Here is a 112,352-nt window from a genome sequence, read left to right as displayed (position 1 = left end):
GAGGCGCACAAGCCGGAGCGGGTACGCGAACTGGCCTGGTGGACGGAGACGTTGAACAACGCACGGCCCCTGCTCGACCGTGCCTTCGACGCCGACGCGACCGTGCGGGAGCACAAGCTGGTGCTCCCGACCGAGGTCACCGGCCCCCTCCTGACCGACGTACCCGCCGCCTATCACGCCGCCGTCCCCGACGTCCTGCTCACCGCCCTCGCGCTCGCCGCCGCGGCCTGGCGGGAGGGGCGGGGCGACCTGGCCGGGCGTTCGCTGCTGGTCGGCCTGGAGGGGCACGGACGCGAGGAGCACATCGCCGAAGGCGTCGACCTTTCGGTAACGGTCGGCTGGTTCACCACCTTCCACCCGGTCACCGTCGACCCCGGCCCGCTGGACGTGGACGAGGCGCTGTCCGGCGGGCCCGCCGCGGGCACGGCACTCAAGCGGATCAAGGAGCAGGTGCGCGCCGTACCGGACCACGGACTCGGATACGGCCTCCTGCGCCACCTCAACCCCGACACCGCGCCCGCTCTGGAGAAACTCCCGCCGCCGCAGATCCTCTTCAACTACCTGGGCCGCTTCACCGCGTCCGGCTCCGGCGACCAACCCTGGGAGCTGGCCCCCGAAGCGCCCATGCTGAGCGTGCCGCCGCCGGACGGCGCACGCCCCGCCGCCGTCGGCCTGGAGATCAACGCCGTCGCCGTCGAGGAGACGGGCGGCGCACGGCTGCACGTCTCCGCCTCCTGGCCGGACACGTTCCTGACCGAGTCCGAGGCGCGAGAGCTGCTCGGCCTGTGGGAGCGCGCCCTGCACGCCCTCGCCCTGCACGCGGCCGGCTCCCCGGCCGGCGGCCTCACCCCGGCGGACCTCCCCCTGGTCGAACTCACCCAGGAGGACATCGACGACTTCGAGGACGACCTCTGAGCCCACGGACCGACCACTGAGCCACCACGGACGACTTCGGAGGAACCGGTGACGCAGCACCACCCGACCGCGGACGAGCTGCTCCGTTCGGTCACCGACACACTCGGCCCTCAGGCACCGCCGAGCGAGGACGACAGCCTGATCGCCTGGGGTCTGGACTCCATCACCCTGATGAGGATCGCGGGTGGCTGGCGCAAGCGGGGCATCCGGATCAGCTTCGCCGAGCTCGCCAAGGAACCCACCCTGCGTGCCTGGCGGACCCTGCTGGAAGCCCACGCCCCGGCGGCCCGGCCCACGAGCGACACCCCGGGCCCGCCACCCGCCCGGCCCGAACCCCGCGAACCCTTCCCGCTGGCCGTGATGCAGCACGCGTACTGGATCGGCCGCGGCGACGAGACCACGCTCGGCTCCGTCGCCGCCCACCTCTACGTCGAGTTCGACGGCACCGGCGTCGACCCCGACCGGCTCGATCAGGCCGTACGCGCCCTCGCGGCCCGCCACGGCATGCTGCGTGCCCGCTTCACCGACGACGGCCGCCAGCAGATCCTGCCCGACCTCACCGGACCCGCGACGACCGTCCACGACCTGCGGGCACGGGACGCCCGGACGGTGGCGGCCCGACTGGAGGAGGTCCGGCACGCCTCCTCGCACGCGCGCCTGGACATCGCCGCCGGTCAGGTCTTCTCCGTGCAGCTCTCCCTGCTGCCGGACGGCGCCGGCCGGTTGCACGTCGACGTCGACATGCTCGCCGCCGATGCCCTCAGCTACCGGGTGCTCCTGTCCGACCTCGCCAAGCTCTACCAGGACCCCGCCACCGCCCTCCCCCCGATCCGCACCAGCTACCCCGAGTACCTCGCGGAACGCGCCGACGTACGGCGGCTGAGCCGGGAGCAGGCACGCGAGTGGTGGCAGCGGCGCGTCCCCGGACTGCCCAGCGCCCCCGAACTCCCGCTCGTGCCGGAGGCGGAGCGCACGGATCCGACCCGGGTGACGCGTCGGCACCACTGGCTGCCGCCGGAGGAGAAGCGGCGTCTGACCGCCCGCGCCCACCGGCACGGGCTGACCCCGGCGATGGCGGTGGCGACCGCCTTCTCGGAGGTGCTGGCCGCCTGGAGCGGACAGCCGCGGTTCCTGCTCAACGTGCCGATGTTCGACCGCAGGGGCTCCCACCCCGATGTCGACCTGCTCGTCGGCGACTTCACCAGTTCGGTGCTGCTCGACGTCGACCTGGCCGCATCGGGCTCGTTCACCGAGCACGCGCGGCGCCTTCAGGACCGGATGCACACCGACGCCGCGCACTGCGACTACTCCGGTGTGGAGGTGCTGCGCGACCTGTCCCGGCAGCGCGGCGAACAGGTCCTGGCGCCCGTGGTGTTCACCAGCGCCCTCAACCTCGGGGAGCTCTTCGACGCGGGCGTGCGGCAGTCCTTCGGCAAGCCCGTGTGGATCGTCTCCCAGGGGCCGCAGGTGCTGCTCGACGCGCAGGTCACCGAGGTCGACGGCGGTCTGCTGGTCAACTGGGACGTACGGGAGGACGCCTTCCCGGCCGGTCTGGTCGACGCGATGTTCGCCGCCTTCCACGGCCTGGTCACCCGGCTCGGCACCGACCGCACCGTCTGGGAGCAGCCGGTGCCCGCCCTGCTGCCGCCCGAGCAGACGGCACTGCGGGCCAAGGTCAACGCCACCGAGGGCCCGCGCAGCCATCGGCTGCTCCATCAGGGCTTCTTCGAGCGCGCCGCGGCGACGCCGGACGCCCCGGCCCTGCTGTGGGGCACCGAAGGCACCCTGTCCTACGGCGAGTTGGCGGACCGTGCGCTGCGGACGGCTGCGGCGCTGGTGGCTCGGGGCGTGTGCCCTGGCGACACGGTCGCGGTCAGCCTGCCCAAGGGCACCGACCAGATCACCGCCGTCCTGGGCGTGCTGGCCGCGGGCGCCGCCTACGTACCGATCGGCGTCGAGCAGCCGGCCGCCCGCCGCGACCGGATCCGCGCCACCGCGGGATTCCGCGTCGCGCTGACCGACGGACGCCCGGTCGAGGGCCTCGACGCGCTGCCGGTCGCCGAAGCGGTGCTCACCGCCCCGCTCCCGGAGCCGGTCGCGGTGGACGAGGAGCAGCCCGCCTATGTGCTGTTCACCTCGGGATCCACCGGTGAGCCCAAGGGCGTCGAAGTGCCGCACCGGGCGGCCATGAACACCATCGACGACCTCAACGACCGCTTCGGCGTGGGCCCTTCGGACCGCTGCCTCGCCCTGTCCGCCCTCGACTTCGACCTGTCCGTCTACGACGTCTTCGCACTGCTGGGCGCGGGCGGCGCGGTCGTGCTCGTGGACGACGGCGACCGGCGCGAGGCGAGCGAGTGGGCCCACCTCGTGCGCACCCACCGCGTGACGGTCCTCAACTGCGTCCCGCCGCTCCTGGACATGCTGCTGCTCGCCACCGAATCCGGCGAACTCGCCGGAATGCGGGCCGTGTTGCTCGGCGGCGACTGGGTGGGCACCGACCTGCCGGGGCGGCTCGCCGAGCGGGCGCCCGGCTGCCGGTTCGCCGGTCTGGGCGGGACGACCGAGACCGCCATCCACTCCACCGTCCGTGAGGTGACGGAGCCTGAAGTCCCGGCGCACTGGCGGTCGGTGCCGTACGGCACCCCGCTGCGCAACGTCCGCTGCCGGGTCGTCGACGCCCATGGACGGGACTGTCCGGACTGGGTGCCGGGCGAACTGTGGATCGGCGGGGACGGGGTGGCGCTCGGCTACCGCGCCGATCCCTCCCGTACGGCCGAGAAGTTCACCGAGGCGGACGGGCTGCGCTGGTACCGCACCGGTGACCTGGCACGGTACTGGCCCGACGGCACCCTGGAGTTCCTCGGGCGCCGGGACCACCAGGTCAAGGTGCGCGGCTTCCGGATCGAGCTGGGCGAGGTGGAGGCGGCGCTCGCCGGACACCCCGCCGTACGGCGTGCCGTGGCCGGGCTGACCCGGGGACAGGGCGTCCAGCTCGCGGCCGCGGTGGCCGCCGACGCCGGGACGAGCGAGGACGACCTGCGGGAGTGGGCGCGCTGTGTGCTGCCGCCGCACATGGTCCCGGCCCGGATCGCCGTGGCCGCGGAACTGCCGCTCACCTCGAACGGAAAGCTGGACCGGCGCGCCGTACAGGAGCTGTGGCGGGCGGAGGAGGTGCAGCGGCACCGGGCGCCCGGCACCGCCCTGGAAACGGTCGTGGCCCGCGTCTGGCAGGACGTCCTGGGCGTCGAACGCGTCGGTCTCGACGACGGCTTCTTCGCCCTCGGCGGCGACTCGGTCCTCGCCACGGTCATCGTCGGCCGGCTGCGCGAGACGCTGGACACCTCGGAAGTGACCGTACGCTCCCTCTTCGCCACCCTCACGGCCGGCGGAATGGCCAAGCGGCTCGTGGCGGAGGAGCGGACGCCCGGCCGGCTCGACCGGGTCGCCGCGATCCATCTGGAGATCGAGGGCATGTCGGCGGACGAGGTCGAGTCCGCACTGCGCGACTCATGACAGAGGAAGGGGGAGGCGCCTGACGGGCGCCTCCCCCTCCTCCGATTCCCCCTCGGGCCGGTCAGTCGAGCTTCTCGAAGCCGGGCTCCAGGTTGTTCAGCGCCCACGGGATGCCCAGCGCGGACGGGCTGCGGAGCTGGCTGATGGTCGCGACGTCCGTCACGACGTAACGGCCGTCCTTCACCGCGGACATGTTCTTCACCAGGTCACTGGACTCGAAGGCCTTCTTCAGGTCCGGCGTGGTGAACGCGATGATCGCGAGATCGGCGTCGAGCTTGTCGAGCTGCTCGAAGGACAGCTCACCGGTCGGGCTGCCGTTGACCGTCTTGATGTTCTTCACCGACGGCGTCAGGCTCATCCCGACCTGGCTCATCAGCTTGGCGGCGAAGTCCTCCTCGGAGGCGATGGTGAAGATCTTCGCCGGGGTGTTGCCGATGGACAGGCTGTACGTCCTGCCGTCGAGCTTGGGGTGCTTCGCCTTCACCGCGGCGATGCCGTCCTCCGTCTCCTTGACGACCTTCTCGCCCTGGTCCTCCTTGCCGACGGCCTGCGCGACCACCTGCACGTGCTCCTGCCAGGTCTGCTGCCCCCACGCCGTCTCATAGCCGATGGTCGGCGCCACCGCGGCGAGCTTCTTGTAGTCCTTGTCGAGGGTGAAGTCGGAGGTGGCGAGGATCAGATCGGGCTGGAGGGAGGCGACCCTCTCGTAGTCGACGGCCGTCAGCGTGTCGAGGAGTTCCGTCTTCTTGGTGTCGATCTTGTCCTTCAGCCACGGGTAGACGCCGTCGGAGCTGAGGGAGTCCTTCGAGATGGCGACCGGGGTGACGCCGAGCGCGTAGAGCGCGTCGATGTCGTCCGTGCCGCCGTTGCCGATCACCACGATCCGTTCCGGCGCCTTGGTGATCTTCGTGGTGCCGAACTTGTGCTTGATCGACACCGGGAAGGCGGACGAGGCGCCCGCCTTCGCGTCGCCGGAGGCGTCGGAGGAGGAGTTGGAGTCGTCCTCGACGGAGCCGCAGGCCGCCAGGGCGGCCGCGAGGGTGACGGTGAGAAGGGTGCTGAGAAGCTTTCTCGACATGCGCGTCAGTAAAGCAAGGTTAGCCTTGCCTTAGCAACGCGTTTCGGACAACTTCTTTGTTTTTGGCGGTAGTTGGCGTTGCCCGATCACGGGTGAGCGTTGAGATAGCCCCCCATGGTGCGGAAGTAGTCGGTGGCGGCGTACTCCGTGCCGTCGTCGGTGCGCAGTCGCCGGATGACCAGCCCCGGGTGCCGGCCGGTGTGGGCGTCCGCGCCCGCCACGATGACGATGCCGTCGCCCTCGCGGATGAAGATGCGGCCCGGAGTGCCGCCGTAGCGGCCCTCGGAGACACCTGCCGAGAGGATCCGGATCCGCTGTCCGCAATGGAACGTATACGCGTTCGGGTACGGGTCCGACTGCGCCCGTACGAGCCGCTCCAGACGCTCCGCCGGCCAGCTCCAGTCGATGCGGCTGTCCTCGAGGGAGCGCTTGTGGAAGAAGCTCGCGCGGCCGCGGTCCTGCGGCTGCCAGTGGGTGGCGTCCTTGCCGGACGCGATGAGGTCGAGGGACTCGCGCACGATGGGCGCGATGAGGTCGACGGTGCGGTGGAACAGGTCCGTCGCGGTGTCGGCCGGTCCGACCGCCACCGAGCGCTGCACCAGGATGTCCCCGGCGTCCAGCTCGGCGTTCATGCGGTGCGCGGTGACCCCGACGCGCTCCTCGCCGTTGATGAGCGCCCAGATGATGGGGGAGAAGCCGGCGTAGGACGGCAGCAGTGAGTCGTGCACGTTGAGCGTGCCGTGCGGCGGCAGGTCGAAGATCTCCGGCGGCAGCCAGGTGCGCCAGTTGTTGGCGACCAGGATGTCGGGCCGGGCATTCCGTACGGCGGCGAGGAGTTCGGGGTCGTCGGGGCGGTTGCGCAGGAGGACGGGGACGTCGTTCTTCTCGGCCAGTTCGGCGACGGAGTCGTCCCAGATCTTCTCGTAGGCGTGGTCGCTCTTGGGGTGGGTGACCACGAGGGTGACCTTGTGATCGCAGTCCAGGAGGGCTTGCAGTGTGCGGTGACCCCAGGTCTGGTAGCCGAACATGGCGACGCGCATGCGGTTCTCCCCTTCGGCGGGCTCCATTGCAAGGTAAGGCTAACCTTATCTAACATGTGGCTGCCTGAGGGAGGCGATGCCACGGTGAAGTCACCGCTCACGGGATCGGACACCACCCACGACGTCCTCGGAATCGGTTTCGGGCCGTCAAATCTCGCACTGGCCATAGCGATTGACGAACACAACGCAGGCGTTCCGGCCGACCGCCGGATCAACGCCCTCTTCCTGGAACGCCAGCCCGGTTTCGGCTGGCATCGGGGCATGCTCATCGACGACGCCACGATGCAGGTGTCGTTCCTCAAGGACCTTGTCACGCTGCGCGATCCGGCCAGCGACTTCAGCTTCCTGTGCTTCCTGCGCGAGCGCGGCCGGCTGATCGACTTCCTGAACCAGAAGACCCTCTTCCCGCTCCGCGTCGAGTTCCACGAGTACTTCGAGTGGGCGGCCGAGCGGGTACGCCACCTCGTGGCGTACGGCCATGTGGTGACCGCCATCGACCCCGTGCGCGACGACACGGGCACGGTGACGCACTTCGATGTCGTCTGCCGTGACCCCGAACGCCCCGGCAGGACCGTCACCCGCCGGGCGCGCGACATCAGCGTGGCCGTCGGCCTGGAACCCCATGTGCCGCCCGGCGTCGAACTCTCCGAACGCGTCTGGCACAACAGCCAGTTACTGCCCCGCGTCACCGAACTCGCCGCGAGCGGCCGGCCGGTGCGCCGCGCGGTGGTTCTGGGCGCCGGACAGAGCGCCGCCGAGACCGTCGACTATCTGCACCGCTCCTTCCCCGAGGCCGAGGTCTGCGCGGTGTTCGCCAAGTACGGCTACACGCCCGCCGACGACAGCCCGTTCGCCAACCGCATCTTCGACCCGGAGGCGGTGGACGTGTACTTCGGCGCGCCCTCCGAGGTGAAACAGTCCCTCTTCGACTACCACCGCTCCACCAACTACTCCGTCGTCGACATGGAGTTGATCGAGTCCCTGTACGCCACCGCGTACCAGGAGAAGGTCGCAGGACGGGAGCGGCTGCGGTTCCTCAACGTCTCCCGCATCCGCGACGTGCGCCGCCGCGGCGACGGTGCGCTGGACGTCTCCGTGGAGTTCCTGCCGACCGGGGAGGAGCAGACCCTGCGGGCCGATGTTCTGGTGCACGCCACCGGCTACCGGCCCCGCGACCTCACCGCCCTGCTCGGCGAGGCGGCGAAGGTCTGTCTGCGCGACGACGGCGACGCCATCCGTGTCTCGCGCGATCACCGTGTGGAGACGGCCGCGGACGTCACCGCGGGGATCTATCTCCAGGGTGGAACCGAGCACACCCACGGGCTCACCTCGACCCTGCTGTCGACCACCGCGATCCGCGCGGGGGAGATCCACCGCTCCCTGCTGGGCCGCCGCACGGCATCCGTCTGAGCCGGTCAGACCGCTTCCGCCGCGGGCACGGCGGGGCCGAAGACCGCCACCACCCGGTCCGTGGACGTCACCGCCCCGCACGTGTCCGCCACCCATTCCAGCGCGAACCCATGGCTCCCGGCCGAGGCGTCGGCGATGGCGTCCGCGACGACGAACGGCTCCAGGTCCTGCACCCAGGCGTCGGCCGCGGTCATCAGGATTCCGACCCGGGCGAACAGCCCCGCGATCACGATCTGGTCCCGCCGCAGATCGCGCAACCGGCCCTCCAGCCGCGTCCGGGCGAACGCACTGTGCTTGCGCGCGGTCAGCACCGCGTCCCCGGTGCGCGGTTCGACCTGCTCGGCGAACGCCTCGCCGTCCCGGTCGGCCGGTGCGCCGGGCCGCCGTACGTACGTGGCGGGGCCGCGCTCCCCGGCCGGCACCGAGTGGATGACGGGCACGCCCGCTGCATGGGCCGCGTCCACCAACCGGGCGGTGTTGGCGAGGAGTTCGGGGACCGGGGCGCCCTCCTCCGCCAGGACGCGCACGAAGCGCCTTTGTAAGTTCAGGACCACGAGCGCCGCGCGGCCCGGATCGAGGATCCACCCCGTGGTGTCGTCGGGCAGCATCGCGGCGGTCGGCATGACGTACGGGAAGATCGAGCCAGGCGTCATCTCGGGTTGCCCTCCGGGCGAGTTGGGGAACCCTATTTAGGTTAGCCTCGCCTAAGTTCGATGTCTTGTCGATGACCGGCGCGAACCGGCCTCATCCGAGCGCGCGGTCCAGGTTGAACGCGGCGCTGATCAGGGACAGATGCGTGAACGCCTGCGGGAAGTTGCCCTGCTGCTCGCCGGTGTGGCTGATCTCCTCGGCGTACAGACCCAGATGGTTGGCGTACGTCAGCATCTTCTCGAAGGCGAGGCGCGCCTCGTCGACCCGGCCGGCCCGGACCATGGCCTCGACGTACCAGAACGAGCAGATGGAGAACGTACCCTCGTCGCCGCGCAGTCCGTCGGGGCTCGCCTCCGGGTCGTAGCGGTAGACAAGCGAGTCGGACACCAGGTCCTCGGTGAGGGCGTCGAGGGTGGACAGCCACTTCGGGTCGGTCGGCGCGATGAACTTCGCCATCGGCATCATCAGCACGGCCGCGTCCAGTACGTCGCTGTCCTCGCACTGGACGAAGGCCTTGCGGGTCTCGGACCAGCCCCGGCTCATGATCCGCCGGTAGATCCTGTCCCGGCACTCCTGCCAGCGCGGCAGCTCGGCGGGCAGCCCGCGGCGGTTGGCCATGCGGATGCCCCGCTCGATCGCCACCCAGCACATCAGCCGCGAGTACAGGAAGTTCTTGCGGCCGCCGCGGGTCTCCCAGATGCCCTCGTCGGGCTGGTCCCAGTTCTCGCAGACCCAGTCCACCAGCGCGCACACGTTGTCCCACTGGTCGCTGGAGATGGGCTGCGCCCACTTGTCGTAGAGGTAGATCGAGTCGATCAACGCGCCGTAGATGTCGAGCTGGAGCTGGTCGGAGGCGGCGTTGCCGACACGCACCGGAGCCGAGCCGAGATAGCCCTCCAGGTGGTCGAGTTCACGCTCGGACAGATCGGTGCGGCCGTCGATGCCGTACATGATCTGCAAGGGACCCGTGGGCGAGCCGTCGCCCCGGCTGACGTGCTCGGTCAGGAACTTCATGAACGCCTCGGCCTCGGTCGTGAACCCCAGCCGCAGCATCGCGTACACGCAGAACGCGGCGTCGCGCACCCACATGTACCGGTAGTCCCAGTTGCGTTCGCCACCGACCTGCTCGGGCAGGCTCGTCGTCGGCGCCGCCACGATGGCGCCGGTGGGCGCGTAGGTGAGCAGCTTCAGCGTCAGTGCGGAGCGGTGCACCATCTCCCGCCAGCGGCCCCGGTACTTGGAGGCGGACAGCCAGTTCCGCCAGTACGCCACCGTGCTGTTGAACTGCTCCTCGGCCTCGGTCCGCGCGCACCGCTTCAGCGCGAGCGCCCCGCCGATCTGGTCCAGCGCGAGCACCGCCGACTCGCCCTGGGAGAGCTTGAAGTCGGCGTGCACATCCGGCCCGTCGATCTCCAACGGCACGGTGGAGGTCAGCCCGATCGACAGCTCCTGCGACTCGAAGACCGCCACCTCACCCTCCATGCGGACGGTGTGCGACCGGGTGCCGTAGTCGAAGCGGGGCGCGACGCGCGTATGGAACGGGATCGAGCCGCGCACGCACACCACACGCCGGATCAGCCGGTGCCGCTCGACCTCGGCCGCATTGCCGTCGACCGGCATGAAGTCCTGCACCTCGCCGACGCCGTCCTCGGTGAAGAACCTGGTGATCAGGACGTTCGTGTCGGGGAAGTAGAACTGCTTGGTCCGGGCCGGCACGGAGGCCGCCAGCTCGAAGCAGCCGCCCCGCTCGGCGTCCAGGATCGCCGCGAAGACGCTGGGCGCGTCGAAGGACGGGCAGCAGTACCAGTCGATCGTGCCGTCCATGCCCACGAGGGCCACGCTGCGCAGGTCGCCGATCAGGCCGTGATCGGCGATCGGCACGTACCGCGACGCCCCCGGTGTGCCCGTCTCGATCGGAGTAGTGCTCATCGCAGCCTCCCTGGCCCGCCAAGCGCTCGCTCCCAGCGTAGGTGTAATCGGCCAGGGGAGGGCCGGGGCGGCGGGATCCCGGGGCCCGCGGGCTCAGACCGCGATGACCCGCAGGCCCGCCTCCTCGAAGCGGCGCAGGGTCTCCGGGTCGGCCGCGGTGTCCGTGACCAGCGTGTCCACCGCGTCGGTCGCGCAGATCCGGGCGAAGGCGCGCCGGCCCAGCTTGCTGGAGTCCGCCGCCACGATCACCCGTTCGGCGCGCTCGCACAGCAGCCGGTTGATCGCGGCCTCCGCCTCGTCGTGGGCGGCGGCGCCGTGCGCGCTGTCGAAGGCGACGACACCGAGCACCGCCACGTCGATCGTGATCTGGCCCAGCACTCCGTCCGCGAGCGGCCCGATGAGCTCGTACGACTGGGGGCGCGCGACCCCGCCGGTGACCACGATCTTGAACTGAGGGCGCACGGCCAGCTCATTGGCGATGTTGAGCGCGTTCGTGACGACGGTCAGTGCGGGCGAGCCCGACGTGAGGTCGCTGCGCACGGCCAGGGCGCGGGCCACCTCGGTGGTCGTCGTGCCGCCGGTCAGCCCGACGGCCTCGCCGGGGGCGATGAGGTCGGCCACCGCCTTGGCGACGCGCTGCTTCTCGGATGCGTGCCGGGCGGTCTTGTAGCGCAGCGGCAGCTCGTACGACACTCCGTGCACGACCGCGCCGCCCCGTGTGCGCACGAGCATCTGCTGTTCGGCGAGCTGGTCGAAGTCACGGCGGATCGTGGCGGAGGACACCTCCAGCTCGGCGGCCGCCTCCTCGACGTCCAGCCGGCCCCGCTCGACAAGCAGCTCCAGCAGCGCCTTCCAGCGGGCGTCGCGCGACATCGAGCCTCCATTTCTCGGCATTCCTCGGCCTGGCGGCGACCTTATCCCACCCCCGAAACGGCCGAATGCTTGATTCTGCTCGAAAGCTCGCTATATCTTGCAAGAAAAAGCATGAAGGCTCATGGAAGCCAGTTCGTGGAAGTCAGTTCAGGGAAGCCAGTTCGGGTCAGCCAGGAGGACGGCGGCATGACGCATGTCGAGGACGAGCTCAACAGCCAGCCGGAGTGCTGGGAACGCGCCGCGAGCGAGGCGGCCGGCCTCGGCGGGGCGCTGCCGGTGCCGGGAGAGCGGGTCGCGGTCGTCGGCTGCGGGACGTCGTACTTCATGGCGCAGGCGTTCGCGGGCCTGCGTGAGGGCTCGGGCCAGGGGGAGACCGACGCCTTCGCCGCGTCGGAGTTCCCGGCCGGGCGGACATACGACCGCGTCCTCGCCCTGACCCGGTCCGGCACCACCACCGAAGTCCTCGACCTGCTGGGGCGATTGAAGGGGCGCACGCCCACCACGGCGATCACCGCCGACCCGGACACCCCGGTGATGGCGGCCGTCGACGAGGTCGTCGTCCTCGACTACGCGGACGAACGGTCCGTCGTGCAGACCCGCTTCGCGACCACCGCCCTCACCCTCCTGCGCGCCCACCTCGGCCTGCACTCGGACACCGTCGTGGCCGACGCGCGGGCCGCGCTCGCCACCGATCTGCCCGAAGGGCTCGTGGAGTGCGGGCAGTTCACCTTCCTCGGCCGTGGCTGGACCGTCGGGCTGGCGAACGAGGCCGGGCTGAAGATGCGCGAGGCGTCGCTGTCCTGGACCGAGGCCTACCCGGCCATGGAGTACCGGCACGGCCCGATCAGCATCACCACCACCTCCACCGCCACCTGGATGTTCGGCGAGGCGCCCGAGGGGCTCGCGGAACAGGTGCGCGCGACCGGCGGACTGTGGATCGAGGGCCGCCTCGACCCCCTCGCCGAATTGGTCCGCGCCCAGCGGCTCGCGGTCGCCGTCGCCGCGGCCCGCGGCCTCGACCCGGACCGGCCGCGCCATCTCACCAGGTCGGTGATCCTCACCCCCTGACGCGGCAGCCGAGAAAGAACGCGTCCTCACGCCGAGAAGGAACAGGAGAAAGGACCGGCCGTGCCCCTCGTGACCACCGGCGAGCTCATCACCCGCGCCGCCGCAGCCCGTTCAGCCGTCGCCGCGTTCAACGTCATCACCCTGGAGCATGTCGAGGCCGTCATCGCGGGTGCGGAGTCGGCGAGTTCACCCGTCGTCCTCCAGGTCAGCGAGAACGCCGTCAAGTTCCGCTACGGACGGCTGCTGCCGCTCGCCCGCGCGGCCGTCGCCGCCGCCGAACGCGCCGCCGTCCCCGTCGCGCTGCACCTCGACCACGTCCAGAGCGACGACCTGCTGCGCCAGGCCCCGGACGCCGGGTTCAGCTCGGTGATGTACGACGCGGCCCGCCTGCCGTACCTGGACAACCTCGCCGCGACGAAGGCGGCCACCGACTGGGCGCACGCCCAAGGGCTGTGGATCGAGGCCGAGTTGGGCCGCGTGGGCGGCAAGAACGGCGAATCGCCCCTGGACGCCCACGCCCCGGGCGCGCGCACCGACCCCGCCGAGGCGCACGCCTTCGTCGCCGACTCGGGTGTCGACGCCCTGGCCGTCGCCATCGGCAGCTCGCACGCCATGACCACCCGCACCGCCACGCTCGACCACGACCTCCTCAAGCGCCTCGCCGCCGCCCTGGACGTCCCCCTCGTCCTGCACGGCTCCTCCGGCGTCCCCGACGACGAGCTGACCGCGGCCGTCGCGGGCGGCATCGCCAAGGTCAACGTCGGCACGGCCCTCAACATCGCCATGACGACCGCGATCCGCGACTTCCTCGCCGCGCACCCCGAGGCGGTCGACTCGCGCAAGTACCTGAGCGTGGGCCGCGAGGCGATGGTGCGGGCGGTGGCCGGCATCATCGGGGTGCTGGGGGCGCGCTGACCCGGCCGCCGACGCGGGCCCTGACGGCTAGCGCTTGACGGCGCGCAGCACCACGAACTTCGGGTCCCCGGCGACCAGTTCACTGTTCCCGAACAGCCGCCGCAGCTTCACGTGGTACCCGAGATGCCGGTTGCCGATCACCCACAGCTCGCCGCCCGGCCGCAGCGCGCGCTTGGCGCCCGTGAACATCCGCCACGCCGTCGCGTCGGTCGTCGCCTGGTGCGAATGGAACGGCGGGTTGTTCAGGACGAGGTCGACGCTCCCGGCCGGGACGCCCGCCATGCCGTCCCCGACCCGGAACTCTGCCTGCCCCGGCGCCCCGTTGGCCCGGTACGTCGCCTCCGCCGAGGCCACGGCCTGGAACGACTCGTCCACGAACAGCACCTCGGCCTCGGGGTTCGCCAGCGCGAGGGCCGTACCGACGATCCCGTTGCCGCACCCGAGGTCCACCACCCGCTGGGCGCCCTTGCCGTCCGGCAGATGCCCCAGGAAGAACCGCGTCCCGATGTCGAGCCGGTCGGCGCAGAAGACGCCCGCGTGATTGACGACCCTGCCCTGCGAGACGGCGCCGATGCCGTCGGGGAGCGTGTAGGCGTACGGCCAAGGGTTCGCCGGCCGCTCGGGCGCCGACCCGGACGTGCAGAAGATCAGCCGGGCCTTCTTCTCGGCGAGTGAGGTGCGGGTCGGGCCGAGGATCCGCTCGAACAGGTCGAGCGTCGAGGTGTGGATCTCCTTCACCATGCCCGTGCCGACCACCACCGTGCCCTCGTGCACCGCGGGCGCCAGCCTGAGCAACTGGTCCTCCAGCAGCGCCAGGCTCTTCGGCACCCGCACCAGCAGGACATCGATGCGGTCCGGCGGCGCGTCCTGCGTGGTGAGCAGCCGGACCGCGCCGGGCTCGACGCCGTGGCGGGCGAGGTTGGCGCGGGTGGCCTCCTGCGTCAGGTACGAGTCCGTGATCTGCGTCGGCCGGTGCGCGGCGAGCGCCGTGACCAGGGCGCCCCAGCGGTCACCGACGACCACGACCGTGCCGGACAGCGGGATCGCCTGCTCCGCCAGGTGCCTGAGGAGGTACTCGTCGGAGGCGTCCCAGGCACGCAGCCGTTCACGCGGGTCCTCGGGGAATCGGGTCAGCGCCAGGTCGCCCCACGGCGTCGTCATACGGTCGTTCATCGTGTGTCCAGGCTAGCCGAGCCGCAGCTCACGGCCGGTGGGCAGGAGGGGCCGGTGGGGGAGGATGGGAGGCATGGACGCCGAGCTGTTCCCCCGGGAGCGTACGGAGGTCACGCCGGGCGCGGTGCATCTGCCGGACTGGCTGGACGTGCGGGCCCAGCGCGAGCTGCTGGAGGCCTGCCGCGACTGGGCACGCCCGCCGGCCGGCTTGCGCACGGTCCGCACCCCCGGCGGCGGCACCATGACCGCCCGGCAGGTCTGCCTGGGCTGGCACTGGTATCCGTACGCCTACGCCCGCACGATCGTCGACGGCGACGGCAGCCCGGTGAAACCGTTCCCCGCGTGGCTCGGCGAGCTGGGCCGTCGCGCGGTGCGGGACACGCTGGGCGAGCCGCACGCGGCGTACGCGGCGGCGCCCTACGACATCGCACTGATCAACTTCTACGACGCAGACGCCCGCATGGGCATGCACCGCGACAGCGACGAGAAGTCGCGTGCGCCGGTCGTGTCCCTGAGTCTCGGCGACACCTGCGTCTTCCGCTTCGGCAACACCGAGACCCGGACCCGGCCCTACACGGACGTCGAGCTGCGCAGCGGCGACCTGTTCGTGTTCGGCGGCCCCTCGCGGCTCGCCCATCACGGTGTACCCAAGGTGTACCCGGGCACCGCACCGCCGGAGTTGGGGCTGGCCGGGCGGCTGAACATCACGCTCAGGGTGAGCGGGCTGTAGGCCGCCACATTCGCGGATCATGGGAGACTCGCCCTCATGAGCGGCAAGGCGGACCCCCGGCCGGCGGGGGAAGGGACCACCTCCAGGACGCGGTTGGACCGGGGGCGTGGTGCGCTCGGGCCCGCGTTGGAGCTCGTGCACACCGGGCGCGCGCCCACGCGTGCCGTCCTCACCGCCGAACTCGGGGTGACCCGGGCCACGGCCGGTGCGGTCGCCGCCGAGCTGGAGGCGCTCGGGCTGATCCGGGTCGACGCCCGGCCGGGTGCCGCGGCCGGTTCGCAGGGGCGGCCCTCGCACCGGCTGTCGGTCGCCGAGGACGGGCCCGTCGTCCTCGCCGCACAGGTCCACGCCGACGGGTTCCGGGCGGCGCTGGTCGGTCTCGGCGGCCGTATCGTCGCCACCGCGCCCGGCTGCGAGACCGTGGACGCAGATCCGGCCAAAGTGCTCGGCTCGGTCGTCGAGGCGGGCGCCGACCTGCTGCGCACGACCGGGCGGCGCTGCGTCGGCGCCGGACTCGCCGTACCGTCCGCCGTCGCCGAACCCGACGGCCTCGCCCTCAACCCGCTGCACCTGGCCTGGCCCGTGGGCGCGCCGGTGCGCCGCATCTTCGCGGAGTGCGTGCGCGCGGCCGGGATCACCGGTCCGGCGTTCACCGGCAACGACGTCAACCTCGCCGCCCTCGCCGAGCACCGGCACGGCGCGGGGCGCGGCGCACGCGATCTGCTGTGCGTGGCCACCGGGCACCGGGGCGTCGGCGGGGCGCTCGTGCTGGACGGCCGTCTGCACACCGGCAGTTCGGGCCTGGCCCTGGAGGTCGGGCACCTCACCGTGAACCCCGAGGGCAGACCCTGCCACTGCGGCAGCCGCGGCTGCCTGGACGTCGAGGCGGACCCGCTGGCCTTCCTCACCGCGGCGGGCCGGGAGCCGGGTCCCGAGGTCTCGCTGCTCCAGCAGTCCAAGGACCTGATCGGCAACCACTACGACGACCCCACGATCCGTACGGCCACCGAGGCCCTCATCGACCGCCTGGGCCTGGGCCTGGCCGGTCTGGTGAACATCCTCAACCCGGACCGCATCATCCTCGGCGGCCTGCACCGCACCCTCCTCGACGCCGACCCCGAACGCCTGCGTGCCGTCGTCGCCGACCGCAGCCTGTGGGGCCAGAGCGGCAGCGTCCCGATCCTCGCGTGCACCCTCGACCACAACAGCCTGGTCGGCGCGGCCGAGTTGGCGTGGCAGCCGGTGCTGGACGACCCTCTGGGGGCGCTGGCCTGACCGGCCGGCGGCGGACCGGGCTCGCGGCGGGCGGGTCCGCCCTCACCGGCGCCACAGGCGACCGCCCCGCACGTGTGCGGTGTGCCTCGCCGAGTACGCTCGTGACATGCGGATCTCCGTTTCCTCGGACATGGACGAACCGGTGGCGCGCTCGCTCGTCACCGAGCTGCGCGAGCGCGGCCACGAAGTGGTGACGTACGGCGCACTCAGCCCCGGTGCCGATCCGCAGTGGGCCGCCTGCTCCGAGGCGGCCGCCCGCGAGGTCGCCGCCGGCACCGCCGACCAGGCGGTCGTGTGCTGCTGGACCGGCACGGGCGCCTCGATCGCCGCGAACAAGGTGCCGGGCGTACGGGCCGCCCTGTGCACGGACGCCTACACGGCGGACGGCGCGCGCCGCTGGAACGACGCCAACGTGCTGGCCCTCGGCCTGCGGCTGACATCCGAGCCGCTGCTCAAGGAGATCCTGGACGCCTGGTTCGCCGCCGAGGCCAGCGCGGACGCCGATGACCGCGCGAACGTGGCACGCGTCGACCGGCTGGACCTCGACCGGGCCTGATGGCCGTGCCCTGGGCCATCAGACCGACCGCGCCTCGGACACTCCGTGGTCTTGGTACAGCCGCTGACGCTGGTCGGGGCTGAGAGTGCTGGACACCGCGGCGAGCGTGCGGTCCGCCTGGCCGGGTACGGCGTGCTTCTCGGTACCGGCGTACTGCCACAGCGCGGGCATCGCGACCGTCTCCTCCGCGCGCAGGTGTGCGAGATAGGCGCTGATCACTTCGTTCAGTGCCAGGTACAGCGCGTGCTGAGCCTCCGGCAGGTCCTCGGCCGGGGCGCTGGGCAGGGTGCGCCCGCTCGTCCAGTGTGACGAAGTCCGCGTCGAGGCGCACATGCTCGGCTTCCAACGCGTCCGCCGCCTCCGGGGCCCGCTCCCGCAGGAGCCGGTGGATGAAGGTGTCTTCGTGGTCGGCGTGTTCGCGGAGTTCTGGAAACCGCCGGTGCGCAGGGGCTCACCCAAGGCTCAGGGGTAGAGGCCGGCCCGGAAGGCGAACGAGACGAGTTGCGCGCGATCACGCGCGCCGACCTTCGTCATGGCCCGCACCGCATGCGTCTTCACGGTGAACGGCGACACGGACATCTGGGCCGCGATCTCGTCGTTGCCCAGACCGCTCGCGACGAGAACGACCACGTCCCGCTCCCTGGGCGTCAGGGCGTCGAAGCGGCGCAGCAGTTCCCGGTCGATCACCGGGGGCGGACTGTCGGTCATATGGCCGATGAGCGCGGCCGTCGCGGCGGCCGACAGCGCACCGCCCCCGCCGACGACCTCGGTGATTCCTGCGACGAGTTCAGCGGGGCTCACGGTCTTGCTCAGGAAACCGTTGGCGCCCGCGCGAAGGGCGGCGAGAACGATGTCGTCCTGGTCGAAAGTGGTCAGCACGATCACCCGGATCTCTTCGGGTGGGTGCTCTTTGCGGATCCGGCGGGTGGCTTCGACACCGTCGATGCCGGGCATCCGGATATCCATCAGGACCAGGTCGACGGGGTTGTCCCGGAGGAAGGGGAGGACCTGGAGTCCATCGGAGAGATCACCCGCGACAACGAGACCTGGGTCGAGCCGGAGCATCGCTTTGATGCCGGCCCTGATCTCTTCCTGGTCGTCGACGATCAGAATCCGAGTCATCGGACGACCACTCCCAGGGGGCTGAACTCCGCATGGACCCGGAATCGCCCGTCGTCACTGTCGATCGTCAGCCGCCCGCTGGAGGACTCGACGCGTTCGCGCATCCCCACGAGTCCCAGTCCGCTGCCCGAGCCGGAGCCGCGCGGTGAGTGACCGACGCGGTTCTCCACGGTGACGCAGATCCTGCCGTCGTGCTCGCGCACATCCACCGTCGCCGCCCCCTCTCCGTGCCGGTAGGCATTCGTGAGTGCTTCCTGAACGACCCGGTAGACCGTCACGCCGACGCTCGGCTCCACGAAACCGGCGGGCATGTCGATGGAGGGACGGACGTCGAGGCCGATGCTCTCGAAGGAGGCGACAAGGCCCTCCAGGCCGCTGAGCGACGGGGTCGGCCGGAGGGCCTCGTCGTCGGAGATGTCGTCTGCGAGGCGGAGGAGCGCGAGGATCCGCTGCGTTTCGACGACGACGGTGCGGGCGCTGGACCTGGCTGAGACGAGGGCCTGCCGGGAGGAATCGGCGTCTTCGGGCAGCCCGATCTCCGCGGCGCCGAGATGCATGCTCAGCATCGCGACCTGGTGGCCGATGACGTCGTGGAGGTCCCGGGCGATGCGCAGTCGTTCCTCGGTCACCCGTCTGGTGGCTTCGATCTCGCGGGTGGCGATGGCGCTCTCGGCCCGTTCCTCCAGGGTGCGCCAGTGCTCTCGATGGATGCGCAGCGCGGCCCCTGTCGCACCTCCTGCGACGGCTGAGAAGAGCGCGGCGGCTCCCACGATCGCGCCGCCACGGAATCCTCCCAGCGTCATGAACGCGCCCAGGAAGAACGCCGCCACGATGCCGGTTCCGACCAGCGGCTGCTTCCCCCGGAGGGTGACCGAGAACAGCACGAGCACGGCCATCATCCACACCGACAGGGGGTCGTCGCCCACCGCTGTGACGGCGAAGGACGCCGCGCTCGTCACGACCAGCCCTGCCCATGGCCTCCACCACGAGAGGGCGACACCGCCACCGGCGAGGAGCACGGAGAGGGCCGTCGGCCAATCCGACCCTCGCAGGATCACTGCCGTGATCTGGCCGGTGAACACCAGCGCGGCCACCGAGTAGGCGACGAGGTGCAGCGCCTCGGGGCGGCGGACCCACAGGGGTGCCACGGGCCCGTCCTGACTGTTCTGCGCCTTGACCATGCCCTGATTCTCGTCCACGGGCGCTGCGGCCGTGTACTTCGAATGATGTAGACGGCGGGCCCGGTCCGGACGGTGGGGACGGTCGAACCCATTCGATTCGAAGTGGATGGCAGAACTACTTCGTTCGAAGTACACGGCCCCTCCCGAGGCCGCTGAGACTCCTCATCGAGGCGACCGTCTCACACCATCACGATCACGAACGGGACACCCGATGACCCAGACCACCGTGACTTCGAGCACGACGACGACCACGACGACGACCTCCGGGCTCCGATCGCTCTACCTGATCCGAGTCGCCTTCTCCCTGATCTGGGTGGCACTTCTCGGCACGACCTCCGCCTCGCTCGTGTCGACGGACAAGCCCACAGTGATCGCAGCAGTGCTGCTCGTCATCTACCCCCTGTGGGACGCCATCGCCACACTCCTGGAGCGTCGCATGGCCGGCACCGGCTCCGCCGACCGCGTCGGTTCCACCAACGTGGCCCTCGGCCTCGCCACCACCGCGGGGATGATCATCGCCGTCTTCTCCACCATCGGGACGGTCCTGCTCGTGTTCGGCATCTGGGCCCTCCTTTCCGGAGCGATCCAGCTCGTCGTGGCGATCCGGCGCCGTCGCACCGTCGGCGCCCAGTGGCCCATGGTCATCAGCGGCGGACTGTCCGTCCTCGCCGGTGCCTCCTTCGCTGCCATGTCCACTTCGCCGACGAGCAGCCTCTCCACCCTCGCCGGATACTCGGCCTTCGGCGCCTTTTGGTTCCTTGTCTCCGTCATCGCCCTGAGCATCCGCAGCCGACGCGAAAAGCGCTGACCGCCGCCGCCGGAGCTGACCGCCTCTCCCGCAGATGGTCGCCGTAGGGCAGCGCGCCGTCGTGGCCGACCGGCACCCGGAAGTGATCGTCGGGCGGGATGCCGATCGTCGCCGTGAGGGTCTCGTCTCTCAGGAGCGGCGCGGCCTCGGCACGAGTTCGCCGCCGCAGTTGGGGCAGTTGCCCTGCATCGCCTCGGTGCACGGGACACAGAACGTGCACTCGTAGGAGCAGATGCGGGCGGGGGCGTCGGGCGGCAGGGTCGCGGTCTCGCAACGTTCGCACCGGTCGCGCATCTCCAGCGCCATGTCCTCACCCTTCGTCGTTCGGCACGGCGCGGCACGCGGCCACGACCGTCACCTCCCATCCGCGGCACGGGGCCGCGATCGTCATCTCCCATCCTCCGTGTGCCAGGCGGGGCCGAAAGGGTGCGGAGAGCCAAAGATCAACACGATCGGGCCAGGGGGCCGGCCGGACGTCAGCGCCACTCGGCGGCGAAGGCCCGGCCGGGGTTGTCGGTGAGGACGTGCCGCACCAACTCCTCGCCCAGCGCGAGCGCGAGCCGTGGCCGCACCCGGCGCAGCAGATACGGCATTCCAGGACCGCCGTCCACCGACCGAGCCCCGGCGACGACGGTGTCCCCACCCAGCAGCAGCCGGTGTCCGAACCCGGCCTCGGCCAGCGCCCGGACCGCGTCCGGCATACGCCAGTCAGTGGCGTGATGGGCGCGCGAGGGCCCGTCGAAGGCGAGCCAGCAGCCCGACTCGGCCACCTGGCGGTGAATCGCGAGGTCGGGGGAGCGGTTGAGGTGGCCGAGGATCACCCGGTGCGGCGGGACACCCAACTCGCCGCACAGCAGGTCCAGTACGTCGAGCGCGCCCGTCCCCGCCTCCAGGTGCACGGCGACGGGCGCGTCCGTCGCGTGGTGGGCCTCGGCCGCGGCGGTCATCGTCCAGCGGGCGTGCGCATCGAGCGCGTGGAAGCCGCCGGCGACCTTGACGACGCCGGCGCGGACTCCCGAAGTGCCGATGCCCTCGGTGAGTTCGCGGACGAAGACGTCGGCGAGCTTCCCGCGCAGTTCGTCGAGCAACTCCGGGGCGTAGTGCGCCGCTTGGTGCAGTCCCGTCGCGCAGACCAGGTGCACCCCGGCGGCCCGGGACAGCGGCGGCAGGTCGGCGGCCCGGCGCCCCATGGCGTACGGCGTCCACTGCACCACCGCCGAACCGCCGGCGGCGCGGAAGGCGTCCAGCTCGGCCCGTGCGGCGGAGGCGTCGTTGAGCTCCTGGCCGGGCAGTTGCGGGCTGCTCAGGAAGAGGTGGTCGTGCGCGTCGCACACGCCGAGGTCCTCGGACCGCACGTCGCCGAGGACCGTACGGACCGCCCTCACCACTGCCGCCCCCGCGGCAGCGCGCCACGTCCGGGCGCCGACAGGTGCAGCACCTGATACAACTCGCCCTCCGCCTTGGGCGTGTCGTGCTCCCAGAGCGAGAAGTGGACCACCTCCCACGCGTGCGTGTCGACGACGGCAGCCGCCAGCACGGCGCCTTCCCGCTCCGCCAGCCGCGCGGTCTCGCCCACCGCCTCGGCCATGAACTCGGCCAACTCACAACCCTCCGGCACCGGTTGACGCCGACGCACGGCGAACGCGGCGGGGGAGCCGGCCGCGCCGCCCTCCTCGTACGCGAGCCCCGTCCACTGCCGCACCGCCGGCCGCCCGAAGTCGTTCACGGGCCCCTGGAACGCGCCGCCCCACAGGAACGCGTTCATCCCCTCCACGGTGTTCCAGAGGTAGAAGGGCCCGTACTGGTTCACCGCCGACCCGCGCACCCCGCGCTCACGCAGCAGATACGCCTTGACGCCGAGGCCGTCCCAGTCGTCGAGCAGATGCCCGACGCGGGCGACACGGGAGCGGATGACGTCCATGTCGTAGTTCGCGGGCAGGGTGAACTCGTACTGCATGGCGTGCATGGAAAGTCCCTTCTCGGGCCGGGTGGCCGATCACGTGCGCGTGCCCGAACTCCCTCACGAACCACGGGTGTTCTCGCGCGGGGCGAGCAGCGACAGCAGTCCCTCGACGCCCGCGTCGAAAGCGGCGGGTGAACCGGACGCGCGGGCCAGGACATAGCCGCCCTGAACGGTCGCGACGATGGTCGCCGCGATCGACTCGCCGTCGAGTGCGGCCGCGAACTGGCCCTGCTCCTTGCCCTCCTCGACGATCCCGGCGAGCCGCTCCCGCAGCCAGTCCAGCGTCTCGTCGACGGGCGCCCGCAGTTCGTCGCTGGCGATCACGTCCGGATCCATCGTCAGCCGCCCGACCGGACAGCCGCGCAGCACATCGCGCTCGCGCCGCAGATAAGCCGCGACGCGCTCGTACGGTGTGCCCGGCCCGTCGAGTACTCCCGCGGCGGTAGCCCGCATCTCCTCGGCGGTCCGCCGGATCGCGGCCAGCGCGAGATCGGGCTTGCCCTTGAAGTGGTGGTACATGCTGCCCTGCCCGGCGCCCGCGCGCTCCAGGATGGCCTTGGGACTGGTGCCCACATAGCCGCGCTCCCACAACAGCTCGCGGGTGGACTCGATCAGTCGGTCCGAGGTGCTCATGACGTCACTGTACATACTAGTAGTTACAGAAGTCGAGCCCGCCCGGAGCAGCGGGGCCGGTCCCGTGTACTCCCCGTGAGGTACACGCACTGCCGCTGGCCGTACGACGACCCGGACCCCCTCCCGGCGCGAGTCTCGAGACATCACCGAACGATCCGACCGAACCGACTCGGGAGATGACTCGAGATGCAGACCCTGGCTCACTTCGCGGACGGCGGCCCCGGGCCGTGGATCCTGTTCTTCCCGCTGATCTGGGCGGCCGTCGTGGTCGGCGGCATCACGCTGCTGCGCCGCACGGTGTGGCGCGGACGCCGCGGCCCCTGGCGGGACCCGGCCGCCGACGACAACTCGCCCATCACCGTGCTCGGCCACCGCTTCGCCTCCGGCGAGATCGACGAGGACGAGTACTGGCGCCGGCTGTCCGTCCTGGACGAGCAGTTCGGCCGCAAGGGCAAGGGCGGTGCGGCATGACGGCCACGACCGCCACCACGATCACACCGACGGCCGCCCGCGTGGTCGACGCCGTGAAGGTGTACGGCAGCGGCGACACCAGCGTGCGGGCCCTGGACGGGGTGAGTGTCGACTTCCCGGTCGGCCGCTTCACCGCGATCATGGGGCCCTCGGGCTCCGGCAAGTCCACGCTGATGCACTGCGCGGCCGGCCTCGACACGCTGACCTCGGGCACCGCTCACATCGGCGACACCGAGCTGAGCAGCCTCGACGACCGCCGCCTCACCCTCCTTCGCCGGGACCGCGTCGGCTTCGTCTTCCAGTCCTTCAACCTGGTGCCGACGCTGACCGTCGCGGAGAACATCACCCTGCCGCTCGACCTCGCGGGCGGCGACGGCGACCCGGAGTGGATCAGCGCCCTGATCGACGTCGTCGGCCTGCGCGACCGGCTCCACCACCGCCCCTCCGAACTCTCCGGCGGCCAGCAGCAACGAGTCGCCGTCGCCCGCGCCTTCGCCGGCCGGCCGGACGTCGTCTTCGCCGACGAACCCACCGGCAACCTCGACTCCCGCTCCGGCGGCGAGGTCCTCGGCCTGCTCGGCCGCGCGGTGCGCCAGACCGCCCGCACGGTCGTCATGGTCACCCACGACCCGGTGGCCGCCGCCCACGCCGACGAGGTCGTCTTCCTCGCCGACGGCCGCCTGGTCGACCGTATGGAAGCCCCGACCGCCGACAAGGTCCTGGACCGCATGAAAGCCTTCGAGGTGCCGTCATGAACGCGTCCGTCCGCCTCAGCGCGTCCTCCCTGCGCGCCCACAAGCGGCGTTTCGCCGGGACGTTCCTCGCGGTGTTCCTAGGCGTGGCGTTCCTCGCCGGGACCCTCGTCATGGGCGACACCCTGCGCGCCAGCTTCGACACCATGTTCGGCAACGCGACCAGCGGCACCGACGCCGTCGTCCGCAGCGCCGACGCCATCACCACGCCCGGCGAGAGCGAGGGCGTACGCGAACCGGTCGCCACCGACCTGGTGAGCACGATCGAGAAGGTCCCCGGCGTCGCGGCCGCCGCGCCCGGCATCCAGGGCGCCGGCCAGCTCGTCGGCAAGAACGGCGACCCCATCGGTGGCCAGGGCCCGCCCACGCTCGCCGGCAACTGGATCGCCGACCCGGAGCTCAACGCCTATCAGCTCGCCGAGGGCCACGCCCCGCGCAGGTCCGGCGAGGTCGTCATCGACCGCGGCACCGCCGAGCGCGGCGACCTGAGGATCGGCGACACCACGACCCTGCGCACACCCGACCCGGTCAAGGTGACCGTCGTCGGCCTAGCGACCTTCGGCGGCGAGGACGGCATGGCCCAGGTGACCTTCACCGGCATGACCCGGGCCGACGCGGAGAAGTACCTCACCGCAAGGCCCGGCGAGGCGGCGACCATCCAGGTGCGGGCCGGACCCGGCGTCAGCCAGCAGGAACTGGTCGACGCGCTCACTCCCGTGCTCCCCAAGGGAGTCGAGGCCATCACCGGCCAGGAGTCGGCCGAGGAGAACACCGACATGATCTCCAGCCAGTTCCTGTCCGTCTTCACCACCTTGCTGCTGGTGTTCTCCGGCATCGCCCTGCTCGTCGCGACCTTCTCCATCCACAACACCTTCGCGATCGTCGTCGCCCAGCGCACCCGCGAGAACGCCCTGTTGCGGGCCCTTGGCGCCTCACGGCGCCAGGTCACCGTCTCCACCCTCGTCGAGGCGAGTGCCGTGGCCGTCGCCGCGTCGGCGGCCGGCCTCGCGGGCGGCATCGGCATCGCGGCCGGGCTCCAGGCGCTGTTCCCGGCGATCGGATTCCCGTTCCCCGAGGGCGACTTGGTCGTCAGCGCTCTGTCCATGGCCCTGCCGCTCGCCGTCGGCATCGTGGTCTGCCTCGGCTCCGCCCTGCTGCCCGCGGTGCGCGCCGGCCGTACCGCGCCGCTGGCCGCCCTGCGCGAGACGGCGGTCGACACCTCCGGCGCCTCCCGCACCCGTGCCGTCACGGGCATGGCGCTCATCGCCCTCGCACTCGGCGTGACGCTCACCGGCGTCCTGGCGTCCGGGTCCATCTGGCTCGCGGCCACCGGCGCGGTCCTTGCCCTGATCGCCTTCGTGGTCCTCGGCCCGGTCGCCTCCACGACGGCCGTACGCGTCCTCGGCGGCCCCCTGGACCGACTGCGCGGCGTCACGGGCGGCCTCGCCCGGCGCAACGCCCTGCGCAGCCCGAAGCGCACCGCCGCCACCGCCAGTGCCCTGATGATCGGCGTGGCCGTGGTGTCGCTGTTCACCGTGTTCGGCGCCTCGCTGAAGGCGACCATGGATCAGACCGTGTCCCGTTCCTTCGCGGGTGACGTGGCCGTGAGCACCCCGTCGTTCGGCGCAGGCGGCAGCGGCCTGAGCCCGCGCCTCGCCGACGCGGTACAGCGGCTGCCCGAGGTGGACACCGCCGTCGGACTCGGCCGCGGTGTCGCCGAAGTCGACGGCGAGGGACGAGCGCTGACGGTCACCGACCCGGTCGCACTGGAGCGCACTTTCGACCTCGGTGAGATCCGGGGCTCCATGGACCGCCTCGGCACCGACGGCATCGCCATCACCGAGAACGAGGCCGACAAGCAGCACCTGGCGACCGGCGACACGGCCCGGCTCACCTTCACCGACGGCCGTACGCAGACCTTCACGGTCCGCGCGGTCTACGGTCAGTCCGAACTCGCCGGCGACTACGTCATCACCCGCGACGCCTGGGCCCCGCACCGCACCCAGGACGCCGACACCCTGGTCGCCGTCTCCTTCAAGGACGGCGTGGGCACGGACGACGGCAAGGCGGCGGTCGAGAAGGTCGCGGCCCAGTACGGCAACCCCGAGGTGCAGACCCGTGACGAGTACGCGCAGTCCGCGGCCGGCGGCATCGACATGATGCTCACCCTCGTCTACGCGCTGCTCGCCCTCGCGGTGCTCATCGCACTCCTCGGCATCGCCAACACCCTGACCCTGGCGATCCACGAGCGCACCCGCGAACTGGGCCTGCTGCGGGCCGTGGGCCAGACCCGCTCCCAATTGCGCGCCATGGTCCGCTGGGAGTCGGTCCTGGTCGCGGCCTTCGGAACGGTCGGCGGCCTCGCCCTCGGCGCCTTCCTCGGCTGGGTCCTGGTCGAGGCGTCCGACGGCGCGAGCGACAGTGCCTTCGCCTTCGCGATGCCGCCCGTGCAACTGACGGTGGTGGCCCTGGTCGGCCTCACCGCGGGAGCCCTCGCGGGCCTGCGCCCGGCGCGCCGCGCGGCACGGCTGGACGTACTGCGGGCCATCGCAACGGAGTGACACAGCGTGCCGCGCCGGCAGGGCGCGGCAGAGCCCTCAGGGCCGACGGCCTGTCCACGGCCGTCGGCCCTGAGGGCCCACCCGTCGATGCCCCCTCACCGCCCGGTCAGCCGACAACGGCCGACCGGGCGGGAGCGTGTTCGGGCCTGCGCAGGTCGACGCGCTGTGCGACCTCGGCGAACCGCCGCGAGGGCGTCTCCACGGCCACGGTCGTCGTCCGCTTCGGCGGCCGCGCGGACGCCGCCCGTGCCGCCGCCAGCGAGAACCACACGACCTTGCCCGACTCACCGTCCGGCCGCACACCCCAGCTCTCGCTGACCGCGGCCACCATCGCCAGCCCGCGCCCGCAGGTGGCGAGCGCGTCGGTGCCCGCGGAGTCCGCCACGACCGGCATGCGGGGGTCGGAGTCGCGCACCGAGACCGTGAGCCGGTCGAGCAGCAGCTCGATCTCCACGGTGCACGTCTTGTCCGGCTGGGCGTGCTGGTGGACGTTGGTCAACAGCTCGGTCACACCGAGCGCGGCGCGGTCTATCAACGGGTCCAGATGCCAGTAGCGCAACTGCGCAGAGACGATTCTGCGGACCTGGCCGATCCGCGACGGCAGGGCTTGGAGCTCCACCGTGCAGTGCCTGCTTGGGTAACTGATCACGGCTGCGACTCCCCGACTGAAGAGGTCCGGAAGAACACGGAGTACGGATCCAGCAGGGTGCTTGAAGAAAACGGCCGCCTGCTGACGTGGCCGGCGGGCTGGTTCGCAGCGTTGTCGCCGGTAAACCCAGAGTGACGTGAGACCAGCGTGACGCAGGGGGTGCGGTACCGCAACTCGCGGTGACTCAGCCCTTACGCCCCGCGGCCTTCCGTACGGCCTCGATGAACCGGCGCGCCGCGGGCGGACCTGGTTCCCCCGGAGCGGGGTCGTGATCGCCCAACGTCAGTGAGTAGCGGTTGCCGTTGAGGTCCGCGTGCGCCCGGCCGTCCGGGGCGAACCAGGGCTTGGACGCCCGTACCGCCTGCACCGGCGCGCTGTCGATCTCGCTGCCGTAGCTGGTGAGCAGTTGCAGCCTGCCGTCGCTTATCCGCACCTGTCCGGCCCGGGTCAGGGAGCGCAGCCGCTTCCCGATCCGCACGCCCGTGGCCCTGAACTCCGGCTCAGCCATGCCCCGCCCCTTAGCGCGTGTCCGTGTGCCGGTCCGTCCCGCGTGGGCCGTGGCCGGCTCTGGTCGTGATCCAGTGTGCCCCCCGTCCGGGATCGCTGTCCCGTCCGTGCAGTCTGCCCGCGTACCGCGCCGAGCACCAGTACACATGTCCTGCCTGGACGGGGGCGCTCGGAGCACTCGCGCGAATGCGCCCCCGAAGGCCCGGTGAAGCACCGGCCCAGGGATGCCTTTGAGGCTCTCAAAGGTGTGTTTATGCAGGTGAGAAGCGTGCGGAAGATGTTTATGCTCGAAGCGACGGCGGCGCGAGCCGGCGCTGCCGCACAGCTTGAGGAGTACCGCCGTGAGCACCATCCAGCAGACCCCGTCCGGCGTGACCCTCGACGTCGACCACAGCGACGCCGGCTACCGCGTCTGGCTGAAAGAAGCCGTGCGCAAGGTCCAGGCCGACGCCAACCGATCGGCCGACACGCATCTGTTGCGCTTCCCGCTGCCGGAGCAGTGGGGAATCGACCTGTACCTCAAGGACGAGTCGACGCACCCGACCGGAAGTCTCAAGCACCGGCTCGCCCGTTCGCTGTTCCTCTACGGCCTGTGCAATGGCTGGATCCGGCCGGGCCGCCCGGTGATCGAGGCGTCCAGCGGCTCGACGGCCGTCTCCGAGGCGTACTTCGCGAAGCTGATCGGCGTGCCCTTCATCGCGGTCATGCCCCGCACGACCAGCGCCGAGAAGTGCCGTCTCATCGAGTTCCACGGCGGACAGTGCCACTTCGTGGACGACTCACGGAAGATGTACGAGGAGTCCGCCCGCCTGGCGGTGGAGACCGGCGGCCACTACATGGACCAGTTCACCTACGCCGAACGGGCCACGGACTGGCGCGGCAACAACAACATCGCCGAGTCCATCTTCCGCCAGCTCAAGCTGGAACGGTTCCCGGAGCCCGCGTGGATCGTCGCCACCGCCGGCACCGGCGGCACCTCCGCGACGCTCGCCCGGTACGTCCACTACATGCAGCACGACACCCGCATCTGCGTCGCCGATCCGGAGAACTCCTGTTTCTTCGAGGGCTGGACCACCGGCGATCCGGACGTCACCTGTGACTGCGGCTCCCGCATCGAGGGCATCGGCCGCCCGCGCATGGAGCCCAGCTTCGTGCCCGGCGCCATCGACCGGATGATGAAGGTGCCGGACGCGGCGAGCGTGGCCGCCGTGCGTGCGCTGGAGCGGGCCATCGGCCGCAAGGCGGGCGGCTCCACCGGCACCGGGCTGTGGAGCGCGCTGAAGATCGTCGCCGAGATGGTCGCCGAGGGACGGCGGGGAAGCGTGGTGACGCTGCTGTGCGACCCGGGGGACCGCTACCTCGACAAGTACTACTCCGACGCCTGGCTGACCGAGCAGGGCCTGGACATCGCGCCGTACTCGACGGCCATCGAACAGCTACTGCAGACGGGCGTCTGGCCCGAGTGACAGAAGTTCGGGCGGCCTGATGCAACTGCCTTCGGCAACGCCCTGAGCGGCCTCGGCGCAACTGCCCACGGTCGGGCAACGCCATTGGGGGCGCGGGGCTGTATCGACTTGCGGCTCCGCCGCGCGGGCGCGACCGGCAGACGCTGACCCGCAGACGGCCGACGGCCCATCGCGGCCCCCTAGCGGAGCGTCACGTCAGGCGCCGGTCCAGCGCGCCGACCGCGCCCCGGAACGTCCGCCCGAGACCGGCCTTCGCGAGACCGAACGCGAACCGGAAGGGCGCGGTGCCGTCCACGGCGAACGTCCACTGCACGCGCGTGCCCGTCCCCGCCGGGGCGAGCCGCCACTCCTCGACCATGGCCCGCGCGCCCGGCGCGTTGGTCAGGTCGACGCGATAGGCGTACACCTCGGGGCTCTTCGCCGCGAGTATCGTCTCCTCGAAGCGGGTGCCGCCCTTGAGCCGGACCTCGCGCCGGGCTCCGTCGTCGAGCGGGCGCGCCAGCGTCACCGCCGCGAACCACTCCGCCCAGCCCGGCACATCCTCGGCGAGCGCGCGGAACACCGTCTCGGGGGGAGCGGATATCTCCCGTGCGAAGACGTGCCGTACGGGCGCGGTCCCGACGAAGTCGAGCCCCACCTCACGCAGCAGATGAGCCATGGACGAGAACCCCCTGTGGGCGACGCTGCACCGGGCAGCGTCACCCTAGCTGGCACCTCGTCAGATGTCTGCACCCTCATCGGGCTCGCCGGCCACCACCAGCCGCCGCAGGTGCTCCGAGATCTCCGAGCGCGCCTCGGCCTCCAGCCCGGCGTCCGTCACCAGCGTGTCGATCTGCTCCAGCGCCGCGAACGAACTCAGGCCCACCACACCCCACTTGGTGTGGTCGGCGACCACGACGACCCGCCGCGCCGACTGCACCAGCCGCCGGTTGGTCTCGGCCTCCGCGAGGTTCGGCGTGGACAGGCCGGCCTCGACCGATATCCCGTGCACACCGAGGAACAGCACGTCGAAGTGGAGCGCCGCGATCGCCTGGTCGGCCACCGGGCCCACGAGTGAGTCGGACGGGGTGCGCACCCCGCCGGTCAGCACGACCGTGGCCGCGCCCTGCCGGGGGCCCGTCGTGCGCTGCGCGGCGTGGAATACGTCGGCCACCCGAACCGAGTTGGTGACCACGGTGAGGTCGGGAACGTCGACGAGCTGATGGGCCAGCGCGAACGTCGTCGTACCGCCCGACAGAGCGATCGCGCTGCCCGGCGCTACCAACTCGGCCGCCGCCCGCGCGATGTCCTCCTTGGCCGTCAGCTCCAGGCCCGACTTGGCCTCGAAGCCCGGCTCGTGCGTGCTGGCCTCGACCACCGGAACGGCGCCGCCGTGCACCTTCTCCAGCACACCCTGCCGGGCGAGCGCGTCGAGATCCCGGCGCACCGTCATGTCCGACACGCCGAGCTTGCGGGTCAGCTCGTTGACGCGCACCCCGCCTCGGCGCCGTACCTCGTCCAGGATCAGGGCGCGTCGCTGCTCCGCGAGGAGGTTCTGATTCTCGCTCACGTACGCTCCGGTCCTTTCGCCGCTGCCGTCCGACATCCCTGCGCACCGCCTCCGACAAGGACATTCTCGCCCCTTCCGGGGCGCGGGACGACCCATCCTCGCATGGGTGGGCACGGGTCGCGCCACCGGCCGTCCCGACGCGCGCATGCCACTTCGGCATCTGCTGTTCCCCTGTCCTTCACACGGAACGGGGAGATTCCGTGACGAGAGGTGTGCGGGACCGCTCCGGTGGAGATCCTTGTGCCCGCACGTACAGAAGCCGACGGCTCGTCACGGGGGAAGTGCGAACAGTGGAACGTGCGCCGGAACGCGCCGCCATGACCAGGGCAAACGCGACGACGAAGGGGCCCGCCGACCAGGGCGCGAGCGCCGACAGCGGCGGAGCCGCTCTGGAACTCCTGGTCCACGGGGTCGGCGGCACCACGCCGCAGGAGATGCTCGACGATCCGCGAACCGTGCGGATCACCGGCGACGACACGGCCGCCGTCTTCCGACGGGCCGACGACGTCGACGCCGAGGACCGGCCGGACGACCGTGGGGGACAACCGGTCCCCGAGGCCTACGTCTGGTGCAACCTCACCTCCGGCAACAGCGCACGCGCCCTGTGGCTGTTGCTGCTGCCCTTCATGGTGGTCAACCTCGCCCACTGGATGCGCCCCACCACCCGTGACCGCGCGCGGACGGTGCGACTGTACGGCCTGCTCGTACGCCTCGCGGGCCTGACACTGACCGTGCTGCTCGTCGCGGCCGCGTGCGAGGTCGCCCTCGACCTCGCGGCCTGGCAGTGCGCCGGCACACGCGCGTGCGCCCAGCGGCACAGTTGGCTGGGCTTCCTGTCGCCCACGGTCTCGGACGGCGGCTGGTGGAGCGACCCCGGCCGCAGGCTCGCCCTCGCGGCGGTGGTCCCCGCCGGGCTGACCGGCCTGCTGTGGTACCTCTCCCGCCGCACCTGGACCGCCTACGAGTCCCAGCAGCCGATGACCCGCGAGGCCGAGCCCGACGAGGAGTCCGGCGGCACGTCCTTGGGCCGCCCCGGCTTCTGGTACGGCCGTCGCCTGGTCGCCCGGCTGCGCGCCGCGCACACCGCCGCAGGACTGCTCACCGTCGCCGCGGCGGTCGCCTCCGCGGCGGCCCGCTTCGACCGCCGGCCGGGCGGTCCCGCGCTCCTCGACTTTCTGGGCTGGGCGATGGACGCGGCGATCGTGGCCTGCGCGGCCGCCGTGGTCTGGGTGGTCTGCCGCCGGGGCCGCAGCGAGAACCGCCTCGACCAGGAACTCGACGAACACCTCGTACGACGGCTGCCACTGGCCGCCCTCGTCCTGCTGGCGCTCGCCCTGGTGTACGCCGGATGGGACCGGCCTGGCTGGACGTCGGCAGGCCGCCTCCCGGGCGACCCCACCTTCGGCGCCATCGCCTTCTTCCAGGGCCTGCTCGTCATCGTCCTCGCCGTCGTCGCCCACCTCCTGTACCGCACACGGCCCGACGCGCGCGCCGCGATGCGCGGTCTCGGCGGACCGGCCGTGGTGATGCTGGCCTGCGCCCTCGGCGGCGTGATGTCCGGCGGGGTCGCCCAGCGGGTCGCCGACTGGCTGGACGGCACCGGCGCGTCCATCGTCGGCCCGCCGGTCCTGCTGACCTGGCAGGCGTCCGTCATCCCGCCGCTGCTCGTCCTCCTGCTGCTCCTGTGCGGCTGGCTCGCATGGCGGGCCTGGCGGCTGCGCCGCACCGAGCTGGGCAAGGTGGAGGTCGACTACGTCTCAGAGCCCCGGGACACGGCGCGCACCCGCCGCATCGCGACCACGCGCGCGATGGCGACGCTCACCGACCGTGCCCCCCTCGTCGTCGCCGTCACCTCCACGGCGACCCTGCTCCTCGGCGCCGGGGCCCTGATCGGCGCCCTGACCACGGACAAGACACCGAGCGAGGCCGCGAGCGGGACGTACGCCTTCGTGCACGGCGCCGCCCAGACCGCGCAGGCGCTCGGCTCCTGGATGATCGGCGTCGGCTTCATACTGTTCGTCACCTGGGGCCGGCGCGCCTACAAGGACGCCTCGGCGCGGCGCACCATCGGCATCCTCTGGGACGTCGGCACCTTCTGGCCGCGCGCCGCGCACCCCTTCGCGCCGCCCTGCTACGCCGAGCGGGCGGTGCCCGACCTGACATGGCGGATGGTGACCTGGACCCGTGCCGAGGAAGGCCGGCGCCTCGTCATCTCCGGGCACTCCCAGGGCAGCGTGCTTGCGGCCGCCGCGGCCTGGCAGCTCACACCGGCCGACCGCAAGCGGGTCGCGCTTTTGACCTACGGCTCCCCGCTGGAGCGCCTGTACGGCCGCTGGTTCCCGGCCCACTTCGGCCAGGCGGCGCTCACCCGGCTCCACGACGAGGTCGACTGCTGGCGCAACCTGTACCGGCTCACCGACCCCATCGGCGGCCCGGTGCGGCTGCCCGGGGACTGCGGCCCCGCAGTGGACCGTGAGGCCCTCAAGGACCCGCTGGCGTACGGCCGTACCCCCGAACACCCGCTGCCCGCCCCCATCCTCGGCCACGGCGAGTACCAGGCGGACCCGGCGTTCGCGCAGGAACGGGAGCGGCTGCTGGCCCGGCTCGGCACGGAGCTGCCGGCGCAACGGCCCACCTCCGAGAGCTGATCCCGTTCACCTTGCGGCCGACGGCGTCGCAGAGCGACGTCAGGGCAGCTCCGGCAGGTCCTCCGTGTACAGCAGCGTCAGGTCGTCCGTGCTGGGTTCCGGTAGCTGGGCGACCCGGCTCGCGTGCCGTTCCACCATCGCCTCGAAGGTCTGGCGTGCCGTGCGGCCGTTGCCGAACGCGGGGCCCTTGGGGATCGCCGTGAAGTACTTCAGCAGGGCCTCGGAGAGACCCTGGCCGAGCCGGTACTCGTGCTCCTCGGCCTGCTGCTCCACGATCCGCAGCAGTTCCTCGGGGCCGTAGTCGCTGAAGGTGATGGTCCGTGAGAAACGGGACGCCACACCGGGGTTGACCGACAGGAAGCGCTCCATCTCGGCGGTGTATCCCGCCACGATCACCACGACCGCGTCCCGGTGGTCCTCCATCAGCTTCACCAGCGTGTCGATGGCCTCCTTGCCGAAGTCCCGGCCCGAGTCCTCCGGCGACAGCGCGTACGCCTCGTCGATGAACAGCACCCCGCCGCGCGCCTTGTCGAAGGCCTCCTGGGTACGGATCGCGGTGGAGCCGATGTGCTCGCCGACCAGATCGACGCGGGACACCTCGACCAGGTGCCCCTTGTCCAGGACGCCGAGCGAGGCGAGGATCTCGCCGTAGAGACGGGCGACCGTCGTCTTGCCGGTGCCGGGGGAGCCGGTGAAGACCAGATGGCGCTTGACGGACGCCGCCTTGAGACCGGCCTGCTGACGGCGCCGGCCCACCTCGATCATGTCGGTGAGCGCGCGCACCTCGCGCTTGACGCTGTCCAGGCCCACCAGGGCGTCCAGTTCACCGAGGACGGCCTTGGAGGTCCGCGCCGGGTTCTCCGCCTCGGCAGCGGCGATCAGCGGCTCCTGCTCGGTGGTGCGCTGGCCGGGGATGGCGCCGAGGAGGCCGGGGGACTGGTGCGCCGTCTGCACGGCGGGCTCCGGCGTCGCAGAGGGCTGCCTGAGGCCGGCGCTCTCGTCGCTGGTGCAGTCCTCCACGTCGGGGCCCACCCCGGAGGCCGAGTCCGGGCCGCCGTCCGCGAACTCGTAACCGCCGCGCGCACACCGCTCCGTACGGCACTTGCGCAACGTCGTACGGCAGCCGTCGATCACATGGAAGCCGTAGCCGGCGCTGCCCCTGACCCGGCAGTTCAGGAACGTGCCGCGACCGCCCGCCGACACGTAGAACCCGGCCTCCGCGGGGGAGTCGACCGTGCAGCGCTCGATGGTGGGGTCGGCGCCCTTGGTGACGATCACGCCGGTCTGCGTGCCGTCCACGGTGCAGTTGTTGAGGGTGCCGCCGCTGCCGTGGTCCCGGAACCAGGCGCCCGTCGCCGCGTCCCGGATCCGGCAGTCGTCGAGCTGAGCGGTCGCGCCGTCGCTCACCGACACGGCCGTGTTGCGCACCTGTGAGAGGTCACTGTCGACGACGTCGGCGCGGGAGCCGCGGTCGAGGACGAACAGCGCGTCCGGCACGTCGTGCACCCGGCACGAGTCCAGTACGGCCGTCGCGCCGTCGCTGACCCACACCGCCGGGTAGTCGCCCGTACTGTCGAAGATCTCGCACTGGTTGGCGTCCACGCGCGTGCCCGGATCCCACACCGACAGGCCGTTGCGCCCGAACTGACGCACCGTCGTGCGGGTCAGGGTGAGGACCGAGCGGGAGCGCAGGTCGACCGCGTTCTCCGGGATGTCGTGGATACGGCAGTCCGCCAGCGTCAGCACCGCGTCCGTGTCGAGGGTGACACCGTCGGCCGTCGTGCGGTGCACATCGCAGTCGGTGAGGTGGGCGGTGGCCCGGCCGGTGACCTGGACACCCGAGCCCCGGACCTCGTAGACCTCGCAACCGACGGCTTCCAGAGCGGAGTTCTCACCGGTCGCCGTCAGGCCGGAACCGGAGGCGTGGTGCACCCGGCAGCGCTCCAGGCGGGGGTGGCCGCCGCCGCGCACGGCGATGCCCGCCTGGCCCGCCGCGACGACCTCGCACTCCTCGAACACGCCGCCCCCGCCGTCGAGTACGGCGATGCCGATGCCCGCGGGATTGTCGACGGTGCAGCGCCGCACGGTCGGCCGTGCACCGCCGCGCACCTCGATGCCGGCCGCGGACCGCGTGACGATCCGGACGTCCGCCAGCTCCGGCGCGCCCTCCTCGACGAGCAGCGCCGGCGCCGCCGCGTCCTGGCCCTCCACATGCAGGTCCTGGACCACCGCCGAGGCACGCACCGTCAGCGGCACACCGTCCACGGGCGCGATGCGCACCGAGCCGGGGGAACCCTCGGGGCCACGCAGGGTCACCGCCCGCTGGACGACGAGGTTCTCCCGGTAGGTGCCCGGCGCGACGGTGAGGACGTCACCGTCGGCCGCGGCCTCCAGGGCGGCGGCGAGCGATGCGTACTCACCCGTGCGGCGCCGCCACCGCGACGTGCCGGTGTGCGTCACCTGGACGGTGCCCTGTGCCATGGCGTTGACGTGCCCCCACCTCGTAGTACGCGGGTTTTGCTGCCGAAGAGTTCGGCCGGACCACCGTAGCGTGCGCGCGGGCGGTGGGTTGACCAGAGCCGGAAGGCCGTCAACTGCCGGCGCCGGTCCGGCCCCAGTCCGGACCCGCTCTGTCCCAGGCCTGGTCCCAACGGGCGTACCGGCGACGGACCATGCGCCAAAGGACCAGCCGTCTGCCGCCCTCGACGAGGCAGGCCGCCAGCAGGGCCGCGCCGAACCCGGCGAGCACGGCGTGCGTCGCCGCCGTGGCGGAGTCCAGCGGGCGGGCCACCGTACGGCCCTGCTGGTCCGTCCACATCCGGAAGCGGTCGCCCGGCCGCGGGCTGTCGAGGCTCGCCATGACTCGGCCCTGGCGCACGGTGCCGTCCGGTGCGGGCCAGTCGGCCAGCACCCGGGTGCGCACGTTCCGCCCGGTGGCGGCTTCGGGGTCCACGTCCAGCGACGAGCCGTTCAGTTTGCGTACCACCGTCGCCGTCACCAGGTGCCGGGACGCGCGCTGTTCACGCACGGACGCCTGCAAGGCGCCCTGGGCCAGGCCCCCGACGAGGGAGCCCACCAAAGGCGTCACGACCAGGATCAGCAGCAGGGCCCCGAGAGCGACCCAGGCCTCGGCCAGATCGGTGGCACGACGCAGCGGATTGTGCCGCCAACGCCAGAGCCCGCTGATCGCCCGCATCGCCCGCCACCCCCTTCCCGCCTCCGTGATAACCCCTGGCGGAGCCGTTCACCCGCGGGCCCCGCCGAAGAGAGAGCGAAATCACCTGCGTTCGCGGCCTCTCACGAACTTCTCACGAAAGGCCCAACGCTCGGACCCCGGGCCCGGGTTCCCGGTCGCCCGACGCCGCACGGATCCGCCGCGGCGGAGAATCAGCCGAGGATCGTGACCGGATCGCCGACCCGGATCGTGCCCCGGGTCAGCGGCACCAGGTTCTGGCCGAACACCAGCTTGCCGTCCAGGCGGCGGTGTCGGGCCAGCGTGAGCAGGGGCTCCCTGCCGCGCTCGGCGGTGGTCTGGTCGGTCGTCGTCACGACGCAGCGCCCGCACTTCTTCGGCACCCGGAAGGTCACCTCGCCGATGGCGATGCGAGACCAGTCGTCCTCGGCCCAGGCAGCGGTGCCCGACACGACGACGTTCGGCCGGAAGCGGTTCATGGGCAGCGGGCCCTCGTGCGCGTGATCACCCTGTGCGATCAGGGAATTGAGGGCGTCGAGGGAGGCCGTCGTGGTGAGCAGCAGGGGATAGCCGTCGGCGAAGCTGACCGTCTCGCCCGGCAGGGCGTACTCCGGGTCGACGGGCCGGCAGGTACCGGGTTCGGGCATGTGGACCAGGCGCACATCGGCGCCGAGATAGGTGCTGCACCAGGCATGCGCTATGTCGTCCTCGGCGAGGACCGCCTCGACCTTGTCGCGGAAGATCTCCACCGGAACGGTGCCGACCGCGCTCGGCACGGGTACGTTCAGCGGCTCCATGCCGGGTGCGGTCAGCCGGACGCCGCCGCCGGGCAGTAGTTCGGCGGCGGCGAGCGCCAGACGCGGTTGCTGGCGCTGCGTAACGACCTTTCCCCCGTCGTCGATCAGCATCCAGCGTCGATCGCCGGCCGGCCCCCAGGGCTCCACGACGGCTTCCCGGAGTGCTGTGCCCCGGAACGCCTTGACCGGATGAACGTGAACCGACTGCAACTGTGCGTGCCCCATGGAGCCATCGTGCCAGGTGGCGCTGACAGCTCGGCGGGGAACGGATCAGTAGCCGCGGTACTGCTGGTTGTTGTACGGGTCCTGGTAGGGAGCCGCGGCGGGACGGGGAGCCGCGGGGCGCATCGCCTCGTAGCCCATGCCGCCGGGGGCGACCGGCCGAGGCTGCTGCGCCTGCGGACCCGGGTAGCCGCGCGGGGCCGCCTGCTGCGGGATGTAGGCCGCGGGCGCCTGCTGGAGCGGAGCCGGCTGTTGCGCCTGCGGATAACCGTAGGAGGGCTGGGACGGGGCCGCCGGGAGGGCGGGCAGTGCCGAGGGCAGCGCGGGCAGGTTGCTGCCCGGCATGTCGTACGCGGCCGGGACCCGGATCGGGGCGATCTGCGGGGTGCCCCGCTCGGCGACGAGCCTGTCGTAGATCGGGGTGTCCGGGAAGGAGGCGGAGTAGTAGCCGCCGCCATAGGTGGAGCGGGGGGAGGTCATGGCACATAAGGTAAGCCCACGATGTGCTGGTTGGGGAGACCGATAAGAGGGTTGTTTTATGTGTCCGCAGTGACGCTCGATCCCCAATGCGAGCGAACTTGTCAAAAAGGGACGCCAATCAGCGCTCGGATCGTGTAAATGCCGAGTTCCGGACGGGTTACCGGGGGTTGACCACGAGTGTTTCCACGCCCCTCGTGGGAGTGAGATCTCGCGGGGAATAGGTTGACCCTGTACAAGAACCCAATGAGCTGCCGGGGGATGCCTGGCGCCGTGAGCCGGTGATGGGGGCGGACATGTCAATGCCGAAGGGATCGAATGTTCCGGTGCCGACGACGGCACTGCGGGTCGAATTGGGCTGGCGCTCCGGGCCGGGCGTACCCGACGCGGACGCCTCGGCGTTGTTGCTCGTCGGCGGAAAGGTCCGCTCCGACGCCGACTTCGTCTTCTACAACCAGCCCGCGCACTCCTCCGGCGCCGTCCGGCACGAGGGTAAGAAGGACGCCGGCGGGCAGGTGACCGACAGCCTGCTCCTCGACCTCGCGCGCGTGGAGCCGGCCATCGAGACCGTCATCCTCGCCGCTTCCGCTGACGGTGGATCCTTCGGCCAGGTGCCCGGCCTCTACATCGAGGTCAAGGACGCGGCCCAGGGGACCGTCGTCGCCCGCTTCGACAGTACGGGCGCCGACGTCGAAACCGCTTTCGTGCTCGGTGAGTTCTACCGCCGCCAGGGCGCCTGGAAGTTCCGTGCCGTCGGCCAGGGCTACGGCAGCGGCCTGGAGGGCCTGGCCACCGACTACGGCATCACGGTCGACGAACCCCAGCAGACGGCACCCACGGCGGCCCCGGCCGCCCCACCGGTCGCCCCCTCGATGACCCCGCCCCCGCCCGCGGCCCCTCCGGTGACCATGCCGCCGCCCGCCATGCCGCCGGTACCCCCGGCCGCGCCCCAGGCGGCGCCGGTCAGCCTGAGCAAGGTGACGCTCACCAAGGCGGCCCCCTCGGTCTCGCTGACCAAGCAGGGCGGCACCTCGGGCGCCATGCGCGTGAACCTCAACTGGCAGGTGCGCAAGCAGTTCTCGGGCTGGGCGAGCAAGCTGGGCCGCCCGGTGGCCATGCACAACGACCTCGACCTCGACCTGTGTGCCCTGTACGAGCTGACCGACGGCAGGAAGGGCGTGATCCAGGCACTGGGCAACGCCTACGGTGCCCTGCACCAGCCGCCGTACATCCACCTCGACGGCGACGACCGCACCGGTGCCGTGGCCAGCGGCGAGAACCTCACCGTCAACCTCGACCACCAGCGGTCCTTCCGGCGCATCCTGGTCTTCGTGACCATCTATGAGGGCGCGCGTTCCTTCGCCGACCTGCACGCCACGGTCACCCTCACACCGCAGCACGGCGCCCCGATCGACTTCTCGCTCGACGAGTGCACGGTCCCCTCCACCGTGTGCGCGCTCGCCCTGATCACCAACACCGGCAACGACCTGATCGTCCAGCGCGAGGCCCGCTATCTGGTCCCCGAACGCGGCGTCAGCCCGCAGCGCACGGTCGACTACGCCTACGGCTGGGGCATGAACTGGACGCCCGGCCGCAAGTAGTCAGCCCTCGTCCGGCAGCGCGTCAGGACGCGTGTAGGTGCGGCCCTTCCAGGCCGCACCGCGCCCCCTGTAGTGCTGCACCGCGGAATCGACCGTCATCAGGAGATAGAGGAACGCGGTGAACGGCAGCAGCGGAGCAAGCCACAGCGGCTGCCCGTAGTAGCGGAGCATCGGGACGTACGTCCCCGTCATCACCAGCCACGCGAGACCGCCGCCGACCGCCGTCGCCGTGTCCCCGCCCGCCAGGCCCGCGACGAGGGCCGCGGGCGGCACCAGATACACCAGCGCGAGCCCGGCGACCGTCCCAGCCAGTACCGGCGGGCTGTGCCTGAGCTGCGCGTACGCGCTGCGCGACACCATCCGCCACAGGTCGCGCAGCCTCGGGTACGGCCGCACGCTGTCCACCCGCTCGGCCAGCCCCAGCCAGATGTGCCCACCATCGCGCTTGACGGCCCGCGCGAGCGCCACGTCGTCGATGACGGCGTGCCGGATGGCGTCCGGGATCCGCGCCCGCTGCGCTGCCTCGGCCCGCAGCAGGACACAGCCACCCGCGGCAGCCGCCGTCCGCGACCCCTTCCTGCCGATCCGGCGGAACGGATAGAGCTGCGCGAAGAAGTACACGAAGGCCGGCACGACCAGTCGCTCCCACAGGCTCTCCACCCGCAGCCGCGCCATCTGCGAGACCACGTCGAAGCCGCCGGCGCGCGCGGCCGCGACCAGCTCGCGCACGCTGTCGGGCGCGTGCGCGATGTCGGCGTCCGTCAGCAGGAGGTACTCGGGGTCACGCGCGCGCGCCAGACCGATGCCGTGCCGTACCGCCCACAGCTTGCCCGTCCAGCCCGCGGGCGGCTCGCCGGGGGAGTCCACCGTCAGGGGCAGCCCGCCGTGGCGCCGCGCGAGCCCACGCGCCAGCTCCCCGGTGCCGTCCGAACTGCCGTCGTCGATCAGGAAGATCTCCGCACGCCCCGGGTAGTCCTGGGCGAGGAGCGACGGCAGGCTCAGCGCGAGCACCGCGGCCTCGTCGCGCGCCGGTACGACGACGCAGACCGACGGCCACTCGTCTGGCCGCGTCCGCTGCGGAAGCCTGACATCCGTACGCCAGAAGAAGCCCTGGCACAGCAGCAGCCACAGCCAGGCGGCGAGTGATCCGGCGGCGGTCCATGCGAAGGCGCTCACCCGCGCAGTCTGCCCCACGGGAGCGGCCGTCAAGGGCCCATCGTCTATCGTGGCCGCGTGAAGATCGCGCTGATGGACTCAGGAATCGGTTTGCTGGCGGCCACCGCCGCGGTACGGCGGCTGCGACCCGACGCGGATCTCGTGCTCTCGCTCGACCCCGACGGCATGCCATGGGGTCCCAGGACTCCCGAAGACCTCACCCGGCGCGCCGTGGCCGTCGCCGACGCCGCAGCTTCGCACCGGCCCGACGCCCTGATCATCGGCTGCAACACCGCGACCGTGCACGCGCTGCCCACCCTGCGCGCCCGCCTCGAACCCGGCATACCGGTCATCGGTACGGTCCCGGCGATCAAGCCCGCCGCGGCCGGGGGCGGTCCCGTCGCGATCTGGGCCACCCCTGCCACCACCGGCAGCCCCTACCAACGCGGCCTGATCGACGACTTCGCCGACGGCGTGACCGTCACCGAAGTGCCATGCTTCGGGCTCGCCGAGGCGGTAGAGCACGCGGACGAGTCGGCGATCGACGCCGCCGTCACCGCGGCCGCCGCCCTGACCCCCCTGGACGTGACGACCGTCGTCCTGGGCTGTACGCACTACGAACTCGTCGCTGAGCGCATCCGCGCAGCCGTCCAGCGCCCCGACTTCCCGCCGCTCGTCCTGCTTGGCTCCGCGGAAGCGGTCGCCGCGCAGGCGCTGCGCCGGCTCGGCGAGCAGCCGGCCCCCGAAGCGGCGGCGAAAGGCACCCTGACCGTGCTGCTGAGCGGCCGCGAGGGCAAGCTCCCCGAGCCCGCTATGGCCTACGCGGAAGGCCGTCTCCTCCAGGCGGTCAGCCCCGCGCAGTGACCGGCGATCACCACCGGCGGTCATGAGCCGGCGGACGTGAACGGACGCCTTCGGTCCGCTGTGGCCCGGTCGGCGCAGTCACCCTGCGCTACGAGGTACCAGCGCAGCGAATCCTGAGTAACCTCATAGCCATGAGGGACCACCCCCACGGCAGGAAGCCGCATCCTGATGTGTGGACCGGGAGGGCGACCAACCGGGTCCAGTGGTTGCTGGCGCTCGTCGGCGCCGCCTGCATGGCACTGGGAATCGAGCTGGCCGTCGACTCACCGTGGACCGATGGCGTCGCGGCTCTCGTCATGGCCGTCGTGGGCTGCATCGCGGCCGGACTGCTGGTTCTCTTCGGCACGCTGGCGTTCGTGCACGTCGCTCTGAAGGTCGACCAGGAGTGCCTCGAGGTGCGCTGCGGCCACATCGGTGTGCCGCGCCGTCGTATCCCCTTGTCCGAGGTCGTCGGTGCCGAGTTCGTTCCACTGGTGACTCCGCGCCACTGGGGCGGCTGGGGCTACAGGTGGCGGCCCGAAAAGGGCACCGCCGTCGTCGTAAGGCGTGGCGAGGGCCTGATGCTGCGGATGGGGGACGGTCACACGTTCACCATCACCGTGGACGACGCGGAGGCGGCCGTCGGGGTCATCGAGGAGCGCCTGCGGACTCGGACGGCCGACACGGCCCTATGAGCCGAGCCCGGCTGCCGAAAGGGGCCGGCGTTTCGATGGGCGGGTCGCCGCTGAGGGTGGCTGCCGGACCCATGTGTGCGGATAACACTGCTGTCGGCAAGGGGTGTGGGCCACAGCGCTGTACGTCAGGTCATGGAGCCAGCCGGTCGCCACGCGTGCGTACGTCGTTCTCGCGCTGCGTCGACTCAACGGCGATCGGACGTGCCGTCGCCAGCCCCGCCAGCAGGCCCGCTCCCACGGACACCGTGGTGAAGCTGAGCGCATTGCCGACCGCGGCGATGGCCGCCAGCGCCGTGAGGGCCGCGCCCGCGGTGAGGGCGACAGGAGTGGGCCGAGCGGTGCGCCACAGAGCGAACAGCATCCAGCAGAATGCCGCCGCCAGCAGCAGTACGCCGACGACTCCCTGTTCCGCGGCCTGCTGCAGGGGCGCCGAATGCGGCTTGCCGTCGGACAGCAGCGTCCCGGTCGCCGTCGTACTGAGCTCCCCGAAGCGCCCAGGCCCCACACCCAGGGCAAGGTCCTCGCGCGCCAGGTGCAGCGCGTCGCGCCAGAGCTGGATCCGGTGCCCGGTCAACTGACCATCCAGCCAGGCCAGCAGCCCACCGGGCACCACGTTCCCGGCGACCGCCCAGATCAGGCCGGTGACCGAGGCCGCGGCCAGGGCCAGTCCGGCGATGCCCACGCCACGGTGGCGGAGGTGGCCGGCCGCGAGTGAGCACAGCAGGACGGCGGAACAGGTGACGAAGCCGCTGGTCGAGCCCAGGACTGCCGCGGTCACCGCGATTGCGGCGCCGAGCACGCGCAGGCCCAGGCGCACAAGTGGTGCCGAGGCGGACCAGGCGGCACAGCACGCGGCACCGGTGGCGAGGGTGAGCACGGCGGCGGTGGCCCCGGCATGGCCCAGCGGGGTGACGAGCTGAGGGCCGGGGGAGAGATGGGGAACGCTCAGCGTGAGGCCGACACCGGCCAGGGCCCCGGCGCAGGGTACGGCGACCGGCAGCAGCGCCCCGCCGATCCGCCCCGCGGCATAGCCGGCGGCCACGGCGAGGATCGCGAGCAGCACACCCTCGGGGCGGCCGTCGTGTACCGCGGCAGAGATCAGCGACCAGGCGGCGCAGGCTCCGAGCACCACGACGCCCGCCGCGTCAGAAACGTTTCGTCTGTCGCTGTCCTCTTCCGGACCTGCCGAGGACGTCATTCTTGCGACACCCACCCAGCCCCCCGAACCCGGTCCCCCGACCTGTGACGGACCCTCGGCCGTCCGGACCTGACCGGCCGGTACGACTGAGGCTCCGGCATACCGTAACGGCTTATGGCCGGAATGTGGACGTGTCGTGCAGGAACGATGCGTCACACGGTGCCGGGAGCCGGGAGCCGGGAGTCGGGTGCCGGGGATCCGCCGCCTCGGAGGCAGGGGAAGACGGGGCCGGCGTTCGGGATCCGGGCCGAGCGCTTTTCGGGATCCGGGCCGAGCGCTGAGGACCCTGCCGCCGACGGACCGCGCTGTCCCCGCCAAGGTCAACCGCCGTACACTCCCCGAGTGACCGTCACCGCAACCTCCGTGGACGAGTCGGACCAGCTCGACCCGCAGATCGCGCCCGCCTCGCGCGCGGCACGGCTCGTGCGCCTGGTTCCGGCCCTCGCCGCGGCGCTCTCCGGAGTGCTGCTCTACGTCAGCTTCCCGCCGCGCACCCTGTGGTGGCTGGCCCTGCCGGCCTTCGCCGTCTTCGGCTGGGTACTGCGTGGGCGTAGCTGGAAGGCGGGCCTCGGCCTCGGCTATCTCTTCGGGCTCGGCTTCCTGTTGCCGCTACTGGTGTGGACCGGTGTGGAGGTCGGCCCGGGCCCCTGGCTCGCGCTCGTCGCGATCGAGGCGGTCTTCGCCGCGCTGGTGGGCGCGGGGGTCGCGGTCGTATCGAAGCTGCCGGGCTGGCCGGTGTGGGCGGCGGCGCTGTGGATCGCGGGAGAAGCGGCACGCGCGCGTGCGCCGTTCAACGGCTTCCCCTGGGGCAAGATCGCTTTCGGCCAGGCCGACGGTGTCTTTCTCCCGCTCGCCGCGGTCGGCGGCACACCCGTGCTGGGCTTCGCGGTCGTCCTGTGCGGCTTCGGTCTGTGCGAGGTCGTACGCCTGGCCGTGGAGCGCAGGCGCACCCGGGCCGTGCAGCGGTCCGCCGCGGCCGTGGCCCTGCTGAGCGTGGCCGTGCCCGTGGTGGGTGCCGTGGCCGCGAGGCCGCTGGTCAGCGACAAGGCCGAGGACGGCACCGCGACCGTCGCGGTCATCCAGGGCAACGTGCCGCGCGCGGGACTGGACTTCAACTCCCAGCGACGCGCCGTACTGGACTACCACGCGCGGGAGACCGAGCGCCTGGCCGCCGAGGTCAAGGCGGGCAAGGCCGAGCAGCCCGACTTCGTGCTGTGGCCCGAGAACTCCTCCGACATCGACCCCTTCGCCAACGCCGACGCCCGCGCCGTCATCGACACGGCCGCCAAGGCGATCGGTGCGCCGATCTCGGTGGGCGGCGTCGTCGAGCGGGACGGCAAGCTGCTCAATGAGCAGATCCTGTGGGACCCGCAGAAGGGCCCCGTCGACACCTACGACAAGCGGCAGATCCAGCCGTTCGGCGAGTACCTGCCCCTGCGCTCGCTCGTCGGGGCGATCAACGAGAACTGGACCTCGATGGTCCGCCAGGACTTCAGCCGCGGCAGCGAACCGGGCGTGTTCACTATGGACGGCGCCAAGGTCGGTCTCGTCACCTGCTACGAGGCGGCCTTCGACTGGGCTGTCCGCTCCGAGGTCACCGACGGTGCGCAGATGATCTCCGTGCCGAGCAACAACGCCACGTTCGACCGCAGCGAGATGACCTACCAGCAGCTCGCCATGTCCCGCGTCCGCGCCGTCGAGCACAGCCGGACCGTCACCGTCCCGGTGACCAGCGGCGTCAGCGCGATCATCATGCCGGACGGCGAGATCACGCAGCGCACCGGCATGTTCGTGGCCGACTCGCTCGTCCAGAAGGTCCCGCTGCGCTCCACCGAGACGCCCGCCACGCGGTTCGGCATCCTGCCGGAGATCGCCCTGGTGCTCGTCGCCGCGGGTGGCCTCGGCTGGGCGATCGGCGCGGGGATGCGCACGAGGCGCGCCGGGGGCGTGTAGCGGTACGGCGGTTGTGGCGGGCCGGTCCTGCTGGTCGCACGCCCCCGGAACCTTCCGGGGGCGCCCCCACCGGCCCGTTAGGGTCAGGGACATGGCTACTCCTGACTTCATTCGTACGATCCGTGCCGCCGCCGGTCACCAACTGCTGTGGCTTCCCGGGATCAGCGCCGTCGTGTTCGACGACGAGGGACGGGTCCTGCTGGGGAAGCGCGCGGACAACCACAAGTGGACGGTGATCAACGGCATTCCCGACCCCGGCGAGCAGCCCGCGGCTTGCGCCGTGCGGGAGGTGTACGAGGAGACAGGCGTCCGGTGCGTCGCCGAGCGGGTCGTGCTCGTCAGGTCCAGCGGTGAGGTCACCTATCCCAACGGCGACATGTGCCAGTTCATGGACATAACCTTCCGCTGCCGTGCCGTCGGCGGGGAGGCACGGGTGAACGACGACGAGTCGGTCGAGGTGGGTTGGTACGAGGTGGACGCGCTGCCTGCGATGGAAGAGCGTCAGCTATTTCGGATCAAGCAGGCACTGACCGATGAACCCACGTGGTTCGAGCCTATGAGTGCGGACTGAAGTATGGGTTGCGACCATATGTGGCCTGGCAGGGGCGCTGCCTAGGGTCGAGCCATGACCCCGCCCAGCATCCTCCCGGCGCAAGGCTCGTCCTTGCCGTCCCCGCTCGACCTCGGCGGCCGCACAGCCCTCGTGACCGGAGCCGCCGGTGGCATCGGACGCGCGTGTGCGCTTCGGCTCGCGGCGGCGGGGGCCAAGGTAAGAGCGGTCGACCGGGATGCAGCCGGCCTGGAGGAGCTCGCCGAGCGGGCCCGCGGGCTCGCGGGAGCCGTCGAGCCGCACGCCCTCGACCTCACCGATCTGGACGCGGCGGAACTCGCCGCCGCCGGCACCGACGTCCTCGTGAACAACGCCGGGCTGCAACTGGTGCGCCCCATCGAGGAGTACCCGCCCGACGTCTTCCACACGGTGCTCACCGTGATGCTGGAGGCGCCGTTCCGGCTCATTCGTGGTGCCTTGCCACATATGTACGGGCAGGGCTGGGGCCGCATCGTCAATGTGTCCTCCGTACATGGGCTGCGCGCATCGGCCTTCAAGTCGGCCTATGTGGCCGCCAAACACGGCCTGGAGGGACTCTCCAAGACCGCTGCCTTGGAAGGCGCACCACATGGCGTCACCTCTAACTGTGTGAACCCCGCCTATGTGCGCACCCCACTGGTCGAGAAACAGCTCGCCGACCAGGCCAGGGCGCACGGAATCCCCGAGGAGCGGGTGCTGTCCGAAGTGATGTTGCAGGACAGCGCCGTCAAGCGGCTCATCGAACCGGAGGAGGTCGCCGAGGCCGTGGCGTACCTGTGCAGCCCGCGCGCGTCCTTCGTGTCCGGTACCTCGCTCGTGCTCGACGGTGGCTGGACCGCGCACTGACCGGCCGGGGCCGGCCGGATTCCGAGTTATCCACAGGGCTGACGGGGTGGCGGTGTGATGAGCAATCCTGTCGGCATGCCCCGCGATCACATGCACCCCGCCCAGCGCTCGCCATCCGATGCCGGAGCGCCCCTGAGCAGCGCCGAGGCACCGTTCCTCGAGCTGCTGGCCAGGGGCGCGTCCGCCGACGCCTATGAGCAGCCCGTGCTGCTCGCCCGTGCCGAGGGCAGATCCACCGAATGGATCGTCGCCCTCGAACAGGCCAAGCTGCTCGCGCTGCGTGTCCGCTCCGAGCTGGAGGGGCGGCGCAGACGCGAGGCCGAGCTGTCGGCCCTGTTCGAGACGGCCCACGACCTGGCCGGCCTGCGGGACCTGGACGCCGTCCTCCAGGCGATCGTGCAGCGCGCCCGGTCCCTGCTCGGCACGGACGTGGCCTATCTCAGCCTGAACGACCCGGCCCGGGGCGACACCTATATGCGGGTGACGGAGGGCTCGGTCGCCGCCCGCTTCCAGCAGTTGCGGCTCGGCATGGGCGAGGGTCTGGGCGGACTCGTCGCGCAGACGGCCCGCCCCTACGTCACCGACGACTACTTCAAGGACGACCGGTTCCAGCACACCCTCTCCATCGACGCCGGTGTGCGGGACGAGGGGCTGGTCGCCATCCTCGGAGTGCCGTTGACGCTCGGGCACCATGTCATCGGGGTCCTCTTCGCGGCGGACCGGCGGGCCCGGGTGTTCGAGCGGGAGCAGATCGCGCTGCTCGGCTCCTTCGCCGCCCTCGCCGCGGCCGCCATCGACACCGCGAACCTGCTCACCGAGACCCGCTCGGCCCTCGCCGACCTGGAGCGGGCCAACGAGATCATCCGGGACCGCAGCGGGGTCATCGAACGGGCCTCGGCCGTGCACGACCGGCTCGCCCAACTCGTGCTGCACGGCGGCGGGGTGCACGACGTGGCCGCCGCCGTCTCGCAAGTCCTCGATGGCACGGTCGAGTTCACCCAGGCGGCCGCCACACCGGCCAAGGCCCTGGAGGCATCCCGCGCAGAGGGCCACGCGGTGCGGCACGGCGACGACTGGATCGCCGCCGTGGTCGCAGGCGGTGAACTCCTCGGCGCACTGGTGCTGCGCGGCCACCCAGGCCTCGACCCCGTCGACCAGAGCACACTGGAGCGGGCCGCGACGGTCACCTCCCTTCTCCTGCTCGCCCGCCGCTCGGCGGCCGAGGCCGAACAGCGCGTACGGGGCGAGCTGCTGGACGATCTGCTCGACGCCCGCGACCGCGACCCACGGCTGCTGCGCGAGCGCGCCGCGCGGCTGTACGCCGACCTCGACGCCACGCACGTCGTCCTCGCCGCCCGCCTCGACGTAGCGACGGTCGACGCCGACCAGGAGGCGGCCGCCCGCAGACGCCTGTGGTCCGCCGCGTCCCACCTCGCCGCGACCCGGCACGGCCTGGCCGCCGCCCGTGACGGCGGCACGGTACTGGTCCTGCCCCTCGAAGCAGGGGAGAGCGCCACCGCAGTGGCCCGCCGGACCGCCCGGCACCTCGGGACGGCCGTCCAGGAGTCGGTCACCGTCGGAGCCTCCGCTCCGGTGGAGCAGCCGGCGGCCCACCCGGACGCCGTGGCCGCCGCCTACGAGGAGAGCCGGCGCTGCCTCGACGCGCTGCGGCTGCTGGGCCGCTCAGGGGACGGTGCCGCAGCCGAGGACTTCGGGTTCCTCGGGCTGCTGCTGGCCGGAGACCGGGACATCGCGGGCTTCGTCGACCGTACGATCGGCCACGTCGTCGCCTACGACGAACGGCGCGGCACCGATCTGCTGCAAACCCTCGACGCATACTTCGCCTGCGGCATGAGCCCGGCCCGCACGAAGGACGAACTGCACGTCCACGTGAACACGGTCGCGCAGCGCCTGGAGCGTGTCGGCCGCCTCCTCGGCGCCGACTGGCAGAGCCCCGCGCGGGTCCTCGAGATCCAACTGGCCCTGCGTCTGCACCGGTTGTCGGCACCGGCACAGCGCTGACCCCCGCACGCACGGGGCGTACGGGAGCCGATTCCCAGGGCCTTACGGGCGGACCGTCAGACGGTGTGCGCGTCCGCAGGCCGGGCCTCAGCAGGCTCCGCACCCGCCGGGCGCTCGACGTCGGCCAGGTCCCGGTGGCGGGTCTCCTTGGCGACACCGACCGCGACCAGCGTCAGGACGGCCGCGGAGATGACGTAGAGGGCGATCGGGGTGGAACTGCCATAGGCGTCCAGCAACGCGGTGGCGATCAGCGGGGCCGGCGCGCCCGCCGCGACGGAGGCGAACTGGGCGCCGATCGAGGCTCCGGAGTAGCGCATCCGGGTCGCGAACATCTCGGAGAAGAAGGCGGCCTGGGGTGCGTACATGGCGCCGTGGAACACCAGTCCCACGGTCACGGCGAGGAGCAGGTTGCCGAAGCTGCCCGTGTCGATGAGTGAGAAGAACGGGAACATCCACAGTCCGATCCCGGCCGCGCCCAGCAGATAGACGGGACGGCGCCCGATCCGGTCCGACAGTGCGCCCCAGCCCGGGATGACCGCGAAGTGGACGGCCGAGGCGATGAGGACCGCGTTGAGCGCCGTCTGCTTGGAGACGCCGGCCGACGTGGTGGCGTAGACGAGGATGAACGCCGTGATGACGTAGTAGCTGATGTTCTCCGCCATGCGCGCACCCATCGCCACCAGCACGTCTCGCCAGTGGTGCCGCAGCACGGAGACCAGCGGCAGCTTCTCGGCGTCGGCCTTTGCCGCATGCGTGGTCTTGCGCGCCTCCGCCTGCGCCAACGCCTCCTTGAACACAGGCGATTCATCGACAGACAGACGAATCCACAGACCGACGATCACCAGCACACCGGAGAGCAGGAACGGGATCCGCCAGCCCCAACTGCCGAAGGCGCTGTCCGACAGCACGGCGGTCAACAGCGACAGCACGCCGGTCGCGAGCAACTGGCCGGCGGGTGCACCTGTCTGAGGCCACGAGGCCCAGAACCCGCGTCGTCGCGCGTCCCCGTGCTCCGACACCAGCAACACGGCGCCGCCCCACTCACCACCGAGAGCGAAGCCCTGCACCAGCCGCAGCACGGTCAGCAGTACGGGCGCCGCGGATCCGATGGTCGCGTGCGTCGGCAAAAGCCCGATCGCGAAGGTCGCCCCACCCATCAGCAACAGGCTCAACACCAACAGCTTCTTCCGCCCGAGCCGGTCTCCGTAGTGCCCGAAGACAAGCGCCCCCAGCGGCCGTGCGGCGAACCCGACGGCGTAGGTCAGGAACGACAGCAGGGTGCCGACGAGCGGGTCGGAGTCCGGGAAGAACAGCTTGTTGAAGACGAGGGCGGCGGCCGATCCGTAGAGGAAGAAGTCGTACCACTCGATGGTGGTGCCGATGAGGCTGGCGGCGACGATGCGCTTGAGACTGGCGGGGGTGCCGGGCGTCGGTGGAGCGGATGCTGCGGAGGCCATGTGCGCCACTTCCTCGTGTGCGATGGGGACGGGTACGTGTCGGCACACCGTAGGAAGAGGCAGGTCAGGCGGACATGTGGTGGGACTACATAGTTCGGGGGTGGAGTATGCGTGCACCCCCTATGCCTTCACTTCGAAGTCCGAGTGAGGAGTTTTGTACCCATCACGTAGCGTCGCGACGGTACTGGGCAGGCTCGGGCTTTGTGGGCGGCCGGCCTTTGTTCAGGCGTCGTACGCGTAGAAGCCGCGGCCGCTCTTACGGCCGAGGTGGCCTGCGGCGACCATGCGGCGCAGTAGTGCCGGCGGGGCGTACAGCGGTTCCTTGAACTCCTCGTACATCGACTCGGCGACGGCTTGGGCGGTGTCCAGGCCGATCAGGTCGAGCAGGCGGAGCGGGCCCATGGGGTGGGCGCAGCCGAGTTCCATGCCCTGGTCGATGTCCTGGGGCCGGGCGCCGCCGGACTCCACCATCCGGACCGCGCTGAGCAGGTAGGGCACGAGGAGGGCGTTGACGACGAAGCCGGAGCGGTCGGGTGCCTGGATGGGCTGCTTGCCGAGTTGCGTGGCCAGGTCGCGGGTGCGCTGCACGGTGTCCGGGCTGGTGGTGAGGGCGGGAACGAGCTCGACCAACCTCTGTACCGGAACGGGGTTGAAGAAGTGCATGCCGATGACCTGGCCGGGCCGCTCGGTGGCGACGGCGAGATCGACGACGGGGATGGAGGAGGTGTTGGTGGCCAGGACCGCCGCGGGGTCTTCGACCGCCTTGTCCAGGGAGCGCAGGACGTCGGTCTTGATCTCGCGGTTCTCGGCGACGGCCTCGACGACGAATTGACGGTCGGACAGGTCACCGAGGTCGTGGGTGAACGAGAGCCGGGCGCGCGCCTGGTCGCGCTGTTCCTCGGTGATCTTGCCGCGCTGCACGCCTCGGTCGAGGGAGGCGGTGACTCGACGGCGGCCTGCCTCGACGGCGTCGGGGGTGGCTTCGGCGACACGGACGTCGAGGCCGCCCAGGGCGGCGACTTCGGCGATGCCGGAGCCCATGAGGCCGCAGCCGACGACGCCGAGACGGGTGACGGAGTCCATGTGATGTCCTATCCGGTCAGTGGTGGTCAGACGTTGCGGCGGTATTGGCCGCCGACCTCGAAGAAGGCGTCGGTGATCTGCTGCAGCGAGCAGACGCGGGCGGCGTCCATGAGGACGGCGAAGACGTTGTCGCCGCCCACCGCCGCGTCCTTGAGGGCAGCCAGGGCGGCGTGGGCCGGCTCCTGGTGTCGGGCCTGGAAGTCCTGTACGCGCGCCAGTTGGGAGTGCTTCTCCTCCTCGGTGGCGCGGGCGAGTTCGATGACGCCGGGCTCGGCGATGTCGGCGTGGGGGTTGCGGAAGGTGTTGACGCCGATGAGGGGCAGGGTGCCATCGTGCTTGCGCTGTTCGTAGAGCATCGACTCGTCCTGGATACGGCCGCGCTGGTAGCCGGTCTCCATCGCGCCGAGCACGCCGCCGCGCTCGCTGATCCGCTCGAACTCCTCCAGGACGGCCTCCTCGACCAGGTCGGTGAGTTCATCGATGACGAACGACCCCTGCAGAGGGTTCTCGTTCATCGCCAGGCCCCACTCCCGGTTGATGATCAACTGGATGGCCAGGGCGCGGCGGACCGACTCCTCGGTGGGGGTGGTGACGGCCTCGTCGTAGGCGTTGGTGTGCAGGCTGTTGCAGTTGTCGTAGATCGCGATGAGGGCCTGCAAGGTGGTGCGGATGTCGTTGAAGTCCATCTCCTGGGCGTGCAGCGAGCGGCCCGAGGTCTGGACGTGGTACTTCAGCTTCTGGCTGCGCTCGCCCGCGCCGTACTTCTCCTTCATCGCGACCGCCCAGATACGGCGGGCCACGCGGCCGAGGACGGAGTACTCGGGGTCCATGCCGTTGGAGAAGAAGAACGACAGGTTCGGGGCGAAGTCGTCGATGTGCATGCCCCGGGCGAGGTAGGCCTCGACGTAGGTGAAGCCGTTGGCCAGGGTGAAGGCGAGCTGGCTGATGGGGTTCGCGCCGGCTTCGGCGATGTGGTAGCCGGAGATGGACACCGAGTAGAAGTTGCGGACCTTCTGTTCGATGAACCACTCCTGGATGTCGGCCATCATCCGCAAGGAGAACTCGGTCGAGAACAGGCAGGTGTTCTGGCCCTGATCCTCCTTGAGGATGTCGGCCTGGACTGTGCCTCGCACGTTCGCCAGCGCGTGCGCCCGCAGCTCGGCCGCCTCCTCGGGCGACGGTTCGCGGCCCTCGGTGGCCCGGAAGCGGTCGAGTCGCTGGTCGACGGCGGTGTTGAGGAAGAAGGCCAGGATGGTCGGCGCGGGCCCGTTGATCGTCATCGACACCGACGTCGTCGGCGCGACCAGGTCGAAGCCGTCGTAGAGCGCCTTCATGTCCTCCAGCGTGGCCACCGAGACTCCGGAGGTGCCGACCTTGCCGTAGATGTCGGGGCGTTCGTCGGGGTCGCGGCCGTAGAGGGTGACGGAGTCGAAGGCGGTGGACAGGCGGGTGGCGGGCTGGCCCTCGGAGAGCAGCTTGAAGCGGCGGTTGGTGCGGAACGGGTCGCCCTCGCCGGCGAACATCCGCGCCGGGTCCTCACCGTCACGCTTGAAGGGGAACACCCCGGCGGTGAAGGGGAAGTGGCCGGGCAGGTTCTCCCCGCGCCAGAACCGCACCAGCTCCCCGTGGTCGGTGAAGCGGGGCAGGGCGACTCGGGGGATCTTGTTGCCGGAGAGCGACTCGCGGGTCAGCTTGGTGCGGATCTCCTTGTCACGGACCTTCACGACCTGCTCGTCGCCGGAGTAGGCGGCGATGACGGCGGGCCAGTTCTCGATCTGCTCGCTGATGTCGTGCGGGAGCCGCCTGCGGGCCTCGTCGAGCAGTGACTGCACGTTCTCGGCGTCGGAGCCGGCCTCGACGAGCTCGCCCCGGACCGCGTCCAGGCGCTGCACCCGCCGTGCCGCCTCGGCCAGTTGGGCGGTCTCGCCGTGGTAGGCGCGGACGGTGTCGGTGATCTCGGCGAGGTAGCGCACCCGGTCCGCGGGAACCACCTGCCGGATGCCGGAGGAGTGGCGAATGTCGACCGGCGCCAACGCGCCCTCCGACAGCGGCAGTCCCTTCTCGGCCAGGGCGGCCTTCAGGTGCTGGTGCAGCGCGGTGACGCCGTCGTCGTTGAACGTGGCCGCCGAGGTGCCGTACACCGGCATGTCCTTGGGCCGCATCCCGAACGCCTCGCGGTTGCGGACGAGTTGGCGGCCCACGTCGCGCAGCGCGTCCTTGGCGCCGCGCCGCTCGAACTTGTTGATCGCCACCACGTCGGCGAAGTCGAGCATGTCGATCTTCTCGAGCTGCGAGGCGGCACCGAACTCCGGCGTCATCACGTACAGCGAGGTGTCGACGAACGGCACGATCGCCGCGTCGCCCTGGCCGATGCCCGGCGTCTCCACGATCACCAGATCGAACCCGGCGGCCTTCACGACGTCGATCACGTCCGCGAGGTGCTCGGGCAGCTCGCGGCTGCCGCGGGTGGCCAGGCTGCGGAAGAAGACCCGGCTGCCGTCCAGGGAGTTCATCCGGATCCGGTCACCGAGCAGGGCGCCACCGCCGCGGCGCCGGGTCGGGTCGACCGCGATCACCGCGATCCGCAGCTTGTCCTGCTGGTCGACACGGAACCGGCGCACCAACTCGTCGGTCAGCGACGACTTCCCCGAACCACCGGTGCCGGTGATGCCGAGCACCGGAACCGACCCGGCGGCAGCCGTGGCACGCAGTTGTGCGAGGAACTCCGGGGGCAGTTTGCCGAGTTCCGCACCGGTGATGGCGCGGGCGATCGCGAACCGGTCACCGGCCAGTACTGCGGCAGCGTCGGCCGGCTTGCCGTCCCAGAGGTCGAAGTCGCAGTCCCGCACCACCGAGTTGACCATCCCGGCCAGCCCCATCCGCTGGCCGTCCTCCGGGGAGAAGATGGTCACCCCGCCGTTACGCAGCCGGGCTATCTCGTCGGGCACGATGACGCCCCCTCCGCCGCCCACCACGCGGATGTGGCCGGCGCCCTGCGCGCGCAGCGACTCGACCAGGTACTCGAAGTACTCGACGTGCCCGCCCTGGTAGGACGAGACGGCCACGCCGTGTGCGTCCTCCTCCAGCGCCGCGTCCACGACCTCCCGTACCGACCGGTTGTGGCCCAGGTGGATCACCTCGGCACCCTGGGACTGGAAGATCCGCCGCATGATGTTGATCGACGCGTCGTGCCCGTCGAACAGAGCTGAAGCGGTGACCAGGCGAACAGGGTGCACGGGACGGTGCAGATCGCTCATGAGGGCCTTCCCGGACGGAGCGGGGGTATTACTGACGCCAGAGATACTAGGACGTCCTAGTAAATTGCTGGAGGTGATCGCCGTCACAGGTCGAGGACCAGGCGAGGCCCGCACGAGCGGGAGACACAGATGAGCATGGTGTCGCCGGCGGCCCGCTCGTCCTCGCTCAGCAGCGAGTCGCGATGGTCGGGTTTGCCGTCCAGTACGTCCGTCTCACAGGTGCCGCACGTGCCTTCCCGGCACGAGAAGTCGACCGCGACGCCTGCCTCCTCGACGGTTTCGAGTACCGAGCGGTCCGACGGCACGGTGAGGGTGAGCCCGGAACGAGCGAGCTCCAGCTCGAAGGCCCCGGCCGGGCCGGACCCGTTCGGCTGCGTCGGGGCGAACCGCTCGACGCCCAGCGTGCCGGGGGGCCAGCCCGCGCACTGCTCCTGCACCGCCAGCAGCAGGGGTTCGGGACCGCAGGCGTGCACCAGGGTGCCCTCCTCGGGTGCGCCGAGGTGGGCGGCGAGGTCCAGCAGGCCGTACTCGTCCTGCGGACGGATGAGCACGCGGTCCCCGTGCGGGGCGAGGCGGTCGAGGAACGCCATGGAGGTGCGGGTGCGGCCGCCGTACAGCAGAAGCCAGTCGTCTCCCGCGGCCTCGGCGGCCTCCACCATGGGAAGGATGGGCGTGATGCCGACGCCGCCGGCGATGAACAGATGGCGTGCGGCGGGCCGCAACGGGAAGTTGTTCCGCGGTCCGCGGACCCGCACGGTGGTGCCTTCGCGCAGATGGTCGTGGACGTACGCGGAACCGCCCCGGCCCCGCGGCTCGTGCAGCACGGCGATCTGCCAGGCCGCATGCTCGGCCGGGTGGCCGCACAGGGAGTACTGGCGGATCAGGCCGCCCTCTTCACCGTCGTCGCCGTCCAGGAGTACGTCGATGTGGGCGCCCGGAGCCCAGGCGGGAAGGACACCGCCGTCGGGGCGGCGCAGGGTGAGGGAGACGACGCCGTCGGCGGCGGGGGTGCGGGTCGCCACGGTGAGGGTCGTCCAGGCGGGCAGTCGGTCGTTCATGGTGAGTCAGCTCCGGGGGTCAGGCCTGCGTCGGCACATGAAGCAGCAGCGCGTCGCCCTGGCCGCCGCCCCCGCACAGGGCCGCTGCTCCGCTGCCGCCTCCGCGCCGTCGCAGTTCGGTCGCGAGGGTCAGCACCAGCCGGGCTCCGGTCATGCCGACCGGGTGCCCGAGCGCGATCGCGCCGCCGTTGACGTTCACCTTGTCCAGGGGGATGTCCAGCTCCCGTACGGAATCCAGGGCCACCGAGGCGAACGCCTCGTTGATCTCGAACAGGTCCAGATCGGCGCACTTCAGCCGGCCGTCCCGGGACAGGGCGTCGTGGACCGCCCCGGCCGGCTGGACGAGCAGTGAGGGGTCGGGGCCCGCGACCGTGCCGTAGGCGCCGATCTCGGCGAGCGGGGTCAGGCCCTCCCGGCGGGCGCGCTCCGCGCTCATCACGACGACGGCTGCGGCGCCGTCGGAAAGCTGTGACGAGTTGCCCGCGGTGATCGTGCCTGCCCCCGAGAAGGCCGGCTTGAGCCGCCCCAGGCCCTCTGCGGTGCTCCCCGGCCGTACGCCTTCGTCGGTGTCGACCACCGTCTCGCCCCGGCGCCCGCCCACGGTGACCGGGACGATCTCCTCGGACAGCGCACCCGACTCCTGCGCCTGGGCGGCCCGTTGATGGGACAGCGCGCTGTACGCGTCCTGCTCCTCGCGCGTCATGGCGTACGGCTGCTGGTACCGCTCGGTGGCCGCTCCCATGGACACGCCGTCGAAGGCGCAGACGAGGGCGTCGCGGTCGAGGGCGTCCTCGACGGCGGTGGCACCGTACTTCCATCCGGTGCGTGATCCGCGCAGCAGGTGCGGGGCGCCCGACATGGATTCCATGCCGCCGGCGACGACCACCTCGTGACGGCCGGAGGCGATCACGAGGTCGGCCAGGGCGATGGCGTGCAGACCGGACAGACAGAGCTTGTTGACGGTGCTCGCGGGGACGGAGAACGGAATGCCGGCGCGGATCGCGGCCTGCCGTGCCGGGTTGGGGCCGGCCCCGGCCTGCACGACATGGCCCATGACGACGGCTTCCACGGCTGCCGGGTCCAGGTGCACGGCGGCCAGCGTCGCGCCGATCGCGTGGGCGCCGAGGTCGACGGCGGACACCGTGCTCAGGGCGCCCATGAGTCTGCCGATGGGCGTCCTTGCTCCGGCGACGATGACGGATCCGGGCATGGCCGGGACCTCCTGGGGAGTGGGACGGGGTCAGGCGGCCGCGTCGACGGCACGTCGGGCGATCATGTGGGCCGTTTCGTTCACCGAGTGCAGAACGATCCGGCCGCCGGGCATGCGCCGCACCCGGCTGACGGACGTGTAGCCGGGATGGAACCAGAACATCGTCGGCAGACCGAGCACCGTCGCCAGGTAGGTGTTGGTGATGCCGCCGTGACAGACGGCTGCGACCCGTCTGCCGGGATGGGCGTCGAGGATGGTGTCCATGGCCCGTACGGCACGCGCGCGGAAGGCGTCCCAGTCCAGATCGGGCACGAAGTCCTCGTAGCGTCCCTCGGCGAGCGCCGCCGCGCGGGGATCCTCCGGGCCGATCTGCTCCGGTGGCGTGTAGGGGTGGGAGACGTCGGTGTCCCACTCGCGCAGGTCGTCGAGGACGGTGGCGGTCATGCCGGTGAGGCGTTCCAGGGGAGCCACCGTCTCGCGGGCACGCTGGAACGGGCTGGTGTACAGGGCGTCGACGTCCTCGTGCACGAGCCAGGCGGCGAGACGTTCCGCCTGGGCGCTGCCCTCCTGCGACAGCCCCGGGTCGAACACGCCCGCCAGGGGGAGACCGTGCCGGACGAGGAGGAGTTCGGTCATGGGTGATCCTTCGTACGCGTGAGGGGCGGGCGGGTCGGCTCAGCCGGCGATGGTCCGTTCCGAGCGCCAATAGGGGCGGCGCATCGCACGCTTGTCGAGCTTGCCCATCGCGTTGCGCAGCAGCTCGGGGACGAACTCGTACGACTTCGGGCACTTGTAGGCGGCGAGGCGGTCGTGGCAGAACCGGTCCAGCTCTTCGGCCGGCGGCGCGTCCGCCGCGGCCACGACAAGCGCCCGCAGCGACTCGCCGAAGTCCGGGTCGGGCACGCCGATGACCGCGATCTCGGCGACCGCCGGATGCTGCCGCAGGACCGCCTCGCTCTCGGCCGGGTACAGGTTCACGCCGCCGGAGACCACGACGTCAGCGGCCCGGTCGGTGATGAAGATGTAGCCGTTCGCGTCGACGTAGCCGATGTCGCCGAGCGTGAAGACGCCGGGGGAGAGATAAGCGGACCTGGTCTTGTCCGGGTCCGCGTGGTAGCGGACGCCCTGGTCCTCCGGAGCCCGGAAGGCCAGCAGTCCGCGTTCGCCGGGCGGCAGTTGCCGCCCGTCGTCGTCGGTGACCAGGACCTCGAACGGGGGCCGGACCCGCCCGACCGAGCCCGGGTGCGCCAGCCACTCGGCGCTGCTGATGCGGGCGACGGTTCCCGCTTCGCTGGCGCCGTACGACTCGGTCAGCACCGGGCCGAACCACTCGATCATGGCTCGCTTCACGTCCGGCGGGCACGCGGAGCCGGTGTGCGAGACCTGCCGCAGGCTGGAGACGTCGTAGCGGGCGCGGACCTCTTCCGGGAGGGCGAGGAGCCGTTGGAAGTGGGTGGGCACCATCACCGTCGAGGAGACCCGCCACCTCTGCACCCGGCTGAGGAACGTCTCCGCGTCGTATCTGTCGAGGACGATGACCGGCTGACCGGCCGCCAGGTGACGCAGTGAGGTCAGCGGCGCGTTGTGCTGCAGCGGGCCGCACACCAGGTGCGGTCCCGGCGGGAATCCCGGCCGGGAGGCCATCGCGGCGAGGTAGGCGGAGCTGTCGGCGACCGGGCCGCTCACCCAGCGCACCTCGGTGCCGCGCGCCCGTCCGGTGGTTCCCGAGGTGTAGACGAGCGGAGGCCGGGCGGGCCGGTCCGTCGGGGCCGTGCGCCCGGCGGGCGCGGCCGCGAGCCATGCGTCCCAGGCGAAGGCGTGCCCCACTGCCGGGGTTCCGTGCATCACGACCGGAAGGCCCAGTTCCCGGGCCGCGTCGAGGGCGGCACCCGCGCCGACCGGTCCGGCGATGATTCCGGTCACGCCCGCGTCGATGATCTGGTCGACGAGTTCGCCCGACGTGAGATTCCGGGAGGTGGCCACGGTCCCCACTCCGGCACGCAGGCCCGCCAGATGGGCCACGAGCGTCGGGATCGCGTTGTCGCCGAGGACGGCGACCCGGTCGTCGGGGCCGGGCGCGAGCTCCAGCAGCCGTGCCGTCGCCCGCGCCACCTGGTCGGCGAGGCCCGACCAGGACAGCACGCCCAGGTCGTCCGCCAGGGCGGGCTCGTCGGGTGTCTCCTGGGCGCGACGGTCGAATGGCAGCAGCGACATGGCTCCTCCGGCGGCTCCTGGGCCTCTCCCGATTCGAAGGGAGAGGAGATGCGGAGACTGTAGCGTTTATCAAGAAAGTGCGGAACACTCTGGTTCCAGGCGGAGTCATTTTCCCAAGTTCCAGAGGTGGGGGCGGTGTACTCCCGATCACCGTTACTCAAACTGCCGTCTGGTAAGTATTCGAGGAGGAGCCATGTCCCAGCCCGATCCGGACGCATGGCGCACACAGGTCCGGCAGTGGCTGGCCGGCGTGCTCGAACCGGCGCGGGCGCCGCAGTCCGCCACAGGGGCGGCCGACCTCGCCGTGTTCCACAACCTCCCGGAGGACAAGGAACGCCTGCTCCTGGGGCGCTGCCGCGTCTACCAGCGCGCCCGCTTCGACGCCGGCTACCAGGCACTGACCCTCCCCGAGGACAAGGGCGGCGCGGGCCTGACCGCCGCCCACGTGGCGGCCTTCGCCGAGGAGGAGTCCGCCTTCGAGGTGCCGCCGTCCACCGAGCTGATCAGCGTCACGGTGCGCCTTGTCGGCATGGCGGTCTCCCTGTTCGGGACGGCCGAGCAGCGTGACACGTACGCGCGCGCGTTCCTGCGCACCGACCTGCTGGCCTGTCAGCTCTTCAGCGAACCCGGTGCCGGATCCGACCTCGCGGCCCTGCGCACCCGTGCCCGCCGAGAAGGCGACGAGTGGGTGATCGACGGTCAGAAGGTGTGGACCTCGGGCGCCCAGTTCGCCGACTACGGTCTGCTGCTCGCCCGCACTGACCCGGACGTGGTCAAACAGGCCGGCATCACCGCCTTCCTGGTCCCGATGGACGCCACCGGCGTGGAGGTGCGCCCCATCCGTCAGATGAGCGGCGGCGCCTCCTTCAACGAGGTCTTCCTCAGCGGCGTCCGTGTTCCGGACCGGCTGAGGATCGGGCGACCGGGCCAGGGCTGGGAGGTCGCCACCACCACGCTCGCCTTCGAGCGGACCGCCTCCGGCGGCGGCAACCGTCGCAAGGGCGGCACGTTCGCGGACGTCCTCGCACTCGCTCGCTCCCTCGGCCGCACCGAGGACCCGCTGGTCCGCCAGCGCCTCGCCGACCTGTACGTACGCGCCGCCCTGCGCGCGGCCACCGTGGACCGCGTCGCCAGGACGAGCGCCGCCGGCGGTCGGCCGGGACCGGAGGCGTCGCTGACCAAACTCATGGCCTCCGACCTGCTCACCCGCACAGGACAGGTCGCGGTCGAGCTGATGGGCGCGCGGATCAGCGCCGACACCGGGGAGGCGGGCACCTTCGCCTGGGCGCAGCACCTGCTCGGCGCCCCCGGCTACCGGCTGGCCGGAGGCACCGACCAGATCCAGCGCAACCTGATCGGCGAACGGGTGCTGAAGCTGCCGCCGGAGCCGCGGGTGGACCGCATGCCGTTCTCGCAGCTTCCCGGCAACTGAGGCGCAGGGTCCTCTTCAACAGCAGCATTCGGCAGTCACATTCGGCAATCGCATTCGGCAGTCGCGTTCGCCAATCACAAAGGAGTGACATCGATGGATCTGGGACTGACAGGCGCGAAGGCGCTGGTGACCGGCGCGAGCCGGGGCATCGGCCGGGCGATCGCCACCACCCTGGCGGCCGAGGGCTGTGCCCTGGCGCTGTGCGCCCGGGGCGAAGAAGGACTGGCCAAGACCGCCGCCGAACTGCGCGGCGAGGGGGCCACGGTGTTCGCGGAACCGGTCGACGTCACCGACCCGGCCGCGCTCGTGGGCTTCGTGCAGCGCGCGGCCGGTGAACTCGGCGGCCTGGACCTGCTGGTGTCCAACGTGTCGGCGGGCAACGTGAAGGGCCCCGAGTCCTGGGAGGCCAGCCTGCGCGGCGACCTGATCCCGTTCGCGGGACTCGTCGAGGCGGCCCTGCCTCACCTGGAGGCCTCCGACCGGGCCGCCGTCGTCGCCATCGGCACCACCAACGCCTCCGACACCGCGCGCCCGGCCGGAGCGAACTCGTACTCCGCGCTCAAGGCAGCCGTGGTCCAGCACGCCTCGGCCCTCGCGCACGCCCTCGCGCCGAAGGGCATCCGCGTCAACACCGTCTCGCCCGGCCCGATCGACTTCCCCGGCGGCGCCTGGGAGACCATCCGCACCAGCCGCCCGGAGGTGTACGAGGAGGTGCTCGCCAAGCTCCCGATCGGCCGTTACGGCACCGCGCAGGACGTAGCAGCGGCGGTGGCGTTCCTGCTCGGGCGGACCGGCTCCTTCTGCGTCGGGGTCAACCTCGTGGTGGACGGCGGGCTGCTCACCCGCGTCCAGTACTGAGCCGTGGCGGGCCCGGCCGGCCGCCTGGACGCCGTGTTGGTCTGCGGCGGCCGCTGGCACGACTTCGACTACGCGCGGCTTCGGCTGCTGGAGCTGCTCGGTGAGCATCCACGGGTGCGCACCACCGTGTATCAGGACTACGACTGCGTGGCCGCGCTCGACAAGGCCGACCTGCTGGTCACCTACACCTGTGACGTCCGGCCCCGCCCGGCACAGCGGGCCGCGCTGGCCCGGTTCGTCGAGCGGGGCGGGCGCTGGCTCGCCCTGCACGGCACCAACTCGGTGATCGAGCCGTCGGCGGGTGACGGACCGCGGGTGTTCACGACCCCGCGGCTCCTGGGGGAACTGGCGCCGGTGCTCGGCAGCCAGTTCCTGGCCCATCCGCCGATCGAGCCGTACGAGGTGCGGGTGACCCGGCCCGAGCATCCGCTGGTCGCCGGGGTCGGCCCGTTCACGGTCACCGACGAGCTGTACGTGTGCGAGCTGCACGGGGAGTTGGAGGTGCTGCTGCATGCCGAGTACACGGGGCCCTGCCGCGGTTTCGCCGAGGGTGACACGGCGGCCCTCGACGCCGCGCCCCGACCGGTGCTGTATCTCAAGCGGCACGGTCTCGGCGAGGTCTGCTACTTCACCCTCGGGCACTGCAGGGGCCGTTACGACGTACAGGACCTGGGCGTGGACGACACCGGCCGGGTGGATCGCGGGCCGTGGGAAGCGCCGGAGTTCATGACGGTGCTGCGGCGGTGTGTGGGGCGGACGGTGAGTGGGCGAAACCCGGCAGAGGAGCGGGCCGGCACTTGAGCGGGGCTCGGGCGCCGGCCCTGCACGGGTCGCGGCTCAACCGTGCGGCAGTACCACCGCGCGGCCGTTGATGTCGCCGGCGTGCAGACGCTCGTAGGCCGTCGGCGCCTCGTCGAGTGTGAAGGTCTCGACGTGGGAGGAGACCAGCCCCTGTCGCGCCAGCTCGACGACCTCCATGAGTTCCGGGCGGCTGCCCCAGTAGGGGAACGAGGCGGAGACCTCGAACGGCAGCCCGCCGCCGAAGCCGACCGCCAGGGTGCCGCCGCCGATGCCGACGATCGTCACGTCGCCCGCCATCGCCACCGACGCCGCGGCCACCGCGAGCGTCGCCTCGGCTCCCACGAAGTCCAGCACCACTTCCGCTCCCGTCCCGCCGGTGAGTTCCCGCACCCGTGGGGCCGCCGCGCCGTCGGAGAGGAGCGTCTCGTGGGCGCCGACGGTGCGTGCCAGCTCGAGTTTCTCCTCGCTCACGTCCAGGGCGACCACCCTGGCCGGTGTCAGGGCGCGGAGCAGCTGTACGGCGAGGTGACCCAGGCCGCCGACCCCGATCACCACCGCCGTGCTGCCCGGGACCAGCTTGGGCAGTGACTTCCTGATCGCGTGATAGGGCGTCAGCCCCGCGTCGGTGAGCGGGGCGGCCTGCACCGGGTCCAGTCCGTTCAGCGGCATCAGGTGGCGGGGCGAGTCCACCAGCATGTACTCGGCGAGCGCACCGGGGGAGCCGAGTCCCGGCGGCAGGATGCCGAGCCCGGCGGCGCGCGGGCAGCAGTTCTCCTTGCCCTGGGCGCAGTTGTGGCAGTGCCCGCAGCCCCACGGGCCGTACACCGCCACGTCGTCGCCCTCCGCCACTGCCGTGACACCGCTGCCCAGGGCCGCGACCGTGCCGACACCCTCGTGGCCGAGCGTCATCGGCAGCGGGTAGGGGAACTGCTCCTCGGGCCAGCCCATGACCGCCAGGTCGGAGTGGCACAGCCCCGCCGCCGTCACCTTCAACAGCACCTGGCCCGGGCCCGGTTCGGGCACGGGAACCTCGACGACCTCGGGGGCGTGTCCCACCCTCCGGTACTGCACAGCCTTCATGGTCGGATCTCCTTGCTGGTGGCAGGCGGGGTGCCGCTCTCCGTGGGAGTCCCGGCGCCGGCATTCGAGGGGATTCCCTTCCTACGGCGCAGCACGGCAGGCAGGGCGATGCGGCCACCCGTGAGGACCAGCGCCACGATGAGGACCGAGCCGGTGAACAGGCTTGCGGCCCACTGCGCGCTGGTGGCGAGCCCGAGTCCGGTGATGCCCGTGCCGAGCAGGAGGACCGCGAGCACCGTGCCCCAGGCGTTGAAGCGGCCCGCGCGCAACTGGGTCGCCCCGACGAAGGCGGCGGCGTACGCCGACAGCAGATACGGGGTGCCCGCGGTCGGCGAGCCGGATCCGACCGAGGACGCGAAGACGATGCCGGCGAAACCGGAGAGCAGCGCGGAGGCCACCAGGGTCAGAAAGCGCAGCCGGTCGGTGCGCACGCCCTGCAGCCGGGCCGCTTCGGCGTTGAAGCCGGTCGCGTACAACCGGCGCCCGGTGGCGGTGTGTTCCAGCAGGAACCAGATGGCGAGCGCGGCGAGCAGCAGATACAGCACCGGCAGGGTGATGCCGCCCGCGTCCAGTTGGGCGATGCTCGCGAACGGCTTGGCGAGCAGTTGCACACCGGTGATGGAGCTGTCGTTGGTGACCATGGTGATCAGTGACTGGATCAGCGCGCCGGTGGCCAGGGTGGCGATGAACGAGTCGACGCGCAGGACCACCACCACGATCCCGTTGACGACTCCGATCAGCAGCGCGGCGGCCATCGCCAGGGTGATCGCCGCGCCGGGACCGAGTCCGGCGGAGACCAGGAAGCGGGCGGTCAGCACGCTGGTGAGCGACATGGTGTAGGCGACCGAGAGGTCGAAGACGCGTGCGGCCAGTGGCGGTACGACGCTGAGTGCCACCAGGCCGGCCACGGCGTTGCCGTTCAGTACCTGCTTGACCGTGATGGTGGTAGGGAACGTGTCCGGCGCCCACACGGAGAAGAGCACGACGATGACCAGCCACACATATACGGCGCCGATGTTCCGGAACGACAGGGCGGTCACCGCCCGCCGGCCCAGTGCCCCGGGGACGAACACCGCGGACCTTTGCGGTGCGGACGGCGGTAGCTCCGCCGCCCGGGTCGGTGTGGATGTCATGTCAGAGGGTCCCTTCCAAGGCTCATGTCACTCGGTTCCTTCCATGGCGTGCACGAGCGCGGACTCGGTGATGTCCCGGCCACTGATCTCCCGTGCGATCCGGCCGTCGCGCACCACCAGGACGCGGGTGCACAGCGCGAGCAGATCCTGAGTGTCGGAGGAGCACACGATGACGCCCATGCCCTCGTCGGCCTGACGCTCTATCAGGTCGTAAAGCTGCAGGCGGGTGGCGACGTCCACGCCCGCCGTGGGCTCGCACAGCGCCAGCACCGGCGGGCGCTGTGCCAGGCAGCGCGCCATGACGACCTTCTGCTGGTTGCCGCCGCTCAGGGTGGTGATCCGCGCCCCGGGTCCGGCCGTACGCACCCCTACCCGCCTGATCCAGTCCTCCGCCAGGGTGGACTCGCGGCGCCGGTGCAGTCGCCCCGCCCGGGCGCGCAGTCGGTGCAGGAGCGGGAGGGTGAGGTTCTCGCCGACCGAGAAGTCGCCGATCACTCCCTCGCCCGCCCGGTCCGCCGGGACCAGGGGAAGGCCCAGGGCGCCGGCGTCACGCGCCTCGGTCCACCGCTCGGAGCGTTCCGGCAGCCGCAGCCTGCCGCTCACCGGCCCGGCATGGGCCCCGCACACGACGTACGGCACGACCTCGTGGCCGGAGCCGACCAGGCCGGTGATGCCCAGACGCTCACCCCGGGCCAGGTCGAGGTCGACTCCCCGCAGGGGCCCGGCCCACAGGTCACGGACCTCCAGTACCGGGTCGGCGGGACCGGCGGAGGGCCCCGGGCGGTGGTCGGTCTCCGTCTCCTCGCCCGCCATCAGTTCCGCCAGCGAGCGCGGAGTGAGCTCGGCGACCCGGCGTGTGGCGATCCTGCGTCCGCCGCGGATGACGGTGACCCGGTCGGCGAGCGCGAAGATCTCGTCCATCCGGTGCGAGACGTACAGGACGCCGGCGCCGGCGTCGCGGACCTCCCGCACGATGTCGAAGAGGCGGGCCACCTCGCTGGGCGGCAGCACGGCGGTGGGCTCGTCGAGCACCAGGACACCGCGGCCGCCGTCCCAGCCCTGCAGCGCGGCGGCGATGGCCACCACCGCGCGCTGCACCGGGGTCGCCGTCACCAGGGGACGGCGTACGTCGATGCCGAGACCGAACCGTTCGACGAGGGCGGTCGTGCGTCTCTCCATCTCCGGCCAGCGGATGTTGCCGAACGCCGTGCGGGCGAAGCCATGGCTGAGCGCCAGGTTGTCGATGGCGCTCAACTCGCCCACCAGCCCCAGCTCCTGGTGGACGAAGCGGAGCCGGTCGTGGCGGGAGGCCGTGACTTGGCCGAGGTCGAAGGGCTCGCCGTCGAGTTCGGCCACCGCACCCGGCTCCGCGTGGTGGAAGCCGGCGAGGATCTTGATGAGGGTGGACTTGCCGGAGCCGTTGGGCCCGATGAGGGCGTGGATCTCGCCGGGCGCGACCTCGAGATCCACGTCCCTCAGTGCCTGGGTGCCGCCGAATCGCTTCGACAGGGCGGCCACCCGCAGTACTGGCCCGGTCAACTCAGGCCCCAGAGCGCCTTGAACTGCTTCTGGTAGCTCTCGACGATCGGGAAGTCACCGTCGGCGGAAGGCAGGTTGTCCTTGGTCACGAGCATGTTGGGCAGCGCCGCCTTCTGGTCCACGGCCATGGACTGGCCGGTGAAGTGCCGGGCCAGCGCGTCGACCTGGAGCCAGGCCGTCTCATGGGAGTTCAGCGCCATCGCGCCGTCGGTGAGACCGCTCTGGATGTACTGGTAGTTCTGCGCGTCACCGACGTTGACCACGATGTGCTTGCCGGTCAGGCCGGCCGTCTTCAGCGCGGCGGGCACGCCCACGTTGAGCAGGCCCAGGGAGAAGACGACATGGGTCACCTTCGGGTGTGAGCGGAGATACGACACCACGCGGTCCGGCATGTCCTTGCCCACCGCGGTGATCGGCACGTCGACGTTGTCCAGCGCGCAACCGGCGCACCACTTCTTGTAGTTGGCCGCGAAGGAGTCCTTGACGGGCTTGAGGATCGTGTACGCCGGCAGATCGAAGTACACGGTGTTGGCCTGGGCGCCGCTGTTCGACACCACCCATGAGGCGAGCATCCGGCCCTGGATGCCGACGTCCTTCGGCCCGTTCTTCAGCAGGGAGATGCCGTCGCCCACCACGTCGTCGGCGTTCGACTGGATGACGGGGACACCGGCCGCCTTCAGCTGTGCCAACTGCTTGGCGTAGACGGCACGCGGGAAACCGGAGGCGACGACGGCGTCCGGCTTGTCGCGTACGGCCTGTTCGTAGGCCGCCTGGACGGACTCCGGCGTGCCCTGGGTGGCGATCTGCTTCACCTTCCAGCCGAGTTGTCCCGCGGCGCCGGTGAAGAAGTCGGCGAGGTCCTTGCAGGACTGGACGCCGCAGAGGATGAAGTCGATCTTCTTGCCCTTGGGGATCTGCTTGCCGACCGGCTGCGTGACGGAGATCGCGGCCGGGCGCTGCGCGTACGTCTTCAGAGCCGCGCGGGCCGCCGTCAGGCCGGGCGATCCGGGTGCCGCCGCCTGCGAGGAGTCTGCGGCCGGGGTCGTGCCGCTGCCGCACGCCGTCAGGGTGAGCAGGGCAGTGACGGGGACGATCGCGGTGAGGGCGCGGCGGACCGCGCGACCGGGTCTGGAACTCATCGTTGAGTACTCCCGTGGTGTGGCGCACGCAAGAGGTGCTGGGCAATGCAGGGCTGCGTCGATCGCCGACGTGGGGTACGGCGCGGGCCACCGGGGTGAGAGCCCCGGGGCGCTGGGGCCGGGACGGGCAAGACCGTTCCGAACGGAGAAACTTATGAGGCACTACAGCCTCAAGTGGGTCGGAGTGTGACATGCCCCGGCGTGCTTGGGGAGAGGGTCGCCGCAAGAAAATCCAGGATCTCAAGCTGATTCCGCGATGACCTCGGCAGATGCGGGCTCGTTCACCGTCGCGAGTGTTGCTCCCGACCGCAACCGGTAACTACACTCACTCTAAAGTTTCTGCCGGAGGAGAGATGATGGACGAAACATCGGAGCTGGGCACGGCGCGGTGCCCCGGGCCCAGCGTCCAGGACTACCTCGACCAGGACAGCCGCCCTGTTCCCCCCGCCCTGAGGTACGAGCGGAACGACCACCTGGGCAGCGAGGACATCGACACCGCCCGCTTCACCTCCCGCGAATGGGCCGAACGCGAGATGCGGCAGGTGTGGCGCCGCGTCTGGCAGTTCGCCTGCCTGGAGAGCGAGATTCCCGAGGTCGGCGACCACGAGGTCTACGAGATCGGCGACGACTCGCTCATCGTCGTGCGCACGGCCCCCGACGAGATCCGCGCCTTCGTCAACGTCTGCCTGCACCGCGGACGCAAACTGCGCACCGGCGGCGGCAACGTAAGCGAGTTCCGCTGCTCGTTCCACGGCTTCGCGTGGAACCTCGACGGCACGATGCAGACCCCGCCCTGTGCCTGGGACTTCCCGCACGTCACCCCGGAGAAGTTCGCCCTCCCCGAGGCCCGGGTGGCCACCTGGCGCGGCTTCGTATTCATCAACATGGACCCGTACGCGGAGTCCTTCGACTCCTACCGCGGCACCTTCGACGACTACTACATCTGGCCACTGGAGAACCGCTACAAGTCGCTGCACATCGCCAAGGTGCTTCCCTGCAACTGGAAGATCGCGCAGGACGCCTTCATCGAGTCCTTCCACGTGATCGCCACCCACCCGCAGATGCTGCCGTGGCTCGCCGACGCCAACTCCCAGTACGACGTCATGGCGGACCAGCCGAACTGGAACCGGATGATCAACATCCAGGGCGCGCCCAGCCCGCACGTGGCGGAGTCCGTCACGGAGGAGGACGTACTCGAGACGTTCTACGACTCGCGCGCGTTCTACGCCGCGGCCCAGGGCCGTGACCTGGTGATGCAGGAGGGCGACGAACTGCCGGCGATCCCGCCGGGCGGCACCGCCCGCCAGATCCTCGCCGAGCGGATGCGCGCGCAACTGGCGGCCACCTCGCACCAGGACTTCTCGCAGACTGCCGACACCGAACTGCTGGACGCCATCAACTACTTGCTGTTCCCCAACTTCAACCCCTGGGGCGGCGCCAAGTCCAACATCATCTACCGGTTCCGGCCCAACGGCCTCGACCCGGACTCCTGCACCGCGGAGATCATCTTCATGTCGTCCCCGAAGCAGCCCGGCGAGATGCCGCCCCCGGTGAAGATCCGCTGGGTGCCGGAGGACATGCTCTTCGCCGACATCCCCGAACTCGGCGTGCTCGGCCCCGTCTTCGACCAGGACTGCGAAAACCTCCCCTACGTCCAGCAGGGCCTCAAGGCGATGCGCAAGCCGGGCATCACCCTGGCCAACTACCAGGAGAGCCGCATCCGCCACTTCAACCGGACGCTCGACCAGTGGATGGAGAAGTGACCCACCGCGTGGCGGTCAGACCCCTGGGCGTCGAGCTCGAAGTCCTCGACGGCGAGGACCTGTTCACCGCCGCCCAGCGGCTCGGCTACCGCTGGCCCACCGTCTGCGGCGGCAAGGGCACCTGCCGTACCTGCTTCGTCCAGGTGGAGGACGGCGCCGAGAACTGTTCCCCCGTGGGCCCGTTGGAGCGCGAGGGCATCGAAGCCCTGCGCAGGCCGGTGGACGGCCTGACCCGGCTCGCCTGCCAGCTCCGGGTCGAGGGCCCGGTGACCGTGACCAAGCGCGGCGTGCGCCGCCGAGTGCAGTAGTGAGGCCCCATGTCCAAGCAAGTGATCCACCCGCTGACCGGGCATGTGTACCGGCTCACCGAGGACGGACTCGTCGAGGTGACCGACCCCAGGACCGGGGCACAGGGCGTCTTCGACTTCCAGGCCCGGTGGCAGTCGGGCGAACTGCGCCACGCCGACCTTCAGATGGCCGGCTGGGTCGGCCGTCTCGCACAGCGGCGCACCCCGCCTCGGCCGGAGGGGTGACGCCGTGTCCCCGCGCACCACCCGGGTGGTCTGTCTGGTACGCCGCCCCGAAAAGGAGCCGGCCCCCGGTGACTTCACCGTCGAGGAACGCCCCCTGCCGCCCCTCGGTGAGGGCCAACTCCTCGTCCGCAACCTCTACATGAGCGTCGACCCGTCCATGCGCGGGCGGCTGGAGAGCACCGAGAAGCACTACACGCACAACTTCACCCCCGGATCACCGCTCGACGGCCGGGCCCTGGGTGTCGTGGAGGAGAGCCGCTGTCCCGGCGTGCCGCCCGGTGCCTACGTCCGCCACCAACTCGGCTGGCGGGAGCGGGCCGTGCTGGACGGGGCGGACACCGACGGAGCGGATCGCATCGACCCGCAACTCGCCCCGCTGCCCACCTGGTTGGGGCTGCTCGGCCAGACCGGATTCACCGCGTACGTGGGCCTGACCCGGGTCGCGGCGCTGCGCCCCGGCGACACCGTCTTCGTGTCGGCGGCGGCCGGGGCCGTCGGCACCGCCGCCGGCCAGTTCGCGCGCCTGCTGGGCGCGGACCGAGTCGTCGGCACCGCCGGCGGACCGGACAAGTGCGCCCTGCTGGTCAAGGAGTTCGGCTACGACGCCGCCGCGGACTACCGTGCCGAGCCGGTGCGCGACGCCCTGGCCCGGATGGCACCCGACGGCATCGACGTGTACTTCGACAACGTCGGCGGAGAGCAGCTCGCCGCCGCCCTGCACGCGCTGCGGACCGGTGGCCGGGTCGCCCTGTGCGGCATGATGTCGCAGTTCGGCGGCGCCCGACGGACCGTGGACATCAACCATTTGATCCAGGCGGTCCTCAAGCGGCTGACGCTGTGCGGTTTCATCGTCCGCGACCACGACGACCTGCGGCCGGAGTTCGAGCAGCGGGTCGCGGGCTGGCTCGCCGAGGGCCGGATCACCGCGCGCGAGACGGTGGTGGACGGGCTGGAGAACGCCCCGGGGGCGCTGCTGTCCCTGCTCGGCGGCGGAAACGTCGGCAAGATGCTGGTCAGCCTGGGCGATTCCGGCTGAAACGACACCCTTTTCGGCGGACTGAAACGGCGCCCCCGCCCGGGGGCGCCGTTTCAGCGCATGGGGTGTGACGCGGCGACGGTGTGGGCCGTCAGGGAGACCCCGACTCGGGTCAGCCCCGCCACGGCCGCCCGGAAGTCCTTGATGTGCGCGGTGGAGAAGTGCTCGTCGAGGGCCTGCCGGGAGGTCCAGTGCTCGTACACCCGGATACGCCGCTCGTCGGCGGGATCGGCGCTCATGGCGTAGTCCAGACAGCCGGGTTCCTGCTCGCGGGTATGCCGGCCCAGCTCGACGAGGGCTCTCAGCATGGCGTCGCGGTCGGCGGGCTCGTAGTCCATCCAGCCGGCGACGATGATTTCCTCGGCCACGGGATTCCTTTCGCGGTCGTGCCCGCGGGCCCGTCGCCCCGGTGCAGGGGAGCGACGGGCCCGCGGTGCTTCAGATGCCGAGCGGCGCCGGGACGCTGTCCACGGTGACGGTGCCCTGGTCACCGTCGACCGTGATCACCATTCCGTCCCGCAGGCGCTGCGTCCCGCCCTCCACGGAGATGACGGCCGGGATGCCCAGTTCGCGGCAGACCACCACGGCGTGGCTGTTGAGCGCGCCCACGTCCACCACGGCCGCTCCGGCGACCAGGAACAGCGGGGTCCAGGCCGCGTCCGTGATCGGCGCGACCAGCACCTCCCCGGGCTCCAGCGCCTCGCACGAGGCCGGGTCGGTGACCACCCGGACCCGGCCCGTGTAGGTGCCGTGGCTGCCGCCGACACCGCCGAGGACATCACCCTCGACGGCCGCCTGCGTCCGCTCCTCTGCGCGCCGCGGCCAGGTGCCGATGTCGGTCTGCGCGTCCTCCGCGACGAAGAACGGCGGTTCCAGGTCGTGCAGGGCGGCGTACTCCTCGAGCCGCCGCGCGATGACGGGGCCGAAGGACTCCGGCGCGGCGACATAGTCGTCGAGCTCGGTGTCCAGCAGCATCATCACGTCCTCGGGCCGGGCGAAGAGCCCCGCCTCGACGCCGCGGCGACCGAGCTCCCGTACGGCCATGCGGATCTCGTTGACGACGGTGACGCAGTTCGCCTTGGTGCGTTCGCGGGCCGGGATCCACACCTGGGCGGCGTGCATGCCGGCGTCGAACATGGGCTGTGTCTCCTCGGGCAGCACGGCCCGGATCTCCTGTGCTGTCCGCTCGCGCCGTTCGGTCAGCCGTGTCCGGCGGGCGGCGGGGGAGTCGTCGTCGGGACTGTGGCGGATCCGGTCGACCAGGGCCAGCGCCTGGACGGGCGCGGCCTCCCAGGACAGCGCGTGGATGTCCCACTCGTTGGGGCCGCGGTCGCCGGACTCGGCCAGGAACTCCTCGAAGGCGTCGCGGAACGTCTTCACGTCGCCGGTCGCCCCGTCGAGAGCCTGCTCCACGGCGGCCGGACCCCGGTCGAACAGCGCGCTCAGCTCGGCCGAGGCCGCCACCTGCCGTGACAGCGTCCACAGCCCGGTCGAGGGGGAGGCGGAGTCGACGTCGCCGAGACCGCCGATCAGGTCGAGCATGGTGCCGGGGCGGTCCACGCTCGCGCACAGCGGGCCGAGGATCGCCGGTCCGACGGACGCGGGCAGCGAGGACTCGACGTGCCGCTGGAAGGTCGTCTCCACCTCGTCCAGCAACGACCGTGCGTACGCCACCAGTTCGGCCTCCGACAGCCGCGTCAGGTCGGGCCGGGAGCGGCGCAATGCGCGCAGACGCTGCCGGTCTGCGTCGGCCTCCGGGAAGCCGCTCTGGCCGAGCATCCGCTGAAGCGTCCCGCCCGCCTTGGCGGTCAGCTCCTCGTCCTGGTCGTCCGGGTGCGCCAGGTACACCGGAGTGTCGGAGCGCTGTCCGACGAAGGCCGCGTCGATCTGGTCCGCCGTCTGGCCCATACGGATGCCGAACAGCCGCATGTGGGACAGGTTCAGGTAGAAGTGGCCGCCGAACATGCCGACGAACGGCGGTCGGGGGCCGGCCACCTCCTCCTCGCGGTAGATGCCGAACCCGACGAAGCCGCGACGCCAGCCCTGCAGGCCCTGCCCCCAGACCAGGGTCCAGCCCAGCGGGCTGGCGGGTTCCGGCAGGGTCTCGCCCGCGTTGGCGCGGGTGTAGTGCGGCAGCCGCTCACTGCGCTGCCAGTCCGTGATCCAGCTCTTCATGGCCGAAATCTCCCGCTGTCCGTACCCGCGCCTACCACTGCGCCGTTCCGCCGTCGACACTGATCAGTGCGCCGGTGATTCCTGTGCCGGCCTCGCTCGCGAGCAGCGAGGCGACGGCCGCGATCTGCTCCACCGTGGTGATCTTCTTGGTGGCGGCGTGCTCGGCAAAGCGGCTCAGCCACTCCTCGTAGCTGATGCCCTCGGCCTCGGCCGCGGCCGGCCCCGCGGCACGCATCAGGTCGGTGTCGACGGCGCCGGGGCAGATGGCGTTGCAGGTGATGCCCTGGGTGCCGTACTCGAAGGCGGTCGCCTTGGTCAGGCCGTGGATCGCGTGCTTGTTGGTGATGTAGTGGCTGATCCCCGGCTTGTTGGCCTGCTTGCCCTCGACGGAGGAGATGTTGATGACGCGGCCCCAGCCGTGCTCCAGCATCTTCGGCAGCGCCCGGCGGGTGCCGTAGAAGTAGCCGTTGACGTTCAGCTTGAGGGCGTCGTGCCACGCCTCGTCGCTGAGCTGGTGGATGGGGGCGAAGCCGGAGCTGCCGCCGACGTTGTTGACCCAGATGTCGAGCCGGCCGAAGCGTTCGGCGGCGAAGTCGGCGAGCCCCTCGATGTCCTCCTGGCTGTTGGCGTCGCAGGGGTGGAAGACGGCCCGGTCCCCGGCGCCCATCTCCTCCAGAGCCTGCTTGCCCTTGATCTCGGATCGGCCGCTGATGACGACCGTGGCGCCGTCGGCCACGAAGGCCTCGGCGATGGCGCGGCCGATGCTGCGCGTGCTGCCCGTGATCACTGCGACACGTCCGTCGAGGCTGCCCGTAGCCACCATGCTGCTCTCCCGCGAGTGTTGTTGGTTCGTCACCTGGTGGCTCTGGCCGCGTGGGCGCCGTCTTCCAGGTGTTGGTGGATGGTGCGGTGCAAGTGCTGGAGTCCGGGCTCGTTGCGTCCGAAGACGAAATCGGTCCCGTCGAGGGCCTTGAGACCCTGCTGGACTCCGTAGGTGGTCGCGTAGTCCTCGTCGCGGACCACCTCGTGGAACCACTCGCCGAATTGGTCGGCGGCCTGGCACTCCTCCTCGGTGACCGCCGGTTCCCGCAGCAGGATGATCTGCTGGGTCACCGACTCGGTGGCCGTCCGGGGGAGCACCAGGGAGACGGCGATCTTCTGGCGCCAGCCGCCGGCGATCGCGAGACCCGGGAAGAGCCAGTAGATGGGCCCGACACAGTCGCCGGGATCGCGCTGGTCCGGGGGCAGTTCGACCGCCTGCGCGATGGGGCGCAGGGCCGGTGCGATGCGCTGGTGGGGGCCCCAGGTGTCGTGGGCCATCATGTTGGAGAGGTTCGTCTCGAACACCGTCTTCGGGTGCAGCGAGGCGAAGTGGTACGTCTCCAGATATCCGTCGAGGGTGACCTTCCAGTTGGGACTGGTCAGCTCGCTGGTGGCGTAGTGGTGGCACTCCGCCAGCCGCATACCCTCGAGGAGCGGCTGCAGATCGCCCAGCCAGGCGTCCAGGTCGGGCTCGGCCGCCGGGTCCAGCGAGACGAAGACGATCCCCGCCCGCTCCCCGGCCGGAAGCCTGACCAGGCTGCGCCCCTCACGTGGAACGTCACCGAAGGTCTTCTCGGCGTAGACACCCCGCAGTTCGCCGGCCAGGTCGTACGACCACGAGTGGTACGGGCAGGTGAGCCGCCTCGACACCCCGCAGCCGGGCTCGAGGAGCTTGGCCCCCCGGTGCCGGCAGGCGTTGATCATCGCGTGCACGGCGCCCTGGCGGTCCCGGGTGATCAGCACGGGGATGCCGAGCACGTCGATCGCCTTGTAGGTGTTCGGACCGGGCAGCTCGCAGGACATGGCGAGCGGCAGCGGGACGCTCCGGTGGACGGCGTCCGTCTCGCGTTGCCAGCGGTCGGCGTCGAGGTAGTTGGCGACGGGTTCCGTCCACTGGCCGTCCGCCTCGTGCGTCGTGTTGGCGCGGTAGTGCGCCATCACGCGCTCGACGAGTTCGGCGGCCTCCCGCCGCATCGTCAGGGATGCGGCGTCGGTGGACCGGTCCTGGCTGATCCACGAGGAGTATGCGGGGGCCGAGGGCGGGTTGCGGTCGGCGTCTGTCTCCCGGATCTCCGGCGAACTGGTCTGGACCACGATGTCCTCACAATCCTCCCAGCCGCGAGCCGAGACCGGCTTCGGAATGCGACAGCTGGGCTGTGTCCGAAACTGCAACAGGACTTAGTGTGGTCTGTCAATAGAAAGTGGCGAAGTTGCGGCTCGGTCTCCCGTAGGGGTGGGTGCGATGGTCATGGTCCGACCGTTCGAGGTGGGCCTGGTGGTGCGGGACTTGGGGTCGATGGAGCGCTTCTACCGCGACGTGATCGGTTGTCGCCCCGTGCGCCGCTCGCGCGTACCGGTGGCCGTCGGCGGCCCGGCCGGACTGGGCGGCGAGCTGGACGTCGTCTGGCTGCAGGTGCCCTCCGGGGGGTGCATCAAGCTGATTCTTCCCTCGTCGCCCGCGGTGCCGGCCCTCGTGGCGCATCCGCTGGCCGGACGTGCGGGGCTGTCGTATCTCACCTTCCGCGTTGACGACGTGGACCCCGTGGTGGCCGCGCTGGGGGCTGCGGGCGCCAAGCCCCTGTCGGACCCGGTCGTCGTCCGCGCGCACGGTCGGCGGATCACCTTCTGGACGGATCCGGAGGGCAATGCGGTGGAGCTGGTGGACGACCGCGGCGAGGAGTCGGGTCCGGGGCGTAGTAATTAGAGAACCTCTTCAGTAAGGTGCGCGATGCTGGTTACTGTAGAGCGACACTAGAAAGTCCACTTCCGTGGCACACCTCCCTCGGGCGAAGGGGCGGACGATGGCTCAGAAGAAGTCGGCCGATGCGGCCGCACACCAGGTATCCGCGCAGGTCATCAGGGATCTGCACGAGCGCATGGTGCGCATCCGGCTGTTCGAGACCGAGGCGGGCAAACTCATGGAGGCCGGCAAGCTGCCCGGCTTCCTGCACCTGTATGTCGGCCAGGAAGCCGTGGCCGCCGGCGTGATGGCGGCCCTGCGCGACGACGACCAGATCACCTCCACCCACCGGGGCCACGGGCACGCCGTGGCCAAGGGCGTCGGCCTCCGCGAGATGTACGCCGAGCTGTACGGGCGCGTCACCGGCGCCTGCCTCGGCCGCGGCGGCAGCATGCACATCAACGACCTCACCCGCGGCATGCTCGGTGCCAACGGCATCGTCGGGGCGGGCGTCCCGATCGCCGTGGGTGCCGCCTTCGCCGCCCGCTACAAGGGCGAGGACAGCGTCGCCGTGACCTTCTTCGGCGACGGCGCCACCAACATCGGCGCCTTCCACGAGGGCGCCAACATGGCCGCGATCCTCGGCCTGCCCGTTGTCTTCGTGTGCGAGAACAACGGCTACGCCGAATTCACGCCACAGTCGAAGCACATGTTGATCAACGACGTGGCCGAGCGGGCCGCCGCCTACGGCATGCCCAGCGTGATCGTCGACGGCATGGACGCGCTCGCCGTCCATCGCGCCGCCGCCGACGCCGTCGAACGGGCCCGGGCCGGCGAGGGCCCGATGATGATCGAGGCCAAGACCTACCGCTACTTCGACCATCAGGGCGTCAAGGGCCTGCGGCACCCGTACCGCTCTGACGAGGAGGTCGCCGAGTGGAAGGCCCGCGACCCCATCGACCTGCTGGAGACCCGGGCCGTCGCCGACGGCGCCGCGACCCGCGCGGAGCTGGACGACGTATGGCAGCGCACCCGCGACGAGATCGCCGAGGCCATCGCCTACGCCGAGACCAGCCCGCTGCCCGACCCCGCCGACCTGCTGCTCAACGTCTACTCGGGATGACCGCCATGACCACCACCACCGAAGCACCGGCCGTCGCCCCGAACGCCGCGGCCCGCAAACTGACCTACGTCAAGGCCTTCAACGAGGGACTCGCCCAGGCCATGCGCGAGGACGAGAGCGTCTTCGTCGCCGGCGAGGACGTGGCCGGATACGGCGGCGTCTTCCGCATGTTCGACAACCTGCTCGACGAGTTCGGCCCCCGCCGCATGATCGACACCCCGATCTCCGAAGCCGCCCTCGTCGGCCTCGGCGTGGGCGCCGCCGCCCGCGGCCTGCGCCCGGTCGTCGACCTCATGTTCATGGACTTCATCGGCGTCTGCCTCGACCAGATCGTCAACCAGGCAGCGAAGATGAAGTACATGTTCGGCGGCGCGCTGTCCGTGCCGCTCACCATCACCACGGCCTCCGGAGCCGGCCTCGGCGCCGCGGCCCAGCACAGCCAGAGCCTGGAGGCCTGGCTGGCCCACGTGCCCGGCCTCAAGGTCGTCATGCCGTGCGACGCGTACACCGCCAAGGGCCTGACCGTCTCGGCCATCCGGGACGACAACCCGGTCGTCGTCATGCTCAACAAGGTCCTGCTCGGCAGCACCAGCGAGGTGCCCGAGGAGATCTACGGCATCCCGCTGGGTCAGGCGCACATCGCGCGCCAGGGCAGCGATGTCACCGTGATCGCCCTGGGCCGCATGGTGGGGGAGGCCCTCGCGGCGGCCGACGAACTCGCGGCCGAGGGCGTCGAGATCGAGGTGATCGACCCGCGCACCGTGCAGCCCTTGGACACCGAGACGATGTTCGCCTCCGTCCGTCGCACCAACCGGGTGCTCGTGGTGCACGAGGCCGTCACCTTCGGCGGGCTCGGCGCGGAGATCGCCGCCCAGATCCAGGACGCAGCCTTCGACCACCTGGACGCGCCGGTGCTGCGCATCGGCGCCCCCTTTTCGCCCGTTCCCTTCTCCCCGGTCCTGGAGAAGGCGTACGTCCCCGATCGCACCCGGATCGCCCAGGGCTGCCGGCGTCTCCTCGAAAGGTCGTGACCGACGTGGCGGTCGAGGTTCTGCTGCCGAAGATCGGCCTGACCATGCAGGAAGGCACGATCGACGAATGGCTCGTGCCCACCGGCGCCGCCGTCGCGGAGGGCGACGCCCTGCTGCGGCTGGCCACCGACAAGGTCGACGTGGACGTCGAGGCGGAGGCCGGGGGACTGTTCCACCCGGTGGTCGCGGCCGGGGCCACCGTCCCGGCCGGGGCCCTCATCGGCTGGCTGCTGGCCGAGGGCGAACAGCCACCGGACCCGGCGGGCACGCCCACGCCGGTCGGGTCGGGGACCACTGCGCCCGCTCCCGACGCCGGCGCGGCGCCCTCCGTGAACGGCACGGGTGAGAAGGGCATCGGTGACCGGCTTCTGTCCTCACCGAACGCCCGGAGGGTCGCCGCGGCTGCCCACGTCGACCTCACCGCCGTACGGGGCACCGGTCCCGGCGGACGGATCGTCTCCGAGGATGTGGAGGAGTTCCTTGCGGCCCTCCCCGGCGACCTCGTCACCGTCGTACCGTCGGGCGCCACCCCCGCCTCACCGCTGGTCCGCAAGCTGGCGAAGGAGCGGGGCATCGATCTCTCCGAGGTGAACGGCACCGGGCCCGGCGGCCGGATCCGCAGGGCGGATCTGGATGGCGTCACTCCGGTACCCGAAGCCGCTCCCGTTCGTCCCAGCAAGGTCATCCCGCTCACCGGGATGCGCGGCACCATCGCCCGCAGGATGCACGCCAGCCTCCAGGAGATGGCGCAGCTGACGCACGGCTACGAGGTGCGGATGGACGCCGTGGTGTCCCTGCGGGACCGGCTCAAGGAGGAGTGGGCCGGCAGCGATCTGCCGGTGCCCAGCATCAACGACTTCCTGCTGAAGGCCGCGGCCCTGGCCCTGCGCGAGCACCCGCTGCTCAACGCGACGGTGCGGGAGGACGCCATCCATCTGCTCGACGAGGTCCACCTGGGGTTCGCGGTGGCCGTTCCGGGCGGCCTGATGGTCCCCGTGATCGAGGACGCCGTGGCGCTGCCACTGCCCGAGGTCGCCCGCCGGTCGAGGTCACTGGCCCAGGCTGCACGCGAAGGACGGATCTCGCCCGCGCGGCTGGAAGGGGCCACCTTCACGGTCACCTCGCTCGGCGGATACGGCGTCGACTTCTTCACCCCCGTGATCAACCCCGGCAACGTCGCCATCCTCGGCGTGGGCCGGCTCAGGGACGGCGTCGAGTGGGTGGACGACCGGCCACTGCGCACGCGGGTGCTCACCCTCAGCCTCACCTTCGACCACCGTGCCGTCGACGGGGCACCCGCCGCCGAATATCTGCGCACCGTAGGTGAGTTGCTGAGCAAGCCCCTCCGCCTGCTGGTGTGATCCGAGGCCTACGTGGCCGGGTCGGCGATCCGCTCCGCGAGGTTGCCGACCTCGCGGACGAAGGAGCGGTGCCCCAGAGACCGGTAGACGTCGTCACCCCGGACCTGCGAGATCGCCGCGGTCTCCAGCAGCGCCAGCAGGCCCAGGCCGATCACCGCCGCCTCGGCGTCGGAGACCGGCCCGTGGGCCTTGCGGACCAGCCGTACCAGTTCGTCCAGCAGTCCGGCACGGCTCTCCTGGCGTAGCGCCTCCGCATCCTGGCTCATGCCGGCCGACGACACGAAGAAGACGGTGGCGGCGGACCGGTGTTCGCCCAGCCAGGCCAGCAGCGAGGTGATCGCCGTGCCGATGTCCGAGCCGGGTTCGTGGGCCTGAGTGAGTGCCTGCAACTGCTCGCGCAGTGCGGCGGCGAACACCCGCATCCCCTCCGCCAGGACCTGGTCCTTGGAGGAGAAGTGGTAGTACACCGCTGCCGAGGTCATCTCCGCACGCGCGGCGATGTCGGCCACCGTCACCTCGTCCGGCGGCTGGGTGGCGAACAGCTCCGTGGCTGCGTCGATCACCCACTGCTTGCGCGACGGACGATGAGCGGCGCGGGTTCCGGATGTCGTCATGGTGTCAAGTATGCCGGGACCCGGTGCTCCGGAGGTGCTTGTGTAGCAGGAATTATGCCGTCGGGCGGGAGTAGTAACTGGATACAATGGTCAGTACGCAGGGCCCACGGACGCGGGTTCACGGCAGTCGGCAGGGAGCATGATGGCCACCACGAAGAACGGCAAGCAGCCCGCCCACCGGCCCTCGCGGCGGCAGCACATCATCTCCGCCGCCGTGCGGGTGTTCGGCCGCAACGGATTCGCGGAGACCAGCATCCAGGACATCGCGGACGAGGCACAGGTGGTGCCCACCGCCGTCTACTACCACTTCGACGGCAAAGAGGAGTTGCTCGAACTCGCGATGCGACGGGTCTTCGACCATCTGAACGCGGTCGTGGAGGCGGCGCGTCCGGAGTCCGAGCCGGGTGATGCGGAGGGCCTGGTCCGCGTCATCGACGCGGTGTGGGACTGGGTGGAGCAGAACCCGGACGAGGCCCGTCTGTACCAGGTCCAGGTAGCCTCCGCCAACGGCAGCGTCAAGGTGCTGCGGGACGAGTTCGAGCAGCGGCACATCCAGCGTGGCTACGACTATCTGCCCGAGGGCACGACTCGCAGCCCCCGGGCGGCGAAGGCCCGGCACGCGGGGCAGGCCCTCGCGGTCCGCACACTGATCAGCACGACCATGCTCGTCACGGCGCTGCGGGCGGAGGGCGGACCGCTGTCCCAGTTGCCCTCCCGGTCCGTGCTGGAGGCGGTCAGGGCGCTGGCGCTGCGCATCGTCGGCGCCGAGGAGAAGCCGGCCCCGTCCCGGCCCTGAGGCGGTTCACCAGGGCAGCGGACTGCGGTCGGCGAACAGCCCGCCCGTCGTCTCGTCGCCTTCGGGAAGGGTCGCCAGCCAGACCGGGGTGTCCGCCCCTTCCTCCGGGCCGCGCGGGGCGGACGGCCCGCCCATGCCGCTGCGGGTCCAGCCGGGGTCGGCGGCGTTGACCAGCACGCCCGTGCCGGACAGCTCGGCGGCGAGCATACGGGTCAGGGCGTTGAGCGCCGTCTTGGAGATCCGGTAGGCGGGGTGCCGACCGGAGTCCATCAGCGCCAGCGAACCGTAGGAGCTGGTGACGTTCACGACCCGCCCGTAGCCGGCTTCCACCATGCCCGGGACGACGGCCTCGGCCACCCGCCAGGCGCCGGTGAGGTTCGTGTCCAGGGTCGCCCGCAGGATGTCCTCATCGACATACGGGGGCCGCAGTTCCCGGTCCAGGGACACGCCCGCGTTGTTCACCAGCACGTCGATCCCACCGGTCAGCCCCGTTGCCTCCCGGACCGCTTGCGTGACGCTCTTCGCGGACGTCACGTCCAGGGCCAGCGGCAGCGCCGCCGGGCCGATGACGCGGCACGCCTCCTCGGCGGCCTCCCGTCCTCGCGCCCCGACCAGGACCCGCAGCCCCTGGTCCGCGAGCTGTCGGCACATCTCCAGGCCGATCCCGCGTGCCCCGCCGGTCACCAGTGCCGTCTTCTCGCCGTGCCGCATGGCTCGCTCGCCGCCTCTCACACCGTCAGGACCGAGCACGCGCTGATCCCGGGCGCCCCGTACACATGGGTGAAGCCCACCCGGGGGGCACCCGGCACCTGCACACCGGGCGCCCGGCCCTGCAACTGCCGTACGACTTCGTGGAACTGCCGCAGCCCGGAGGCGCCGACGGGCTCTCCGCCGGCCAGGCAGCCGCCGTCGGTGTTGACCGGTATCCGGCCCGTCGGATCGGTCTCCCCGGCGGACAGCAGCTCCTCCTGCTCGCCGTGACCGCACAGCCCGGTCTCCGCCAGGTGGATCAGCTCCGAGCCGCTGTCGGTGTCCTGCAACTGGGCGACCTGCACGTCCGCGGGCCGCACCCCTGCCGCGCGGAAGGCCGCCTCCGCGGCGTCGACGCTGGGGCTGTGGTGGGGTCCCGGCGGCAGCCAGGGGGAGAACACCTCGAACGAGCCGAACCGCCGGGTCCGGAAGGCCAACGACGCCAGCTTCACCGGCCGTTCGCACAGGTCGAAGGCGCGGTCGCCGCGCGCCAGCACCAGCGCGGCCGCGCCCTGACCGGGGGAACAGAACATGTACTGGGTGAGCGGGGGACTGACCTCGGCGGAGTCCAGGATCTCCGGTTCCGTCAGCGGCTTGCGCCGCCAGGCCAGGGGGTGGTGCGAGCCGTTGCGGAAGGCCCGCGCGGCGACCATCGCCAGCGCCCGCTCCGAGATCCCGTGCTCGTACAGGTATCGCTGGGTCTTGAGGGCGAAGAACTGTGTGGTGAGCATCATGCCGGTCTCGGCGTACCAGTCGCCCAGACCGTAGCGGGCCGCGGAGACGTGGAACGCGCCCCGCTCGTGCTTGTCGAACCCCACCGCCAGTCCGAGCGAGGCCTCGCCCGCGCGCAGCGCGTTGGCCACCGCGAGCACGGTGGAGGCGCCGGTCGCGCAGCCGTTCTGCACATTGACGAAGGGCACACCGGTCAGGCCCAGGCGGCCCACCAGCGTGTCGGGCTTGCCGGACACGTCGGAGCCGCCGGCCGCGTAGCCGATGTCCTCCCAGGCGACACCGGCGTCGGCCAGCGCCTCGCGTATCGCACGCTCGGCCATGTCCATGCCGGTGACGCTCTCGTCGCGGCCGAAGGGATGCATCCCGCACCCGACCACGTACACCTCGTCCGTCCGGCTCATCGCTCCCCGTTCGGGTCCGGACGGAACGCGAAGGTCACGACCTCGGTTCCGTCCTCGTCCTGGTACGCGGGCACCGTGGTGAGCCGGACCGGCAGACCGATCCGTATCTCCGCGCGGGGAACCGCCAGCAGCGCCTCGACCAGCACCTCACCGAGGTCCACGTAGCCCACGTGGTAGGGCCGGTGACCGCCGGACGGCGGGCGGTACGGCGGCTTCGGCGCAAAGGCCTGGAGCGTCCACGACCACACGCGCCCGCTCACGGGCAGCACATGCGCGGACATGGCGCCGTCCGAACACTTGGGGCACGAGTCCTGCCGGGGGAAGACCACGGTCGTGCACGCGGAGCAGCGCGCGCCCGCGAGACGCGGTGGATCCCCGTCGTCGAACAACACCTCGTCGATGAGTCTGGTGGTCATGCCGTTCCGCCTTCCACGTCACCAGCCCAGCAGCCCGGCCAGCCGTTCCCGATGGTGTGCGGCGCCGCCCAGCAGGACGGCGTCGGACTGGGCGCGCCGGAAGTACAGGTGTGCGTCGTGCTCCCAGGTGAAGCCCATGCCGCCGTGCAGCTGCACGCACTCGGCGGCGACGGACACGAACGCCTCGCCGCACCACGCCTGTGCCACCGCCGCCGCCTCGGCCAGCGCCTCGGGAGAGTCGGCCGCCCGCACCGCGCGCACCACGGCCGACCGCGCGGCCTCGACCTGGAGCAGCATGTCGGCACAGGTGTGCTTGACCGCCTGGAAGCCGCCGATCGCCCTGCCGAACTGGGTACGGTCGCGCACATGGGCCACCGTCATGTCCAACGCGGCCTGCGCTCCGCCCAGTTGCTCGGCGGCCAGAGCCACCAGGGCCACGTCCAGGGCGCGGGAGACGACGTCCGCCCCCTCGCCTCCGGCGGTCAGTGACCGGGCCCGGGCACCGGAGAAGGTGACCACCGCCTGGCCCCGGCTGAGGTCCAGGGTCGGCACCCGGCGCACCGTGACCCCCGGCTCGCGCGGGTCGGCGAGGAAGAGGTCCACCCCGTCGGCACCGGCCGCGGCCACCACCAGCGTTTCGGCGTCGGCGCCGTCGAGGACGAACGGCGCCGTGCCGTCGAGCAACGGCACGCTGCCCTGCCAGGAGACGGCCACCGGCACGGCGTCGGAACGCCACGCTCCGTCGGGGGCCGCCACCGCCAGGGCGTGCACCGTGCCCTCGGCCAGCTCGGCCAGTGCCCTGTCGGCGGTGCCGCAGCCGGCCAGCACCTGCCCGGCCAGCACGGTGGAGGACAGCAGCGGAACCGGCGCCAGCGTCCTGCCCAACTCCTCGCAGACCACGGCGATCTCGGCGAGCCCGCCGATGCCGCCGGCCGACTCGGGCAGACCGAGGGCCGCGAGCCCGACCTGCCGGCCGAGGGTGTCCCACAACGCGGCGTCGATGCCTGGGGCCGCCTCGGACATCCGGCGTACCGCGGCGGTCCCGCCGCCGTCGGCGCACACCGACCGAACGGTCTCGCGCAGGTCGTCCAGTTCGGTCTCCGACAGGGCGGCGCCGTCCGTCACGGTGCTCGTCATCGTGCGCTCCCGCTCTCGTCGCACCGCTGCCGCAGGGCACTGTGCGCGGCCGCCATCCGGGCCACCGGCACGCGGTGCGCGGAACACGAGACGTAGTCGAGGCCCAGGTCGTCGCAGAACGCGATCGACTCCGGGTCCCCGCCGTGCTCACCGCATACGCCCAGCTTGATGCCGGGCCGTACGCTCCGCGCCCGCTCTGCCGCCAGGTCGATCAGCGCGCCCACCCCGTGCGGGTCGAGGCGGGCGAACGGGCTGGCGGTCAGGAACCCGCGCTCCTGGTAGTTGGCGAGCACCTGGCGCTCGACGTCGTCCCGGGAGAATCCGTAGGTGAGCTGAGTGAGGTCGTTGGTGCCGAAGGAGAAGAACTCGGCGTGCTCGGCGAGTGCGCCGGCCAGCAGCGCGGCCCGCGGGGTCTCGATCATCGTGCCGAGCCGGTACGGGACCTCCACTCCGGTCCGGGCGGCGACCGCATCGGCGGCACCGCGCACGTACGCGGCCGCGGCGGCCAGTTCCTCCGGCAGACTCACGAGCGGGATCATCACTTCCAGCTCCGGGCGGACTCCGGTGGCGGCGACATCGGCCCAGGCGGTGAAGAGCGCCTCGGCCTGCGCCGGGTAGAGCCGCTCGTGCAGCAGCGCCAGCCGCACTCCGCGAAGCCCGAGCATCGGGTTCGCCTCGCGAAGCGCGGCGGCCCGCTGCTCCTCGGCCGCGTCCAGGGCCTGCCCGCGGGCGGGCAGGAACTCGTGCAGCGGGGCGTCCAGCAGGCGCACGGTCACCGGGCGGTTTCCGACCGCCGCCAGCAGAGCCCTGAAGTCCTCGTGCTGGGCGTGCTCCAGCGCCAGCAGCGCCTCGTCGCGGGCCGTCGGGTCGGCGGCCAGGATCACCCGGCGGATCAGCGGCAGCCGCTCGCCGAGGAACTGGTGTTCCGTACGGCACAGCCCGACACCCTCCGCGCCCAGGGCGACGGCGGTGCTCACCTCCGCGGCCGTGTCGGCGTTGACCCGCACACCCAGCCGGCGCATGCCGTCCGCCCACTCCAGCAGGGTGGACAGTTCGGGCGGCGGTCCGGCGACACTGACGCTCAGCGTCCCCGCGTAGACGGCGCCGGTGCGACCGTCCAGAGAGACGGGGTCTCCCTCGCTCAGCACCCGGTCCCCGATCCGCACCGTCCCGGCGGCCCGGTCCACGCGCAGCCCCTCGGCGCCGCACACCGCGGGCTTGCCGGCGCCCCGCGCCACCACGGCGGCGTGCGAGGCGATGCCGCCGCTGCCGGTCAGCACGGCGACGGAGGCCAGCATTCCGGGCACGTCCGCCGGGTTCGTCTCGGCAGCCACGAGCACGACCCGAGTGCCGTCCGCGGCCAGTTCGAGGGCACGCTCGCTGGACAGCGCGACCGCTCCGGTCGCCGCCCCCGGGGATGCGGGCAGCCCCCTCACCAGGAGCTCCTCCCCGCCGGTCAGCCGGAGTTGAGGATGCAGCAGCTCCTGCACCTGCGCGGGAGTGATGCGCCGTACGGCCTCATCTCGGCCGAGCGCCCCGTCCCGGGCCAGGTCCGCGGCCAGACACACCGACGCCCGAAGCGGCGGGCGCAGTTGCGCCGAGGCGGCGAGCAGGGAGATCTCGTCGTCGCGCACTTCGAAGTCGACCGACACCGGCGCGTGCAGATGGCGTTCCAGGGTGAGCAGGGAGTGCTCCAGCAGGGCGGTTCCACCCGCGAGCCGCTCCAGCGGTTCACCGGTGTGGGGCGGCGGGGCGCTGCGGCGCACCCCACGGAAGAACGAGCCCTGCGGGGAGAGGCGCCCGGTCTCGGGGTGGCGGCTGACCGCCGTGCCGTGGCCCGAGTGGTCCGCCGGGCCGATGCGCAGGGCCTGCACATGCAGGGCGACGGCGAGATCGTCGGGGAGGCGCTGGGCCCGGCGGGACCTTCTCCCACGCGGTGAGTCCCATCGGCCGAGGAGAGCGCGGGCGGCCAGTGCGAGCTGCTCTGCCGGGTCGTCGGGGAAGGGCTCGGAGCCGCGCTGCGCCACCAGCGACAGCAGTGCTTCGACCCGTGCCCGCGGCTCGGGCGTGTCGAGGAGGGCGTCGTCGAGCACCGGACCCGGGACGTCGAGGGCGTACTCGGCGATCATCCGCACGGTGGCGGCCCACACCTCGTGCAGCGCCTCCGCGCGACCGATGACGGCGCACAGATCGCCCGCATTGCCGGGCGTCACGCCGAGACACGCCAGGTCGGGCGGCAGCCCGGCGATCTCGGTCGGCGCGCTCGCCGACAGGCGCAGCAGCAGCGGCCGGGTCGGGTCGCCGATCCGCCGTCCCGAGAGTTGTTCGACCAGTTCGACGGCGGATCTCGCGGTGTCGGGTTCGCACAGGGACGCGGAGGCGTCGGCGGGCACGGTGAGGCCCGGCACGACAGGCAGCCCGAGGGCCACCAGCCGGTCCATCGCCGCGCCGTGCGCGCCCAGTTCAGCGGTGTCGAGGCCCCGGATCCGACCTTGCCCGTAGGGCACCAGGCTCCGGCCGGGGGTCTCGGACGGTGTGCGGGGAGCCTCGGACTGTGCGAGCGGGCCCGCCTCGCGGTCGGTGACGCTCAACCTCGGCTCCTTGTGACCAGCTCTTCTTCGCGGGCCTCGTCCTGGGCCCGGCTGATGCCGAGAACCAGCAGCAGCTCCTGGTGCAACCGCATCCACACGGTGTGGTACGAGTCGCACAGCGGTGAGGCCAGCCACTCGAGCGCGCCCTCGTCGAAGTGGTCGAGGGCTTTCTCCAGGGCCGTGAGGTAGCGTCCGCTGCCCGCCAGCACCCGCTCCAGCCTGCGCAGCACGGGCTGGATGGCCTCGTGCACGTCTTCCAGCGACTCGCGCACCTCGGCGTCGTAGCCGCTGTCGGAGTGGTCGTTGGCGGTGCCGTCGGAGCGGCACTGCCATGCCGTGCACACGTCGCGGATCTTCCGGTTGACCGGCAGGAAGGCCTCGTACGCCGCGGTGATCCGCTCCTCCTGCTCGGAGCCCGCGGCAACCCGCAGGATCCGCGAGGCGGTGGCCTTGGCCCGCTCGGTCGGCAGCACCACCGGCCCCTTCACCATCGCCAGCCCCGCGTCGACCAGGGGGCGGTGCTCGGACTCGGGCCGGCCGCGCCACATGCCACGCAGAACGAGGTCGACGACGGCTTCGGTGAGGGTCTCGTCGGGAGCGTCCGGAAGGTCCACGGCAGCAGATTGCATCGCCACACCTTTTCCCCGGTTCAGTGGTGACCGGTTCCTCGGTTCTGTGTTGCCCGGAGGTTACGCTCCGGGCGGGGTGTTAGTGAAGAGGGATTCAAGAAACACTTTCGGGTTCCCTGGCCCCGGTCCCGCCGTCTCCCGCCTTCGAGCGGCCCCGGGCGGCGAGGAACGACGCCATACGGTCCTGTGCCTCCCCGCCGTCCGCCAGCAAGGCGATCAGTCGCGCCTCTTCGGCGAGGTGGCGGCGCAGCTCTTCACTGGCGCCGGGGCGCAGCAGACCCTTCGCGGCGCGCAGCGCGCCAGCGGCGCCGGCAGCCAGACCGGCGGCGGTCCGGTGCGCCGCGTCGTCCAGTTCCGCGTCGTCCACGGACCGGGAGACCAGGCCCAACCGTTCGGCATCGTCGCCGGTCAGGACTCGATTGGTGAGGATCAGGTCCGCCGCCAGGCGGCGGCCCGCCAGACGCGGCAGGAACCATGAGGCCCCGCAGTCCGGCGTCAGTCCGATCGCCGTGTACGCCAGCCGGAAGCGCGCGGACCGCGCCGCCAGGACGATGTCGCCCACGAGGGCGAGACCGACCCCGCCGCCCGCCGCCGCGCCGCGCACGGCGGTCACGAGGGGCACCGGCAGGTCGTGCAGAGCCTGTATCGCGGCGTGCGCGGCGGTGGCCACGGCGTGCACATAGGCGCCGGTCTCCGTGCCGCGACCGGCGAATGCGCGCAGGTCACCGCCCACGCAGAAGCTGCCGCCCGCAGCCCGCAGCAGGACCGCGCCGCCCGGGTCCGCCGCCACCTCGGCGGTCGTGTCCCGCAGTGCCTCCGCGGTCCTGAGGTCCAGGGCGTTGCCCCGCCCGGCATCGTCCAGCCTCACCTCGACGACACCGTCGGGGTGGCGCACGATCCGGACCGGCTCGGCGCTCGCGGGGAGGCTCATGGCTTTCTCCTGTCGTCTTCCCGTCGCCGGGTGCCTCCCGGCAAGATACTGAAGACGCTGTACAGTTTCTAGGACGCGACGGGCGTCGATGCCCGTACGCCTGTCGGCGGGAGGTCCCGTGCCCATCCAGTTCGATGTCGATCCGCCTGTTGCCCAACTCGCCGCGTCCACCGCCGAGTTCGTACGCGAGGTGGTGATCCCGGCCGAGCGCGAGTGCGGCGGGTCCGTGCACGATGCTCCCGAGGCCCTGCGGGAAGCCCTGCAGAAAGGTGCGCGTGAGGCGGGTGTGTTCGCTCCCCATGTGCCGACGCGGTGGGGCGGACACGGGCTCGACCTGCGCGGGCAGGCGGTGGTGTTCGAAGCCGCGGGCTACTCGCTGCTCGGACCGCTGGCGCTGAACTGCGCGGCCCCGGACGAGGGCAACATGCATCTGCTGGAGAAGGTGGCCACCGAAGAGCAGAAGCAGAAGTACCTGCGTCCGCTCGCCGCGGGCGAGACACGGTCCTGCTTCGCCATGACCGAACCGGCTCCCGGGGCGGGTGCCGATCCCCGCTCCCTGCGGACCACCGCGACCCGGGTCCCCGGTGGCTGGCGCATCGACGGCCGCAAGTGGTTCATCACCGGGGCCGACGGGGCCGGCTTCGCCATCGTCATGGCCCGCACCTCCGGCAGTCCCGGTGACCCGGGCGGCGCCACCATGTTCCTGGTCGACGCCGACACCCCTGGCATGCGCATCGTCCGGACCATCGAGACCTTGGACGAGTCGCTCTTCGCAGGGCACAGCGAGATCGTCTTCGAGGAGTGCGTGGTGGGGGAGGAGCAGGTGCTCGGCGCGGTCGACCGCGGCTTCGACGGCGCCCAGGTCCGGCTCGGTCCCGCCCGGCTGACCCACTGCATGCGCTGGCTGGGAGCCGCGCGCCGCGCCCAGGAGGTGGCACTGGAGCGGGCGGGCAGCCGGACCGCGTTCGGCTCGGTGCTGGGTGACCTCGGCATGGTCCAGCAGATGCTGGCCGACTCCGAGATCGACATCGAGGCGAGCCGCGCGCTGATCCTGCGTACCGCCTGGGAGTTGGACACCGGCTCCGCCGCCGCCTCGCAACTCACCTCCGTGTCCAAGACCTTCGTGGCGGAGGCGGTGAACCGGGTGGTCGACCGGGCGGTGCAGATCTGCGGAGCGCTCGGCATCTCGGCCGCCGACGCCCCGCTGGCCCGTCTGCTCAGGGAGGTGCGGCCGTTCCGGATCTACGACGGCCCTTCGGAGACGCACCGATTCGCCATTGCGCGCCGCGCGGTGCGGCCCTACCGACAGCCGCGAACCGGTGCCGCCGACGGCTCATGACGGCGTCGCCGTGGGAGGCGTTCCGGGCCCGTCTCGCCCGGGATCCACGGGTCAGGCGATGTCCCGCCGCGCAGCCCGGACGTATACCGCGTGGTTCCGTGCGCCGGACGGGCCGTCGACTGCTCGCGACTACGTCGACCGTGAAGCCGTGAGTCGGCGCGGTTCGGTGCCGGTGCTGGTCTGGTGCTGACTTTCAGGCTGCCCGGGAGGCAAATCCGCAGGTCCTAGCTCCGATCGGATGAGTCGTCGTACCACTCGATGGTGGTGCCGATGAGGCTGGCGGCGACGATGCGCCGGAGGTTCGCGGGTGGTGGGGGAGCGGTGGTTCCGGAGGCCATGTGCGCCACTTCCTCGTGTGCGGTGGGGACGGGTACGTGTTCGCACACCGTAGAAACGTGCAGGTCAGGCGCACATGTGGTGGGGCAACATAGTTCGGGGCGTGGCTATGCGTGGAACCACCATGCCCGCTCGTGGAGGGGCGGTTGAGAGGCTTGGAGAGGCAGGAGATGAGTGCTGTCCTGGAGGTGTAGTTGGGGGTGATTCGGAGGTGGCGTGCTGACTCGGCGCGTGCACAACACGTGGCACAACCGGTGCAGTAGCCGCGTACGGGCGGCACCTTCGGCAGGCGCCGAGCGCGGTCTCACCAAGGGCCCCACCACCGCTGGTATCGCCGACCAGACTGCCGGTCATCGCCTGCTGTCGCTCTGCCCGGCTGTCACCCTGTCGCCGGACAGCCGGTACGGCTGTCCGGCGATGCCTCCGACCCGATCGGTCCCAGGGGGCTCTCACGCTTCCCCGGCCCGACGACAGAGTGCGGTGCAGTACCGGGGAAGTGCCGGGATCAGGGGCAGTTGAGGGCCGTGTCGCCGGTGTCGCGGTTGCAGGTGTCGAAGCCGAGGCCGCCGTCGAGGCTGTCGTTGGCGATCACGTTGTCCACGGCGTTGAGGGTGTCGTTGCCCTCGCCGCCGGTGTGCGTGTCGTTGCCGCGGCCCCCGTTGAGGGTGTCGTTGCCCTGGTCGCCGCTGAGGGTGTCGTTGCCGTCGTCGCCGTTGAGGGTGTCATTGCCGGCATTGCCGTTGATGGTGTCGTTGCCGGCCAGCCCGGAGATCGTGTCGTTGCCGGGGCCGCCGTTGATGGTGTCGTTGCCCGGCGTCGCCCGCAGTCCGGTGGCAGCGGGATCGTCGCCGACGAGCCGGTCCGCCCGGGGGCCGCCGTTGAGGCGGTCGTCACCCGCACCGCCGATCACCGTTCCGGCGGCCTCCAGGTTCGGCGAGATGGTGACGCTGTCGTCGGCGTCGTCGGCGTTGACCCGTATCGACGTGACGGGCAGCGGACACTCTGCCGTGTGCGTCCCCGTCGACTGACACGGGGCGACGGCGGCCACGGTGTCCCCCGCGTCCGTCACCACGACAACGTTGCCCTGACGCCGGATGGTGATGTCGTTGGCCACACCCCGGTCGGCTGTGACGACCAGGATGTCGCCCACCTCCTGCACGACCGTGGTGCCGGCCAGGCTTCCGCCGACGGCCGCACCGGGCGCGGCGGAGGCGGCGGTCAGCGAGGCGCAGGTGAGTGCGCCGATCGCCACCACCGTGGTGTAGATGCTTCGTGTTCTCATTGGTGCCCGCCTTTTCGTGTTGTCTCGCCGTGTACGGGTGCTTGCGTGCTGCTCGCGCATGCTGGTCAGGGGCATCCGCTGACGTTGTCGCCCAAGTCGGCACGGCAGTCGTCCACGTCGGCGCCGCCTTCGACGTAGTCGTTGCCGCTGACGTCGTCCACGGCGTCGATGGTGTCCCGGCCGCTGCCGCCCTCGGCGTAGTCGTTGCCGGCACCGGCGACGATCCGCTCGTTGCCGCCGCCGCCGTAGATCACGTCGTTGCCGGCGCCGCCGTCCACGATGTCCGAGCCGCCGCGTCCCTCGATGGAGTCATTGCCGGAGCCGCCGAAGATCCTGTCCGCCTCGGTACCCCCGGTCAGCGTGTCGTTGCCCGCGCCGCCGGAGAGGAAGTCGGATCCCTCGTCGCCTTCGAGGGTGTCGTTGGCGGATCCGCCGTAGAGGTTGTCGTTGCCGGCACCGCCGATCAGGGTGACGCCGAGGGCCGCCAGCGAGGAGGTGACGTTGTCGTCCTGGTCGCCGGCGTTGACCACGAGTTCGGTGGTGTCGGCGGCCCTGCAGGCGACTTCGGTCGTGCTGATGGCGTAGCAGTCGCCGGACGCTACGACCGTGTCTCCGGTGTCTCTGATTCTGATGCCGTTGCCCGACTGCCAGACACTGATCGTGTTGCCCCGTCCGACTCCGGCGGTGACCGTGATGGTGGTGCCGGTCTTGTTGACCAGCGTCGTGGCGAGAATGTGTGACGTCGGTGCGCCGGCCGCGCGGGCTACGCCCGTGAGGCACAGAGTGAAACCGCACACCGTGGCCAGAAGTGCCACGGTGTGATGACGCGTTCTCTTCATGACCTGCTCCTGACGATAGAGCGCTGAATTTCGATCTCGCAGCCGTGCGCATTTCCTTTTGCTTGGTTCACCGGGCCAATCGGAGGAGACAGATTGACGGCTCCGGGGCGTGGTCAGCCGGCCGCAGCCGGGACCCAACGGCCTGCCTTCGCGGAGTGCGAGGGAAACGGGGGCAATGGTGTGGCCGCAAGCGCTGGACGTGCGGCTGCTCGAAGACCCCTCCCATCGCGCCATGGCCGACGCCTGCTCGACCGGTGATCGGCCCTGGCGCCCGGGCACCCAGAGCATGCCGGGATGCGAGGTCGTGCTGAAGCCGTTTTAGCGCCATTGCCGAATACACGGTCTCCGCGCGTGGATCGTGACCCTGACCGGGGATGGATGAACTGCGCGCATGTCTGCGCTTGATTTGCATCAGCCCCGGCTGCGTCAATTCACGATTCACCCTTATCGAATTCAATTAGTCGCGGGGCGAGTTGATTCGGTCCGCACGGTCGATCTGAATGGGTTCGTGAACAGGGCTTTCCGCCGGCATGTCCAAGCGGCTTCGGGCTCTGCGCCGGCGGCCCTGGGTATCCCGGCCTGCCTCGGTGTAGAAGGTGGACGTCAAGAGGCGTCCAGTGGCGGCCGGGCCGCCACTGCGCCAGAGCGCTTCGGACACGTACGCGAGCCTCCTGGCGCGGCTCTGGCTTGTTCGCAACCTGCCGGTGTGGGGATCATCGGCGGCGGGTCGGCAGTCGTCGGCCCGGCCTCGCGCAGTTGAAGGAGACGGAAGCTCCAAGCCTGCTCCCGCTGCGTTCGGACCCTTGTCCCGGCTCGCGGGCTCCCTTTACGGTGATGCGGCACATGCCGACCAGTTGGTATGCCAGAGCGGAGTGGAGGCCGTCGTGGCGGACAACGCGTGCGTGGAGGAGTACTTGGCCGACGTATGGGCCCGCCAGCAGCGCGTATGGCCGGCCTCAATGCCGAGGGAGGCGGTGTACCCGCTCGGGCAGCGGCCGCTCACCGACCACCTGCGGCACTGGGCCCGGCGCCATCCCTACACCGGCGACATGGGAATGATCGACGAGGACGGGTGCCTGCACTACCTCGGCCGCAACAAGGAGATGATCAAGGTCTCGGGTATGAGCGTCTTCCCGTCCGAGCTGGAGGCGCTGCTGGCCAGGCACCCGGATGTGCTGACCGCGGCGGTGGTACCGATGGACGATCCCCAACGGGGCCAGGTGCCGCTGGCGTTCGTCCACGCCCGCCCCGGCGCCGTGCTTGACGCCGAGGGCGTGCGCGCGTGGGCGCGGGCGAACATGGCGCCGTACAAGGTGCCCGTGGTGAGGTGCGTCGACGCCCTGCCCATGACCACCACCGGCAAGGTGAAGAAGGGCGAGCTGCTGGAGCAGGCCGCGCGCATCACCGTGTCTCCGGCGTCCCCGGCCGCTGCCGATGCTCACGGAAAGGACCGGTGACGATGGGTCTGGCCAAGTTGCTGATCGCCAACCGCGGCGAGATCGCGGTACGGGTGATCCGCGCCGCCCGCGAGCTGGACCTGCTGACGGTGGCGCTGCGCTCCCGCGACGAGGCGGACGCGCTGCACACCCGCATGGCGGACGAGGTCGTGGTGCTCGACGGCGAGGGGCCGGGGGCCTTCCTGGACGCGGCGGCCCTGGTCGGCGCGGCGGTGCGCACGGGCTGCGACGCGGTCCACCCCGGCTACGGGCTGCTGGCCGAGAACGCCGACTTCGCACAGCAGTGCACCGACGCCGGACTCACCTGGGTCGGGCCGCGCCCCGAGGTGCTGCGGACGCTCGGCGACAAGAGCGCGGCCCGTGAACTCGCCGCGCGCCTCGGCGTGCCGGTGCTGCCGGCGACGTACGGCGACACCGGCATCGAGGAGGCGCGTGCGTTCATGGCCGGCCTCGGCGACGGTGCCGCGGTGATGGTGAAGGCGGTCGCCGGCGGCGGCGGGCGCGGCATGCGGGCGGTGTACGAGGCAGGGCAGTTGGAGGAGGCCGTCCGGCGCTGCCGTTCGGAGGCTTCGCACGCCTTCGGCGACGGCGCGGTCTACGTCGAGCAGTTGCTGCGGCGTGCCCGCCATGTCGAGGTGCAGGTGCTCGGCGACGGCACGGGCGCCGTCGTCGGCTACGGCGACCGCGACTGCAGCCTGCAGCGACACCGGCAGAAGATCGTGGAGATCGCGCCGGCGCCCGGCCTCGACGAGGCGGTGCGGGCCGGGCTGCATGATGCGGCGCTGCGCATGGCCCGGGAGGTCGCCTATGCCGGTCTCGGCACGTTCGAGTTCCTCGTGGACACCGGCGACGGCTCCGCGGGCTTCTACTTCCTCGAGGCCAACCCGCGCATCCAGGTCGAACACACCGTCACCGAGGAGGTCACCGGCATCGATCTGGTCAAGGCCCAGCTTCGGGTGGCCTCAGGCGAGAGCCTCGACCGCATCGGGGCGGGGCAGGCTCCCGTTCCCCGCGGCTGCGCGGTGCAGGTGCGGGTCAACGCCGAGACGGTCCGCCCCGACGGGACGGTGCTGCCCTCCGCCGGCACCCTGGACGTCTTCTGGCCGCCGGCCGGTCCGGGTGTGCGCGTCGACACCGCCGCGTTTCCCGGCGGCCGGGTCAGCCCGCGCTTCGACTCGCTGCTGGCCAAGCTCGTCGCCCACGACGGTTCCGGCAGCCTGCCCGCCACGCTCGCCCGCGCCCGCCGCGCCCTTGCGGAGCTGATGGTCGAGGGAGTCGCCACCAACACCGAGGTGCTGCGGCGGCTGTTGGAGGCACCCGAGGTCGTCGCCGGGCGGCTGCACACGGCGCTCCTCGACGAACTCCTGCCCGCACTGGTCCCGCAGGAGACAGACGAGGAGAAGGACGCTGAGGTTACCGACGCGTTGGAGCCACAGGGCACGTTCACCGTCACCGCCCCCATGACGGCCACCGTCGTCGACGTCGCCGTCGCCGAAGGCGAGCGCGTACGGGCCGCAAGCACCCTGGTGGTCCTGGAGTCCATGAAGATGGAGCACCTGCTCCAGGCGCCGGGCGACGGCGTGGTCGTCGCCGTACGGGCGGAACTGGGTGAACTGGTCGAGCAGGGCCAGCCGTTGGTGGTGATGGAGGTCACCGGCGCGGCGGACGGTGAGCCGCGCCCCGAGGAGCGGCCGGATCCGGACGCCCCACGCGCCGATCTGGAGGAGGTGCGGGCGCGCAAGCGGTTCGGCGACGACGCCGACCGCCCCGAGATGGTCGCCCGGCGGCACGCCGAGGGGCGGCGCACCGCCCGCGAGAACATCGCCGACCTGTGTGACCCGGGCAGTTTCGTCGAGTACGGCGGCCTGGCCATCGCCGCCCAGCGCAGCCGCCGGTCCCTGGACGACCTCATCCGCCGCACCCCCGCCGACGGCCTGGTCGGCGGGGTGGGCACGGTGGGGGCCGACCGGTTCGGCCCCCGGTCCGCCCGCGTGGTGGCGATGTCGTACGACTACAGCGTGATGGCCGGCACCCAGGGCATTGCGGGCCACCGCAAGAAGGACCGGCTCTTCGCGTTGGCCGAACAGGCACACCTGCCCGTCGTCCTGTTCGCCGAAGGCGGCGGCGGCCGGCCGGGTGATGTGGACGGCACGATGGTCGCCGGCCTGGACTGCACGGCCTTCGCGCTGTTCGCGTCCCTGAGCGGGAAGGTGCCGCTGGTCGGCATCGGCTCGGGGCGCTGCTTCGCCGGCAACGCCGCGCTGCTCGGCTGCTGCGACGTCATCATCGCCACGCCCGAGGCCACCATCGGCATGGGCGGCCCGGCGATGATCGAGGGTGGGGGACTGGGCAGCTTCGCCCCGGAGGACATCGGGCCGGTCGAGGTCCAGCGGGCGAACGGCGTCATCGACCTCGAGGCCGAGGACGACGCGGATGCAGTCCGGCTGGCGCGCACGTATCTGTCGTACTTCCAGGGACCGGTGACGGAATGGGAGTGTCCCGACCAGCGCCGACTGCGCCACCTCATTCCCGAGAACCGGCGGCGGGCGTACGACGTGCGTGCGGTCATCGCCACCCTCGCGGACGCAGACTCCGTCCTGGAGCTGCGACGGCACTTCGGACGTGGCGTCGTCACCGCTCTGGCCCGGGTGGAGGGCCGTCCGTGCGGCATCCTCGCCAACGATCCGCGGCATCTGGGCGGCGCCATCGACTCCGACGCGGCCGACAAGGCGAGCCGCTTCATGCAACTGTGCGACGCGTTCGGGCTGCCGGTGGTCTCCCTGTGCGACACACCCGGGTTCATGGTCGGCCCCGAGGCGGAGAAGACCGCGACCGTCCGGCATGTCAGCCGCATGTTCGTACACGCCTCGGCGCTCACGGTGCCCTTCGGGGTGATCGTGCTGCGCAAGGGCTACGGGCTGGGCGCCCAGGCGATGGCCGGCGGCGGCTTCCGCATCCCCCGGTTCACGGTGGCGTGGCCCACGGGCGAGTTCGGGCCGATGGGCATCGAGGGTGCGGTGCGGCTGGGCTACCGCCGGGAGCTGGCGGCCATCGAGGACACGGACGAGCGCGAGCGGGAGTTCGCCCGCAGGGTCGCGGCCGCCTACGAGCACGGCAAGGCCCTCAACGTCGCATCGGTCTTCGAGATCGACGACGTCATCGACCCGGCCGAGTCCCGGCGCTGGATCAGCACGCTGCTGCATGACCCCGAGTCCGGGCAGCGCGGCTCGCGCCGCTGCGTCGACCCCTGGTGAAGGCCCGCCGACGCCCGGGACACGGCCCGTTCTTCCATGGTCGCCGGGCACGCCTGCTTCGCTGAGCCGGACCATCGCTCTGCCTCGCAGGAGTCGCCTCGGACCGCTGCTTCGCGTTCGGCTCCTGCTGCCGTGAGTGAGGCTCTTGACCCTCACGTGGCGTCAGACGGCAAAGTCGGTGCCGTGGAGGATCACTGGACCGTGGGACGCGTGGCCGAGCCGGCCGGCGTGAGCGTCCGCACGCTGCATCACTTTGACGAGATCAGACTCGTTCGGCCCTCGGCGCGGACCGCGGCCGGGTACCGGGCCTATTCGGCGGCCGACGTGGAGCGGCTGCGGGAGGTGCTGGCGTATCGGCGGTTGGGCTTCGGGCTGCGGGAGGTTGCGGAACTGGTCGACGACCCTGCCACGGACGCGGTCGCACACCTGCGCCGACTGCGCGACCTGCTGCTGGAACGGCGTGATCGCGCTGACGCCATGGTGACGGCAATCGAAAGGGAACTTGAGGCACGGGCGAAGGGGCAGAGGGTGACACCGGAGGAGCAACTGGAGATGCTCGGCGCACGGTTGTACGACGCGATCGGCGGCGCTTACCCCGTGACACGGCGTACCGAGCCGCGGATCGCCGCGCAGATCTGGGCCGCGCTCGGGGACGCGCAGACGGTGCTGAACGTCGGGGCCGGCACTGGCTCCTACGAGCCTGCGGATCGCCACGTGACCGCAGTGGAGCCATCGGCGGTCATGCGGAGGCAGCGGCCTGCCGGCTCGGCGCCGTGCGTGGCCGCCGCCGCGGAGAGCCTGCCGTTCGAGGACCGGTCCTTCGACGTCGCGATGGCCGTCTCGACCGTTCACCACTGGGGGACCCGATAGCGGGGCTGCGCGAGATGCGGCGCGTGGCCCGCCGCGTGGTGGTGCTCACGTTCGATACCGACGAGCTCGGATGGCATGACCGGTTCCGGCTTACCCGCGACTACCTGCCCGAGTTCGGCGCCGTTCTCGCGGAATACCCCGCGCTTGCCGGGATGGCCGACGCGATCGGCGCCCGCGCTGAGCCGGTGCCCATCCCGTGGGACTGCGCTGACGGCCTGTTCGAGGCGTACTGGCGCCGACCGGGGGCCTATCTGGAGGATCACGTGCGCCGTGCGATGTCGGTGTGGACGAGAGTCGGGCCGGAGGCCGAGCAGCGGGCGGTGCGAAGCCTCAGCGAAGACCTCGACTCCGGCCGGTGGGCCGAGCGCAACAGCGACCTCGCCGGCCTCGACGCGGCAGATCTCGGCCTCCGCCTGCTCATAGCTTGAACCGTCTCGCAGCGTCATCTATCGACGAGTCTGTGAAGGCGATGCGGCACTCGGCCGAGACCAGCGAAAGGGTGATCAGGGCTTTGAATTCGAACCTGAGCCACGAGGACGGCGCCAAGCCCCAGGGTCAGATGGTGTCGGATCGGAGAGCCGGTGAGTGCGATGACAGTCTTCAGGACCCCGTGGTGGCTGCAACCGGGCAGAGTCGAGGTGCGGATCGTGGCCGCGGGTGGCTGGTGGGACGCCGTACTCGACCTCGGGATCGACGCACTCCGTAACCTCGGAGACGAGACGGGAGCCGTGATCGGGGACGGCTTCGGCGGACGGCTGTACTGGCTGATTCCTCCTGGCTCCGCCGCCGACTGGGAGCTGCCGCAGGTGCGTGTCCTGGGCCGGGGCTGCCACGTGGCGATCCCCCCGCTGCACCGCGTCACGCACCCCGGTCCGTACTGGCGGGTCTCCCCGTCGCGCGACCACGAGTGGACGAACACACCCCGCCTGCACTCCGCCCTCCGCACGGCCCTCCTCCGCGGGAAGTCGCCCACCATCTGACACCCGCCCCGGCCGAACCTGAGCCCGGCCGGGGCGGGATCCGCGAGGGGGGCATGCCGTCGCTCGGTGATGCCTGCAACTCCGATGCGGCGGGGTCAGGGGCGGAGGGGCAAGGGCACGGTCAGCCGAGCTTCAGAAGGCCGGCTTCGACGACGGCGCGACCGAAGGGGCCGGCGAGTTCGGCGAGGCGTTCGCAGTCGGCGTCGCCCAGGGCGGCGTAGGCGGGAAGGGCGAGGCGGTCGGTGCGGTCCTCGATGTGGCGACGCAGTAGTACGCCGTCTGGGCTGAGGGAGTCGCCGTCGAGGAGCCCTCGCTTGCGTAGGCGCTCCTGGGTGTCGGCCCACTCCTCCTCGGGCCATGCGCGGCTGGCCTTGAGGAAGCCGACGGGGACCTCGCCGGTGGCGGCGTGCAGAACCAGGGCTTCCAGGGCCCCGACGCCCTCGCTCAGCAGGCAGGCGACATGGCCGTCTCCACGGAACTCCCGGAGCAGCGTCTGGGCGTGCCACAGTTGCGCCACCGGCTCCTCCGGCCAGGGCAGTGCGGCATGCGCGGCGAACAGCGGGCGGCCCTGGGCGTGTTCGCAGGCTGCCTCGGCGGCCCGGCAGGTCAGTGCCAGGACCTCGTCGAGGGCGGGCAGTTCGTGGATTCCCGCCCGCCGCAGGGCTTCGCCCGCCGCGGCGTACCGCGCGTCCAGCACCTGCTGGGGCGTCGTTGAGTCCCAGGCCCCGTCGAGCGCCTGCCGTACGAGCTCGGGGTTGAAGTTGTAGAAGGTCGCGATGACCAGTTCGGCGGATGCTCGGCCGAACGCGGCGCTGCGGGAGGTGAAGTAGCCGGCGCGTCCGCTCAGTCCGAGGTCCGCGTACCGTCGCCTCGCCTCGGGGACGAAGTAGATCATGCCGTGCACGGGTTCGAGTCCGCGCCAGGCCGCGCGCGCTGTCTTCACGGTCACCTCTTGGGAGAGTCGGGGGACGGGGGATGCGCTGCGGTTCTGTACTAGCCGTGCGCTCGTAGGTGTTCGAGCAGCAGGCGGTTCAGGGTCTCGGGCGCCTCCTCGGGGACCCAGTGGGTGACGTCCGGGATGGTCTCGAAGCGGTACGGCCCCTTGACCCACCGCTCGGTTTCCTGTGCCGCCGCCGGGCCGAACGCGCTGTCGTTCGTGCTCCAGATGTACAGCGTGGGCACGTCGATGGTGCCGATCGCGCCGTCCGGGCGGCCTGCCCGGTACCAGTTCAGCGCGGCGGTGAGAGCGCCTGGCTGGGACAGGTGCCGTACGTAGGCCTCGGCGCTGTCCTGCGGAACCTTTCCGGCGTAGAGGGCGCGAAGCAGCTCGGCATCGTGGGCCAGCATGCGCTCCTCGGTCGCGGGTGTTTCACGCCAGTCGATCATGTAGTGCGAGCGGCTGCGCTGGTCCTCGTCGGTGCGCAGGGCGGTGGCCAGAGCGCCGGGATGCGGTGTCGAGACAACCGTAAGGGTGCGTATGAGGTTGGGATGGGCGTCGGCGGTCCACCAGGCCACCGCGCCTCCCCAGTCGTGGCCGACCAGGTCGAACGTCGCCCAGCCCAGTTTCTCCGTGATCGCGACCACGTCGTCGACGAGAAGACTCATGCGATAGTCCTCGGGCCGCTGGGGGCGGGCGCCGGGGGAGTACCCACGCTGATCGGGTGCCACCACCCGGTAGCCGTGCTCGGCCAGCTCCGCGATCTGCCGTTGCCACGCCAGCCCCCTCTGGGGAAAGCCGTGCAGCAGCAGCACCGGGCGGCCCTCGGGCGGACCCGCCACGATCGCGTCGAACACGCCCGCACCGGTGGAGATGCTCTGCTCGGTCACGACGCGACCCACCCCTTCATACCGACTGGTCGGTAGCCTTCAGGTAGGGGGGTGCGCTGTCAAGACCGCCGATTGGTTGAACATGACGCCGGATTCAACTATAACCGGGGTCCGTGGGCCGACCCCCGTACCCCCCGCGGCCGTGGCCCGTGTCAGGGAATCCCGGTCCCGAAGCTCCCGGGACGACCCGCACCAACAGGAAACAGTGAGGCGACATGAGGGAAGCGGTCATCGTTTCAACGGCGCGGACGCCGATCGGCAAGGCCTACCGCGGCGCGTTCAACGACACCCAGGCGCAGGAACTCGCCGCCCATGCCCTGTCCCACGCCGTGCGACGCGCCGGACTCGAGGGCGGGGAGGTCGAGGATGTGATCTTCGGCTGCGCCGTGCAGCAGGGGGCAGCCGGTTTCAACGTCGCGCGTCAGGCCGCTCTGCGCGCCGGCCTCCCGGACACCGTGTCGGGGATGACGGTCGACCGGCAGTGCTCGTCGGGCCTGATGGCCATTGCGACGGCGGCCAAGCAGATCGTCGCGGACGGCATGCAGGTCGCTGCCGGCGGCGGTGTCGAGTCGATCTCCCTGGTGCAGAACGAGCACATGAACACCCACCGGATGACGGATCCCTGGCTGGTCGAGCACAAGCCGAGCATCTACCTGCCGATGTTGCAGACGGCGGAGATCGTCGCCGAACGCTACGGCGTGAGCCGGGAACGCCAGGACGAGTTCGCGCTGGTGTCACAGCAGCGCACCGCGGCGGCGCAGGAAGCCGGCCGGTTCGACCAGGAGATCGTCGCGCTCGACAGCGTCAAGAAGGTACTCGACAAGCAGTCCGGGGAGGCGCGGCACGAAGAAGTGACCCTGACCCGGGACGAGGGCAACCGCGCGTCGACGACGCTCGAAGGCCTGGCCGGGCTGGCGCCGGTGCTGCCCGACGGCCAGGTGAGCGCACATTCCAGCGTGACGGCGGGCAACTCCTCGCAGTTGTCGGACGGGGCTTCGGCGTCGGTGCTGATGGAGTCTAGGGAGGCCGAGCGCCGCGGACTGGAACCGCTGGGCGTGTACCGCGGTATGACCGTTGCCGGTTGTGCACCGGACGAGATGGGCATCGGGCCGGTGTTCGCCATTCCGAAGCTGCTGAAGCAGCACAACCTCACCATCGACGACATCGGCCTGTGGGAACTCAACGAGGCGTTCGCTTCCCAGGCGGTGTACTGCCGCGACGAACTGCACATCGACCCGGAGCGGTTCAACGTCAATGGCGGCGCGATCTCGGTCGGCCACCCCTACGGAATGACCGGTGCCCGGCTGGTGGGCCATGCCCTCATGGAGGGCAAGCGCCGGGGTGTTCGGTATGTGGTGATCTCGATGTGCGTCGGCGGCGGAATGGGCGCGGCCGGACTGTTCGAGGTCGCCTGAGCGTGGATACCTTGTCGAACGGCGCGGAAAAGACCCGAACCTCGGTCCTCGTGGACTTCGGCGGTGTCATCACCTCAAGTGTGCTGCAGGCGTTCACCGACTTCGGCGCCTCGCTCGGCGGCGACCCGCGCCTGCCGCTGGACCTCCTCAGCCGGGACCAGCCGTCACGCACACTCCTGGCCGACCACGAGTGCGGCCGCATCGACACCGAAGCCTTCGAGCGAGGATTCGCCGACCGTCTCCGTGCCCACGGCGCGGACGTACCGGCCGAGGGACTCACGGCCCGAATGCAGGCGGGCATGTCGATCGACCAGGACATGCTCGCGCTGCTCGGTGATCTTCGAGTCGCGGGCCATCCCGTTGCACTCGTGTCCAATTCGTTCGGCACCGGGACCTACGACGGCGTCGACCTCGGTGCCATTGCCGACGTGGTCGTCATCTCCGCCATGGTCGGCATCCGCAAACCCTCCCGACGGATCTACGCGATCGCATGTGAACGTCTCGGCGTCGCCCCCGAGGAGGCGGTCATGATCGACGATCTGCAGCAGAACCTCGACGGGGCGGCCAGGATCGGAATCGGCGGCGTACTGCACACCAGCGCCGCCGACACCCGTCACCGACTCGCCGAACGATTCGGGATCAGCGCCTGACCGATCGAGGACATCTCTTCTTCGACGGAGGCGGTTTTGTGACCATGGCGTCGGGTTCAAGTACAGTTTCCGCGATGGACACCACCGCGGCCGAGGAGATCGACGGCGAGAAGCCGCCCCCGATGGCGCCCCTCTCGCACCTTCGCGAGCCGCCCGCGACGAAGCGCGGAGCGCGGACACGGGCCGCTTTGGTGAAGGCGGCACGCAAGGTGTTCGAACGGGACGGCTACCTCGACACGCGCCTGACCGACATCACCAAAGAGGCGCAGTGCGCGGCGGGATCGTTCTACACCTACTTCGCCAACAAGGAAGAGGCGCTGGCCGCCGTCCTCCTGGAGGCGCAGGAGGACATGTTGCACCCCGGGATGGCCCGGGTGGAGGGTGCCGACGATCCCTACGCGGTACTCGAGGCGAGCAATCGCGCGTATCTCCAGGCATACAAGCGCAACCAGAAGCTGATGGCACTGCTTGAGCAGGTTGCGCAAGTGGAGCCGGAGTTCCGTGAGTTCCGAAGCCGGCGAGCCGACGCGTTCATCCGCCGCAACGCGCGCGGCATTGCCGACCTGCAAGCGCGCGGTGTCGCAGACCGTGAGGTCGATCCGATGCTGGCATCCCGTGCGCTGTCGGGCATGGTCAGCGTCATGGCCTACAACGCCTTTGTGCTCGGCGAGCGGCAAGAAGACGGCACGCCGGTGGACTTCGAGGAACTCGTCTCCACGGTCACCCGGCTCTGGGCGAACGCCCTGCGGTTCCCTGACCGGAGCTGATCCAGCAGGCATGACCGGCCGCCGGGCGAGCTCGTCCGCGCCGGACACCGCGGGCCCCTTCTGAGCCTGCGCAATCCGCGGATCGGCGCGCTCACCTGGGGGCGCCGGCTCGCCCGGATGAGCGTCGGCGCATCTGACGCGGCCCCACTGGTCTGGCGCTCTGGCTCGGCCAGGAGCGGTTCAGGCAGGTGATTGAGCGTCAAAGGCCGTTGTCAGTGCCTCCCCATAGAGTGGAGACATCACTTGGGGAGAGCCTCAAAGGGGGAGCACAAACATGTCCGCAAACAAGATCCAGCACAAGGTGAATCACGTCGCGCTGGTGGTGGACTGTTCGGGTTCAATGCGCCCGCACCAGAGTCAACTCATTCGAGTTGTGGACGAGTTCGTGGCAGGTTTGAAGGCCGAGTCGGACAGCCTCGGCCATGAGACCCGGATCAGTCTCTATTCCTTCGACCACAGGGTGGAGAATCTGGTCTGGGACATGGACGTCAAGCATCTGCCGTCCATGCGGGGGCTGTACCAGGTCAACAACGGCGCTACGGCCCTCATCGAGGCTTCTCTGAAGTCCCTCGACGACCTGGGCCATATCTGGGAGGAATACGGCGAGCACAGCTTCCTCCAGATCGTTGTGACGGACGGCGAGGAGAACGCCTCGGGCGGTGACCGGCGGCACGACGGCGACATGGCCATCCTCGGCCCTTGGCTCGACAGGATCACGGCGAAGATGGGCGGGCTTCCGGGCCATTGGACTTCCGCGATCCTAGTTCCGAACTCCCTGGCCAAGCGGACCGCCCAGAACTACGGTTTCCCGGCCGGGAACATCGCCATCTGGGATGCGGATTCCCACAAGGGCGTCGAGGAGGCGATCGGCACCGTGCGTGCTGCCGCCACCAGCTTCCTCCGCGGGCGCGAGCAGGGGGTGCGCGGCACGAAGAACCTGTTCGCCGTCGGTCAGGACATATCGGTTGACGAGGTGCGGGCGAATCTCGAACCGATTCCGGCCGACAGGTACCGGCTCCTGAAAGTCGACAAGGAGGCCGAAATACGCCCCTTCGTCAACTCGCATCCAGGCGTGACGTACGAACGTGGTTCGTGCTACTACCAGTTGGGCGCCCGGGCTCAGGTTCAGCAGAACAAGGAAGTTGTCGTGGTTGAAAAGGACACCGACCGAGCCTATACGGGCGACGCGGCACGCAGCCTTCTTTTCGGCACGGACGTCCAAGGGACCCTCTCCGTGAAGGCAGGGAACAACCCCAAGTTGGAGGTATACGTACAGAGTCGTTCGGTGAACAGGAAGCTCAAGCCGAATACACGTCTGCTCATCATGCTCTGAAATCAATGAGTGAAGAGCGGGGTGGTCCGGGAGCAACTCACTCCCGTTGCTGGAGACCGCCTTAGCAACAGATGTTCGCCCCGTGCGGTCACCGGCGGCACGGGGCGGCACGAAAGCCGGGGGATGCGACGATCGGCGGGTGACCTCACGGCTGACCTGTCCAGGACGCCGACGCGGTGCGGGGCGATCTGCGAGAGCAGCCGTCGGTCGGCGCTGCCAGTGCCTCGTCCGTTTCCCCGAGGGAGGCCGCCGGAACGCGGGCCTCGTGTTCGAGCCCAGCCGGTTCAGCCGCGCGAGGTGGTGTCCCTGACCCAGGGCAGGGCGAACCGTTCCAACAACACCAAAGCGAAGTAGAGCAGGATGCTCATCAGTCCGATCAGGATGATCGCGGCCCAGGCGGTGGCGGTGTCGCCGACCCCGCCCGCCTGCACGATCAGATAGCCCAGCCCGCTCTCACCGGCCTGGAACTCGCCGATGACCGCGCCGATCGCGGCAAGAGGCATGGCCACCTTGAGCCCGACGAAGATCTGCGGCAGTGCGGCGGGCAACCGTACCTTCCGGAACGCCTGCCAGCGCGAGGCGTCCAGCGAGCGCGCCAACTCGGCCAGGTCCGCCGGGGTCGACGTGAGGCCGGTTGCGGTGGACAGCACGATCGGGAAGAAGCAGAGCAGGAAGACCATGGTCAGGACCGGCTTCTGCCCCCAACCGAGGGCTCCCACCAACAGCGGCCCGAGCGCGATCTTCGGAACCGCGTTGACGGCGACCAGCAGCGGCGTGAACATCCGCTCCAGTACCCGCGAGCCCGCCAGTGACAGTCCGATCAGAACACCGCAGCCGCTGGAGAGCACGAACCCGACAACCGTCTCCACGGTGGTGTCGCCGGCATGTTCCAGGAACCGGACCGGGGCTGCGGCGAACGCCGAGAGCACGGCACCTGGCGGAGGCAGCACAGCCGGGTGGATCAACTCCAGCACCGAGGTGAGGAGCCACCACACGCCGAGCGCGACCAGCAGCCCGGCCAAAGGCAGCAGCACGACGCCGAGGCCCGTCCTGCGCCGTGGACCGACTCGCGGCACGGGCACCGGCTCCTGGCCCGCCGCCGAGACCTGCTGCGGCTTCGAGAGTTCGGTCATCCCATCCTTCTCCCAGCGCGGCCCTTCTCCCATGCGGCCCTTCTCCAGCGCGGCGCGATCAGGCTTTCGGCACCAGGTCGAAGTCGATGATCCGCTCAGGGGTCATTCCTTGCCGCAGCGCGCCCGCTCGCTCCAGGATCGCGATGCTCCTCGCGACACGCGCGGAGTCCAGCGTCCCGAGTGCCGTGCCCGAACCGCCCGGCGTGACGTACTCGGCCATCAACTCCAACTCGGCGGCCGCGGCGGTCGGATTCGTGGCGTCCACGTTCCGCTCAAGGATCTCGGCGGCCTCCTTCGCGTTGGCGAGGCTGTACTCCAAGCCCTTGAGCAGCGCATCGGTGAACCGCTTCACCATCTCAGGATCCTGCTCGGCGATCTTCTTGGACGTGATCAGCACGTTGCCGTACAGGTCGGATATCACGTCGCTGTACGGCAGCAGGACGGCCTTCTTCTTCGTCACCGCCTCGATGGTCGGCTTACCCACCACGAACTGGCCGATGCCGTCCACCGAGCCGCCGGCAAGCGTGCCCATCAGGGTCTGTGCCTCGCCGTTGACCCAGGTCACCTTGTCGGCGTTCACACCGGCCAGTCGGGCGTACGTCGGGAAGAGGTTGCGCACGACAGAGCCGGGCGCGTCGGCGAGCCGTTTGCCCTCGAGGTCCTTCGGAGTGGCGATGCCGCTGCCCTGGGTGGTGGCGATCGCGGCCATGGTGCGCTGCTGGATTGCGGCCACCGCGACGAAGTCCTTCGCCTGACCGCTGCCCATGTGCAGCAGCCCTCCCGTCAGGTCGATCGGGCCGAACTGCGCCTGGCCACTCACGACGGCCGGAATCACGCCGCCCGTGCCCTGGCCCGGCTTGATCTCCACGTCGAAGCCGGCCTCTTCGAAGAACCCCTTGTCCTTCGCGACCCAGGCGTACGCGTCCCGGCCGAAGTTGCCGAAAGAGGTCAGGTAGGTCACCTTCTTCAGCGCCTTGCCGTCTTCACCGGCACCTGCGTCGGAATCCGAGCCGCCACATCCCGCCACCAGCGCCAGCGCGGTGGTCAGGGCTACCGCGGCGACCGTACGGGCGAACCTGATCATGCGCACAGTGTTGTCCTTTCCGACCGCCGACTGCGCCGGCGGAGGGGCGTCGAGACAGACGAGGCAGAACGGCGTGACAAAACCGCCGCGGGCATGACACTTCGTGCGGGCAACAGCGTACGAGGGATGGGTAGTTGTGGGCCAGGTGTGGGGCGGCTGGGGAATGTACCGACAGGACGACAGGTACCGCCGAGAGGCGGGCAGCGGGTAGCCTGACTGGGCGTCACGAACCTGCCGACATGGCGATCGCCAGTGGATGGGGAGACCGCCGGATGATCAGACTCACCGGTGTGTCCCGCAGCTTCACCAGCCGGTCCGGTTCGACGGTGGCGCTCCAGGACATCGGCCTTCACATCGCCGAGGGTGAGTTCGTGGCGGTGGTGGGCCGGTCAGGGTGCGGCAAGTCCACACTGCTCCGGCTGATCGCAGGGCTACTGCCGGTCACCGAGGGCGAGATCGCCATCGGCGGCGAGCGAGTCACCGGAGCACGGCGGGATGTCGCCATGCTGTTCCAGCGACCGGCACTACTGCCCTGGCGATCCGTCCTCGACAACGTCCTGCTGCCCGTGGAGATCTTCGGCTGGAACAAGGCCGAGTACCGCGACCGGGCGAAGCGGTTGCTGGAGACGGCCGGACTGAACGGCTTCGAGAAGCACCGGCCGCACGAGCTCTCCGGCGGTATGCAGCAACGCGTCTCACTGTGCCGGTCGCTGATGGGCGAGCCCCGGGTGATGCTCATGGACGAACCGTTCTCCGCGCTCGACGCGCTGACCCGCGCGGACCTCGCGGTGGAGCTGCAGCGCATCCACATCGAAAACTCGTCAACAGTCGTCTTCGTCACCCACTCGATAGACGAGGCGGTGCTGCTCGCCGACCGGGTGGTGGTGCTCAGCCCGCGCCCGGGCCGGATCCGCAAGATCGTCGACGTCGCCATTCCCCGGCCGAGAACGCTGGGCCGAACCGCGCACCTGGGCGAAGTGGCCCGGTGCAGCGCCGATCTGCACGAGCTGCTGATGGAACGGGACACATCCACGTCGGCCGAAAGGGAGGGGCGATGAGCCTGCGGATCTGTGTCTTCACCGAGCCGCACCGCGGCGCCGGCTACGAGGATCAACTGCGCTTCGCCCAGCTCGTCGAAGCCGGCGGGTTCGAGGGCTTCTTCCGGGCCGATCACTTCCAGGCGATGGGTGCCGGTCCCGGGCTGCCAGGCCCTACCGACGCGTGGCTCACGCTGGGCGCGCTCGCCCGGGAGACGTCCCGGATCCGGCTGGGCACCCTGGTCACCTCGGCCACCTTCAGGCTGCCGGGCCCGCTTGCCATGACGGTGGCGCAGGTCGACCGGATGAGCGGGGGACGGGTCGAGCTGGGCCTCGGCGCGGGATGGTACGAACGGGAACACACCTCGTACGGCATCCCGTTCCCACCCGTCCCGGAGCGCTTCGATCGGCTGGAGGAACAACTGGCGGTGATCACCGGCCTGTGGCGGACACCGGTCGGTGAGAGCTTCAGCTATCGCGGCGACCACTACCAACTGGTCGACTCGCCTGCCCTGCCGAAGCCCGTGCAGGTGCCGGCGCCGCCGATCATCGTCGGGGGCCGCGGCCCCAAGCGCACCCCGGAGCTGGCCGCTCGGTATGCCGACGAGTTCAACATGCCCTTCAAGTCGGTGGCGGAGACGGCCCGGGCGTACCAGCGGGTTGCCGAGGCGTGCGACCGGACCGGACGGGCCGACGCCGGTCAGCCACCGCTGGTGCTCTCGGCCGGGGTCGTGGTCGCCATCGGCCGTACCGACGCGGAGGCGCAACGGCGGGCCGCGCCGCTGCATGTCAAGAGCGCGCTGCCGCCGGAGGATCCGGTGGTCGGATCCCCGGCCCAGCTCGTGGAGCGGCTCGGCGAGTTCTCCGCGATCGGCGCGAGCCGTATCCATCTGCGACTGATCGACTTCCATGACCTCGACCACCTCGAACTCATCGCCGGTGAGGTGCTCCCGCAGATGTAGAGCGTGGAGGCCGCCGCACACTGTGGCGCCGGAGCCGCAAGGGCCGCCTTGGTGCCTCCGCGATCACGCATGGGGCTGGCCGGGTTCCGCGTCCGTGTCGGCCCACCGCGACCACCATGCCGCCTCTGTTCCTTGCCCGCGACACCCGCACGCGCTGTGCAAGGTGACGCTCAACGCCACCGCACGTGAGTGACCGGTGAAGAAATCGGCACAGATAATCCTGGACCGTTCCTTGGTGATTCAACCAGCGTTCAGCGCTGCACACTTGCGCTCGGGTTGCTTCGAATGTGCGTGAATCCCGTGTAGATCGACCATCCGTCGGGCGTCGTGGCCACATCCAGAGATTGATCTGCTCGCGACAAGTCGGCACTCTCCTGAGCACGCGCAGCGCTGCCGTTCGAACGCAAATCCCCCCACTTCACGAGGAGACCCCTCTTGACGGCGCATCACAAACGCTCAGGCAAGGCCAAGATCGTCACCGCGATCGCGGCCGTCGCAACCGTCGTCGGCACCGGCCTTTACGTGTCCCCCATTGCCCAGGCGGGACAGCCCGCGGAGGGCACCGTCTACGGTCTGAACGCCGAAGGAGCCGTGGCCGGAAGCTACATCGTCCTTCTGGACCAGAAGGCGTCCACGGCTGAGAAGCGGGATCTGGCCGCCGAGTACGGTGGCAAGGTCAGCCGGACCTACGGCTCGGCGGTCAACGGCTTCTCCGCCGACAGCCTGACCGAGACGGAGGCCAAGCGCCTCGCGGCCGACCCCACGGTGTCCAAGGTGGTCCAGAACAAGAGATTCCACATCAATGCCACCCAGGACAACCCGCCGTCCTGGGGCCTGGACCGCATAGACCAGCAGGACACGGCCGGCGACAGCAAGTACACCTACCCGGACAAGGCCGGGGAAGGGGTGACCGCGTACGTCATCGACACCGGCGTACGCATCAGCCACAAGGACTTCGAGGGCCGAGCCGCCTCCGGGTTCGACGCCGTCGACAACGACGACACGGCCGACGATGGCAACGGCCACGGCACCCACGTGGCCGGAACCATCGCCGGCGCCGCCCATGGGGTGGCCAAGAAGGCCAAGATCGTCGCGGTCCGTGTGCTCGACGACAACGGCTCGGGCACCACCGAACAGGTCGTCGCCGGCATCGACTGGGTGACCCAGAACCACCAGGGCCCCTCGGTGGCCAACATGAGCCTCGGCGGCGGCGCGGACCCCGCTCTCGACGAGGCGGTCAAGAAGGCCATCGCCTCGGGCGTCACCTTCGCGGTCGCCGCCGGTAACGAGTCGGCGGACGCGGGGCAGGGCTCACCGGCCCGGGTCGCCGAGGCCATCACGGTCGCGTCCAGCACCAAGGACGACGCCCAGTCGGACTTCTCCAACTTCGGCTCGATCGTGGACCTGTACGCGCCCGGCTCGGACATCACCTCCGACTGGAACGACAGCGACCAGGGGACCAAGACGATCTCCGGCACCTCCATGGCCACCCCCCACGTCACTGGAGCCGCCGCCGTCTACCTGGCCGGTCACCCGGACGCCACTCCCGCTCAGGTCGCCACCGCGCTCACCGGCGCGGCAACCGGCGACAAGATCACCAACCCGAGCAGCGGAACGCCCAACAAGCTGCTGAAGGTGACCGAGTAGACCCAGGTAGACCCACACAGGACACTGGGCCCGCCGGTGCCGCTGCGCTTGCGTAGCGGCACCGGCGGGCCGCGTCGTGGCAAGGGGTGGTGCCCTGCGCGACGACTGGCGGCGCCGCGTTCGACCTGGCGTGCCGGAGTTCCCTCTCAGCATGTGGATCAGGATGACGGCGCCTCTTTGATCGGCGTGACTCCGAGCGGTTAGGGTCCAACCACGAGTGATCGCAAAGTCGTTGAAGCGTGCTGCCCCGCAGCGGGCCCGCGTCGACACAGGGGGAAGTGTGAGTACAGAGCCTGATTCGGTGGCGCCCATATCCGCGCCGAACACCAGCCCGGATCCCCGGACCAGCTACCGTCTGGGCACGCCCGCACCAGACGCCGGCCCGGACGCCCGTACCGGCCCTGACTCCCGCAACTCTCAACCGGCGGACCAGCCACACCAGATGCCCGCCGCGGACGGCCCCACCGACGTCCGCGACTGGAATCCCGCACCCGGGACGAACCCTGACCCCGGCTTCAATCACAACGGCATTCAGGCCATGTCGGCAGCCGCCGGCCCGAGCAGCGCCCCCGCAACCCAGGCCGGCAGCGCCGACGACAACGGCTACGGCGTGAGCAACGCCGAACTCGGCAAGATGGCAGACGAGTTGGACCTGGCCGCCCAGATCCTGGAGAAGGCGGACAAGGGCCTGGCGGAATCCGACACCACAGCGCGTATTCACGACATGCTCACCAGCGGACGCATGCTCAAATCGACAACGGGCGACTGGGACGACGAAGTCACCCGCCTCGCCAAGCAATGCCGCTCACTGGCCGACAAGATGCGCCAGACGCACACGAATTACACGACTCAAGAAGAGCGCACGGCACAGGATTTCCAGGCGATCCTTGTCTCGCTCGAGGGGGATGCGTAATGGCGTCGCTCACCGACCGGCCGGAGGGCCAGGACCACGAGCATCCCGATGCCGTGGAGCGGCAGAACATCACGGTCGGGGAACTGGAAGACGTACGTCCAGAGGCCTGGTCGCGGGCGGCAGGCGAGTGGGGTGACCTGGCCGCGGCGGCCACCGAGGCCCGGGACCACGTCCAGAACGTCCTGCTCAAGCTGCCCTTCGTCTGGGCGGGCCCAGCCGCCATGATGGCCCGCATTCAACTGTCCGTACTCCATGACGAATTGACCATCGCACACCGCGAGTCAAAGGCTGCCGCAGCCACCCTCGAAGCGGCGAAGAGCGGGTTCAAGCTCGCCCGTACCTGGCTCGACGAGGCTCAGGAGATGGCCCGGTCGAAGGACCTGACGCTGCACAACAGCGGAGGCGTCACCGTTCCCGAGCGGGACTACCCGCCAAATGACCCGGACAGCGCGGGGGCGGCACGGCAGGATCAGGAGAACGCGGACAGCCTCCTCACCCGCGCGACCGCCGCCCTCAGCTACGCCGCCGACGTCAACGAGCACACCGGCTACGAACTCGAACGCATCAAGCAGGCGGTGGCGTACACCGTCCTGGACGAACAGACCGAGTCCGCAGTCAAGGCCGACACCGAGGGCGCCAAGAATCTGAACCGCGTCTTCTCCGGTGCGGGCGGAGTGCTGCTCCCGCCGCCCGCGCCCGACGAGGGTTCTGGCGACTACAACACCCGCGAGGCCACGGACGAGGACCGTGCCATCAAGAACAAGATGGGCTTCTTCGCCATGGGTTCCCCCGCGGTGCTCGGCGGCCCTCAGTCGGCCAAGCACATGCTGCACTACCTCTCCAACACCGGGGAACCGCTCGACATCGACGTGGACGCATTGATGAGCGACCTCCCGGACATGAACCGCAACGTAGAAGCCCAGCTCGCGGAGAACGCCCCCAACTGGGAGGCGCAGGCCCTCGCCGAATACGAGCGCACCGGGAAGCCCGTGAAGTACGTCCAGCAGACGGGCTGGCAGGGCTGGACCGCCGAGAAGGACCCCGACTGGTATCACGCGGTCGGCTCCTTCCACTACAACACCGTCGCCCAGGTCGAGGTCGTCCCGGGCCCGGACGGCGAACCCAAAACCACGATCCGTTACCAGACCCACGTGTACGACCGCTACAACTGGGACGCGAACAAGGCGACTCCGGT

At 71.0% G+C, this 112,352-nt stretch carries 99 protein-coding genes and 1 pseudogene (2 of these 100 running past the window's edge); 48 read left to right on the top strand and 52 right to left on the bottom strand.

The window, feature by feature from the left end:
* Together ACZ69Q_RS12355 and ACZ69Q_RS12350 are read left to right on the top strand one after the other, a co-directional pair.
* Positions 1 to 915, top strand: the 3' end of a protein-coding gene (locus tag ACZ69Q_RS12355) for an amino acid adenylation domain-containing protein (RefSeq protein ID WP_471041528.1). 6,858 nt of this gene lie to the left of the window's left edge; the window shows 915 of its 7,773 coding nt (coding positions 6,859–7,773); its start codon lies off the left edge, out of view; its stop codon occupies positions 913 to 915.
* Positions 916 to 963: 48 nt separating this feature from the next.
* On the top strand, positions 964 to 4,431 hold the full coding sequence (locus tag ACZ69Q_RS12350; protein ID WP_471040639.1) for a non-ribosomal peptide synthetase: 3,468 nt from the start codon (positions 964 to 966) through the stop codon (positions 4,429 to 4,431).
* Between the two features lie 61 nt (positions 4,432 to 4,492).
* On the opposite strand, the gene ACZ69Q_RS12345 is transcribed toward ACZ69Q_RS12350, so the two are convergent.
* Together ACZ69Q_RS12345 and ACZ69Q_RS12340 are read right to left on the bottom strand one after the other, a co-directional pair.
* Entirely contained in the window at positions 4,493 to 5,509 is a 1,017-nt protein-coding gene (locus ACZ69Q_RS12345) for an iron-siderophore ABC transporter substrate-binding protein (RefSeq protein WP_471040637.1), read from the bottom strand.
* 86 nt (positions 5,510 to 5,595) lie between these two features.
* Positions 5,596 to 6,549 carry a methionyl-tRNA formyltransferase gene (locus ACZ69Q_RS12340; protein WP_471040635.1) on the bottom strand — a complete coding sequence of 318 codons (954 nt, stop codon included), beginning with the start codon at positions 6,547 to 6,549 and terminating at the stop codon, positions 5,596 to 5,598.
* 84 nt (positions 6,550 to 6,633) lie between these two features.
* Between ACZ69Q_RS12340 and ACZ69Q_RS12335 the strand changes: the two genes are divergently transcribed.
* Positions 6,634 to 7,959, top strand: a complete 1,326-nt coding sequence (locus ACZ69Q_RS12335) for a lysine N(6)-hydroxylase/L-ornithine N(5)-oxygenase family protein (RefSeq protein ID WP_471040633.1) — start codon at positions 6,634 to 6,636, stop codon at positions 7,957 to 7,959.
* Positions 7,960 to 7,964: 5 nt separating this feature from the next.
* Here ACZ69Q_RS12335 and ACZ69Q_RS12330 read toward each other — a convergent pair whose 3' ends face one another.
* The 3 genes from ACZ69Q_RS12330 to ACZ69Q_RS12320 all read right to left on the bottom strand — a co-directional run bounded on the left by ACZ69Q_RS12330 (position 7,965) and on the right by ACZ69Q_RS12320 (position 11,412).
* Positions 7,965 to 8,612 (bottom strand): isochorismatase family protein, encoded by a 648-nt coding sequence (locus tag ACZ69Q_RS12330; protein WP_471040630.1) that lies wholly within the window; start codon positions 8,610 to 8,612, stop codon positions 7,965 to 7,967.
* Positions 8,613 to 8,703: 91 nt separating this feature from the next.
* Positions 8,704 to 10,539, bottom strand: coding sequence for a glycoside hydrolase family 15 protein (locus ACZ69Q_RS12325; protein WP_471040628.1), 1,836 nt, complete (start codon positions 10,537 to 10,539; stop codon positions 8,704 to 8,706).
* A 93-nt stretch (positions 10,540 to 10,632) separates the two neighbouring features.
* The gene (locus ACZ69Q_RS12320; RefSeq protein ID WP_471040626.1) at positions 10,633 to 11,412 is read right to left on the bottom strand and encodes a DeoR/GlpR family DNA-binding transcription regulator; all 780 of its coding nucleotides are present in this window, start codon (positions 11,410 to 11,412) and stop codon (positions 10,633 to 10,635) included.
* A gap of 186 nt (positions 11,413 to 11,598) precedes the next feature.
* Here ACZ69Q_RS12320 and ACZ69Q_RS12315 point away from each other — a divergent pair, with 186 nt between their 5' ends.
* Together ACZ69Q_RS12315 and ACZ69Q_RS12310 are read left to right on the top strand one after the other, a co-directional pair.
* Entirely contained in the window at positions 11,599 to 12,480 is an 882-nt protein-coding gene (locus ACZ69Q_RS12315; protein ID WP_471040623.1) for an SIS domain-containing protein, read from the top strand.
* Between the two features lie 60 nt (positions 12,481 to 12,540).
* The gene (locus ACZ69Q_RS12310; protein WP_471040620.1) at positions 12,541 to 13,395 is read left to right on the top strand and encodes a class II fructose-bisphosphate aldolase; all 855 of its coding nucleotides are present in this window, start codon (positions 12,541 to 12,543) and stop codon (positions 13,393 to 13,395) included.
* Positions 13,396 to 13,422: 27 nt separating this feature from the next.
* Here ACZ69Q_RS12310 and ACZ69Q_RS12305 read toward each other — a convergent pair whose 3' ends face one another.
* The gene (locus ACZ69Q_RS12305) at positions 13,423 to 14,556 is read right to left on the bottom strand and encodes a methyltransferase (RefSeq protein WP_471041526.1); all 1,134 of its coding nucleotides are present in this window, start codon (positions 14,554 to 14,556) and stop codon (positions 13,423 to 13,425) included.
* Positions 14,557 to 14,641: 85 nt separating this feature from the next.
* On the opposite strand from ACZ69Q_RS12305, the gene ACZ69Q_RS12300 reads away from it, so the two are divergent.
* From ACZ69Q_RS12300 to ACZ69Q_RS12290, 3 genes are all read left to right on the top strand, one after another.
* Positions 14,642 to 15,298, top strand: a complete 657-nt coding sequence (locus ACZ69Q_RS12300; protein ID WP_471040617.1) for an alpha-ketoglutarate-dependent dioxygenase AlkB family protein — start codon at positions 14,642 to 14,644, stop codon at positions 15,296 to 15,298.
* A 36-nt stretch (positions 15,299 to 15,334) separates the two neighbouring features.
* Positions 15,335 to 16,573, top strand: a complete 1,239-nt coding sequence (locus tag ACZ69Q_RS12295) for an ROK family protein (protein ID WP_471040615.1) — start codon at positions 15,335 to 15,337, stop codon at positions 16,571 to 16,573.
* 106 nt (positions 16,574 to 16,679) lie between these two features.
* Positions 16,680 to 17,129 carry an RpiB/LacA/LacB family sugar-phosphate isomerase gene (locus ACZ69Q_RS12290; protein ID WP_471040613.1) on the top strand — a complete coding sequence of 150 codons (450 nt, stop codon included), beginning with the start codon at positions 16,680 to 16,682 and terminating at the stop codon, positions 17,127 to 17,129.
* 18 nt (positions 17,130 to 17,147) lie between these two features.
* Here the strand turns inward: ACZ69Q_RS12290 and ACZ69Q_RS12285 are convergent, their stop codons facing one another.
* From ACZ69Q_RS12285 to ACZ69Q_RS12275, 3 genes are all read right to left on the bottom strand, one after another.
* Positions 17,148 to 17,462 carry a hypothetical protein gene (locus tag ACZ69Q_RS12285; protein WP_471040611.1) on the bottom strand — a complete coding sequence of 105 codons (315 nt, stop codon included), beginning with the start codon at positions 17,460 to 17,462 and terminating at the stop codon, positions 17,148 to 17,150.
* Positions 17,463 to 17,591: 129 nt separating this feature from the next.
* A complete protein-coding gene (locus ACZ69Q_RS12280; protein WP_471040608.1) occupies positions 17,592 to 18,251 on the bottom strand; it encodes a response regulator transcription factor in 660 nt (219 codons plus the stop codon).
* The gene (locus tag ACZ69Q_RS12275) at positions 18,248 to 19,432 is read right to left on the bottom strand and encodes a sensor histidine kinase (RefSeq protein ID WP_471040605.1); all 1,185 of its coding nucleotides are present in this window, start codon (positions 19,430 to 19,432) and stop codon (positions 18,248 to 18,250) included. Before ACZ69Q_RS12275 ends, ACZ69Q_RS12280 begins: the two co-directional genes overlap by 4 nt.
* 211 nt (positions 19,433 to 19,643) lie before the next feature.
* Between ACZ69Q_RS12275 and ACZ69Q_RS12270 the strand changes: the two genes are divergently transcribed.
* The gene (locus tag ACZ69Q_RS12270) at positions 19,644 to 20,240 is read left to right on the top strand and encodes a DUF308 domain-containing protein (protein WP_471040602.1); all 597 of its coding nucleotides are present in this window, start codon (positions 19,644 to 19,646) and stop codon (positions 20,238 to 20,240) included.
* A 129-nt stretch (positions 20,241 to 20,369) separates the two neighbouring features.
* Here ACZ69Q_RS12270 and ACZ69Q_RS12265 read toward each other — a convergent pair whose 3' ends face one another.
* From ACZ69Q_RS12265 to ACZ69Q_RS12250, 4 genes are all read right to left on the bottom strand, one after another.
* A complete protein-coding gene (locus tag ACZ69Q_RS12265) occupies positions 20,370 to 20,546 on the bottom strand; it encodes a DUF1272 domain-containing protein (protein WP_471040600.1) in 177 nt (58 codons plus the stop codon).
* Positions 20,547 to 20,716: 170 nt separating this feature from the next.
* The gene (locus tag ACZ69Q_RS12260; protein WP_471040598.1) at positions 20,717 to 21,625 is read right to left on the bottom strand and encodes a phosphotriesterase family protein; all 909 of its coding nucleotides are present in this window, start codon (positions 21,623 to 21,625) and stop codon (positions 20,717 to 20,719) included.
* Positions 21,622 to 22,206: a DUF4865 family protein gene (locus tag ACZ69Q_RS12255; protein WP_471040595.1), complete on the bottom strand. Its 585-nt coding sequence runs from the start codon at positions 22,204 to 22,206 to the stop codon at positions 21,622 to 21,624. Before ACZ69Q_RS12255 ends, ACZ69Q_RS12260 begins: the two co-directional genes overlap by 4 nt.
* Before the next feature lie 54 nt (positions 22,207 to 22,260).
* Positions 22,261 to 22,836, bottom strand: a complete 576-nt coding sequence (locus tag ACZ69Q_RS12250; RefSeq protein WP_471040593.1) for a TetR/AcrR family transcriptional regulator — start codon at positions 22,834 to 22,836, stop codon at positions 22,261 to 22,263.
* 186 nt (positions 22,837 to 23,022) lie between these two features.
* Here ACZ69Q_RS12250 and ACZ69Q_RS12245 point away from each other — a divergent pair, with 186 nt between their 5' ends.
* From ACZ69Q_RS12245 to ACZ69Q_RS12235, 3 genes are read left to right on the top strand one after another with little or no spacing between them, the layout of a single operon-like run.
* Entirely contained in the window at positions 23,023 to 23,307 is a 285-nt protein-coding gene (locus tag ACZ69Q_RS12245) for an SHOCT domain-containing protein (protein WP_471040590.1), read from the top strand.
* A complete protein-coding gene (locus ACZ69Q_RS12240) occupies positions 23,304 to 24,062 on the top strand; it encodes an ABC transporter ATP-binding protein (RefSeq protein ID WP_330352763.1) in 759 nt (252 codons plus the stop codon). Before ACZ69Q_RS12245 ends, ACZ69Q_RS12240 begins: the two co-directional genes overlap by 4 nt.
* Positions 24,059 to 26,620, top strand: coding sequence for an ABC transporter permease (locus ACZ69Q_RS12235; RefSeq protein WP_471040587.1), 2,562 nt, complete (start codon positions 24,059 to 24,061; stop codon positions 26,618 to 26,620). Before ACZ69Q_RS12240 ends, ACZ69Q_RS12235 begins: the two co-directional genes overlap by 4 nt.
* A 106-nt stretch (positions 26,621 to 26,726) precedes the next feature.
* Here ACZ69Q_RS12235 and ACZ69Q_RS12230 read toward each other — a convergent pair whose 3' ends face one another.
* Together ACZ69Q_RS12230 and ACZ69Q_RS12225 are read right to left on the bottom strand one after the other, a co-directional pair.
* Positions 26,727 to 27,269 carry an ATP-binding protein gene (locus ACZ69Q_RS12230; RefSeq protein WP_471040585.1) on the bottom strand — a complete coding sequence of 181 codons (543 nt, stop codon included), beginning with the start codon at positions 27,267 to 27,269 and terminating at the stop codon, positions 26,727 to 26,729.
* 184 nt (positions 27,270 to 27,453) lie between these two features.
* On the bottom strand, positions 27,454 to 27,777 hold the full coding sequence (locus ACZ69Q_RS12225; RefSeq protein ID WP_471040582.1) for a hypothetical protein: 324 nt from the start codon (positions 27,775 to 27,777) through the stop codon (positions 27,454 to 27,456).
* A 340-nt stretch (positions 27,778 to 28,117) separates the two neighbouring features.
* Here ACZ69Q_RS12225 and cds1 point away from each other — a divergent pair, with 340 nt between their 5' ends.
* Positions 28,118 to 29,242: an L-cysteine desulfhydrase Cds1 gene (cds1, locus tag ACZ69Q_RS12220; RefSeq protein ID WP_471040579.1), complete on the top strand. Its 1,125-nt coding sequence runs from the start codon at positions 28,118 to 28,120 to the stop codon at positions 29,240 to 29,242.
* 190 nt (positions 29,243 to 29,432) lie between these two features.
* Here the strand turns inward: cds1 and ACZ69Q_RS12215 are convergent, their stop codons facing one another.
* Both ACZ69Q_RS12215 and ACZ69Q_RS12210 read right to left on the bottom strand, forming a co-directional pair.
* Positions 29,433 to 29,900 (bottom strand): SRPBCC family protein, encoded by a 468-nt coding sequence (locus tag ACZ69Q_RS12215; protein WP_471040576.1) that lies wholly within the window; start codon positions 29,898 to 29,900, stop codon positions 29,433 to 29,435.
* A 60-nt stretch (positions 29,901 to 29,960) separates the two neighbouring features.
* A complete protein-coding gene (locus ACZ69Q_RS12210; RefSeq protein WP_471040574.1) occupies positions 29,961 to 30,791 on the bottom strand; it encodes a DeoR/GlpR family DNA-binding transcription regulator in 831 nt (276 codons plus the stop codon).
* A 290-nt stretch (positions 30,792 to 31,081) separates the two neighbouring features.
* Here ACZ69Q_RS12210 and ACZ69Q_RS12205 point away from each other — a divergent pair, with 290 nt between their 5' ends.
* A complete protein-coding gene (locus ACZ69Q_RS12205) occupies positions 31,082 to 33,439 on the top strand; it encodes a hypothetical protein (RefSeq protein WP_471040572.1) in 2,358 nt (785 codons plus the stop codon).
* A 39-nt stretch (positions 33,440 to 33,478) separates the two neighbouring features.
* On the opposite strand, the gene ACZ69Q_RS12200 is transcribed toward ACZ69Q_RS12205, so the two are convergent.
* From ACZ69Q_RS12200 to ACZ69Q_RS12185, 4 genes are all read right to left on the bottom strand, one after another.
* The gene (locus ACZ69Q_RS12200; RefSeq protein ID WP_471040570.1) at positions 33,479 to 35,920 is read right to left on the bottom strand and encodes a right-handed parallel beta-helix repeat-containing protein; all 2,442 of its coding nucleotides are present in this window, start codon (positions 35,918 to 35,920) and stop codon (positions 33,479 to 33,481) included.
* Positions 35,921 to 36,029: 109 nt separating this feature from the next.
* Positions 36,030 to 36,635 carry an Rv1733c family protein gene (locus tag ACZ69Q_RS12195; protein ID WP_471040568.1) on the bottom strand — a complete coding sequence of 202 codons (606 nt, stop codon included), beginning with the start codon at positions 36,633 to 36,635 and terminating at the stop codon, positions 36,030 to 36,032.
* 191 nt (positions 36,636 to 36,826) lie between these two features.
* Positions 36,827 to 37,654, bottom strand: coding sequence for an MOSC domain-containing protein (locus ACZ69Q_RS12190; RefSeq protein WP_471040566.1), 828 nt, complete (start codon positions 37,652 to 37,654; stop codon positions 36,827 to 36,829).
* 45 nt (positions 37,655 to 37,699) lie between these two features.
* Positions 37,700 to 38,131, bottom strand: coding sequence for a DUF6643 family protein (locus ACZ69Q_RS12185; protein WP_471040565.1), 432 nt, complete (start codon positions 38,129 to 38,131; stop codon positions 37,700 to 37,702).
* A 299-nt stretch (positions 38,132 to 38,430) separates the two neighbouring features.
* On the opposite strand from ACZ69Q_RS12185, the gene ACZ69Q_RS12180 reads away from it, so the two are divergent.
* Positions 38,431 to 39,729 carry a TerD family protein gene (locus ACZ69Q_RS12180; protein WP_471041524.1) on the top strand — a complete coding sequence of 433 codons (1,299 nt, stop codon included), beginning with the start codon at positions 38,431 to 38,433 and terminating at the stop codon, positions 39,727 to 39,729.
* Here the strand turns inward: ACZ69Q_RS12180 and ACZ69Q_RS12175 are convergent, their stop codons facing one another.
* Positions 39,730 to 40,923, bottom strand: coding sequence for a glycosyltransferase (locus ACZ69Q_RS12175; RefSeq protein ID WP_471041522.1), 1,194 nt, complete (start codon positions 40,921 to 40,923; stop codon positions 39,730 to 39,732).
* A 39-nt stretch (positions 40,924 to 40,962) separates the two neighbouring features.
* Here ACZ69Q_RS12175 and ACZ69Q_RS12170 point away from each other — a divergent pair, with 39 nt between their 5' ends.
* Both ACZ69Q_RS12170 and ACZ69Q_RS12165 read left to right on the top strand, forming a co-directional pair.
* On the top strand, positions 40,963 to 41,748 hold the full coding sequence (locus ACZ69Q_RS12170) for a glutamate racemase (RefSeq protein WP_471040562.1): 786 nt from the start codon (positions 40,963 to 40,965) through the stop codon (positions 41,746 to 41,748).
* A gap of 131 nt (positions 41,749 to 41,879) precedes the next feature.
* A complete protein-coding gene (locus ACZ69Q_RS12165; RefSeq protein WP_471040559.1) occupies positions 41,880 to 42,422 on the top strand; it encodes a hypothetical protein in 543 nt (180 codons plus the stop codon).
* A gap of 130 nt (positions 42,423 to 42,552) precedes the next feature.
* On the opposite strand, the gene ACZ69Q_RS12160 is transcribed toward ACZ69Q_RS12165, so the two are convergent.
* A complete protein-coding gene (locus tag ACZ69Q_RS12160) occupies positions 42,553 to 43,620 on the bottom strand; it encodes an O-antigen ligase family protein (protein ID WP_471040556.1) in 1,068 nt (355 codons plus the stop codon).
* A 342-nt stretch (positions 43,621 to 43,962) separates the two neighbouring features.
* Between ACZ69Q_RS12160 and lnt the strand changes: the two genes are divergently transcribed.
* The 4 genes from lnt to ACZ69Q_RS12140 all read left to right on the top strand — a co-directional run bounded on the left by lnt (position 43,963) and on the right by ACZ69Q_RS12140 (position 49,030).
* On the top strand, positions 43,963 to 45,573 hold the full coding sequence (lnt, locus tag ACZ69Q_RS12155) for an apolipoprotein N-acyltransferase (protein WP_471040554.1): 1,611 nt from the start codon (positions 43,963 to 43,965) through the stop codon (positions 45,571 to 45,573).
* Positions 45,574 to 45,664: 91 nt separating this feature from the next.
* Positions 45,665 to 46,144, top strand: a complete 480-nt coding sequence (locus ACZ69Q_RS12150) for an NUDIX hydrolase (protein WP_471040551.1) — start codon at positions 45,665 to 45,667, stop codon at positions 46,142 to 46,144.
* Positions 46,145 to 46,198: 54 nt separating this feature from the next.
* On the top strand, positions 46,199 to 47,008 hold the full coding sequence (locus ACZ69Q_RS12145) for a 3-hydroxybutyrate dehydrogenase (RefSeq protein WP_471040548.1): 810 nt from the start codon (positions 46,199 to 46,201) through the stop codon (positions 47,006 to 47,008).
* A 75-nt stretch (positions 47,009 to 47,083) separates the two neighbouring features.
* The gene (locus ACZ69Q_RS12140; protein WP_471040545.1) at positions 47,084 to 49,030 is read left to right on the top strand and encodes a helix-turn-helix domain-containing protein; all 1,947 of its coding nucleotides are present in this window, start codon (positions 47,084 to 47,086) and stop codon (positions 49,028 to 49,030) included.
* 56 nt (positions 49,031 to 49,086) lie between these two features.
* On the opposite strand, the gene ACZ69Q_RS12135 is transcribed toward ACZ69Q_RS12140, so the two are convergent.
* The 7 genes from ACZ69Q_RS12135 to ACZ69Q_RS12105 all read right to left on the bottom strand — a co-directional run bounded on the left by ACZ69Q_RS12135 (position 49,087) and on the right by ACZ69Q_RS12105 (position 59,309).
* Positions 49,087 to 50,487, bottom strand: a complete 1,401-nt coding sequence (locus ACZ69Q_RS12135) for an MFS transporter (RefSeq protein ID WP_471040542.1) — start codon at positions 50,485 to 50,487, stop codon at positions 49,087 to 49,089.
* A 222-nt stretch (positions 50,488 to 50,709) separates the two neighbouring features.
* Positions 50,710 to 51,570, bottom strand: a complete 861-nt coding sequence (locus ACZ69Q_RS12130) for a 3-hydroxybutyryl-CoA dehydrogenase (RefSeq protein WP_471040540.1) — start codon at positions 51,568 to 51,570, stop codon at positions 50,710 to 50,712.
* Between the two features lie 26 nt (positions 51,571 to 51,596).
* Positions 51,597 to 54,827, bottom strand: a complete 3,231-nt coding sequence (icmF, locus tag ACZ69Q_RS12125; RefSeq protein ID WP_471040538.1) for a fused isobutyryl-CoA mutase/GTPase IcmF — start codon at positions 54,825 to 54,827, stop codon at positions 51,597 to 51,599.
* 83 nt (positions 54,828 to 54,910) lie between these two features.
* Positions 54,911 to 55,885 carry a PDR/VanB family oxidoreductase gene (locus tag ACZ69Q_RS12120; protein ID WP_471040535.1) on the bottom strand — a complete coding sequence of 325 codons (975 nt, stop codon included), beginning with the start codon at positions 55,883 to 55,885 and terminating at the stop codon, positions 54,911 to 54,913.
* Between the two features lie 19 nt (positions 55,886 to 55,904).
* The gene (locus ACZ69Q_RS12115; protein ID WP_471040532.1) at positions 55,905 to 57,095 is read right to left on the bottom strand and encodes an acetyl-CoA C-acyltransferase; all 1,191 of its coding nucleotides are present in this window, start codon (positions 57,093 to 57,095) and stop codon (positions 55,905 to 55,907) included.
* A gap of 30 nt (positions 57,096 to 57,125) precedes the next feature.
* On the bottom strand, positions 57,126 to 57,731 hold the full coding sequence (locus ACZ69Q_RS12110; RefSeq protein WP_471040530.1) for a histidine phosphatase family protein: 606 nt from the start codon (positions 57,729 to 57,731) through the stop codon (positions 57,126 to 57,128).
* A 39-nt stretch (positions 57,732 to 57,770) separates the two neighbouring features.
* Positions 57,771 to 59,309 carry an AMP-binding protein gene (locus ACZ69Q_RS12105; RefSeq protein WP_471040527.1) on the bottom strand — a complete coding sequence of 513 codons (1,539 nt, stop codon included), beginning with the start codon at positions 59,307 to 59,309 and terminating at the stop codon, positions 57,771 to 57,773.
* 193 nt (positions 59,310 to 59,502) lie between these two features.
* Between ACZ69Q_RS12105 and ACZ69Q_RS12100 the strand changes: the two genes are divergently transcribed.
* The 3 genes from ACZ69Q_RS12100 (at position 59,503) to ACZ69Q_RS12090 (ending at position 62,400) form a co-directional block, all read left to right on the top strand.
* Positions 59,503 to 60,741 (top strand): acyl-CoA dehydrogenase family protein, encoded by a 1,239-nt coding sequence (locus ACZ69Q_RS12100; protein WP_471040525.1) that lies wholly within the window; start codon positions 59,503 to 59,505, stop codon positions 60,739 to 60,741.
* A gap of 93 nt (positions 60,742 to 60,834) precedes the next feature.
* Entirely contained in the window at positions 60,835 to 61,599 is a 765-nt protein-coding gene (locus tag ACZ69Q_RS12095; RefSeq protein ID WP_471040522.1) for an SDR family NAD(P)-dependent oxidoreductase, read from the top strand.
* A gap of 3 nt (positions 61,600 to 61,602) precedes the next feature.
* Entirely contained in the window at positions 61,603 to 62,400 is a 798-nt protein-coding gene (locus tag ACZ69Q_RS12090) for a ThuA domain-containing protein (protein ID WP_471040519.1), read from the top strand.
* 36 nt (positions 62,401 to 62,436) lie between these two features.
* On the opposite strand, the gene ACZ69Q_RS12085 is transcribed toward ACZ69Q_RS12090, so the two are convergent.
* The 4 genes from ACZ69Q_RS12085 to ACZ69Q_RS12070 are packed head-to-tail and all read right to left on the bottom strand — an operon-like array spanning position 62,437 to position 67,291.
* Positions 62,437 to 63,480 carry an NAD(P)-dependent alcohol dehydrogenase gene (locus ACZ69Q_RS12085; RefSeq protein ID WP_471040516.1) on the bottom strand — a complete coding sequence of 348 codons (1,044 nt, stop codon included), beginning with the start codon at positions 63,478 to 63,480 and terminating at the stop codon, positions 62,437 to 62,439.
* A complete protein-coding gene (locus ACZ69Q_RS12080; protein WP_471040514.1) occupies positions 63,477 to 64,613 on the bottom strand; it encodes an ABC transporter permease in 1,137 nt (378 codons plus the stop codon). Before ACZ69Q_RS12080 ends, ACZ69Q_RS12085 begins: the two co-directional genes overlap by 4 nt.
* Positions 64,614 to 64,640: 27 nt before the next feature.
* Positions 64,641 to 66,152, bottom strand: a complete 1,512-nt coding sequence (locus ACZ69Q_RS12075; protein WP_471040512.1) for a sugar ABC transporter ATP-binding protein — start codon at positions 66,150 to 66,152, stop codon at positions 64,641 to 64,643.
* Positions 66,149 to 67,291: a sugar ABC transporter substrate-binding protein gene (locus ACZ69Q_RS12070; RefSeq protein ID WP_471040509.1), complete on the bottom strand. Its 1,143-nt coding sequence runs from the start codon at positions 67,289 to 67,291 to the stop codon at positions 66,149 to 66,151. Before ACZ69Q_RS12070 ends, ACZ69Q_RS12075 begins: the two co-directional genes overlap by 4 nt.
* A 356-nt stretch (positions 67,292 to 67,647) precedes the next feature.
* Between ACZ69Q_RS12070 and ACZ69Q_RS12065 the strand changes: the two genes are divergently transcribed.
* Genes ACZ69Q_RS12065 through ACZ69Q_RS12050 form a run of 4 tightly spaced genes read left to right on the top strand, consistent with a single transcriptional unit; the run spans position 67,648 to position 70,623 of the window.
* Positions 67,648 to 69,054 (top strand): aromatic ring-hydroxylating oxygenase subunit alpha, encoded by a 1,407-nt coding sequence (locus ACZ69Q_RS12065; RefSeq protein WP_471040506.1) that lies wholly within the window; start codon positions 67,648 to 67,650, stop codon positions 69,052 to 69,054.
* Positions 69,055 to 69,062: 8 nt separating this feature from the next.
* Complete coding sequence (locus ACZ69Q_RS12060) at positions 69,063 to 69,362, top strand: 2Fe-2S iron-sulfur cluster-binding protein (RefSeq protein WP_471040503.1); 300 nt, start codon at positions 69,063 to 69,065, stop codon at positions 69,360 to 69,362.
* Positions 69,363 to 69,371: 9 nt separating this feature from the next.
* Complete coding sequence (locus ACZ69Q_RS12055) at positions 69,372 to 69,587, top strand: transposase (RefSeq protein ID WP_190152981.1); 216 nt, start codon at positions 69,372 to 69,374, stop codon at positions 69,585 to 69,587.
* A gap of 4 nt (positions 69,588 to 69,591) precedes the next feature.
* On the top strand, positions 69,592 to 70,623 hold the full coding sequence (locus tag ACZ69Q_RS12050; RefSeq protein ID WP_471040499.1) for an NADP-dependent oxidoreductase: 1,032 nt from the start codon (positions 69,592 to 69,594) through the stop codon (positions 70,621 to 70,623).
* A gap of 53 nt (positions 70,624 to 70,676) precedes the next feature.
* On the opposite strand, the gene ACZ69Q_RS12045 is transcribed toward ACZ69Q_RS12050, so the two are convergent.
* The 4 genes from ACZ69Q_RS12045 to ACZ69Q_RS12030 all read right to left on the bottom strand — a co-directional run bounded on the left by ACZ69Q_RS12045 (position 70,677) and on the right by ACZ69Q_RS12030 (position 74,934).
* On the bottom strand, positions 70,677 to 70,991 hold the full coding sequence (locus ACZ69Q_RS12045) for a putative quinol monooxygenase (protein ID WP_471040496.1): 315 nt from the start codon (positions 70,989 to 70,991) through the stop codon (positions 70,677 to 70,679).
* A 70-nt stretch (positions 70,992 to 71,061) separates the two neighbouring features.
* On the bottom strand, positions 71,062 to 72,798 hold the full coding sequence (locus ACZ69Q_RS12040) for a PEP-utilizing enzyme (protein WP_471040494.1): 1,737 nt from the start codon (positions 72,796 to 72,798) through the stop codon (positions 71,062 to 71,064).
* 31 nt (positions 72,799 to 72,829) lie between these two features.
* Positions 72,830 to 73,621, bottom strand: coding sequence for an SDR family NAD(P)-dependent oxidoreductase (locus tag ACZ69Q_RS12035; RefSeq protein ID WP_471040492.1), 792 nt, complete (start codon positions 73,619 to 73,621; stop codon positions 72,830 to 72,832).
* A 29-nt stretch (positions 73,622 to 73,650) separates the two neighbouring features.
* Entirely contained in the window at positions 73,651 to 74,934 is a 1,284-nt protein-coding gene (locus tag ACZ69Q_RS12030) for an aromatic ring-hydroxylating oxygenase subunit alpha (RefSeq protein ID WP_471040489.1), read from the bottom strand.
* Between the two features lie 154 nt (positions 74,935 to 75,088).
* On the opposite strand from ACZ69Q_RS12030, the gene ACZ69Q_RS12025 reads away from it, so the two are divergent.
* From ACZ69Q_RS12025 to ACZ69Q_RS12010, 4 genes are all read left to right on the top strand, one after another.
* The gene (locus ACZ69Q_RS12025; protein ID WP_471040486.1) at positions 75,089 to 75,544 is read left to right on the top strand and encodes a VOC family protein; all 456 of its coding nucleotides are present in this window, start codon (positions 75,089 to 75,091) and stop codon (positions 75,542 to 75,544) included.
* A 97-nt stretch (positions 75,545 to 75,641) separates the two neighbouring features.
* Entirely contained in the window at positions 75,642 to 76,643 is a 1,002-nt protein-coding gene (locus ACZ69Q_RS12020) for a thiamine pyrophosphate-dependent dehydrogenase E1 component subunit alpha (protein WP_471040483.1), read from the top strand.
* Positions 76,644 to 76,648: 5 nt separating this feature from the next.
* Positions 76,649 to 77,674: an alpha-ketoacid dehydrogenase subunit beta gene (locus tag ACZ69Q_RS12015; RefSeq protein WP_471040480.1), complete on the top strand. Its 1,026-nt coding sequence runs from the start codon at positions 76,649 to 76,651 to the stop codon at positions 77,672 to 77,674.
* Positions 77,671 to 79,035, top strand: coding sequence for a 2-oxo acid dehydrogenase subunit E2 (locus tag ACZ69Q_RS12010; protein WP_471040478.1), 1,365 nt, complete (start codon positions 77,671 to 77,673; stop codon positions 79,033 to 79,035). Before ACZ69Q_RS12015 ends, ACZ69Q_RS12010 begins: the two co-directional genes overlap by 4 nt.
* An 8-nt stretch (positions 79,036 to 79,043) precedes the next feature.
* Here ACZ69Q_RS12010 and ACZ69Q_RS12005 read toward each other — a convergent pair whose 3' ends face one another.
* On the bottom strand, positions 79,044 to 79,649 hold the full coding sequence (locus ACZ69Q_RS12005) for a TetR/AcrR family transcriptional regulator (RefSeq protein ID WP_471040476.1): 606 nt from the start codon (positions 79,647 to 79,649) through the stop codon (positions 79,044 to 79,046).
* Between the two features lie 139 nt (positions 79,650 to 79,788).
* On the opposite strand from ACZ69Q_RS12005, the gene ACZ69Q_RS12000 reads away from it, so the two are divergent.
* On the top strand, positions 79,789 to 80,445 hold the full coding sequence (locus ACZ69Q_RS12000) for a TetR/AcrR family transcriptional regulator (protein WP_471040473.1): 657 nt from the start codon (positions 79,789 to 79,791) through the stop codon (positions 80,443 to 80,445).
* Between the two features lie 6 nt (positions 80,446 to 80,451).
* Here the strand turns inward: ACZ69Q_RS12000 and ACZ69Q_RS11995 are convergent, their stop codons facing one another.
* The 7 genes from ACZ69Q_RS11995 to ACZ69Q_RS11965 all read right to left on the bottom strand — a co-directional run bounded on the left by ACZ69Q_RS11995 (position 80,452) and on the right by ACZ69Q_RS11965 (position 88,032).
* Entirely contained in the window at positions 80,452 to 81,156 is a 705-nt protein-coding gene (locus ACZ69Q_RS11995) for an SDR family NAD(P)-dependent oxidoreductase (RefSeq protein ID WP_471040470.1), read from the bottom strand.
* A 17-nt stretch (positions 81,157 to 81,173) separates the two neighbouring features.
* Positions 81,174 to 82,328: a thiolase family protein gene (locus ACZ69Q_RS11990; RefSeq protein WP_471040467.1), complete on the bottom strand. Its 1,155-nt coding sequence runs from the start codon at positions 82,326 to 82,328 to the stop codon at positions 81,174 to 81,176.
* On the bottom strand, positions 82,325 to 82,744 hold the full coding sequence (locus tag ACZ69Q_RS11985) for a Zn-ribbon domain-containing OB-fold protein (protein ID WP_471040464.1): 420 nt from the start codon (positions 82,742 to 82,744) through the stop codon (positions 82,325 to 82,327). The genes ACZ69Q_RS11990 and ACZ69Q_RS11985 overlap by 4 nt, the downstream gene beginning before the upstream one ends.
* Positions 82,745 to 82,762: 18 nt before the next feature.
* The gene (locus ACZ69Q_RS11980) at positions 82,763 to 83,881 is read right to left on the bottom strand and encodes an acyl-CoA dehydrogenase family protein (protein WP_471040461.1); all 1,119 of its coding nucleotides are present in this window, start codon (positions 83,879 to 83,881) and stop codon (positions 82,763 to 82,765) included.
* The gene (locus ACZ69Q_RS11975; RefSeq protein WP_471040459.1) at positions 83,878 to 86,472 is read right to left on the bottom strand and encodes a putative PEP-binding protein; all 2,595 of its coding nucleotides are present in this window, start codon (positions 86,470 to 86,472) and stop codon (positions 83,878 to 83,880) included. The genes ACZ69Q_RS11980 and ACZ69Q_RS11975 overlap by 4 nt, the downstream gene beginning before the upstream one ends.
* Positions 86,469 to 87,101, bottom strand: a complete 633-nt coding sequence (locus tag ACZ69Q_RS11970; RefSeq protein WP_471040457.1) for a hypothetical protein — start codon at positions 87,099 to 87,101, stop codon at positions 86,469 to 86,471. The genes ACZ69Q_RS11975 and ACZ69Q_RS11970 overlap by 4 nt, the downstream gene beginning before the upstream one ends.
* Before the next feature lie 94 nt (positions 87,102 to 87,195).
* Entirely contained in the window at positions 87,196 to 88,032 is an 837-nt protein-coding gene (locus ACZ69Q_RS11965) for an enoyl-CoA hydratase/isomerase family protein (RefSeq protein ID WP_471040454.1), read from the bottom strand.
* 118 nt (positions 88,033 to 88,150) lie between these two features.
* Here ACZ69Q_RS11965 and ACZ69Q_RS11960 point away from each other — a divergent pair, with 118 nt between their 5' ends.
* A complete protein-coding gene (locus ACZ69Q_RS11960) occupies positions 88,151 to 89,371 on the top strand; it encodes an acyl-CoA dehydrogenase family protein (protein ID WP_471040452.1) in 1,221 nt (406 codons plus the stop codon).
* Between the two features lie 841 nt (positions 89,372 to 90,212).
* Here ACZ69Q_RS11960 and ACZ69Q_RS11955 read toward each other — a convergent pair.
* Together ACZ69Q_RS11955 and ACZ69Q_RS11950 are read right to left on the bottom strand one after the other, a co-directional pair.
* The gene (locus ACZ69Q_RS11955) at positions 90,213 to 90,989 is read right to left on the bottom strand and encodes a calcium-binding protein (protein WP_471040449.1); all 777 of its coding nucleotides are present in this window, start codon (positions 90,987 to 90,989) and stop codon (positions 90,213 to 90,215) included.
* Between the two features lie 65 nt (positions 90,990 to 91,054).
* On the bottom strand, positions 91,055 to 91,828 hold the full coding sequence (locus tag ACZ69Q_RS11950; protein WP_471040447.1) for a calcium-binding protein: 774 nt from the start codon (positions 91,826 to 91,828) through the stop codon (positions 91,055 to 91,057).
* A 175-nt stretch (positions 91,829 to 92,003) separates the two neighbouring features.
* On the opposite strand from ACZ69Q_RS11950, the gene ACZ69Q_RS11945 reads away from it, so the two are divergent.
* The 5 genes and pseudogenes from ACZ69Q_RS11945 to ACZ69Q_RS11925 all read left to right on the top strand — a co-directional run bounded on the left by ACZ69Q_RS11945 (position 92,004) and on the right by ACZ69Q_RS11925 (position 98,389).
* Complete coding sequence (locus ACZ69Q_RS11945; RefSeq protein ID WP_471040445.1) at positions 92,004 to 92,150, top strand: hypothetical protein; 147 nt, start codon at positions 92,004 to 92,006, stop codon at positions 92,148 to 92,150.
* Positions 92,151 to 92,712: 562 nt separating this feature from the next.
* Positions 92,713 to 93,285 (top strand): AMP-binding enzyme, encoded by a 573-nt coding sequence (locus tag ACZ69Q_RS11940; RefSeq protein WP_471040442.1) that lies wholly within the window; start codon positions 92,713 to 92,715, stop codon positions 93,283 to 93,285.
* 2 nt (positions 93,286 to 93,287) lie between these two features.
* On the top strand, positions 93,288 to 96,539 hold the full coding sequence (locus ACZ69Q_RS11935; protein ID WP_471040441.1) for a carboxyl transferase domain-containing protein: 3,252 nt from the start codon (positions 93,288 to 93,290) through the stop codon (positions 96,537 to 96,539).
* Between the two features lie 201 nt (positions 96,540 to 96,740).
* A pseudogene (locus tag ACZ69Q_RS11930) lies at positions 96,741 to 97,837 on the top strand (MerR family transcriptional regulator).
* A gap of 162 nt (positions 97,838 to 97,999) precedes the next feature.
* Positions 98,000 to 98,389, top strand: coding sequence for a hypothetical protein (locus ACZ69Q_RS11925; RefSeq protein WP_471040438.1), 390 nt, complete (start codon positions 98,000 to 98,002; stop codon positions 98,387 to 98,389).
* A 121-nt stretch (positions 98,390 to 98,510) separates the two neighbouring features.
* Here ACZ69Q_RS11925 and ACZ69Q_RS11920 read toward each other — a convergent pair whose 3' ends face one another.
* Together ACZ69Q_RS11920 and ACZ69Q_RS11915 are read right to left on the bottom strand one after the other, a co-directional pair.
* On the bottom strand, positions 98,511 to 99,332 hold the full coding sequence (locus tag ACZ69Q_RS11920; protein ID WP_471040436.1) for an SCO6745 family protein: 822 nt from the start codon (positions 99,330 to 99,332) through the stop codon (positions 98,511 to 98,513).
* Between the two features lie 50 nt (positions 99,333 to 99,382).
* Positions 99,383 to 100,216 (bottom strand): alpha/beta fold hydrolase, encoded by an 834-nt coding sequence (locus tag ACZ69Q_RS11915; protein WP_471040433.1) that lies wholly within the window; start codon positions 100,214 to 100,216, stop codon positions 99,383 to 99,385.
* Positions 100,217 to 100,431: 215 nt separating this feature from the next.
* Here ACZ69Q_RS11915 and ACZ69Q_RS11910 point away from each other — a divergent pair, with 215 nt between their 5' ends.
* The 4 genes from ACZ69Q_RS11910 to ACZ69Q_RS11895 all read left to right on the top strand — a co-directional run bounded on the left by ACZ69Q_RS11910 (position 100,432) and on the right by ACZ69Q_RS11895 (position 104,381).
* Positions 100,432 to 101,631, top strand: a complete 1,200-nt coding sequence (locus tag ACZ69Q_RS11910) for an acetyl-CoA C-acyltransferase (protein WP_471040430.1) — start codon at positions 100,432 to 100,434, stop codon at positions 101,629 to 101,631.
* A gap of 2 nt (positions 101,632 to 101,633) precedes the next feature.
* Positions 101,634 to 102,281: an HAD family hydrolase gene (locus ACZ69Q_RS11905; protein WP_471040427.1), complete on the top strand. Its 648-nt coding sequence runs from the start codon at positions 101,634 to 101,636 to the stop codon at positions 102,279 to 102,281.
* 74 nt (positions 102,282 to 102,355) lie between these two features.
* Positions 102,356 to 103,048, top strand: coding sequence for a TetR/AcrR family transcriptional regulator (locus ACZ69Q_RS11900; RefSeq protein ID WP_471040424.1), 693 nt, complete (start codon positions 102,356 to 102,358; stop codon positions 103,046 to 103,048).
* A gap of 274 nt (positions 103,049 to 103,322) precedes the next feature.
* Positions 103,323 to 104,381 (top strand): vWA domain-containing protein, encoded by a 1,059-nt coding sequence (locus ACZ69Q_RS11895; protein ID WP_471040421.1) that lies wholly within the window; start codon positions 103,323 to 103,325, stop codon positions 104,379 to 104,381.
* A gap of 284 nt (positions 104,382 to 104,665) precedes the next feature.
* Here the strand turns inward: ACZ69Q_RS11895 and ACZ69Q_RS11890 are convergent, their stop codons facing one another.
* Both ACZ69Q_RS11890 and ACZ69Q_RS11885 read right to left on the bottom strand, forming a co-directional pair.
* Positions 104,666 to 105,514, bottom strand: a complete 849-nt coding sequence (locus ACZ69Q_RS11890) for an ABC transporter permease (RefSeq protein WP_471040419.1) — start codon at positions 105,512 to 105,514, stop codon at positions 104,666 to 104,668.
* 58 nt (positions 105,515 to 105,572) lie between these two features.
* Entirely contained in the window at positions 105,573 to 106,598 is a 1,026-nt protein-coding gene (locus ACZ69Q_RS11885) for an ABC transporter substrate-binding protein (protein ID WP_471040416.1), read from the bottom strand.
* A 272-nt stretch (positions 106,599 to 106,870) separates the two neighbouring features.
* Between ACZ69Q_RS11885 and ACZ69Q_RS11880 the strand changes: the two genes are divergently transcribed.
* The 5 genes from ACZ69Q_RS11880 to ACZ69Q_RS11860 all read left to right on the top strand — a co-directional run.
* Positions 106,871 to 107,656, top strand: coding sequence for an ABC transporter ATP-binding protein (locus tag ACZ69Q_RS11880; protein ID WP_471040414.1), 786 nt, complete (start codon positions 106,871 to 106,873; stop codon positions 107,654 to 107,656).
* Entirely contained in the window at positions 107,653 to 108,597 is a 945-nt protein-coding gene (locus ACZ69Q_RS11875) for an LLM class F420-dependent oxidoreductase (RefSeq protein ID WP_471040411.1), read from the top strand. Before ACZ69Q_RS11880 ends, ACZ69Q_RS11875 begins: the two co-directional genes overlap by 4 nt.
* 435 nt (positions 108,598 to 109,032) lie before the next feature.
* Positions 109,033 to 110,244, top strand: coding sequence for a S8 family peptidase (locus tag ACZ69Q_RS11870; RefSeq protein WP_471040409.1), 1,212 nt, complete (start codon positions 109,033 to 109,035; stop codon positions 110,242 to 110,244).
* A 442-nt stretch (positions 110,245 to 110,686) separates the two neighbouring features.
* Positions 110,687 to 111,157 (top strand): hypothetical protein, encoded by a 471-nt coding sequence (locus ACZ69Q_RS11865; protein ID WP_471040407.1) that lies wholly within the window; start codon positions 110,687 to 110,689, stop codon positions 111,155 to 111,157.
* Positions 111,157 to 112,352 carry the 5' portion of a hypothetical protein gene (locus tag ACZ69Q_RS11860; RefSeq protein ID WP_471040405.1) on the top strand. Its footprint extends 112 nt past the window's final position, so only the first 1,196 of its 1,308 coding nucleotides appear in the window; its start codon is at positions 111,157 to 111,159; its stop codon lies beyond the right edge, outside the window. Before ACZ69Q_RS11865 ends, ACZ69Q_RS11860 begins: the two co-directional genes overlap by 1 nt.

The organism is Streptomyces sp. NPDC036764 (assembly GCF_055609385.1).
The sequence above is the reverse complement of the archived record's forward strand: the minus strand, read 5'-3'. Positions and strand labels throughout refer to the sequence as shown.

What these genes read in the sequence shown, in the direction of transcription:
- ACZ69Q_RS12280 (WP_471040608.1), bottom strand. Translation starts at nt 18,251, where the DNA reads ATGACTCGGATTCTGATCGTCGACGACCAGGAAGAGATCAGGGCCGGC.
- ACZ69Q_RS12100 (WP_471040525.1), top strand. Translation starts at nt 59,503, where the DNA reads ATGTCCCAGCCCGATCCGGACGCATGGCGCACACAGGTCCGGCAGTGG.
- ACZ69Q_RS12250 (WP_471040593.1), bottom strand. Translation starts at nt 22,836, where the DNA reads ATGAGCACCTCGGACCGACTGATCGAGTCCACCCGCGAGCTGTTGTGG.
- ACZ69Q_RS12015 (WP_471040480.1), top strand. Translation starts at nt 76,649, where the DNA reads ATGACCACCACCACCGAAGCACCGGCCGTCGCCCCGAACGCCGCGGCC.
- ACZ69Q_RS12295 (WP_471040615.1), top strand. Translation starts at nt 15,335, where the DNA reads ATGAGCGGCAAGGCGGACCCCCGGCCGGCGGGGGAAGGGACCACCTCC.
- ACZ69Q_RS12065 (WP_471040506.1), top strand. Translation starts at nt 67,648, where the DNA reads ATGGACGAAACATCGGAGCTGGGCACGGCGCGGTGCCCCGGGCCCAGC.
- ACZ69Q_RS12200 (WP_471040570.1), bottom strand. Translation starts at nt 35,920, where the DNA reads ATGGCACAGGGCACCGTCCAGGTGACGCACACCGGCACGTCGCGGTGG.
- ACZ69Q_RS12085 (WP_471040516.1), bottom strand. Translation starts at nt 63,480, where the DNA reads ATGAAGGCTGTGCAGTACCGGAGGGTGGGACACGCCCCCGAGGTCGTC.
- ACZ69Q_RS11880 (WP_471040414.1), top strand. Translation starts at nt 106,871, where the DNA reads ATGATCAGACTCACCGGTGTGTCCCGCAGCTTCACCAGCCGGTCCGGT.
- ACZ69Q_RS12160 (WP_471040556.1), bottom strand. Translation starts at nt 43,620, where the DNA reads ATGACGTCCTCGGCAGGTCCGGAAGAGGACAGCGACAGACGAAACGTT.
- ACZ69Q_RS11980 (WP_471040461.1), bottom strand. Translation starts at nt 83,881, where the DNA reads ATGACGAGCACCGTGACGGACGGCGCCGCCCTGTCGGAGACCGAACTG.
- ACZ69Q_RS12225 (WP_471040582.1), bottom strand. Translation starts at nt 27,777, where the DNA reads ATGGCTGAGCCGGAGTTCAGGGCCACGGGCGTGCGGATCGGGAAGCGG.
- ACZ69Q_RS12115 (WP_471040532.1), bottom strand. Translation starts at nt 57,095, where the DNA reads ATGCCCGGATCCGTCATCGTCGCCGGAGCAAGGACGCCCATCGGCAGA.
- ACZ69Q_RS12150 (WP_471040551.1), top strand. Translation starts at nt 45,665, where the DNA reads ATGGCTACTCCTGACTTCATTCGTACGATCCGTGCCGCCGCCGGTCAC.
- ACZ69Q_RS12215 (WP_471040576.1), bottom strand. Translation starts at nt 29,900, where the DNA reads ATGGCTCATCTGCTGCGTGAGGTGGGGCTCGACTTCGTCGGGACCGCG.
- ACZ69Q_RS11955 (WP_471040449.1), bottom strand. Translation starts at nt 90,989, where the DNA reads ATGAGAACACGAAGCATCTACACCACGGTGGTGGCGATCGGCGCACTC.
- ACZ69Q_RS12235 (WP_471040587.1), top strand. Translation starts at nt 24,059, where the DNA reads ATGAACGCGTCCGTCCGCCTCAGCGCGTCCTCCCTGCGCGCCCACAAG.
- ACZ69Q_RS11885 (WP_471040416.1), bottom strand. Translation starts at nt 106,598, where the DNA reads ATGATCAGGTTCGCCCGTACGGTCGCCGCGGTAGCCCTGACCACCGCG.
- ACZ69Q_RS11935 (WP_471040441.1), top strand. Translation starts at nt 93,288, where the DNA reads ATGGGTCTGGCCAAGTTGCTGATCGCCAACCGCGGCGAGATCGCGGTA.
- ACZ69Q_RS12055 (WP_190152981.1), top strand. Translation starts at nt 69,372, where the DNA reads ATGTCCAAGCAAGTGATCCACCCGCTGACCGGGCATGTGTACCGGCTC.
- ACZ69Q_RS12240 (WP_330352763.1), top strand. Translation starts at nt 23,304, where the DNA reads ATGACGGCCACGACCGCCACCACGATCACACCGACGGCCGCCCGCGTG.
- ACZ69Q_RS11970 (WP_471040457.1), bottom strand. Translation starts at nt 87,101, where the DNA reads ATGCAATCTGCTGCCGTGGACCTTCCGGACGCTCCCGACGAGACCCTC.
- ACZ69Q_RS12340 (WP_471040635.1), bottom strand. Translation starts at nt 6,549, where the DNA reads ATGCGCGTCGCCATGTTCGGCTACCAGACCTGGGGTCACCGCACACTG.
- ACZ69Q_RS12190 (WP_471040566.1), bottom strand. Translation starts at nt 37,654, where the DNA reads ATGGGGCACGCACAGTTGCAGTCGGTTCACGTTCATCCGGTCAAGGCG.
- ACZ69Q_RS12285 (WP_471040611.1), bottom strand. Translation starts at nt 17,462, where the DNA reads ATGTGCGCCTCGACGCGGACTTCGTCACACTGGACGAGCGGGCGCACC.
- ACZ69Q_RS12035 (WP_471040492.1), bottom strand. Translation starts at nt 73,621, where the DNA reads ATGGTGGCTACGGGCAGCCTCGACGGACGTGTCGCAGTGATCACGGGC.
- ACZ69Q_RS12005 (WP_471040476.1), bottom strand. Translation starts at nt 79,649, where the DNA reads ATGACGACATCCGGAACCCGCGCCGCTCATCGTCCGTCGCGCAAGCAG.
- ACZ69Q_RS12070 (WP_471040509.1), bottom strand. Translation starts at nt 67,291, where the DNA reads ATGAGTTCCAGACCCGGTCGCGCGGTCCGCCGCGCCCTCACCGCGATC.
- ACZ69Q_RS11985 (WP_471040464.1), bottom strand. Translation starts at nt 82,744, where the DNA reads ATGACCACCAGACTCATCGACGAGGTGTTGTTCGACGACGGGGATCCA.
- ACZ69Q_RS12140 (WP_471040545.1), top strand. Translation starts at nt 47,084, where the DNA reads ATGCCCCGCGATCACATGCACCCCGCCCAGCGCTCGCCATCCGATGCC.
- ACZ69Q_RS12145 (WP_471040548.1), top strand. Translation starts at nt 46,199, where the DNA reads ATGACCCCGCCCAGCATCCTCCCGGCGCAAGGCTCGTCCTTGCCGTCC.
- ACZ69Q_RS12300 (WP_471040617.1), top strand. Translation starts at nt 14,642, where the DNA reads ATGGACGCCGAGCTGTTCCCCCGGGAGCGTACGGAGGTCACGCCGGGC.
- ACZ69Q_RS12320 (WP_471040626.1), bottom strand. Translation starts at nt 11,412, where the DNA reads ATGTCGCGCGACGCCCGCTGGAAGGCGCTGCTGGAGCTGCTTGTCGAG.
- ACZ69Q_RS12330 (WP_471040630.1), bottom strand. Translation starts at nt 8,612, where the DNA reads ATGACGCCTGGCTCGATCTTCCCGTACGTCATGCCGACCGCCGCGATG.
- ACZ69Q_RS11995 (WP_471040470.1), bottom strand. Translation starts at nt 81,156, where the DNA reads ATGCGGCACGGCGAGAAGACGGCACTGGTGACCGGCGGGGCACGCGGG.
- ACZ69Q_RS12180 (WP_471041524.1), top strand. Translation starts at nt 38,431, where the DNA reads ATGCCGAAGGGATCGAATGTTCCGGTGCCGACGACGGCACTGCGGGTC.
- ACZ69Q_RS12305 (WP_471041526.1), bottom strand. Translation starts at nt 14,556, where the DNA reads ATGACGACGCCGTGGGGCGACCTGGCGCTGACCCGATTCCCCGAGGAC.
- ACZ69Q_RS12270 (WP_471040602.1), top strand. Translation starts at nt 19,644, where the DNA reads ATGACCCAGACCACCGTGACTTCGAGCACGACGACGACCACGACGACG.
- ACZ69Q_RS11925 (WP_471040438.1), top strand. Translation starts at nt 98,000, where the DNA reads ATGACAGTCTTCAGGACCCCGTGGTGGCTGCAACCGGGCAGAGTCGAG.
- ACZ69Q_RS12325 (WP_471040628.1), bottom strand. Translation starts at nt 10,539, where the DNA reads ATGAGCACTACTCCGATCGAGACGGGCACACCGGGGGCGTCGCGGTAC.
- ACZ69Q_RS11950 (WP_471040447.1), bottom strand. Translation starts at nt 91,828, where the DNA reads ATGAAGAGAACGCGTCATCACACCGTGGCACTTCTGGCCACGGTGTGC.
- ACZ69Q_RS11945 (WP_471040445.1), top strand. Translation starts at nt 92,004, where the DNA reads ATGGTGTGGCCGCAAGCGCTGGACGTGCGGCTGCTCGAAGACCCCTCC.
- ACZ69Q_RS12265 (WP_471040600.1), bottom strand. Translation starts at nt 20,546, where the DNA reads ATGGCGCTGGAGATGCGCGACCGGTGCGAACGTTGCGAGACCGCGACC.
- ACZ69Q_RS11910 (WP_471040430.1), top strand. Translation starts at nt 100,432, where the DNA reads ATGAGGGAAGCGGTCATCGTTTCAACGGCGCGGACGCCGATCGGCAAG.
- ACZ69Q_RS12025 (WP_471040486.1), top strand. Translation starts at nt 75,089, where the DNA reads ATGGTCCGACCGTTCGAGGTGGGCCTGGTGGTGCGGGACTTGGGGTCG.
- ACZ69Q_RS12105 (WP_471040527.1), bottom strand. Translation starts at nt 59,309, where the DNA reads ATGTCGCTGCTGCCATTCGACCGTCGCGCCCAGGAGACACCCGACGAG.
- ACZ69Q_RS11990 (WP_471040467.1), bottom strand. Translation starts at nt 82,328, where the DNA reads ATGAGCCGGACGGACGAGGTGTACGTGGTCGGGTGCGGGATGCATCCC.
- ACZ69Q_RS11965 (WP_471040454.1), bottom strand. Translation starts at nt 88,032, where the DNA reads ATGAGCCTCCCCGCGAGCGCCGAGCCGGTCCGGATCGTGCGCCACCCC.
- ACZ69Q_RS12095 (WP_471040522.1), top strand. Translation starts at nt 60,835, where the DNA reads ATGGATCTGGGACTGACAGGCGCGAAGGCGCTGGTGACCGGCGCGAGC.
- ACZ69Q_RS12195 (WP_471040568.1), bottom strand. Translation starts at nt 36,635, where the DNA reads ATGCGGGCGATCAGCGGGCTCTGGCGTTGGCGGCACAATCCGCTGCGT.
- ACZ69Q_RS12130 (WP_471040540.1), bottom strand. Translation starts at nt 51,570, where the DNA reads ATGGACTCCGTCACCCGTCTCGGCGTCGTCGGCTGCGGCCTCATGGGC.
- ACZ69Q_RS12135 (WP_471040542.1), bottom strand. Translation starts at nt 50,487, where the DNA reads ATGGCCTCCGCAGCATCCGCTCCACCGACGCCCGGCACCCCCGCCAGT.
- ACZ69Q_RS12000 (WP_471040473.1), top strand. Translation starts at nt 79,789, where the DNA reads ATGATGGCCACCACGAAGAACGGCAAGCAGCCCGCCCACCGGCCCTCG.
- ACZ69Q_RS12275 (WP_471040605.1), bottom strand. Translation starts at nt 19,432, where the DNA reads ATGGTCAAGGCGCAGAACAGTCAGGACGGGCCCGTGGCACCCCTGTGG.
- ACZ69Q_RS12120 (WP_471040535.1), bottom strand. Translation starts at nt 55,885, where the DNA reads ATGAACGACCGACTGCCCGCCTGGACGACCCTCACCGTGGCGACCCGC.
- ACZ69Q_RS11865 (WP_471040407.1), top strand. Translation starts at nt 110,687, where the DNA reads ATGCCCGCCGCGGACGGCCCCACCGACGTCCGCGACTGGAATCCCGCA.
- ACZ69Q_RS12020 (WP_471040483.1), top strand. Translation starts at nt 75,642, where the DNA reads ATGGCTCAGAAGAAGTCGGCCGATGCGGCCGCACACCAGGTATCCGCG.
- ACZ69Q_RS11900 (WP_471040424.1), top strand. Translation starts at nt 102,356, where the DNA reads ATGGACACCACCGCGGCCGAGGAGATCGACGGCGAGAAGCCGCCCCCG.
- ACZ69Q_RS12290 (WP_471040613.1), top strand. Translation starts at nt 16,680, where the DNA reads ATGCGGATCTCCGTTTCCTCGGACATGGACGAACCGGTGGCGCGCTCG.
- ACZ69Q_RS12315 (WP_471040623.1), top strand. Translation starts at nt 11,599, where the DNA reads ATGACGCATGTCGAGGACGAGCTCAACAGCCAGCCGGAGTGCTGGGAA.
- ACZ69Q_RS11875 (WP_471040411.1), top strand. Translation starts at nt 107,653, where the DNA reads ATGAGCCTGCGGATCTGTGTCTTCACCGAGCCGCACCGCGGCGCCGGC.
- ACZ69Q_RS11890 (WP_471040419.1), bottom strand. Translation starts at nt 105,514, where the DNA reads ATGACCGAACTCTCGAAGCCGCAGCAGGTCTCGGCGGCGGGCCAGGAG.
- ACZ69Q_RS12165 (WP_471040559.1), top strand. Translation starts at nt 41,880, where the DNA reads ATGAGGGACCACCCCCACGGCAGGAAGCCGCATCCTGATGTGTGGACC.
- ACZ69Q_RS12080 (WP_471040514.1), bottom strand. Translation starts at nt 64,613, where the DNA reads ATGACATCCACACCGACCCGGGCGGCGGAGCTACCGCCGTCCGCACCG.
- ACZ69Q_RS12255 (WP_471040595.1), bottom strand. Translation starts at nt 22,206, where the DNA reads ATGCACGCCATGCAGTACGAGTTCACCCTGCCCGCGAACTACGACATG.
- ACZ69Q_RS12110 (WP_471040530.1), bottom strand. Translation starts at nt 57,731, where the DNA reads ATGACCGAACTCCTCCTCGTCCGGCACGGTCTCCCCCTGGCGGGCGTG.
- ACZ69Q_RS11895 (WP_471040421.1), top strand. Translation starts at nt 103,323, where the DNA reads ATGTCCGCAAACAAGATCCAGCACAAGGTGAATCACGTCGCGCTGGTG.
- ACZ69Q_RS12245 (WP_471040590.1), top strand. Translation starts at nt 23,023, where the DNA reads ATGCAGACCCTGGCTCACTTCGCGGACGGCGGCCCCGGGCCGTGGATC.
- icmF (WP_471040538.1), bottom strand. Translation starts at nt 54,827, where the DNA reads ATGAGCGATCTGCACCGTCCCGTGCACCCTGTTCGCCTGGTCACCGCT.
- ACZ69Q_RS12345 (WP_471040637.1), bottom strand. Translation starts at nt 5,509, where the DNA reads ATGTCGAGAAAGCTTCTCAGCACCCTTCTCACCGTCACCCTCGCGGCC.
- ACZ69Q_RS12040 (WP_471040494.1), bottom strand. Translation starts at nt 72,798, where the DNA reads ATGAAGAGCTGGATCACGGACTGGCAGCGCAGTGAGCGGCTGCCGCAC.
- ACZ69Q_RS12185 (WP_471040565.1), bottom strand. Translation starts at nt 38,131, where the DNA reads ATGACCTCCCCCCGCTCCACCTATGGCGGCGGCTACTACTCCGCCTCC.